This is a genomic window from Candidatus Enterococcus murrayae, from assembly GCF_017315985.1.
In the GTDB taxonomy this organism is placed as follows: domain Bacteria; phylum Bacillota; class Bacilli; order Lactobacillales; family Enterococcaceae; genus Enterococcus_A; species Enterococcus_A murrayae.
The window spans coordinates 839-116,181 of the sequence record NZ_JAFLVR010000008.1; the positions used below are offsets into that span (position 1 = coordinate 839).

The following is a 115,343-nucleotide window of genomic DNA, read 5'->3' on the forward strand; positions in this document are numbered from 1 at the left end:
GAATTAAGCAAGCTGCGAGAACAAAAGGCCGACGAAGAAAGTCTTGAGCTGATCCAAGTCAAGAAACAGGTCGATGCGTTGATGGAAAAAAATGAGCAGCTCAAAAAGGAAGTCCTGCAATCCCAACAGGAAATCGGGGAAGTGTTGATCTCAGCGAAGAAGCAGGCAAATCGAACGATTGAAGAGGCACAAACAGAAGCGAAGCATCTCATTAGTTCCGCAGAATTGGAATTAGAAAATATCAGCAACCGGGCGAAAAAAATTCTGATTGAGGTCTCGGAATCACGAAAGAATGTGCTTTCGATCTACGATGATCTGGAATTCAAGGTCGAGGCCCTATCGAACGGGACACTGTTAAAAGAAATAAAGAAACAGAAGCAGGATCAGAAAGTATCCGATTATTTTGAGTCCACCCGAAACTAAACCTGGTACAGAAAAGAGGATAAACATATTTTGATCATAAATTGGATGAGCGTCGCGCTGGTCATACTGATACTCATTGTTTGGTTTCGACGAATGATCATCAAGGTACAATTACAGCGGCTTCAGCTACCACCGAATACGCCGTTATCCTTTCAGAGAAAGCTGGAGGTTGTCAAACACGCCGAACAGGAAAAGCACGTATCGGCCTTATTATTCCTGTCGATCTTCTTGGCAATAGGGTTACTGTTGACTACCTATGGCTTGTTTCAAGTAGAAGATCAGCTGCATGTCGTTACGGAACGAACCAATCAGTTAAAAGACGAGCTGTATACGCTAAAAAAAGAACAAAAGCAAATCATCAATAAATTACCTATCAAAGCCTATCCTCAAAAAGGAATTGGGCTGAAGGACTATCCGTGGGAGGAATTGTTTTCTGACGAAAATCGTGAGAAGCAATACGAGATCGAGAGTGATCTGTCCACGAAGGTGAGCCCGTATTTTGGGTTGTCTACCACCTTGATCGTGTTGGATATTCCGACACAGACACTGAATATCGCGTTGGCTGGTGATTCTGGCAGTGAGGAGAATCGCCAACAAATCAAAGACAACATTAAGGCATTTGCCAAAGAAGCCAAGGATGTTTCAAAGCTGACTCAGATCACTTTCCAGATGAATCTGATGAACGACAAGAACAAGAAAAAGACCTATAGCTGTACATTTTCTCGTGAGAAAGCCGACGAAGAATTTTCATTGATCCAAGAAGACGAGTAAAGAAAAGAGGGAGTTTAGCATGAATGCACAACAAAAGAAAAATGGCTGGTTTTTCAATAAGAATATCATCGACGAGATCAATTCTGTCCCAGAAGAAGAGATCATGATCGAAGAACGCCCCAGTCCTGTAGAAAAACCCGCGAAGAAACAAACCGACGAAATCACTGAATTGAAACGGATGCTTTCGGAAAAGAACGATCTTTATGATCGTTTAGAAAAGGAAACCCAAGTGGAGAAGCAGCGCTTGATGAAAGAGAATGACAAATACAAGCAGGCCCTTTTGCGAACGGGAGAAGAGAAAGCCGAGAATCGTCGACAAATCCAAGACTTGGAGGCTGAGACTCGTCGGAATCGTCAAGAGATCCAACGACTGCAGGAAAATAAAGAAACAGGGTATCTGAAGGAGCAATTGGATCAGGCAGAAGAAGAGGTAGCCACTTTGAAAGCCGCCTTGGCAGACCAACAGACGGTTGAAGAGGAGCTGAAAGAGGCGAAGCAGCAGATCCATGAATTTATGATGGGGCAAAAAGAGGAAGAATCGCAGTACCAAGAAACCCTAGAGAAAGTTGAACGAGAAATGACTCGTGTGCTTCATGAGCTGGAGGGAAAAGATGAGCTGGTCGCTCAATTGGATCAAAGGATCGCAGAAAAGGATCAGTTGATTTTGGAAAAAGAAAGCCTTGTTCAGCAAATGATCGAGGAACAAAAGCAACAGGATTCTATTGCCGAAAGCGAGTTTATCACACAATTGCAGCACCAGATCACCCATCTGCAGCATGAAAATGAGCAGCTCAAACAAGAGGCTGTTGAGTCGCAGCATGAAATCGGGGAAGTCCTGATCTCCGCTCGCCGCCAGGCCAATCGAATGGTGGAAAAGGCGAAGATGGACGCGCAGCGCATCGTCAAAGATTCAGAGGCAGAATTACAGACGATCCATGATCGAGCGAAGGAAATCTCGTGCGAAGTCGACGAATCACGTCAGACGATCTTGAGTATTTATGAAGAGCTGAAGGCGCGTGTCGATCAATTGGCCCAGAGCAATGTGCCGGATTTAGAAGAGATCAAAGGCCGTTATGAGTATCCAAAGGTTTCCGTTTTATCACGAAAAGACCAATAGAAAGAACCGAAGAGAATACGGAGTCCTTCGCAGATGGGCTGCGTTGTTCTCGTACATAGTGCTTCAGTAAACGAGATGAAACATTATATCTTTAGGGTTTAAACAAGAAGGGGAGATAACTATGAATCAGGTCTTGATTCTGACAAGAAATATTCTGACTGAGCAGGACATTCAACAAAAATTACAGTTACTAAATTATGAAGTGTATTGTTCGGCTAGTTTCTTTGAACAATGTACGCAGCAGAGCCAAACACTCGAATTTTTCCGTTTTTTTCAATACGTCATCTTAAGTGAATCGATCTGTGAATCAGAAGTCACCGAATTATTGCCGATTCTGCAGCAGCAATCGGTTCAGGTGATTCGTAAAGTAGAAGCCAAAGTGACCGAGTTGGATCATCAGTATTTAGAAGACAATCTCATACAGGCGATCATTTCAAATGAGGATTCGATTGATGAGCTGCGAGAATGCTTGTTTGCCTTGAAACGCACGACTCAGCAAACCGATGATACCTTTGAGAATAGAAAGTTTATCCAATTATCCGATAAGGTCTCGCTTATTCGGCCAAGTGCGCTGCGGGAGAAACGACCGAACCCAGAAGAGAATTATCAATATTTAGAAGTCATCCATCATTTATCGCAAACAGAAATGAAGATTCTATCGATCCTGATCCATGCGGGCAGCAGTGTGGTGACACGCGAGACGATCTGTCATCAAATCTGGAATGAAGAGGTCAATAAATCCCATCTCGCCTCCCTTTCTAGTACGATCACTCGCATTAAATCTAAGTTTGAAAACACGAGTCTGGCGAATAAAGCCATCCAAACCCTGTGGGGAAAAGGGTATCGGCTCAACCCAGAGCTGTTGGATCGCATTCAAAATAATGAAGCGATCAACAGAATTGTTTCTAATGGATAGAAATTAGCATTTATGATTCCTCCGTTTCAACATCATGCAAAGAAACTTTAGACAAACACCCGCGAACAACATCGCGGGTGTCACTGTATTTCAGCCAATTCTTTAAAATTGCACATTCATTAAAAAAGCAATTTGTTGAAACAGCTCCTCTGGGATCTCAAAATGGCCAAAACGCAAACGTGGACGATACTCAGCCCACATGGGAAATTGACTGACCTTCTGCAGCGTACAGCTTTCAGCATCTTTTAAATACTGCACATTCTTTCGATAAGGGAAGAAACCAGGAAACATCTCCACTTGATAGACCTCATCAGAAATGACTTGACCGATCGCCACAAATTTTTGACAAACCTCTGATCCCTTTAACTGGACCTTTGGCGCATAATAGATCAGCCAATCGTCAGGTTTCATCCGTTTCAGCTGGGCGCTCTTGCCATGACATAACTGACTAAAGCCGCCTGTCACACCGATCCGCACATGCTCCTCAGAAGCGACACCAATCCAATACTTCATCTGTTCCCCCCTTACAGCTCAATGACCGTCTGATTTTCCATATCTAGGATTACCTGAGCTTGGTCAAAGGTGATCTCATAGACATCCAGCATAGCACCGGCCTGATCAATATTTTGCTGAAAAGAAGGGATTTTTTTGACCCAGGGTTCAGCTAGATCATAAAGGGACTTTGCACTCTTAGCAACGGTACCTTGAGCACGGACATGACCTGTTTCTTGTCCTTTTGGTACTGTGGTAAAGGCAACCTGAGGATTTTGAGAGAATTCTTTTACCTTGTCATTGCCTTTAAATGTTGAAAAATAAAGACAGTTGGCTTTCTCATCATATAAAAAGTTTACGATTCGAACATTCGGCTGATTCGCCACGCTTGTCGCCAGAGCGATTTCCAATTGTTCCTCCATCATTGTGTGAAAAGCTTGATTCATATTTGTCATAGTGATTCCTCCTAATTTTGTATTACAAACACTAGTTTAGCAATAGAACCTTGACAGCTATCTGTCAGGGTTCTATGCTTTTGTAAAGGAGAAAAAATGAAAACAGAACGATTACTAGCCATTACGATGCTTTTGATAGAAAAGAAACAGATTAGCGCTCCTGCTTTAGCCGAAATATTTGAAGTTTCTGTCCGCACGATTTACCGAGATATCGACTCCCTCAGCCAAGCAGGCATCCCAGTCACAGCTCTGCCTGGAAGTAAAGGCGGGATTCGGATCATGGAGAACTATAAAATCGATCAAAGCTTTTTTACTTCTGCGGATTTGATATCTTTACTGATTGGATTGAACAGCATTCCTTCAGAGCAAATTTCTAAGCAGGCCAAATTCACTTTGGAAAAGCTGAAAACCCTAATTCCCAATGAAGCAGAGCAGGAAATCAATGATCGATCCTCTCAGCTGATTGTTGATTTGTCTCCTTGGACCAGCACAGAAAGCTCGCCGCCCTTTTTCAAAGAACTACAGGAAGCCATTCATCAACGGCAGCTCGTTTCCTTCGAATATGCGAACCGCTCTGGTCAAAAGACAACGCGAATCATTGAACCCTATCGACTCATTTTGAAAGAAATCAGCTGGTATATACAGGGTTACTGCCACGAGAAAAAAGACTTTCGAATCTTCAAATTGATTCGAATGGAAAATTTACACGTGCTCCAGCAGCGATTTGATGCGAAAAAAGTTCCAGAGGCAGACTTAGGTAAGGACGTTGCTCATCAATTTATTACCATCCATTTAGAGGTAGATTTCTTTGTCAAAGATCAATTAACCGACCGCTTTGGGCAGCTGAACTTTATTCCGATCGAGAACTCACAGCGCTTCTCGGTCCAGTTTCCCTTTATCCCTGATGAATTCGGCTATCACTTATTATTAGGCTTCGGTACCCGTTGCAAATGCATAGCCCCTGAATTTGTGAAGACAGAATTAAAACGCCGCATTCAGCGAATGATGGCAACCTATTCAGGGGAATAGGAAGAAACTGAAAGCTCATCGTCCGATCTTTTTTTAAGAAGTAGGCGATCAATTTAAACACCTGCGGCAATCGCCGCAGGTGTATTTGTGTTCAGTCGTCAAGGATCGCGCCCGCTTAGCCAATGATTGACAAGGGCAACGATCAACCCCACAAAGAACGTATCGAATCCCTCACTTTCAAAGTGGAGGCTGATGACGTGAGTGTATTTAGTTTGAGAAGGGCAGAATTTAACAGCGAGCTCAATCGTCTGCGAATGTGAGGATATAGCCATATAGGGTCTTATTCATTTATAAACGAAAGTTGATTCGGTATCCACTGGGTTATCCACAAGAATAAGTAGAAATAAATAGTTTTCCTCAGGTTTTTCCACATTATCCACAGGTTTTTTAGTAAGATGTGGATAATAGGGGATTGATCAACCACAGATTCTATTTATAGGAATGACTCTTAGACATCTCAGGTTACAGTGTTGACAAGTCAGCACTCATTTCTTAGCTTCATACTTGCTAGTTATTTACAGCATTGATGCAGGTCATGTTCAAATCAAGATGTATGGTCTGTTTAACAGCTTGGAGTGGGAAATTATGTATTTTTTCTGGAACCATCAGTAAATGAATTGATCTGAAACTCCCTGCAATTGGAAAATCGCAGAGAGCCTATTTTTCAGTCGTCATGGATCACGCCCACTCAACCAATGGTTGACGAGGGCGATGATCAGCCCCACAAAGAGCGGAGCGAGGACATATCGAATCAGCTCGCTCAAGGTGCATCACCTCCTCTCAAAAGTGGAGGCCGACGACAGACATGAGCGGGTATACCTACGCAAAAGGTATTCAATTGTGAAAGGACAGAAGTTGACTAAGCTATTCTAGCTTATGTGGCTGGCTACCTGGGTCATCCTTGTTTCGATTTTTCCTTCGCCGGAGCCAGGCAAGAAACCTTTTTCGTGTGCTGAGTTGTTCCTTTTCCTCAGTTTGCGCTGTTGCAGAAGGTGTAGGGACACTGGCAGAAAAATCATTATCATCGATTGTGTGCTTTAATCCACTTGTTTGATTTTTTAGTATTAATGAAGGGTGATTACTCCTCGATTCTGCGGGTCCTTTCAATGCCTGCTCAAGCGCATTTCTTGAGGAATTGTACAAATAGTCATAGCTTCTTCCTGCTTTGACAGGAGTGAATGAAGAATCCTCCAGCTTAATTGAAGAGGTAGACATTTTTTCCTCCTTACTCGATTCTTTAGATGAATCCTCTCCATCATTTTTTGGTGCAGCTTCTTTACACGGTTGTTAAGAAGGAGCTGCCGGATCATTCTCCACATCAAAAATATCGGTTTCGTATGTGGTGACGAACTTTGCTGTGACGACAGTATCAAATAGTTTTACGCCATTTTTTTCAAAAATATCCAATTGAGTCAGTAGTTCGCAAGCTTCTTTGATCTGTTCTACAGGCAAATCGGCATTCACATTTTTATAGGTCCAGTCGTGTTCTTTGCCTAGACCATTGGTAAAGGTCGTGACTAAATCATGGGTCATTGTTCTGCTTTCCTTTCATTTTTTTATTCTGCGTAGGTAGTTTTTTTATCAAGGTTCGTTGGTTTCGTTAGGACGAACTTTTGCAATAAGAGAACGGACAAGTGAGATGGCCTTTTCGCCAAAGTTACGGACAGGGAATACTCTTGCAGCTAATGAGCGCCATTCAGGTGCCATGAAGTAATCTTGAAAGTAATAAAAGAAGCGCTTCATGGTGCGAGTGGCTTTGGTATTCATAAAAATCTCACGGACAAGATCCTTCAGAATGAAGGCAAACTCCTCCGCACCGAGTTGAAAACGCACGCGTAACGTCAAAATATATTTGATCGTTAGGCTGCTATTTTGAGTTTGGTAATAGTATTCAGTAATTCGTTTTTCTAAGGTCTTTGGTGTTAAATTGAACAATTGTCGGCAAGTTAGTGTTTGTTCATTCATGGATCGTGTCCTCCTTTAGTGGAGGAGAGTGGCGAAATCACCGCTGCTCCTCAATTTTCTATGCTTAGAAAATAATCGTTTCAACGGTTTCGACGTATTTTGCGCTGACGACTTGGTTGAAAAGCTTCTCGTCATCTTTCTTGAATAGACTTAACATCGTTAACCGTTCCAAAAATCCTCGAATTTCTTCAGGCGCTTTTCCTTCGCCGGGTGTTGGGAAGCTCCATGTTTGGGAACGTCCGCCGCTGGTTTTAAAGATCGCTACTAATTTTTTCATTTACGTTTTCCTCCTATTTCGTTACTCGTGATTGACTAGTGATAATCACGCCGTCCAACAACGTGTCTTCGTGGTCAAGCGCTCGCATGATCTCACCTAATTCGATGATTTCTGTTTCCTTAGGTTCGTCTACGACATTTAGGAATGTCACTTTCTTTAATTTCTCTACACCAGGTACAGCGAGCTGCACTTGTAATTTTGTACTTAGTTTTTGGATCATTTTTCGTGTCCTCCGTGTGTTTTGAATTTTTTGTACCGGCCGGTGACTACAAGATAGCTGATTTCAAAAAAGAATGCGAACCGCAATTTCGATGGCGCCCCCCCAATTTCGAATGTTTTGGGTATCGAAACGTTGATTCACCGTTGAAAACATTCGAAATTGAGGGGGTCAAAACGAAATTGGGGTTTGACATTGGTAGCTCAAAAGGAGTAGACTAAAGAATTTTGTCTCGTACCCTTGGATTCAAGAGAAAAAGACTGGATGAAGAACTCATCCAGTCAATAAAGGGGATTTAGTGCCAATTCTCCCAATCAATCTCTTGGGGCGCCTCCGCCAATTCTTGATAATAATGGAGAAAGCGTGCGCGTTGATAGCGGCGGTGGACTTCATACTTTCGGGTGACGAAGGTTTTGAGGAGCGGGCGTTTTTTCAGACTGCGGCCAAACGAAGTATCCGGCAGGTCCAAGTAATCCATGGGCTGATCGCCATACATTGAAAAGTGGAAGTGGTCTTGCCGAATCGCCGCCAGGATCCCACAGGCAATCTCTGATCGGACCAATGCATAGTACCGTTGGATAGGAATCGCCACCTTTATCCCATTGAGCAGTTCGACATAATGGAGCCCACCATAGGCATGGACGTTCTCGATCTTTAGTGGATTGACCCACACACTGTTACTGCCGCCTTCCATCGGACACAAAGAAAAATAAGGGCATGCCCAAGGAAACTTATATTTGCCGAAGTGACCGATATCCTGTAGGGCGGAAGAAAGAATCTTATGATCAGGAAAGCAGTGAGCAAAGGAAAACGCCTGCAACGTCGTTAGCGGACTCTGCTCACTGATGAGGATGTCGTCTTCTGTAATGATCAACACTCCTGATCGATCCGGCATCGGAAGAATACAATCAATTTCCTCCACTTCCAATGGATCAAAGGGTTCAGAAGCCCTGCGATACTCCTCCCATATCTGTCCTCTTGACCGGAAATCCAGTATTTCTCCATAGTAACTCTTCGTCATTGTAACTCCTCCTCTATAAAATAAAGCGCTTTATTTTTTATGGTTCCACTAAGAATATACGATAAAACAAGAAATCAGGTATGTTGAAATTCTTTATTTTCAGAATAGAAAATCGAAAAAATGCAAAAATGGTGTTATATATTAAGGAAATAAGAAAGGCTGTATTTTCATCTTTTTGTAAGGAATAAACACTGTTAAATGAATAAAAAGAGACAACTTCTTAATGAATGTAAGAAGATGCCTCTTGTTTTTGTCTATGTAGATGGTTGATTAAGTTGTTAATTTTGGATAACTTATTACATGGTTTATCCAAAACTAAGAACAATTTTATTTCATACTACGAATAATTTAGCAAAAAAATGAATTGATTTGAATTAATTATAAAATATAGAGAAAGAATAATCAATATCTTTTATTAAAATCACGAAAAAAGAATAATTGTAATGTTTTTAGAACACGTGTTTTTGTGAAAATCAATTAGAAGTAAGGTCGAATGAAATTAATTCTTGATTATTTACCGTCAAATAAGCCGTCAGGAGGAGAAGAATGATGCGCAGAGGAGAAAATATCTATAAAAGAAAAGATGGTCGTTGGGAAGGACGCTATAAAAAGGGCTATACAGCCAATCGAAAAATCAAATATGGCTACATCTATGGACGAACATTCAATGACGTACGGACAAAGCTCTATTCAATGAAGGCTTACTATCTTACCCAACAAGAACTGTATGGGGATGCCTGTATCCCTTTAGAAGAATGGGGAAAGACGTGGTTAAAAGACATCCAGCAGGAAGTAAAACCCGCCACCTACAGTTCTTATGACTATAAACTAAAAAAATACGTGTTCCCTTATATTGGCGAAACGTATCTAAACGAGCTCACCGAAGAAACAGGGAAGCACTTGATCCAGCTCTGGCGAACGAAAGGGTTGGAAGTCTCTACCATGCAGGTCATTTTAAGAATCACCGTTCAATGTTTAACAGCCGCCAAACAAAGAGGCTACTTAAAAGAGCATCCCTTTCTCTCCTTAAAGCTGCCAAAGAAACCCAAAAAAACAATTCGCTCCTTGAATAAACAGGAACAACGAAAGTTGGAGAAAGTTGCCTTAGCTGAAAAAAATCAGACCGGCATACCTACCTATTTAGCCCTGCATACCGGACTGCGAATCGGTGAGATTGCCGCTCTGCGATGGAATGATATTGATTTTGAACGGAATATGATTACAGTGAATCAAACCTATCAACGGATCGCTTTAGGAATAGGCGAACAAAAAACGCAGCTACTCATTGGTTCGACCAAAACAGAATCAGGCACACGATCCATCCCTATGAGCCAATCGTTGCGGAAACAACTCTTAAAGCATCACCGACAAGCCAATGGCACGTTTGTCTTTTCAACAAAGAACCACCCGATGGAACCACGATTGTTGACCTATCATTTCCATCGGATTCGAAAGAAATGCGGGTTAGAAGAAATCCATTTCCATCAATTACGCCATACATTCGCGACCCGCTGTTTAGAAGCACAAAGCGATATTCTATCTGTCAGTGCACTCTTAGGGCACAACTCCACCAAGTTGACCCTAGATACCTATGCAGATTCTATGACTGAACAACGATTAGAAGTGATTTACCGCATGGAAGCCGCCATGTGCTAAAAATATCAAATGGTAGATAACGTTTTCAAAAAAATGATTTCCCTCATTTACTGGCCTCTTCCTTTTGTCTAAAGGAAGTAAGCGCTTACTATTAAAAAGATTTATCTATTAATTTTTTTCTTTAACTTTTCGTTAAAAAAAAGAGTATTTGTGAGTTCACAGACAACCATCCGCCGTCACCTTCCGTCAAAAAACTTCCATAAACATTATTGTATCAGCGTTTATAAGCATAATCCTAGTTTTGGATAAACATAGAAAAAAATAATCAAAACATAGCGAAAAGGCATCACTCTATTTTAGTATCAAATGTACCAGTTTGTACATTTTAGATATAGAAAAATGAACATTTAAGGAGAGAAAAAGAGATGAATAAGAAAAAGTTAGTAACAGGTTTGTTAAGTGCAGCATTCCTAGGTGGAGTATTGGTGACCACAGCATTGCCGGCAGATGCGGCGACATATGGCAAGCAATCAACCGGCTCTGTAACATTCAAAAAAGGGCAATTAGTAACCCCACCAATCACGCCACCGATCACACCCCCAGTAACACCACCACCAGGGACAGACTTTGGTTTGCTTTATGTACCCAAAGAATTTAACTTTGCGGAGACCACTGTTCCAACTACCGTTGTAACTTCAACTACTGTCGTTCCAATTGGTACTAATTGGGAAGGCAGTCCCGCAACAGAAACCGGCTCACCGGTTGGTTCAAACCCAACAACAAAACATTTTGGAGTGGGCGATGTTCGTGGTAAACGTGCCTCTGGTTGGAAATTGGAAGCGAAATTAACCGACGATCTAGCCGTTTCTCCAACCAAGAAATTGGATGGAGCGACAATTACGATGAAACAAGGAATCAATGAATTAACACCGACTACAGCACCAGCTCCATGGATTTCAACTGCAACAACACCAGGTGCTACTGCGAATACGCCAGATGTTGTAACTGGTTTCGCAGCTGGTACGCAAGTCTCTCTTTCTACGACAAGTACTTTGATTATGAGTGCTGATGAGGAATCAGGACCGGGCAATGCGGATGGTCGTGGTGAAGGGTACTGGGAAGGTGAATTTACTAATATTGAACTGAACATTCCAGCAGCTGCAATGAATAAGGTTTTGGATGGTGAACAGTATTCTGGAACCATTGACTGGACATTAACCGATTCGATTTAAATAGGAAAGTAAGAAGAAATGATAGGTTGAAGAGAGAAGTTGTCTTCAACCTGTCTTGTCTAAAGGAGCCAATTATGAAACGACTACTCCTGATTTTAAGTTTAGTAGTAATGATTCTTTTCCCAAGCGCAGGATTTGCGAAAGACACGAAGGAATCAATGGAAATCACAGAAAATGAAAAGCGTGCCGGCTTCACGGTACAAGCGGTCTTGCCTGAAAATCAGATCAACGATCGTGTGAGCTTCTATCATTTATTGATGCAGCCTGAGCAGAAGCAGACGATTGAAGTGAAAATTATGAACAGCTCAGCCGATAAACAAACCTACAAAGTCGAAGTGATCAATGCGGCAACAAATAAGAACGGCTTGATTACATACGATGAGCGAGACAAAAAGCCGGATAAGAGTATGACACTGCCGATCAATGAAGTAGCAAAGCCGAAAAATAAAGAAGTGTCTGTCGAAGCCTATTCAGAAGGAAAAGCGGAAATTGATATTCACCTTCCGAAAGACGCTTTTCAAGGGATTCTATTAGGCGGTGTTCGCATTTCGCTGAAATCAGATGACGAGGAAGAAGAAAGTCAGGGAATGGCGGTAAAAAATACTTACGGCTATGCGATTGGTTTGGTTCTGACAGAACAAGACTTTGCGCCGATTTATGGCGAAACGGAGTTGAAACTGACAAAGCTGCAACCAGAGATCGATTACGGCAGTAAGGTCTTAGAGGCCAGTATTCAAAATCCGTATCCAGAAGCCATGCAAAACTTAACGGCAGAAGGAAAGATTGTTCGCAAAGGACAAGAAAAAGCTATCGCGAAGAACAAACAGGAAAAGGTGAAAATCGCGCCAAATTCTGTCTTTCCTTTCCAGATTGATTGGGGCATGCAGGAGGTCTCAGCAGGAGAATACACCTTTATCGGGAAAGTCAAAGGGGAAACGAAGACCTGGAATTTTAAGGAAGATTTCACGATTACTCGCGAAATAGCGAAGAAAATGAATCAACAAACGGCCTTTCGTATCTTTATCCCGAGTTGGTGGACTACTAGTTTCTACGTCATGGGAACCGCAACGGCAGTCGTGACTGCTTGGCTCGTCATTCGCTTTGTCAAACGAACGAAAGGGAGGGAAAAACGTGAAGAAGAATAAAGGATTGTATCTGTTGGTAGCCCTATTTTGTCTGTGTGCAAGTGGTGCATCCGTTTATGCGGCAAGTTATGATGTGCAAAATGATGTGGGTGTCCGCTTTGTAGGATCAACGAGCACTAGTACGACATCATCAAGTAGTTCCAGCAGTTCAACGAGTTCTACAAGTAGTTCAACATCAAGTTCCAGCTCGTCTAGTTCAAGCAGTAAGGTACAAAGCGAGTCTTCGTTGCCAGATACCGATCAAAAAAAGGGCGGCTTTTTATGGTGGGGTAATAACGATGGGAGAACAGGTGGAACGACTCATTATTACTCCGATGACAAGCTCTTGCCTAGTACAGGTGAACTCGTTCATTTGGTGTTGCCATTTGCGGGGGTCTTTCTGATAATGTTGATTTTCTTCTATCTGAAACAAGGGAGGAGAAAAATCCATGAATAAAGTATTTAAAACGAGTATGCAGCTCGTGATTGCTCTAGGAATCATTCTAGGAATAGTTGTAGGGCCGGAAGCGAATGCTACTGCAACGGTAAACGTACCTGAGAAAGATGTTGGAATAAAACTTCTAGCAAAGGATGGTTCAGAATTATCTGTCCCTTTAAATGTTTCAGGAGATTTGACTGAAATATTGTACACTTCTTATGCTAGCCCGCCATATTCGCTATATTCAAGTGCGTCAGCCGATATAAGCAAGCCAAGCCCGTTAGTCAATGAATTTTCAATTAAGCTTCCTGCATACAATCGGAGCATTACATTTGGAGCTGTGAACGGTACCCGGTCTATCAAGAGACATCTCACAAATATGAAAATAACCGGTGTAAATAGTCGGTATATCAAATCATTTGACTATAAAGCAGGCAATATTGTTTCTGTTTATGGTGAGATTCAACGAAATAGTGATCCGCCTGTTATTCAAGCAGTACCGCCTGTTATTGATAATTATTCTTTCATTAAGCAAGCTGATGATACGTATTTGCTTAATATTCCCCCATTTGGTATTATTGACGGTTTACAATACTATAGTCTATGGCTTGGCTCGTCATTAGTGCAGGAAATTAGTCGAAGTTATAGCGCGATCATTGACAGGGATTTTTTTATTTATAGTAATCAAGGAGATACAAATTATTATTATGCCAATTACCAACAAGTAAAAGAAATTTTTGAAAACACTGCTGGAACAGCAATACCAGCACCTTCTGGCTACACTCAAAATAAGTTATCTGATGTCACTTCTGATCCCTTTACGTATACGATGTCTGGTGGTAACACATTACCTAAAACTTATGTAATTGGTTCAAATATTTATACGTATCAAGGCTGGTATAAGGGAGCTGGGAACAAAAGTAGCATAGATAGTTCATATCCTCCTAATATTTCTTTTGGAGCGGAGTTCGATGATGCAAAAGATGAAGTGCACATTGTTTATGATGTAAAGGCGGCTCGGGTTGTTACAGAACAGTATATTGATGAAAGTAGTGCCTTTGTCGATCCAACTTGGAACGGCACGGTATCCGTGCCAACAGGGTCCACCTTTACTCAAACTCCTGCTGATCCTAAGACGCATTCAAGTGGTGCAGACTGGGAGTACTTAGGTTGGAAATTGTCGACAGAACCAATGGCCGGTATGCGACCTAAAACGACCCCTGTTTCTCAGGTCATAAATACCAATACAATCATTCAATATGTCTACAGAAAGAAGCAGCATACATTAACAGAGAAATTCGTTGATAGTGCTGATGGTACTACTTTACTTGGTGTTTCACCAAATCCAAATTCTGTGACTACGGATGACGCAGATACTTATACTCAAACACCTGCGTCTTCATTGACGGATACTTCAGGTGATGATTGGGAGTATGTGGGTTGGGAAAATGTTACAGATGCACCAGGTACTGTGAATCTAGTCACTATACCTGTTTCGATCACCAATGTAAAAGGAAATAAAGAAATTAAGTATCATTATCGCTTGAAGAAGACCACGGCAACGCTGGATTTGACGCCAACGCCTCAAGTAGTAGGAAGCGGCAATACTGTCAGTTGGTCCACTAGGCTGACCAATACAGGCTTGACTGCTTTGAAGGATCTGAAACTAAAAGCAACCACTAATTGGGCTGCGGGCTTATCCGCCCCTACAAAAGTAACAGTAACTCCTGCGGTTGGCGTGCCTGTTGACATTACGGTATCGCCTGCGGATTGGGTTGGTGGCTTTAGTCTAGCAGGTATCAGTATTCCAAACGGTGGACCGAACAACTACGCAGACATTACTTTTACGGACACTGCGACAGGTGCGGTCAATCAAGTGCTTCCTGCGGAGATTGAAATTGATGGGAACATGGCAAGTCCAATGACTGCGGAGAATTTTGTCCGTATTGATGATCCAAACGAACCGAACTTACTACCAACGGGAAATGCCGGATTACTCAATATTCCTGACTTCCGTTTTGGAGAAACAGAAGTAAAACCGTTTGCTCAAACAAAAGGGTTGGATGCGACTAAATATCAAGGGACGTATGATCCGTATATCCGTTTTATGGATCAGGAAAGTACCTTTGGCTGGGATCTGACCGTGAATTTAAGTCAGTTTACGAGCGGAGCACATAGCTTGCCTACAACAACAACTCTTCGTTTAAAAAATGGGGATCTGAAAGAAGTTCAAAATTACAATAAGCATAACGAATCATTATCGTCTATTACTTCTGTAGGAACAAAGCAGATTCCTTCTGACGGTACGACAGTCGCGTTGACCAATAGTGCTACGCAAGGTGTTTACCAAATAGACTACGCATTTAATGATGTAGAACTAGAGTTACTGGCGCATTCTGGAATCGCAGGTTTGAAATACGAGGCTGACATGGATTGGACATTGACTACAGCACCGTAAGGAAAAGATAAACGAACAAGGAGTGGTACCGATGTACAATTTTGTCTGGCTGTCTGCGGGAATGGGGGTTCTCTCCCTTATCCTAGCCATCTTTTTCCTAGTGAAGGATCTGGCTTATTGCGAGCGGACACAACAGAAAAAACTGACCTATCTGCTGGCGAACTGGGGGATGTTCCTCTTAGCGATCGTCTGGATTGGTCTGGGAATCAGCTTATATGTTCTGATCCAGAACCAGTTAACTGCTTAAAAAAAGGCCGCTCGAGTTCTATCGAGCGGCTTGTACATAGAAATGCAAGAACAAGGGGGAAGAGGTGGAAAATGACGCGCATATTGATCTTAACAAAAAATATTTCAGTAGAAACATCCCTGCAGCTGCAGCTCCAAAAACTGAATTACGAAGTGCTGGTTTCGGTGTCGATTTGGGAGCTGTGGGCGAACGCGCGGCGGGTGGATCATTTGATGAAGTCTTTTCAGTGGATCTTCTTGAGCGAGACGCTCACAGATAACGAAGCAAAGGAGTTCGGAGAACAAGTCACCACCGATTGTCTGGTGCGGATCGTCGGAGAAGAACCCGATGAAGCGGCTTTGGCCAACTGGCGCAGCTGGCATGTGTTTGATTGGGTCGAAGCGAATACCTCGCTAGAAAGGCTGAGAGAAAAGCTGCTCTATAAGTCACTGCTGCAGCGGGTTGATTTCAGCGTTGATCCACTGAGTTCTAGCCCTCGTTTTTCCGACTATCAGAAAAAGGCCTTTCCCTTATATTTTTCAGATATTCATTTTACAAAGATGGAGAAAGAGATCATCCAGCACCTGATGGAGGCGGACAATCTATCCTTGGCCCGTGACGAGCTCTGTCACGGCTGGCGCTCGAAAAATCAAAACTCCAAGCTGAGTCAGCTATCCTCAGCGATCACGAGAATCCGCAAAAAAGTTGCCGATGCCTATGGAATAGAAGATGCGATCCATACCCTTTGGGGCGAAGGCTATCAGCTGAATACGTACTTTTACAATTGCCTGATGAAAGGCGAATTCCAAAACCAGCAGCACTAAAAAAATCAGAGAGTAGGAATATGAATGAGTCAGATTCTATTATTTACCAAAAACCCCTTGAACGAACAAGTTTTTGAAGACCGCCTAAGACAGCTGGGTCATGAAGTGTTCACGACAAAAGAGCTGGTGGAGCTGTGTCTGTTGGATACTGCCAATCACGACTTTATCCAAATCTTCCACCAAATCATTCTCAGCGAAACCATCGCCAATGTCGAAGTAAAGGAGCTCGTGAAGACCCTAAACAACTACACGATCCCGATCTTCCGAAAATCCGACGAGCCCGTCGATGAAGCCCAGCTGGAAGAATGGCAGAAGCTCGGGATCACCGAGTGGATCGAAAGTCGCCCGAGCATTGAATCACTAAGAGAAAAGCTCAGCTGCGACAAACTAACCAACGAAAGTAAGATCGTCTTTTTACCAAAGACCAAGGAAAAGCTTTCCCTAGCTAGATTGGCATTGAGCAGTGGTGAATTAAAACTATTCGTCATTCTTTACGAGCAGAAAAACCAAACCATCCCCCGCGAAGAACTCTGCCTGCGGATGTGGAATAGAGGCAAGAGCAATTCCAGCATGTCGCAGCTCTCGGTGATGGTCAAACACTTAAAAGCCAAGCTTGCGAGTAAAGGCATTACCGGTCCGATCATTGAAACCTGTTGGGGACGAGGGTATCGGCTGCATGAGACAGTGAATGAGCAGATATGTGTAGATACAAATGAGTTAAAGTATGGAAATGAATAGACAATTACAAAGTAAAGCACCCAGCCTGACCTTGGAAGAATGAGGATAGGAGGGTGCTTTGTTTTAAACAAAAGTAGGATATAAAATGTAATTTTAAAAAAAGTATGTTATTCATATTGTTAAGCATTTCAACGTGTTTAGTAACATACACAAGATTTCCTATTGAGAATATGTGTTATGGTAAGGATGGCGGGTTGTAAAAATATCTGTCAAATAGTTTTAATAATTGATAATATAGAAGTCTAGTAAGACTAATTAAATTAGAGTAGAGGTTTTTTTAATGGCGAAAATAGTTTTATTTTCCTTTTTTTCAGGAGTAGGAATGCTCGATTTAGCATTTGAAAATAACAATTACGAAGTAGTTTTTGTTAACGAATACGAACGAAACTTTTTGGAGTCATATTCATATATTAGAAGAAATTCCAATGTTAGAGATCCTTTTTACGGATATATTAATAGAAGTGCATCAGATTTTTTGCAAAAAGATGAGACAAAGAACCTCTTTCAAATGGTTTTGAACGAAAAGAAAAAAGGGAACATGGTTGGATTTGTAGGTGGTCCTCCTTGTCCGGATTTTTCTGTTGGTGGTAAGAATAGAGGGGTTGACGGCGAAAACGGCGTATTAACTAATACATATTTTAGCTTAATCAAGGAGTGTAAACCTGATTTTTTCCTATTTGAAAATGTAAAAGGGCTAATCAAAACAGAAAAACATAAGGTTTTCTACCTAAAAATGAGAGAGTTAATGACAAAATCTGGTTATGCAATATCTGATAGACTACTTAATTCATTAAGTTATGGAGTCCCGCAACACAGAGAGAGAATATTAATGGTAGGGATTTTAGAAAATGAGTTAAAAAGTATTCATAAGTTTGGTATAACCAAAGAAGGAATATTCAATTTTCCATGGGAAAAATATCAAAAATATGAACCTGCAGATATTCTTTCGATGGACTGGCCTTCTCAAGATAGTTTCATTGAAAATAGTAAGAGAGAATTCAATTATAAAGTTCCTATACAATTAACTGTAAATTATTGGTTTGATAAAAATAAGATTTCAGAACATCCAAATGGTTTAGATCAATTCAAAGTACGAACAGGAATCACGAAAATGAGTGCGATTGCTGAAGGAGATGTAAGAAGGAAATCATTTAAGAGACTGCACAGATGGAGGTACTCACCTACTGCTGCTTATGGAAATAATGAAGTTCATCTCCATCCTTATTTAAAAAGAAGGTTGTCCGTAGCTGAAGCAATGGCAATTCAATCTTTACCCAAAGACTTTTATTTACCAGATTCAATATCATTAACAAAAAAATTTAAAATGATTGGTAATGGCGTGCCTTATTTAATGGCTGAAAGTATAGCAAAAACTTTGTATGAAATAGTATCTGAGATTGAGAAAGTTAAGGAGGATAAATATGGATAATCAAAAAGAACTGAAAATGAATTCTAGGATAATTAAGCATCTGGGAACTGACTTGATTACTACATCCAGTGTAGCGCTAACGGAGTTGATAAAAAATTCTATTGATGCTAAAGCAAAAACGATCAATATTTTATTATATGATAATTTTGAGGAGTTTCAAAAAGAAAAAACTCTAGAAGGAAATAGTGAAATTCTTGATATGGTTCCTAGAGAGTTACTCAATAAGCCTTTTTGTATTGTAGAAGATAATGGTCAAGGAATGGATAACTACACATTAGAAAATGGTTTTCTAGAGATTGGTACAGATATTAAGCTTAATGATTATGCAAATGATACTTTAGGTGAGAAAGGAATAGGCAGACTTGCAACACAAAGATTGGGTTGTAGCTTATTAGTTGAGACCACAGCGAAATCTGAAAGAATTGGTTCAGCAGTTTTTATTGATTGGGAAAACATTGTTGCATCAAATAACATAGGAGAAAACAAGTATTTTGTTCCTTATCGTCAATTTGAAAAAAGAGCTGAACATTATACTAGGTTGTGGATTTTTGGAATACGAATTTCAGATTTTTTGGAAGTTCCTGAGCAAATGAGTCTCGGACTAGTCGACATAGATATTCCGGTCATTAGCGAACTTAGATCAGCAATATCTTTTTTGATTTCACCTTATGAAAAAAATGAGCAAAAGTCAGAAGTTAAAATATCATATAACGGTGCTGATCTAGATATTTCTTTTCCTACAGAGATGCTTTATTTAGCTGAGAGTGAACATTATTTTAAATTAACTAAAAATGATGAAAATGAACTCAACTTAGAATGTGGTATTAATCTGAGACCTTGGTTTTTAGAGCGAATGCATAGAGTTATAGCCAAGGCAGAACCTTTTAAAAGACTAAGAAAATCACATAGCTACTACAAAGAACTTTTAGAAGAAAATCAAGAAAGAATTAACGATGTAGCTAGATTAACTGTTAAAGAATCTGAAATAATGTATTCTCTCATTGAGGAGTTTAATAAGACATACTCACGTACAATAATAGATGAGAATGATCGGGCAGACTATTCAAAATTAATAGCCAACGACCTAATTAATCAAGTAAAAAAAATAAACCCTATAAAGGGGTCTGTTTATTCTTTTAAGCAAAATAGTGCAGTTGGTTCAGATATAATCATTAATTCCGCTAAAGAAGAAAATTTAATAAGTAATGACATTGATTTGAAGACACTAAAGAGTTTTCTTAATGATTATAATGGAATCAAACTTTATAGAGGTAGTTATAGAATTGGTTTTTTAGGTGATCAAGAAAGTGATTGGTTGAAGCTTCAGCAATACAGAACTAGGGGACAACAATTTTTCAGATTTGATCTGGGAAATACATTGGGATACATTTCTATAAATGATCCCAAACAAAAATATATTAAAGAAATTAGTTCACGGTTAGATATCAATCATCAAGATCCGGTATCAAAAGCTTTAAAAAGTATCCTTAATATTGTATTCAATAGCTTATTTTATGAGTTAAATAGAAGAGTAAACGCTATCGTAAAAGTTTTATTGGCTGAGAACGGATTGCTTATTGAAAATTATGAAAAGCAATTGAAAAAGAAAACAGGTGGGTTAAAAAAATCCCTACAAAATACCGATAAGCTTTTAATGTCTCTTGAAAAATTAAAGTCAGAATTGCCTACAGATATTAAAGAAGATGCTGAGTTTATTCCAATGGACAAATCAGTCTTTGGAACCCTTAATCAAGTCCTTAATGAAACTGTAAATTTCTTACAAATTGATGAGGCGACAAAAAAGGATGCAACGGTGTTACTAGACGAAGCTAACGACCAATTGAAGGCGATAGAGGTTGAAGCGTACAATAACTACAAATTGATGGCTAATGGGATCATAACAGAAGCAATAACACATGAGTTACATTCAGTTAGTAAAACAGCAATTGATAAGGATGCAGATTGCCATTTTGATGATTTGAAAAAATATTTTTTAGAAAATAGACAAGTTCAAATGTTTAACAAACATGTCCAGCCAATAAAAAATAGTTATTCTATCATTTCTAATAAAATAGAAAATGTTGGTAATCTGTACTCTTTTCTAGAAAATACCTTTATTAAGAAAGGAACATATGAAGATTTTTATGAACAAAATATTGCTGAGACGGTTTATCAGGTAAAAGAAAATTTACTGAGATCGTTGGAAGATAATAGAATATCTATTGAATGCGATTTGGACAGTTTAATTTGGTCAGTACCGAAAGGTGTATTGTTACATGTGTTTTATAATCTATTTCACAATTCAATTTATTGGATTGATAAGCGTAATGAGTTTGCAAGTAATGACAAATTATATTTAACGGATGATTTGGATAAAATAGTTGTTGAATATAAAAATGAAAGCTCTTTTATTGTTTATGATACAGGAACTGGGATTGTTTCTGAGATGAAAGATATACTCTTTGAACCACTGCAGTCTGGAAAACCAATAGGAGAAGGGCGTGGGATGGGGTTATATATTGTCAAAAAGATATTAAACTCTTTTGGAGCAAATATCGAATTAATGGATGAACAGAACTTTTTAGGGAACCCATATAAATTTATTATCACTTATGATCCTGAAGATATATTAGAAGGCGGTGGGATTAATGGATTATAATGATTTTGCACGTGTGCTAGATTGTGAAGAAATTATCTTTTTTGAAGATGACTTTTCTTTTGATGATAAAAAAACTGCTCTAATGTATGGTTTTCTTCGGATGAATCAGGATCTAAAAGAAAGTTTTTTAAATGATATTAAAGCAATGGATATCGCTAAATTAACGGACTTTTATCAATGTTTTAAAGATAAATATTGTGATATTTCTTGGGGGGATGAAGTCCCTGAACAGGATATTAAATCATTTTTAGATCAAGAATTAAAGAATAATGATGAGCCAGAAATCAGAAAGATAGTTAGTCTTTTCGAAGATATAGAGATAGGTAAACAGTATCATAAATATTTTTCATACTATGGATTAGGAATGACACCTTCTTCAGTTTATGAGGAAATTTTTAAGAGCTTTATATATCAAGAATCAGAATGGAAAAAATTTAAAATATATAAAAACTATAATTCTGAGACAAAAGAAAGATTTAAAGCTGATTTAACGAGGATTTCAAATACATCATCTAGAGTAATTTGTATAATAGATAATAGACTAGACAATAACTATAGAGCAAACGAAATAATTGAAGAAATAAGTAAAACTAGTGAAAAAATGGAAATCATTTCAACGATCCTTACATCTAACAACAAGAATTTAAAAAATGATAAATTAACCAATGTTTATATTCAGGTAGTAGATAAGGATTCTAAAAATATTGATCAAGATTTAAAAGGGGCATTAGCAAAAAGTGCTTATAGTTGTGTCCTAAGAAATCTTCAATACCTTTATAAAGACTCTATGGAAAAATCTTTCGAAAAGATAATTACTAATAGTGGAATTGCATCATATCTGTCGGAGATGGCAACTTTTGAAGGTGTAACAAATTATAAAGTAATATCAAATTGGATTCAATTGTTATTTAATTACAATTTGAGTACGAATAAGCAAATTAAAGAAATGATTAAATTGGCTAAAGTGATTAATTTTTTAGATGACGATGAGAATTACTCTGAAGAACTAGCAGCATTGAATACTTATGAGGCTTTTGATTATGATATAAATAACTACCATGAGCCGCCTGCGCCAGGAGATGTCTTTATTGATGGTGAGGGATCATACTATGTCTTAATAGGACAAAATTGTGATCTCATGATGGGCAAAGGAAGAAAAGAAAAAAATGGAGTTATGGAGTTTCTAAAAGCAGAGATAAAACCACATACTGGTATTGAAAAAATAATAACTGACCAACAAGAAGTACGTATTGATAATTTTAAGAAGGACTTCAGTGATAAAGAAACATTTACCTTGAAAATTAGCTGTAGTGACAGAAGGTTTATTGATAACCCAATTATTAAACTAGTCATATTTAATGAGTATGGAGAGTGCAAGATTGATTTAAAAAATGAGTTGACTAGCAATATCTCAGATTTATTGGAAGAACATTTAATTGAAGAATATAAAAATATGCAAAAATTCTTTAACGCAGTTCATGATATGATTAATGTTAATGAGTCAGCTTTTTTGACAATACTTGATAGTAAAATTAATCCTAGGCAAATAAATCTTAATCAATATGACTTCAGTGATCCAGTACTCAAATATGATTTGCGAAGAATTTGCAGGATTAATAAAGACTACGTATTATATTTGAATAAATTATATTTAGATTATCGTGGGAGACACCCTTTTAACACTATTAATTTAACTAGACAATACAGTTTTACTGCACTAGTTAATCAGTGTAGAGAAATCACTCTACCATTTGGTACCGTTTTGTCTTCTGAGAGAAAGAAAAATAGCAAGATAGGAAAGCGTGAGTGGTTAATTTCTATAGAAGATCTACAGAACACAATAAATAATATGAAAGGCCGTGGACTAGGGGTTGATGATTGTGTATTGACAGAAAATAATCGTATTATTACTTTAGATGATTCTCCGATAACTATCTCATGCCTCGATGGAAAAGAAATAGAGTTATCAAGAATAATAGAAAAGGATAAATTCTTAATTGATATTAAAAATATCAGAAAGTTTTAGATAACGATCGCTATAAAATGAATGAAGGTAGGAGGGCTTAATTATCAATTATGAAGAAATAATTCCAGAATATATATTTCTTGCTGATAAGTTTATGAAAGAGACTATAGAGTTATTAAGTCCTCTGTATAAAAAAGGCTCTGACGAATGGCAAGATGTTACTATTTCGTTGTTCACATCCTTGCACACAACCGGTGAAAGTATTCTATCATTGTTGTATCATGGTACTGGAATTTGGGATGCGGATATTTTATTAAGGACAGTAATGGAAGGAACTATTAAGTACTGTTTTCTTATTTCAGGTAATGATGAACAAAGAAAATTGAATTATGAAGAATATAAAATTCATTTAACGGAGATACAAAAAATATCTGATCATAATAAAGCGAAAAGAAGCATCTCAATCCTAAAAGAATTTTCTACTAACAGCACAAAAACAATTGAACTTAGCTTGTTGAGTCGACAAGAATTAGATAATCTGAACGAAAAATATCCAAAGGAATATCAAAGGAAAATTAATAGAAAATGGAGCTATCAATATCTACTTAAAGATATGGCAAGTAAAAATAAAGAATATGAAAGCCAACTAGCTTCTCTATATGCTTATTCTTTCTCTAGTCATTTAATACATTATGACTGGACAGGTTTATCTATGCGACAACAGCAAATAAGTTCCTCATACTTTGAAGCTGAAAAAAATGGTGAGTTAAATCTTGGGCACGCGGTGAGAATAATTTCTAATTTATTAGTGCTTTATTCATATAGAGTCTCGGAGTACTGTCAATGTTATGAGATTAGCTCAAAGGACATAGCTGAATTAACACTAGCTTTATTGGATTATGCATCTGAGTTAATAGAAGTTGGCAATGAAATCATAAATAAATATGTTTAGTTAAAAATATAAATTAAAGGGTTCACTCTTTTAAAGGGAGGCTTATTTATGAAAAAGCTCGCATTACTATTCTTTATCCTATCTACACCATTTTTTCTAGCTAGTTGCGGGAAAGATAATGGACAAAGTACAGAGGCTACTCACAGTTCTTCATCAGTAAAGGTCCAAGTGTCTTCAACGACAAAAAGTTCAAGTTCATCTGAGGATACTCAAGCAACTTCTAATAGTATGGCTTCAAGCTCGTCTAGCCAAGCGAAAGAAGAGGACAAAGTAGACACGAAAAATTTGAGTGCCGATCAAGTCAAAGAATGGGTAGCATCCATTTGGGTCAAAAGAAAGAACATCGATCCGTTTAAGAATCCTGATTTTGATATTCTTTTAGAAACAAAAGAGGATGGGTTGCTGTATGCAACTGTGGAGTCGACCACTCAACAGATTGATACCTTAGATTCCTTTAGAATTAGCAGCGATGGTTTTCTTGAAGAGTCAGGCTATTTCCAAAGTATGCCTGATAAAGGTTGGATCGTAGTATCGAAGGAATATTTGGATACTAGTATGGTCAATAAAGAAAAACAAGCAACTTCTGCTACTGAAGGAAATACTCCGTCAAGTCATGAAGCAGCGGAGATGCTCAGAGATATTATGGAGAAGAACCAAGGATTGGATGCAGATGTTTTAGCGTCAATTCCGGATGATGTATTATTAGAGGCGAGTGCTGGAAATGCGACGAATAGTCAGATTGCACAAACAGCAGAGAATTTAATTAGGTTGTATCCGGATTTAAAACCTTAAGCAGAATAGTTTAAATGTTGCGAGCTGGCTCAGAAATGGGCCAGCTTTTTTGGAATGAATAATTATCTAGAAACGCCGCCACATCAACAATGCTTGCAATTCGAGCTTGTCTTTTTTGCGATGCTTTGGTACGTTGCTTGTAGAGTAGCTTTTCAACGGTTAGTTTTGATGTAGGGGGAATGTTCAATTGCTAGGAGAAAAATTAAAAGCACAGCGGCTGTCTTTGGGATTGACTCAACAGGAGGTCGCGGAGCATCTGCATGTATCGCGGCAGACGGTCTCGAATTGGGAGGTGGGGAGAAATTTCCCTGATATTCCCATGATCATTTCGATTAGTGATTATTACCACATCTCCTTAGATGAATTGTTGAAAGGCGATGAAGGATTCATGGAGAAAATGAAGAAGGATGCGGAGCTGGTCAAACGGACCAAGCGGCGGAAGATTTTTGATGGAGTATTTGTCGGGCTGTTGCTGCTGACGGTTCTTTTCGCTTTTGTAGTGAGCCGCCTACCTGAGGTTGCTGATCAAAAACTGTGGCCGATGCTGGTGGTGGGCGTAGTGTTCATCTTTTCGATCGTGCGCTTTTTTATAGTCATCCCCAAAGAGGATGCCGTCAGCGGAATGCAGGCGCCTTTGATTATTCCGAAATCATTTGGTGTTGGTTGGGCGATCAACCCGTATCATCCGTTAGGCAAGGTGCTGCTGATCGGAATTTTTATTGCCATCGAGGTTTTGATTTTTTTGGGATAATTAGGAAGGGCTTTGTGAATGTGCTTAATAGCAGTTCGCAAGGCTTTTTTCGTGTGGTGTTATGTCTGTCTGAGTCAGTCAATGAAATTTTTTTGCATGACTTTTCTATTTAGTGAACGAAGAGGAATAATAGCGAAAAGTGAAAGACGAAATAATATTTATTTGTTCAGTTTATTAAATAATAATAAGGATGCTCTCTTTTCGAAAGAAAGGTTTTCATGAAAATGAATAAGAAAATCTTTAAAATCAAAGTAAATAATATTATAAACTGTAATTTTAAGGATGTTCAAGCTCTGTTAAATAGACAAAAGTGTAATTATTTTTGTTATTGAAAGGATTTTCGTATATTGCTATAATAAGAAAATGGGGGGTGAAAAAATGAAAACATCAAAGGAGTTAAAACAAGAAGCTAGAATGATCTTGCAGGGAAGATGGGGTAAAGCAGTTCTATTGAATGTCATACCGAGTCTGATAATTATTGGATTCTCGTTGGTATTTATAGTACCTGTTGTCGTCTCTCAAGTCATTACAGTGATGAGCATGAACAACGGCTACTATGATTATGCGGCTACGGCTGGTACGGGCAATTACGGAACCGTCAGCAGTTTCTTTTCTATGGTAGTTGGTGCGCTATTTACAAGTGGGATTTCGTGGACTTACCTTGATCTAATCAGAGGGACTCGAAGTGAGATTTCTCCACTGAAGGATGCGCTGCGGGCGTTTAATGGGAAAACGTTGGTAACGGTTGCCATTTTAGCTGTACTAGTTAATTTATTTAGCGGATTATGGGGACTTCTGCTAATTATTCCAGGTATTGTAAAATCTTATTCTTATTCTCAAAGCTACTATATTTATTACGATAGTACTTTGAACGAGAAAGAAGGGCTTAGTGCCTTAGATGCGATTACGGCTAGTCGAAAAATGATGAATGGCTATAAGGGAAAATTATTCTTATTGGATCTTTCTTTTATCGGTTGGCACATTCTTTCTATTGCAACGTTAGGTTTAGGGTATTTATGGCTATCGCCGTACATTCAGGTAACGAAATCGGCTTTCTATGAAAATTTAGCTAAAAATGATTAAGTGTGATTAATAAATAGATCAAACAAGAAGAAGCGAAATGGACAAAATGTCTAGTTCGCTTCTTCTTTTGCTTTTCATACTATCGTTTATTGTTTGGTGATTTTATCGGTGTAGAGGTTATACAGGACAGAAAACAAATCGTTCTTTGCTTCATGGGAGATCTCATTCGTGCCGACTAAAAAGAAGGCAGATGTATGGTCTGGGATCAAGGATTCGAATGTGCTGATGAATAGATCAATCTCCGAATCTGGTTGATTGCTAAAGGAAACATCCACGAACGAAAAGAGGGCTAAGAATTCTTGTAGTTCGGACATTATCCTCTGATTTGGGATGGGCACGATAGCGACTTTAACATTCGCTGATTTCTTCACTACATAAGCCTGTAAGACATGGTAAACGTATTTATAGAACTCGTAAGGATAATCAGAAAGCCACTCAAATCCTTCCTTGGTTGAAATTTTCGAGAAAAAGGTTTCCACAGGCACGATCGTCTGGGGGTGAAATTTGGAAACAACACCTCATAGTTCGAAAATTCCTTCATCCAAGGCAGCGGTCTATGATTGAGCGAGAAGCTAAAAAAGATCGATATCAGATTGACTAGCGGAAGCATCGTGTCTTGCTGGACCTTCAGATCCACTCGTTTAAATAATCGATCTATTATAGGGATAAATTTACCGTCCCCTTTCTTTTCCAGATAGTAGGATGAAAGATCTTTTACTCGAACATCATCTTTATGATAATAGAGGTTCGAAAAATAAAGCTGAAAGGCTAAGCTTCTCACTTCTGTCTCTAGATAGGTATTCGAAGGGACAAAATTACTTAAATAGTCAGTTAATATATTGATGGTTTTGCTAGGGATAAAATCATCAACCGGTAGGGAGCTCTTTTCAGGAAAGCCGCCCTGTATTCTAAGCTTTGCGATTAGAAGAATCGTCAGAATATCGTCATTATTGATGTAAGAACAATCGGCAATCCCCAGCTGTTTCAAGACCGCTGCTTCTTTTTGCGTGACCTCTTCTACCTCCAGTATTCCTTGGCCTAACGAACAGGCCCAAAGGATTGTGTGAAACATCATCCTAATTTCGTACTCATTTCCTTCAAGCCTCATAGAGGATAAATTTATTTTTATCTCAAATTTTTTTAAAAAGGTTAAAAATGGCTGCAGCGTTCTTCGGATGGTCGACGTGCTGATGAAATTGGCGCTACAAAAATCATCCAGTGTTTTTCCGGGATGCAGCAAGATAAATAGAATGAAATTGTAGGGAAGTGATTTACGCAATAAAAATTGATTGTAGCGATTCATATCAAATGCTTTTTTCGACCAAATGATCTTTCCATTCTTATCAAACAGCTCGTAACCAAAGAGTGATTCTAAGTCTGCGGCAATTTTCTCCAACAGTTGATAGACGGTATTTTTTGAAAACCGGAACAGTTTGATGACAGAGCTAATAGGATACCTGCCGTCCTCCAATTTATTCATTTCAAAGAAAATCTCCAATTTTTTCTTTGATTCGTCACTTAATAATATTGATTTCATCCATTTCTCCTTAAAAGTGTATTATTGGTTCGTTCATAATAACAAAGTGTTTTATTAATGAGAATAAATCTTTTTTCATTTTTTAACTATTATTTGACCAATAAGTAATAAAAAAACTAGCTACTTTAGACTTATTATAAAAAGAAGTCTGTTATTTCAACGTTTCGAAAATAGAAAACTACTAAAAAAACCGTGATTATCGTTAATTTAATTGATAAAACAAATATTTACAGTAATATACTTTTATTGTTACACTATTTTTGTAACTAATTCATCAAAAATGCAAATAAAATAATTTTTTTATAATTTAATTTCTTTTTGAACAATTAAATCTAGGGAATGTTTCCTTTCTCGCTAATAAAAAAATTATGTGTTGCTTAAGGAGGTGAACTGAATGAAAAAAAGGATGTTTGGAAAGATGTTCTTTGTAGGGCTTGTCGGAATAAGTGTCGGTTTTAATGCTTTAGGGTATGCGGCAGTAAGCTCTGATGGAGAAATCAACTTAGTGGAGAATAAATCTCCGACGGCACCTAAAGATCCATTAGATCCTTCGAAGCCGCAAGAGCCTGCAGACCCAAACAATCCACCAACAAATGAGAAGGGGCCGTTATCAATCGATGCTGCTCCAAAAGGCTTCTACTTTGGTACACAGAAGATGTATCATGCAGCTCATGAGTATAAGGCAGAGGGTCTCGCTGATCACAGGCAGTATTTGCAGGTGACGGATAATCGAGAGGCTGAAACCTATGGGTGGACGTTGAAGGTTCGGCAGGACGGCTACTTGCGGGATGAGAAGACGAATTATGAATTAAAGGGTGCTACCTTGACACTTCCTGCAGGGGAAGCAAGGAATAGAAACAATGGAGCCGGCTCGACTGAGCTTGTGTTTGATTTAGTCACTTACGGTGTTGAAGTAGGCAATGAAGAAAAGGTTGTCTTTAGCGCTCCGAGTGACTCGGCAAAAAAGGCAGGGAAATCCACATCAACGAATTCTTGGCAGTCTCAAAGTGTGTCTCTCAACATCCCGAAAGATACAGCGAGAGCTGGTAATTATTCAAACAAAATATATTGGATACTAACTGATGGCGGTCCAACTAATTAAAAAAGGAGAATTTATTTTTATTATGAAAAAGACGAAATTAATGGTTGCAGGTTTAATGATTAGCACAATGCTTTTAGGAGGAGTCTCTTCAGCATTTGCGACAGAGTCAACGGGTACGATCGAATTTACTGAGAATAAAGGCGGAGGCGATCCAAGTGATCCGGAAGAACCAGATGAAAAAAATCCAGATCCAGTTAAGCCGACACCTGAGGTAGGTCCTTTGATCTTGAAGGTTGTTCCGATCTTCGACTTTGGTTCTCATGAAGTAAACCAAGCGGGCGGTACTTACGATGATACTGAAACGGTAACGAACTATCTTGAGGTTCGTGATAACCGTGATGCTGGAATGAACGGCTGGTCTGTAACGGCAAGCCGCACAGAATTTACTAGCGGATCAAAATCGTTAACGGGTTCAGCTTTAGCGTTGCCAAAAGGGGTCGTACGTAACAGTATTGCAAATGCGACACAAGGAAATACAGCAACAACCGATGCAATCGCTGATGACACAATTTTAGCGACTGCAGCAACTATTCCTCTAACAGGTTCAACTGTTGAAGTATTGAAAACAGTGAAAAGAAATGACCTGATCGGTAAAGGTAATACAACTAGCAACATTGCAGAAACAACGCCAGCATCATTGACTGTAGCACCAGGTACGGCTGCTATTGGAACATTCACGTCAACGATCACTTGGACTGTGACTGCTGCGCCATAAAAGTTAGTATCACAATAGTGAATATAGTAGTTGGAAAGGAAGAGCATTTGTGAAACGTTTAAGTCAACTTTTTTTTACGCTGGCGTTCATTCTTACAGTGACGCCTGCTGCCACAGCATTTGCGGAAGAAGAAGGTGAAAGTGCCGGATATAGTGTCGCTAAAGTAGCGCCAACCACTCCCCAAGTAGATGAAGCTAGTTCATTTTATGATTTGTTAGTCAAGCCTGGGGATGAAATCGAGATTCAAGCAGAGGTGACGAATCATAGTTCTTCTGAGGCAAAAATTAAAATGGGCGACTATACGACCTATACAAATTCTAATGGCGAGATAAATTACTCGGCGCCTTTAGCAAAGAAGAAAAAGGACAAAAGTCTAAAGATTCCTTTTTCCGATATTGCAGAAATCAAAGGAGCGTCTGCCGAGACGCTTTCACCAGGGGAGAAAAAAGTTGTTGCGATGAAAATAAATGTTCCGCAGGATGCGCCGGAGGGTGTCATTTTAGGGTCATGGTATTTTGAAAAGGAGGATCAAGCTTCTTCTGATCCTAAAAAAGAGGAAAAGAAAAAGACAGGGATCAATATTGAGAATCGCTTTGCTTATGCGATGGCTGTTAAATTAACGGTTCAAAACGAAATAGCCGCTCCAAATATAAACTTGTTAAAGGTCTCTCCTGATTTGAACAATTATCAGAAGGTTATCAACGCCAATGTTCAAAATGACCAGCCCGCGATTATTTCAAACCTGAATTTCACTGGAAAAGTAACCAAAAAAGGCAGTTCCCGTGCGTTGATTACAGGGCAATTGAAGGATCGTAAAATGGCGCCTAATTCCAACTTTAATGTGCCATTTTTCTTAGGAAAGGAACCATTAAAAGCGGGGAACTATACGCTTCATTTGAAAGCAACGACTACGGATTCTAAGTGGGAGAAAAAGACGTGGCAGTGGACCAAGGATTTTACGATCACAAGAGAAGAAGCGGACAAGTTGAATGAAGAAGCGATCAATGATTCAGAACCTGAGCCGAACTATTTGATCTATCTTTTGATAGCGATCATTGGCTTATTGGTGATTTTATTACTCGTGGTTCTATTTCGTAAGAAGAAGGAAAAATGATGAATCAAATGGGAGGAAGATCAAGCGATGAAACGTCTTTCAGTAATCGTCAGTTTAGCTTTACTGGGGTTTCTTTTAGCAGCTTCTCCTGTTCCGGCAAAGGCTTCGACATCTAATGCTGAATCAGAAACGACGATCCAGCTATCTGGTTGGGGAGATGAGGCGGAGGATACGAAAAATAATGAAGCAAGTGGTTCAAACACTGCCAATCTTCCTAAAACCGGCGGCTCACGCTCTACTTTATTAGGAAAAGTATTACCGAAAACAGGAGAGCTGCTAAGCAGTAAACTGTTCCTTTCGGGAATGGTCCTTGTTTTAGGCATACTATTTTTCGTCTTTAAAAAACGAAGTGAGGAGGAAACGAATGAAGCACAAAATTTCTAGCCTATTTTTCAGCTTAATCTTAGTGCTAAACGTTCTCCTTCCTTTTGGTAGTGCAGTTGCAGCAGAGAGCGATCCGGCTGTCATCGACCCGCAGGTACAATTATTAGTGGATGGTGGTTCTAATGTATCACTCGATGTGAAAACTGAGCAGCTTTCCTTGGAAATTCATTACACCCCTGTCGAATTAGATCAGCAGGAGCGTCAAAAAGATCGTTTACAGCTTGAGCTTCCAAAAGGGATATCCTACTCGGAAGAAAAAAATCAGCATGCAAAAGAAGCGATCATCGTTGATGAACAGACGAAAGTGTTGGAGCTTGATTTGCAGAAGTTAAACAGCGTGAACTTAATGCTTGATATTGATTTTGATACTTTATCCAATCAAACATCAATAGAAGGGACGCATGCGGTAAATGATCAAGTGATTGGCAAAACTGAGGCTTTGCAAATTGAAAAAGAGGTTGTAACGGAAGCGGATGAAGCAGCAACAGAAGATACAAAAGAAGAAGCGCCATCCGCCGTAGAAGAAGATAAAGAAGTGGATGCAGCATCCGAAGCTGAAGAGGAAAAGCCTTCAGAAAAACGTACGACACGAGCAGCGTTGGACCTGGGTATTCCAACGACAAGAACATTGCCTGTCGCTCAATTAACGGATGGACAATTTGATAATGTGAGCTATTTTGATGTAGGCTCTCGGGCTGAATGGGATGCGGCATTGTCTGTTGGTGTCAGCGCCACAAATGCAGGTAACAACAACAATAAGACAGAGATAACCTACATCAATCTCACGGACAGCTTTAAAATGACCGATAAAACAAGCGGCGCGAGTACCGCGGATATTCGTACGAACCGCAGTGATAAAAAACTGGTCGTTAATGGAAACAATCAAACCATTGATTTTCGCGACATCACCTTCTATTTTAATTCAAGTGACTGGGACGTCGTTTTCCAAAACGTGACGGTTTACAACGGAAATGACTGGGGAGTTGCCGATATGTGGAATCCCGGCCAAAAAACGATAGTAACGGTTCATAATTATACGCAATATGGCGCTCAGGCTTTTGAAGGTGCCAGAGGGAAGCTGATTCTTTCTGGGGATACGTCGCTGGAAAGCTCACCGACAGAATCTTATATCTCTCCGATTGATGGGAATGATATTACCATCGACAAGCGCTACACTGGCGGAAGTGCCAATGTTGCGGTTGGGGAAATCTACGTTAAGGCGGGTTCCAATATTATGGTGGATAACGGTCGCTTAGGAGCGAATTTCGTTTTCTATCCTAAAGGAAACTTCTATGCGGAAGACGGTGCAGGCACGAAAATCACATTGAGTAATTTGAAAACACCGACTAAAACGGGACCTTGGAGTACAAATGATTATGCGCCAGGAAGTATTTCGCTTGTTTCAAATCTGGCAAGCAGTACGAATACTTGGCCGAGTAACTATCGTCCTGCTTCATTAATAGGGAGAGAAGATAGTATCTATTTTGGCGATAACACAGAGGTAGAGATTCATAACGGCGCGCCTAGAAGAGATCATGCGACGGTACTTCAAGTGGAGAGAGCTGGCGGTACGATTGAATTAGGCGAAAATGCAAGTTTTACGGGAATGGTAGATGAGACTACGGCACCGAGTGGTGAAGACGAAACACCGATCTATTTCAGTAGTTCAGGGTCAATCAGGCTTGGAAAAAATGCAGCCTTTGATTTGAAAATTGGTGAAACGAATGATCCATCTAAAGCGGTAGGTGACGCTATTTCTTTTGTTGGTGGAGCTAATCTTGAGTTAGCCGAAGGATCGATGTTCAAATTACAAAGTGCCAGCGGCAATGCCGACGGTCTTTTAAAGATGACTACCGCGGGTTCAGCGATCAATATTGCGGACCAAGCCACCTTTGACATTGGATTTACTCGTCCATCAAACGATCCCTTGTTCTCACTAAATGGTACGTTGAGCATTCCCGCAACAAATGGCTATGTGCATCGAATTCGTTTGTGGGATAACGGTGAGTTTGATGAAGCAACTCCATCTAATAGCTTCCATCCGTTAGACAATACCAAGATTACGTATAGTAGAACAACGCTAGGATCGAAAACAACAAGTTTAGCAGTTGGCTTTGTCGATAACGGGACTGTTAGTGAATTTAATACTAAATATACGTCTAATGCACAGAGGTTAATCGTTGATCCGGTCGTATTTGATGTGAAGACGATTGATGATCTTACCAATGAAGCGAAAACAGAGTATAGGGTTGTTGGAACTGCGGAGCCGCCCGGTGGAAAAGTGGAAGTATCCGGCGGACCGTTGGATTTTCTACCGGCTGATCAGAGACAGGTAGTGGTTCAAGCGGATGGAAGCTATGAATGGAAGGGCAATCTGTCCCGACCGTTTTATTGGGGAGAAACCATCAAAGCAAGCTATGTCGGTCATCCAGATAAGTATTTTAAGACAGTCGTAGCAGACGTAACGAAGCCTACAGGGAAAGGTCGAACGATTCATGTTGTGGAGGGAGATGAGATCCCTCCTGTCAAAGATTTCATTGCGAATGTTGAAGATACGAATGCTTTGGAAACGGATAAAGACAAATTTGGCTATACCTATGTTGGTAATGGGATTGCTTCAGGTGGGACAGCAGCGATTACGAATGGTCAGGATATGCAAGAATATACTGAGCAAGTAATCGTTGATGATACTCGCGGAAATGATTCTGATCCAGTAGATGTGAAGCTGGTCGTCCATAAGGCGGACACGATCGACACTATTTTAGCGAATGATTTGACTGTTCGCTGGAGCGATGTTTCAGGCTTTACTGTCGGTTCAACGAATTATGCAGACTATTTAAAAAGGGTCATGGGTGCTAAGGCGCAAACAATCATTGACGGTGATTTGATTGACCTGGAAGTTGAAGTAGATAATAGTGCTTCCATTCCGAATACAGCAGGCGGTCCTTATGTTGTGAGCTTTGTGGTTCGGGCGACCGGAGTAAATAAATTACCTTCTGACTTGAAAAAAAACGTGAATTTGACTATAATACTGAACTTAGTTGAACCGAGAGATCCTTCTGTATCGGACCCAAGTGACAAAGAAAACGAGGGGACAGGTGCACACGGTGAGCTTCGTTTAGACTATGTTCCATCGGCGTTCGATATCGGAACGAAAGAAGTTCAATGGAAAGACACAGAGTATCAAGCAAAAGGAACATCCGATCAGTGGGTGCAGGTTGCGGATGAGCGGCCTGCAACGACGGGCTGGACATTAAAAGCAGCAGCCACATCCTTTGTTTCAGGCGCAGATCAGCTGAACGGTGCTACGCTGATACTGCCTAGCGGTGATATGTACAACAAAAAAACAGCAGCAGCTATGAATCCAAGCGGGTTGATTTCTAATGGTGAAGTTGCGTTGACCTCAACCCCCTCTTCTGTTTTCAAAGGCGATGGTGAGAACTCTAAGGATGAATCCACCTATGTTTGGAAGAAAAACCAAGTGAAATTGAAGGTTCCAAAAGGTCAAGGCAAAGCTGGGAAAACCTATCAATCAACGATTGCTTGGACAGTTGAAGCTGGAGTAACGAACTAACCACTGATGAATAAAAGATCTGTCATCTAGAGCCGTTAGCGGTTCTAGATGACTACATAGAAAACTGAATACGAGTTATTTAGAAAGTGAAGAGGGGCTTACCGCTCAGCTACTGTACGGAATGAATCACAGTAGCGAAACGTGACGTATTCCCGCATTCTGTTCATTTGCTGTGTAAGTATAAAATAAACAAGGGGCGAACCTAAGTGAAAAAAATTCTATTCTTAACCAAAAATATTCTTGTCGATCAGAAATTTCAAAATGAGCTGCAGCAATTAAACTTTGAAGTCTTCTGTTCAAGCCTCTTATTAGAGAAGTTGTTAGATAATACCTCCTCATTTGATAATCTTGGTATCAGCACCTGCTATGAAATCATTCTTTTGAGCGATACGATTTCAGATAAGGAAGCGATGTTTCTTTTAAAGAACCTTCAGCAGTATTCTTTACCAGTAGTAAGGAAGGACAATCTTAGTCCGACAAAGAAGATAATGGAGGAATGGTCAGCCTATGGCTTGAAGGGTTGGATACATGCAGAAACAACCAAAAGCGAAGTTCGAGAGCTGCTTAGCAATTTAGATTATATAGAAGAGAACAGACAAAAAAATTACCAAAGCAGACTATTGAGTGTTCACGATGGGCCAAGCTTTTCCAGATTGGAACGCTTGTTGATCGATATCTTGTGCCAGAGTCCCAAGCAGACGGTCTCAAGAAATGAACTATGCCACAAATTGTGGGAAAGCGATGCAACGAACTCCAATTTATCCCATTTGTCCTTTTTAGTTAGTAAGCTAAAGAAGAAGCTTGAACTAATTGGCTTTGACAAAGAGTGTATTGGCACTATATGGGGTAAAGGGTACCAAGTCACGCAAGAGGTCTCAGATTGGTGGGGAGCCAAAGTAGAGTTGAAAGTATGACCGTCATCAGAAAACATTTGCACGGAGCTTGGCCAAATCAAATGACTAAGCTCCATACAAATGTGAACAAGAGGAAAAAAATAGGAAATGAAGAGGAACCAACCTGATTTTTGTCGGGTTGGTTCCTTTTTTTCTCGTAATGTAAAAGCAGAATGTTGTCAGAGAAGTTGATTAAGAAAAAATTCAATTCTTTTTTGATTATCGTGCTAAAAGATCGAAAATATAAAAATAAGAATATTTTTATACGATCGTTATATTCTAAAGTGATTTTTAACTAGAAATAATCTTGACAAAACTATTGTTTACTAGTATATATAAATAAACTAGTGAGCGCTAGTTTATATATTAGTTAACTTTTGGTTTAAATATAAACCAAAAATAAAATGTATGAAAAAGCACAAATGACACTTGTGCGGTGTTTTATTTCAATAGGGACTTTTGAACGGTGTAAGCGAACGGCTTCTTATACCCAAGTGTTTGTCTGAAATAAGAACATCTAAAAAAGGAAAAATTAAGGGAGGAATCAAGCAATGACAAAAGTGTTGCTGCTAAGCAAAAATCATATGATTGAATCTAATCTTCAGAATATTTTGCAACGTGTAAATGCCGAGTTCTATTGTTCTTCAAGTCTATTTTATCAAGCAAAGGAACAGGCTCAGGTCATACAGTATTTTTCACTGGTAATTGTTTGCGACACGATTTCCAACGTTGAGCTGACCCAGTATATCAAAGGAATAAAGAGCTGTGGCATCCCGATTTTTAGAATGGGAAACAAAAAACAAATTAACGCAACAGAGTTTTCATGGCTGGACGATGATATCGACTATTGGATCGAGCCTGGCGACAGCGATTCAGAGATTATCGATAAAATTGCCAGAGCAAGTTTTTACAAGCCGCAACCAGGACGGCCTTCGAAGGAAGAGGGGTTCACGGGTCAGAATTATTCAAACTTTATTAATCGCTTATCTAAAAGAGAGCTGCAGCTGTTGGTATATCTCTATGAAGCAAACGGCGAAACCATCTCGAGAGAACTGCTTTGTCAAAAAATGTGGAAAACAGAGATGTCTCATGCTGGTTTTTCCAACCTGTCTGCTATCGCGAAACGTCTGAAGCTGAAAATGCTGGCCGCGGGTATTGATACTGAAGGGATGGGCTCTAGTTGGGGACAAGGGTACTTCCTCCAAGCACCATTTCTTTCCTTTCTAAAAAACAATGATTTTGATAAACATTTTTCTGCTATTTCAACGCATGTTGAAGCACCTCATGAGGAAACAACGTAAACAAAAATACGATACTCAAGGAGAGAATACATGAAAAAGTTAGGTATGAAGTTGGTAGTGCTATTATTTTGCTGTAATGTTGCAGTGGGCGGATGGGGGCCGATTCTAAGCGTATCCGCTGTCGAGAGCAATAGCAGAGCGAGTGAATCGGTCGAAACATGGATGCCGGATCCCAATCTAAGAAAAGCCGTTGCTTATTATTTGGGTCAGATCGATCCCAATGATATAACCAAAGAAGCAATAGCTGATCTGGATATGCTGACCTTTGATCAATATACCTTAGATATACCTGAAGGTACGGTCGTTGATTTTACAGGTCTTGAGTATGCCGGGGAGCTGTTGGCCTTGGATAGTACGTATATCATTGCTGAAAATGTGCCCACTATTAAGGTGGCCGAAGATTCCTTTGTCTATGTGATGCCGAATGTGCTAAAAAAGCTGGAAAACTCCGGTAATGTTGCGCAGCTTCAAATTGGCACCAGGTATGGAGAAGGTGTTCCAGCAAGTGAACTTGTCGGATTAGGTGAATACATTCATCGATTGAATCCAACGAATTATCTGCGTATTTTTTCAAAAGACATGGCTGATTTTTCAGCGATTGGTATTCAGTCGGAGGCCCTGACCGAGATTTGGAGTGCCGAATTTGTGACGCAATCACAATTACAGCTGCCAGAATTAAGGGTGGAGCAAGGTCATACTGGTGAGGTTCAATACAAGCAGGAGACCCTCAAGGATTTCATGGGGAATTCCCTACTTTCAGCTGCAACGCATTCAGCACCAGGGATGGTCTGGTTTTTGAATGAGAATAAGGAAGAGATTGAGTATCCTTCTGTTGATTACACAGAGGAGGGGATGGTTTTTGAGGCTATTCCAGAAGAGGCTGCTTATGTTTTGGTTGAATTCATGCAGCTTCCTACTGCTTTATCCAACAGCATCAATACAAGGGCTTTAACCTATGCGACCTATACGCTAAGGGCATTAGTCCCAATAACAAGGTTCCAACCGGCAGCCGATGTGACAGTAAGGTATCATGACGAGGCTGGCGAGCAGATTGCTGATGAAGAGATATTAACGGGAAATATCGGAGAAGAATATATCTCTGAACAAAAGGTAATTGGCGGTTACACCTTTAAAGAGGTTCAAGGAAATCCCACGGGTCCATTCACAGCTCAGCCTCAAACAGTCACTTACGTATATACGAAGAATCCAGTACAAGCAGGAGATGTGACTGTAAAATACCAAGACACAGAAGGCAATCCGATTGCAGATGAAGAAATATTGACGGGAACTATCGGAGAAGAATATGTCTCTGAACAAAAGGTAATTGATGGTTATACCTTTAAAGAGGTTCAAGGAAACGCCACCGGCCCATTTACAGCTCAGCCCCAAACAGTCACCTATGTATATACGAAAAACACAGCTGAAGAATCAAGCGTGACTGTAAATTATCAGGATGAAGCTGGTAAGCCGATTGCTGACACAGTTACACTGTCAGGAAAAATAGGAGAAAAATATACCTCTGAACAAAAGAAAATTGCTGGCTATACATTTAAAGAAGTGCGGGGGAATGCAGCAGGAACATTTACCCCACAGGCGCAGACGGTTACTTATGTATACAGCCGATCAGCAGAAAAAGCCGCAACAGTGACAGCTAAATATCAAGATGAAGACGGTAAACGTATTTCTGATGATGTTGTGTTGACCGGAAATGCTGGAGAAGATTATAAAACGGAACAAAAAGAAATCGCTGGCTTCACCTTTAAAGAGGTGAAAGGAAATGCCGCTGGGAAATTCACAGACCAAGCACAGGAAGTCATTTATATCTATAAAAAGACATCTGCTGCCACAGGTGGTGTGACGAACACTGGAGGCAACAGCGGCACAACAGTTGTCCATTCAATCAATACGATCCATGGCGGGTATGGTAAAAACCTTCCCAATACGGGTGCAGATACAACGCTCTCTCATGCGATGACCTTAGCTGGCGTCACTTTGATGTTCAGTTTAGGCACCTGTCTGTTTGTTCTAAAAAGAAGAAAAAGATAGCAAAAACAGAAGAAGTCTCGACAAAACTGTCGGTGCTTCTTCTGTTTTGCTTTACTTAGAATCAGCGCGATAAATCTGATCAAATTGTTTGATGTGATGTTCTAAATAGACAATGTTTTCTTCCTCTAAATCAGGCCGAATATCGCTGCGCCGAATGAGAGAATTAAGCGGAGCATAGAAATGCATCGCAGTAGTATAAGGATCCGCTTTGATGAAGGTTCCTCGCTGAATTAAATCAGTAAATAAGGCAGTCAGGTATTTCATTGGAGAATCGAAGAACAATTCATTATACAAATCCCCAACATGCTGATGCATATGCTGTTCAGTGATCAGCAATTTTCGGAATTTAGAGGCTGTTTCATTTCTCAAATAAAACTTAAAGGCATCCACATACATTTTGGTCAAGTCCTCTACAGAGCTGTTTGTGTAGATGTCTCCCGCATCACCAGCTAAGGGTAAAGCGAAGGTGTTGTTTGCTTCTTTTAAAATGTCACACACCTCAAATAAGATAGTATCAAAGATTTCTTGCTTGCTCTTGTAATGGTTATACAGCGAACTATCTTTGATTCCTACTGCATGCGCGATTTCCTTCACCGATACGCCATCAAACCCATGTTCAGAAAAGAGTGTTAAGGCCTCTTGCCATATCCGTTCCTTGGTATTCTTTATAATCATTGCCTCCTTTGATCGTTTTGTAGAAAAAATATTTATTATAAAAAAATTAGTTCGGTAGTTTTTTTCAACAACAATTCAGTATTTGACGCTTTATATACAAACTATTAAACACATTTAATATCATATATACTAATATTTTTTTGCGTTGTCAATGGTCGGTGGATCGGGATTCAAATGTTTTATTTGATTGGGGATAATATTTATAACGTTGGTTATTTATTTGAGCGATACACTAGTAAGACATCAAAAAAGCATGGAACGACCGAAAATTGCGTCGTTCCATGCTTTATTTGCTGTTAACTATCTGGATAGAGTGCAGCCTCGATCTCTGTACGTTGCTCCGCTAAAAATGGCGGCAGTACAAAGCCTTTCCCTAAGCTGTCTAATGGCTCATCGATCGTAAAACCAGGGGAAAGAGTAGCGAACTCTATCCGATTTCCGCCTGGTTCACGAATATAAAGACTCTTGAAGTACCCACGAGAGACCATTTTTTCGATTTGCCAGCCTTGTTTCTCCGCTCTATGATAAAGCTCATTTAACTCCGTCTCATTCGCGACTGCAAAAGCGATATGATCGGCACTGCCGCGCCCCATTCGCGATGGCTCATCAGATTCGGTAGGCAAAATCTCGAAAAAGTCGGTCCCATTCAGATGGATACGCTGATCAACTGTCTTCCATCCAAGAAAGGTCTCAAAAAAAGTACTCGTTAATTTAGGCTCCCGAACGTGGATCTGACTAGAATTCAGCCCTAAGATCTGCTTCTCAGCGGGAATCTCATTGGCAACTTGGTAGGACAGTGCTAATGGCGGCTGATCCGTTTCCGTCAAAAGGATATCTACTTGATCCGCATCGAAAAAGCGCAATTGCCGATCCATTGAGGTGAAGGGTACTTGATAATGCTTCAGGCGTTCTTTCCAATAGGACAAACTATTGCGAGGCAGCTTCAGACCAATTGTTGAAATAAAATGTTGCTTCTCATAGCGATGCCCCAAGTGCGGCACGATAAAAAACGTAACGACACTGCCGGGAGTGCCTTGATAATCTCCGTAATAGTAATGGAGCATCCGATGATTTTCTTGATTGACTGTATTTTTCACAAATCGCAAACCTAGGATTTCCGTATAGAACCGGACATTTTCATGCCGATCCTTGGTCAATAATGAAATATGATGAAATGACGACATAAAGCCACCTTCTTTTACTTACTTTTTATTAGTATAGGTGAAGTATGATCGTTAGACAAGCCAAGCGACTTCTATTTCCAAAAGCATAAGTGACTCTTGGCTAAAGGAAATCAGAATAATGAAAACGCTGAGCATGGAATTTTACTTACAAATAGTAAGGTGTTAATGTGAACTCAAGGAAGCAATAAAAATTATTCGATTGATATCGTTTATTCAGGAGGAGTTACCATGACAGTTATTATTCCAACTTTTCAATTAAGCGCTGCTACGCACATTGGCAACGTGGCTTTGAAAGTAGCCAATTTAAAAAAAATGACTCGGTTTTATCAAGAAGTGATCGGGTTACAAGTAATAGATCAAAGCGCAGTCAAAAGCACCTTAGGAGTCGGAGAGACGGTATTACTAGAATTACATAAGGTACAGAATCCTCTACCAGTGACGCCTAAAACAGGGTTGTACCACGTAGCCTTTTTATTACCAAGTCGAAAGGATTTAGGAAATGCCCTGTTTCACTATTTAAATGTTAAGGCTCCTTTGATTGGTGCTAGCGATCACGGCTATAGTGAAGCCTTGTATCTAAATGATCCAGAAGGCAATGGTATCGAAGTCTATCATGACAAGCCTCAAAATGAGTGGGATATTCGTGAAGATGGCGAGATAGTTGGTGTGACTCTCGAAATGGATGCCGAAGGAGTGCTCGCTGCAGGTGATCGGACATGGACAGGATTTCCAATAGGATCAAGCGTTGGACACGTTCACTTGAAGGTAGCCGATCTACCACAAACGGAGAAATTTTTTACCGAAGTTTTAGGCCTGTCCTTGAAAAATAATTTTGGCAATCAAGCCAAATTCTTCGCTACCGGTGAGTATCACCATCATATCGGTTCCAATATCTGGTTAGGAAAAAACATTCCGGCGATGACTGATAAGGATTTAGGATTAGATTATTTTAGTTTCTCTGTGCCAAATCAAGCAGAGTTGGATCGCTTAGAAAATCACTGGAAAAATCAGATAGAATATACCAAAGATGAAACCGGCAGCTTGTGGGTCGTTGATCCGAATGGGATTACGATGAAGTTTGAAAGGTAGGCTTATCATCAGAAAATTTTGCTTGATTCGGGATTCCTGCATTTAGGGACTTCGCCCAAATACTAAATAGACCCAACCAGCACCTGCTCAGTCAGTGATTGACTGGCGCAATGACTAAGCCCACAAAAGGAAAAGTATACATTTTTTTTGAATAGGGTGAAAGTTTAAAATCATTCAATTTTACTACATGAAGTTAAGGATCAGATTTGTGTATAATTGCTTTATAGATTCTAATTCTATGGTTTGATCAAAGATTTTCGTAAAATATTTGAAGGTAGGTGTGTATCTTGGGATTAATCGATATTGCCAAAGAACTATCAAAAAACGCGCATCAAAATCAATTTGATAAAGCGGGGCAGCCGTATTATTTACATCCAGAAAAGGTTGCAAGTTTTGTTGAGACTGACATGGAGAAGGCGGTGGCTTATCTTCATGATGTGTTAGAGGACACCGAAACAACTGTGGAAGATTTTCGGAAAGCTGGAATTTCTGAGGAGGTTGTCGAGGCTGTTGTGTTGCTAACCCATAAGAAGGACGAGCCCTATTTTGATTACTTAAAAAAGGTGAAGCAAAATGACTTAGCAAGAGAAGTCAAACTAGCGGATCTAAAGCACAATTCGGATATTTCTAGACTTGAGAATCCAAGTGAAAAAGACTTTGAAAGACTGGAAAAATATAAGCGGGCTCGAAAATTCTTAATGGAATGAAATGTAAAAGATGAGACTATAAAATAAGTCATCGCCCCGCCCTTGAATTTCCCCCGTCTTAAAACAATCCTAGATTTTTCATGATATATTTATAGGGCATGGATAAACTATCTAGGAACGGGTGAGCCTATGGTGAAGATATTAATGGTTGAAGACGAGCAGGAAATCAGTGAGCTGGTTGTTTTCTATTTGAAAAATGAGAACTATGAAGTGATTTCTTGTACTAATGGACAGGAAGCTTTGGAAAAGATTCGCACACAGGAGTTCTCGATGGCGATTTTAGATGTGATGCTGCCGGACATTAGCGGTTTTGATATTTGTCAGGAGATTCGTAAGAAATATACTTATCCAATCATTATGCTGACAGCAAAAGGGGAAGAGATCGACAAGATCACAGGTCTGACTCTTGGAGCGGATGATTATATCACTAAGCCATTTCGGCCATTGGAGCTGGTTGCTCGGGTGAAGGCGCAGCTGAGAAGGGCGACTCAGTATAGTAATTTGGGTCGGAATGTTTTAACGGTAAAAGGGATAGAGCTGGATGTTGATAAGCGAAAGGTTTTTCTCAATGAGCAGGAGCTGTATCTGACACCAATCGAATTTTCGATTCTGCGTTTATTGATGGAGCGGCAGGATCAAGTGGTGAGCTCAGAGGAAATCTTTAAGGAAGTTTGGGGCGAAAAATACTACGTCAATTCTAATAATACGATTATGGTACACATCCGCCATTTAAGGGAAAAGATGCAGGACACCGGTGAAAAGTATAAGTACATTCAAACGGCCTGGGGCATTGGATACAAAATCTAACTCCTTAAGAGAACTTAAGATAGAAATAAGTGAATATTAAAAACTGGCTTTTCTATAGATGCTTAAATGTAGCTATAGGGAGGTCTTTTTTTATGAGAAAACAGTTTAGAATGTGGATGGTCTTTCTTTTACTACTATTTTTCGTGCTCGGTGGTGTACTTTTACAACGAGCAGGAAAAACGATGGGTGTCGCTGGAGTTTCAAAACCAGATGCAAGAATTTCATCGAAGCATTATTTATTGAAAGAGAGAAATGGATCGGAAATCTATCGGAAAGGTGAAAGGCAAAGGATTTCAATCGCTTCGCTGACGAAAATCATGACCGCCATCTGTATTATCGAAAACGTCGATGATTTTGAAGAGATCACTACTGTACCTCAAAGTATCTTTTTTGAGATTGAACAGAATAATCTAGCCACGGCTGGTCTGATTTCTGGCGAGGAAATCAATTATTGGGATTTATTGCATGGCATTATGTTGCCGTCGGGTTCAGACGCGGTAATGACCGCAGCTTTATCCCTTTGCGGCGATGAAGAATCCTTTGTGGAATTGATGAATGAAAAAGCCGCGCAACTTGGGATGACCGACACACATTTTACGAATCCAACGGGCTTAGATGAAGCCAATCATTATTCGACGGTCTGGGATATGATGATTCTTTTAGAGTACGCGTTAAAAAATGAATCTTTTTATCAGCTATTCACCTCATTGAATTATCAGGGGCAAACGACGAACTTGCATCCAGAAGGCAATTATTTCACCAGCAGTATGATTAGTCGTGGCGAGAGTCTGGAGCTTTCCAATGGAAGGATTATTGGCGGGAAGACCGGCTACACCTCAAAAGCGGGTCTGTGTCTGGCGAGCTTAGCCGAAATTGACGGCAAGGAGTATCTGCTGATCATCGCCGGCTGCAAAGGCAACGAGGAATCTAAACAGTTCAATGTGGTCGAGAGCCGTCAGTTGTATAACAGCATAAACTAATTGGGCAGCATCATTATTGTTTCCAATCCAAAAAAGCGCGCAGAATTTTCTACGCGCTTTCTAACGGCAAGGTGATCGTGAATTTAGTGAGTCCATTGTCGCTGGCGGCTGTAATCGTGCCTTGATGAGCCAAGATGATTTCTTTAGCGATCGCCAAGCCTAAGCCTGCGCCACCTGTTTTTGTTGAACGAGATTTGTCTAGACGATAGAATTTTTCAAAAATATTCGCCAATTGATTTTCTGGAATGGTGATTCCTTCATTTGAAATACTAAAGATCATATTCTCGGCATCGCTTGAGAGCCTCAAATGAATCGTTGAGTTTGTTGTTCCATAGTTCATCGCATTTTTCAGCAGGTTATTCAAGACACGAGCCAATTGCTCATTGTCTGCTAAGAGAGTAAATGATTCAGGACCATCGTAGGTCAGCGACTGATTCTTTTCCTTCAATAAAGGATAGAACTCATCCACCATCTGATTCAATAGAAAGACAAAGTCCAGCTTCTCTTTATACAGCTGGATATCATGAAGATTAAAGCGCGTGATATCAAAAAAGTCATCAATCAAGTGTTCCAATCGGGTCGATTTTTCCAGTGTGATGGCTAAAAAATGCTTCTTTTGTTCCTCGGTCAAATCCTCCGAATCGATCATCAAATTAAGATACCCAATCACAGACACTAAAGGAGTCCTCAAATCGTGAGCAAGATAAGTGATCAGGTCCTTTGTTCGTTGCGTCTCGCGTTTCAGCAGCAGTTCATTGTTTTCAATATCCGATTTGATCTTCAGCAATTCATTGTCGATCACGACCTCACCTGTCGAAGCAGCGGAAGGGTCTGAAAAAAATTGAGCGATCTTCCCAGCAAGCAGGTGAGTATTCTTAGCCATTTGGTTCCGATAAATCAGGTAGCTGGCAAGTGAGACGATAAAAATAATCGTAAGGGCAAAGAGAATCAGGAATAATTTTACTGTCGGCCAGTCGATATATTGCTGTCGATAGCCCTCTTCATCAGCAGTCGACTGAATCAGGACATTATAAAAACCATCAAGAATCGTATGATGCAGGTTGGTTCGAATAAAGAGAAAATACAGCCCGATGATCAGAGCGACACTCAATAAAATAAAGGAGAAGATACTTAGCTTTCGTCTCATTGGCTCCCGCCTTTCTAACGTGAGATTTTAAACTAAGTGTATCAAACAGACTGAGGATAAAAAAGTTGAGAAGTCTTAAGTTTTCTTCATTAATTCAATTTATTTTTAGTTTTGATCAGAACGCCAGGAATTGAACTTAACTTCATTTTTCTATTTTTTTCGACTGAATTTGAAGTTAAGTTCAAATTTAGTATGATTGAAGAAAATGATGAAGGAGGCGACCAATGTTTAAGCGACCATTTTACTTAGATCAAATCATTAAGTTTATAGATGAAATAAAAATTGAGTATATAGTGGATTGGCTGTTGAAAGGTGAAGAGAATAGTTAGATTTTCATAAAATGACTCTAGTAAAATGAACCCCGCTAAGAAAATTCTTGGCGGGGTCTTTGGTGGATACAATTCAGTCAATAATGCGAAGAAAGACTGGTAAATCAGTCTTTTGGGAATAAAGGTATTTTGTGCTTTTATTCCCGCTCTAAGTTTGCTAGTGATCATAAACCCTTTCATATCAAGGGTTTTGGCTATATCTAACAAGCTCGGCGGAATTCTGGCGGAACTTATTTTTTTACTGCATGATTTCCGTTGAAATTTATTCTTGTTTTTGGAGCGGTTTGTATCTGGATATTGCCAGACATGACATCAGCAATGGTTTCATCAATACCTGACCACATGTGCGAATAGTGCTTCAAGGTAATATCAGGACTTGAATGCCCCATGCGTTTTGACAAAATTAAAACAGAGACATTAAATTCATTGATTAAGTAAGAGGCATGAGAATGGCGTAGCCCTTTTGCTTGGATTCTTGGAACATTAGCAAATGTTGAGTAACGCTCAACGATTCTTGAGATTGTTGATTTGATCATTGGCATGCCATCGTAGCTAAAAATAAAATCATGAATACCCATTTCATTTTGTCGCTTTTTCCAGTCTTTTAAAATCTGGATCGTGTCATCATCTAGAGAAATGATTCGTTTACCATCGGCGGTTTTGGTGTAATTTTTACGCGTCCAATCATTTTTGCTTCGGATAAAAAGGGTGTGGTGAACTCGGAGACGTTTATTTTTAAAATCAATATCGTCCCACCATAAAGCAGTTCCTTCACTGACTCGAATACCAGTCATAAAATAGACCCAAAGCATTATAAAACATAGGTGTTCGTAAAAATCATCAATACAAATTTCCGCAATCACTTTTTCAAAGTCTTTTTTCGTCCAATAGGGTACGACTGCTTTCCCTTTTGGAATAGCCTTTACACGCTTCGAAATATTCGCCTCTAAAAATTGCATCTCAACTGCCATATCTAGACTCTTCCGAAACATCCCGAAAACGAGACTGGCATAAGCTTGCGAGTAACCAGCCCCTTTTGCTGAAAGTAACCATGTTCGAAATTGTTGAACATCTGCAATAGAGATTTCTCGGAGTTCTAAATGACCAAAGCGATCTCGCATGTTTTCCAGCGTTTTTTTGCGTACATAAAAGGTACTTTCTTCTACATCTGTTTCATAATAGGGAATGTAGACAGCATCCATAAAACGACCGTACGTCATGTGATAATCCGCATAACCATTTGTTGAGAGGGATTCATTTTTGACTCGGATCAGTTCTTTATGTGCTTGTTGGGCAGAAGTGAATTTCTTACCTTGTTGATTTTTTCGTCCTTTTTTTCGAATCTTTTTTCCTGTAATTCGATCTTTTCCTAAATAGACTTCATAATAAAATTGTCCATTTTTATCGACATAAACACCTGCATATTTAGTTTTTGCCAAGAGTGTTTTCCTCCAATTCTAGTTCACAGCCTAGAATTGATTCAACGATCTCTTTTGGCACTCGTCCTAAACGCTTATTATTATAAAACGGGTACCCTTTTTGTACCATAATTCTTTTCCCTTGTCTAATAAGCACCATGGCAGTGTGCTTGGAGAAGCCAATTTCCATCAAATCATTCTTCGTAATCATCTCTTTTATTATGATTTCCTCCTATTAAGACTAATTCCTTTACATCTATAGCATTAGTTGCAATACATATCATCGTTTGATTCTCCTTTAGTAATTTAAGTTGTTTCGTCATTTTTGAACTGCCTTGGAATCGGCACACAGGAATTTAACCTCTCCCTGTAGTTAGCAGCGAGACACGTTTTGAGTGTGAGTATCATTATAGTAAGTTGATGTCATGGTGTCTTGATTCTCCAAATCAAGACTAAGATCAGATATCTGTTCGCTCAGCGGAAGCTTCTTGGCGTATCTGTCTGATAACTCGATCAACTAACAATGTTGTCCAAAAATGAGTATTTGATTGTCAAAGAACTAAATTTTATCTTCGTATATAAACAAACTTGAACGGCTCATTTTTGAAACCATTACCAAATTCCTTAAAGGAATATTTAGATTAGATATGTATAAAAGCTATCTGAATGCAAAAACATGATCAGTTTGGGCTATGTGTCATACCTGATAGGGAGACTGATTAATGAATTGAAAATCACTAGTGATTAGAAAAAAACTTGATGTATGAAGTTATTAAAAGTGAAATAGCATTGAGAGATTTTCAAATAGATTCAAAAAAATTTGATTTTTTTTTTTTTCTCTATAGAATACAATTATCAAGTTCACTAGGCCTGTGTATACTACTATCAGAAAAAAAATAGATTGAATGGATCTGCTATTACAAAATTTAAAAATGAGTAAGGAGTAAGATAACTTGAAAAAAATAACGATTCGAGATGTTGCTAAATTAGCAAATGTCTCAGTGAGTAGTGTCTCACACGTTTTTAATCATTATGATGATATTAGTGAAGAGACAAAAAAGAAAGTATACGAGGCATCAAAAGAGTTGGGCTATGTACCAAATTCTGCGGCACGTAGTTTGTCTAGTAAGCAGTTGAAAACTGTTGCACTTATTTTAAGTGATATTAATGTTATTGCCAGAGGTGTGGCAATGCCTTTGGAAATAATCTCTGGTGTCAGTGATTATTTGGATGATACTGAGTATGAGTTCGTTTTCTATTCCACGAACTTGAAGAAACAGAAGGAAAAAACTTTAAGCCAATTTTGTAATGAACATAATATTTCAGGCGTGATAATACAAGGTTTAAGGACTACTGATCCTTATTATGAAGAATTAAAGCATTTCAATCTTCCTGTAGTGGCGATTGATTTGCATTTTGATAATGAGTCAATAGGAATTGTTAGTGTTGACAATGAGCGAGCTACCTATGAAATGACCAACGTTCTTCTTGGTAAAGGTTATCAAAATATTTTGTTTTTGAATGGTGATCCCAAAGCATCTGTATCCCATGAACGAGAATTAGGGTATAGAAAAGCTATAAAAAAACCCTCGGTTGTGTATGCTGATTATAGTGAAAAAAAAGCTTTTGATTTGGTATTCGATTTGTATGAGTCTAAAGAGCTTCTTAAGTATGATGTAGTTTTTGCTGCCAGTGATTTAATGGCTATTGGATGTTTGAAAGCATTAAAGGAATTAAATCTGATTAATCAAATAGCACTAGTAGGTTTTGATGATATTACATTAGCTTCTTATACAACACCGACGTTGACCACGGTTCGACAAGATGTTTTAAAAATAGCTCAAGTAGCTGCAGAGAATGTAATCGAACATATAGAAACAGGTATAGCTAAGCATTCACTAGTAGATTTTGAGTTAATTGAAAGAGAAAGCGCAAAAATTTTTTAAAAGTGGTTGACATTGGAAGCGGTTCAAAATATAATCCGAATATACCTAAAACGTTTTAGGGGTGATAAAAGTGAAATTACTGATTCTTATTCAAAGGGTTTTGGCAACTTTTATAGACTTGATTGTTATCTATATACCGGTGTATTTCTTGGTGAACATCATGGTAAAAGGTTTCTTTACCCCTGGGATTCTGACTGCTACACTTTTCGTGATTTATAATGTTTTAGCTATTCATTCCTTTCAAGGCCAGACGATTGGTAAGTATTTTGCAAAGATCAGAGTAAAAGATGTGGGAAGAAGTATTATGGAAGATAGTATACGTGAAGTGATAAAGCTTCTGTATTTCTTGCCGTTGTTAGGGGTTATAACGGGTGTATTAAGCTTATCCTGCTATTTTATTCGTGGAAGTTTTCTGCATGACATTATAGGGAAAAGCGAGGTGGTTATTCTTGGGTGAAATTCCAACACTCTCGCTTCTCTCAACCGTACTTGTTACAGTTGCGATTAGCTATTTCGTTGCGTGGTTTTATCGGAATCATTACAATCCTCAAAAGATGCTGATCGCCTATCTTGTTTATGCGCTCCCTTTAAGTATTTTAGGATATTTTTTACATCTAAATTTTATCTTAATTGTCGGTATTTACCTCTTTGGCGGAATCATCTTAATCTTTAGAAATAGTACCTATTTTAACCAGTAATTTTTTTTACAGTTCTCCTAAAACGTTTTAGGAAAAAGCAAAAGGAGTTTTTCTATGTTTAAAGCAGTTCTATTTGATTTAGACGGTGTCATTACGGATACAGCGGAATACCATTTTCTAGCTTGGAAAAAGTTAGGTGAAGAGCTGGGTATATCAATCAACAGAGAATTTAATGAACAATTAAAGGGAGTCTCAAGAGAGGAGTCCTTACAACGCATTCTAGCCTTTGGGTATAGGGAGCATGATTTTTCACCGAAAGAAATTACCACTTTGGCAAATCGTAAAAACGATAATTATGTTGAAATGATTCAAAAAGTTTCTTCAAAAGACGTTTATCCAGGCATTTTAAAATTATTACAGGATTTAAAAGCGATTAATATAAAAATTGCTCTTGCTTCAGCGTCCAAAAACGGTCCATTCCTTTTGGAAAGAATGGAATTGACAAGCTATTTTGATGTTGTTGCTGATCCTTCTAAAGTAGCGGCAGGAAAACCGGCACCAGACATTTTTCTTGCAGCAGCAAACGGAGTTGGTGTAGGAGCTGAGTACGCAATTGGTATAGAAGATGCTCACGCGGGAATCCAAGCAATAAAAGCTGCGGGTATTTTACCGATTGGAGTAGGTGATCCAGAAGTATTGGGAAATGATTTATCAATTGTTAAGGATACCAGTGAATTAACTTTAGAATATTTAAAAAATGCATGGAATACAAGGTAGAAAGAGGGACAAGATTTGACGAAAATGAATTATGTTAAAGAAAATCTTTGGCAAATTGAAGAAGTAGGTTTTGATAGTCGCTATTTAGGAAAAACAGAAAGTATCATGGCACTAGGAAATGGTTATCTTGGTAGTCGGAGTGCTACGGAAGAGCATTATACAACAGAGCGTCGAGATACTTTTGTAGCTGGTACATTTAATAAATTTGCTGAAAATGAAGTGAGTGAACTGCCGAATATACCTGATATGTGGTGGATGGATTTTATTATTAATGGTGAAATTTTTTCATTAGAAAAAGGAATAACGAGCAACTTCAGCAAGCGATTGAATCTAAAAAATGGCGAATTGATCCGAGAGTTTGATTGGGAGTTTGCTACAATAAAATTGCATTTTACTTTCCGTAGATTTGTTTCCAAAGCACGCCGGCATTATTTATCGAGTTTTGTAACAGTTGAAAATTTAACAGATATACCAATCAGTATTCAAATTCGTTCTGGTATCGACGGACAAGTGACAAATTCAGGCAGTCAACATTTTCATGAAGGAGAAAAGGGACTAGTAAATGGAAAGTATATTCAAATGATGCCACAAACGAATGAAAGTGAGATTGATTTTGTTTTTACAATCGGGCATCGACTCAATGCTAAAAATGTCAGTGAACGTATTGAAATGGGACGTCGTCAAATTTTTATGAATTATTTCTTTGATCTCCCGTCGAATAATTCAGCGACTATTGAAAAGCGAATGAGTGTGTATACTTCTATTGATAACGACATTTCAGATCATGAAATTTCTGAAATCCGGGAAACAGCAATATCAGAAATGGAAGCGCTTGAAGTCTTTTCTTTTGAAGAGTTATTGCAAGAATCAGCTGAAAAGTGGAGCGAGATATGGGAGAAGCATCCCATCGAGATTGAAACGGAGAATTTTAAAGATCAGTTAGCTATTCACTTTGCTAAATACCATTTACACATAATGACACCTGCTCATAATGAACACATGAATATTGGTGCGAAAGGTTTAAGTGGCGAGGGATATAAAGGGCACACTTTCTGGGATACAGAAATCTTTATGTTACCCTACTTTAACTTCACTCATCCAGAGATCGCGAAGAGCTTAGTTACTTATCGTTACTTAGGTCTGGACGGTGCACATAAAAAGGCAAGAAATAACGGTTATGAAGGTGCTCAATATCCATGGGAAGCAGCAAATCCAACAGATGGCGAAGTAACACCTGTTTGGGGTGCGGCAGATATTGTTACTGGGCAATCGACAAAAATTTGGTCAGGTTTTATTGAACAACATATCACCAGTGATGTGACCTTTGGAGTAAAGCAATATATTGATGTGACTGGAGATCAAGAGTTCACTGAACAAAAGGCATATGAAATTTTATTTGATACTGCAAAGTTCTGGGGCAGCCGTTTAGAATATAATACTGAAAAAGATTATTATGAAATCAAAGATGTAATTGGACCAGACGAATACAAAGAACACGTAAATAATAATGCCTATACAAATTATACCGCCCACTGGAATGTTACTTATGCGTTGAACCTGGCGAAAGAGCTTAAGGAACACGATCCAGAAACTTTTGAACGACTGAATCAAAAACTAGAATTAGATAATGTCCTAGCAGATTTAGCGAGAAAGGTGGATAAAATTTTTCTCCCACAACCAACGGATGAAGGGATTATTCCTCAAGACGATTCTTATTTATCAAAGAAAACTATTGATCTTACGAAATATAAATCAAAAGATGGCGTTGATGGGCTATTTCACGATTACAATTTAGAACAAGTAAATGAAATGCAAATCACGAAACAAGCGGATGTATTATTGCTCTTATATTTGTTTGAAGGTCTTTTTCCTCGAGAAATGAAATTAAAAAACTTTGAATACTATGAACCGAAGACGACTCACGATAGTTCACTGAGTTTATCGACGCATGCGATTCTATCAGCGGATCTTGGAAAATTAGATGAATCATATGAGTTTTTCGAAAAGGCTTGTAACATTGATATGGGTGAATACATGAAGTCTTCAGATGATGGAATACATGCTGGAAGTCTTGGAGGAATCTGGCAGATGATTGTCTTTGGATATGGCGGTGTTCGTATGATCGATGGAAAACTACGTATCGAACCGCATTTGCCGAAAGCATGGAATAAATTGACTTATGGATTTGATTATCATGGCGAATCTATCACTGTTGTTGTTATGAAGGAAGGCTTTGAGTTAACCAAAGAAGATAATGGAAACGATGTGGTGTTTTTCTCAAATGGAGAAGCATATACATTAAAAAATAAGCTGTCAATTTTATAGGAGGAAATTCAGATGAAGAAATGGAAAAAGGTATTAACATTAGGAGCATTGACACTTGCATCAATTACTTTGGTGGCTTGTGGAAATAAAACGGACAATGGCGCAGATGAGACTGATTTCAAAGATAAAACGTTGAAATTAGGTGTATGGGGCGGAAATGAATCAGAAGAAAAGACATTAAAATCTTTGATCGCTGATTTTGAAAAAGAAACTGGAGCAAGCGTCAAATTAAAAACGTATACAGACTATAACACGCAAATACAGACTGATCTAATCGGGAAAACTGCACCAGATGCTTTTTATGTAGACTCCTCTTATTTTCCATTTTTGGCTAGTAAAGGCGCGCTTGCACCGTTAGATAAAAAGACGTTTTCTTCTGATGAGTATTATAAAAACTTGACAGATGCTTTTACGGATGATGGAGAATTATACGGAATACCTAAGGATTTTTCGACATTAGCATTATATAAAAATACAAAAATGTTTGAAGACGTGGGAGTCGATCCTGAATCAGTTCCGACATCTTATGAAGAATTAACCACTTGGCTGCCAAGCTTCCAAGAAAAATTGGATGCCAAATATGGTGTGGGAAAAGTCAAAGCGATGAGCTATACAGATGAACTATCTCGTTCGTATCACTTGGCAGCACGCGCTGGGGCAAAGCCAATTAAAAACAACGGCAGACCAGATCTTGAAAATAAAAAAGTAGTTGATAATCTTTCGATCTTGAAAAAATTAATTGATACTAACGCTGTTGCAACACCACAAGAATTAGGTGCAGGCTGGAACGGTGAAGCTTTTGGAACAGGAAAAATCGCGATGATGGATGAAGGCAACTGGGTATATCAAACTTTGAAAGACGAGTTCAGTGATATTCAGTTCTCCGTTTCACCAATGCCTACTTATAAAGGTAAAGAAGGCGGTATGATGTTCACTGTTGGTTGGGGAAAATATGCTGGTACGAAGAGTTCAGCTTTAGCAGATGAATGGATTAAGTTCGCAACTGGAAAAAAAGCAATGACTAAATGGGTCGATGGAACAGGTACTTTACCTACACGGGAAGACGTAGCTACTACTGCTAAAATTAGTAAAAATGAAGACTTAAAAGTTCACTTAAATGCGGTCGATTATTCAACTGTTTGGCAGAATGGTACCAGCTTAGCAACAATCAATAAAGCGTATCAAAATTACTGGCCAGAAGTTTCTTCAGGAAAATCTAGTTTAGAGGACGCTATGAAAAAAGCTGATAAACAAGCAATTGACGATATCGAAAAATCAGAATAATTGAATAGGCAGGGGTTCAATTCCTCTGCCTACTATTTATTTAAACAAGCGGATGATAGTTGGAATAAAATAGGCGGTCCAAAGGAGGATGACATGGCAACAAAGGTAAGAAAGTCTAAAAGAGAGATCAATGAGATGTTGCAGGGGTATGCATTTATTACGCCAGCAATTTTAGTGCTATTGGTATTTTTTGTTATTTCGATTGTTTTTGCTATCTATTTATCATTCAATAAGGTGGATTTATTTACTGGAGAATACACATGGAATAATTTTGAGAACTATGTCAATATTTTTAAAGATCCTCGAAGTATCATCGCATTAAAAAATACAGCGACCTTTGCGTTATTCGTTGTACCAATCCAAACAATTATTGCTCTTGTAATGGCTTATGTGTTAGCAAGTCGTGATGTCAAAGGAAAGAAAGTTTTTAGAATGGTATATTTTCTACCGACTTTGACCAGCTCAAGCGCGTTGACAATCATTTTCATGTTCCTCTTCAACATCAATGGGCCAATTAACAATTTTCTGATGAATCTTGGATTGTATCAGACACCGATAAACTTCTTACAAGAACCTACTTACGCTTTAAAGGTGATCATGGCGATGAATATTTGGTCGACTGTTCCATATTTTATGACGATTTATTTAGCTTCTTTAGTTGATCTACCCTATTCATTGTATGAAGCAGCAGAAATTGATGGAGCCAATGCGTTGGAGAAACTAAGATTCATTACTATTCCGTATCTTCGTCCAATTACGACTTATGTTTTATTGACAGGGATTATCGGAACTTTCCAGATGTTTGATCAAGCTTATATTTTCAGTAACGGTAGTGGTGGTCCGAATAATTCAACATTGACACTTAGTCTTTTGATCTATCAGAATGCTTTTGGTCAGATGCCTACTATGGGATTTGCAGCGGCTTTGGCAGTAATTTTATCAATTATCATTTTTATGGTCAGCCGAATTGCTGAGAAATTGAATGGAGGGAACTAATGAAAAAGACGGGTAAACAAAAATTTTTGAAGATTTTACTTTATGTCATTATGATCTCGTACGCGCTGATCACTTTTTATCCATTCATTTGGGCAGTTGCCGCAAGTTTCAAACCATTAAAAGAAATCGTTTCTGGAGGAATGAGTATTTTTGGAGGTGATTTCACACTTGCCAATTATGAGTATATTTTAGGTCGAAGTGAAAACTTTCCACGTTGGTTTATGAACTCATTAATCGTATCGATCATTGGGACTGCAATAAATTTATTTTTGAATACGATGGCAGGTTATGCGTTGGCGCGGATTAATTTCCCAGGACGCGAACGAATCTACTGGGGGATGTTAGCCATGCTAATGGTGCCAGCCCAAGTATTATTAATTCCGAATTATTTAATTATATCCAGTTTAGGGATGAAGGATACATTTGCAGCGTTGATTTTACCAGCGGCGATCAATATCGGGAATATCTTTATGATGCGTCAGTTCTTTTTGAGTTTTCCAAAAGATGTGGAAGAAGCGGCAACAATCGATGGACTTTCACGAACAGGAACTTTTTTCAGAATCGTTATGCCATTAGCTAAGCCAAGTATTTCTACACAGGCAGTATTTGTTTTCATGAGCTTTTGGAATGAATTCTTAAAACCCATGTTGTATATGACGACACCGTCAAAGTACACGTTGACGTTGGGACTTCAAACCTTTAAATCACAAAATGCTGGACAACGTTGGGATCAAATCATGCCAGCTAGTATTATCTCCATTGTACCGATCATTATTTTGTATATCATATTTAATAAATATTTCCTACAAGGTGTCCGAATGGACGGAGAGAAATAGGAGAAGCAGACAGACTATGAAAGATTTTATTTTAACGCTAGACGACATAGGAAATAAATCCGTTCAAAACATCGAGACGCTATTTGCTCAAGCAAACGGAACTTTAGGAGTACGTGCAAGTCTTCCTATTCGAACAGGAGAAAGTACACCTGGGACATTTTTGAATGCCTTTTATGAGAGTCACGACATTGTTTATGGTGAGAATGCCTACGGCTATGCAAAGCAACATCAAACGATGGTAAATCTATTTGATTTGCGAAGCATCGAGTTAATGATTGATGGTAAAAGTGAGTTTTTGTTGAGTGATCAATCAGTTGTATTAGATATGGAAAAAGGACTATTGTTTGAGAGTTATATTTATGAAACTGGTGATGGAAAAAAATTTGAATATCTGCTTGAGAGTTTTGCTAGTCACTCTGAACGAAGCGTGTATGCTCAAAAAATTCAAATAAAGGCACTCAACTTTTCAGGAGTAGTTAAGCTGGTCAAAAAAGGACGGCCGGTCTCTGTTAAAAAAGGAGAGGCGTTTGATCCCCGTATTAAAAATTCGAGCACTGAGTTGATTCAAGAAGGAAATAAATATACTACGCAAAATAGTAGGCTAAGTATCTATGTGAAATTTGATTCTCTTTCAGAAGAACGTAGACTGAATGAAGGAGAGTCGATTTCTTTTACTCAGCTTTATCACATTTCTCGTGAAAATCATTTTTCTTCACTCAGTTATGATGAGTTAAAAAATAAACAGGTCGAGATATTTGCTAATTTCTGGAAGAGTTCAGATATTGAAATTGAAGGAAACACTCGTTTGCAAAAAGGAATTCGTTTCAATATGTATCATCTATTCAACTCTGCTGGACGTGATGGAGCTAGTAATTTTTCTGCCAAAGGCTTAACTGGTGAAGGATATGAAGGACACTACTTTTGGGACACTGAGATGTACTTACTGCCCTTTTTTATCTATACACAACCAGAAATAGCAAAAAGTTTATTAAGCTATCGAGTGAGTATTTTGCCAAAAGCACAAGCTAGGGCAAAAGAGTTAGGGTTTCAAGGAGCACTTTTCGCTTGGCGGACGATTAATGGAGAGGAAACATCCGCCTATTATCCAGCAGGAACTGCACAAGTTCATATCAATGCTGACATCGCATATGGCTTTGAGTTATTTGAGAAAGTTACTGGAGATACAGATTTCATTGAGGAAAATAGTACTTTGATCTTTGAAACAGCTAGATTTTGGTTGGATTACGGTTTTTACTCTAAACGGGGATTTGAGATCCACGAGGTCACAGGACCTGATGAATATACTGCTTTAGTGAACAACAATTACTATACAAATAAAATGGCACAAAATAATCTTTTCTATGCAGCAAGACTAGCTAATCGATTAAAGTCAAATGAAGATGAAGCGAAATATTGGTTTAATGCTGCTGAAAATATGTATTTTGGTTTTGATCAGGAATTACAGATTATTCAACAGGATGATAGCTTCTTAACTAAAGAACCGTGGGACTTTGTGAATACGCCAAAAGAGAAGTATCCATTGTTGCTACATTATCATCCAATGAAGATATATAAACATCAAGTATTGAAGCAAGCAGATACGATCTTAGCTCACATGTTATTTGATGAGTCGCAAGAACAAGTTAATCGGGATTTTGCTTTTTATGAACCTTTGACTACACATGATAGTTCATTATCGAGAACCGTTTATGGTGTTGTCGCTAGTAAACTTGGACGTAGTGAGTTGGCTTATAGATTTTTCAAAGAAGCTGCCATAATGGATTTGGAAGATTCTCAAGGAAATGCGAGTCATGGAATTCATGCTGCAAACATGGGCGGTTCATGGTTAGGACTAATTTATGGTTTTGCAGGACTTTCATACGAAAATGGGGAGATCAAGACTAATAATAATTTACCTAAAGAAATAAAATCAATGAAGTTTACGATAACGATTCAAGGAGAAAAGAAGCATATCATTATCGAATAAATATTAGAAAATGAGGGATAAAAATGACTACAATGACTCTGTCGCATATCTATAAAAAATACCCGAAAAACGAGAATTATTCTGTCGATGATTTCAATTTAGAGATTTCAGATGGTGAGTTCATCGTATTTGTAGGACCGTCAGGTTGTGGGAAATCAACGACTTTAAGGATGATTGCAGGCCTTGAAGATATTACAGAAGGAGAGTTCAGGATAAACGAAGCTGTGATGAATGATACGCCGCCAAAGGATCGAGATATTGCTATGGTCTTCCAAAATTATGCGTTATATCCACATATGACGGTGTTCCAGAATATGGCTTTTGGGCTAAAACTTCGTAAATATCCAAAAGAAGAGATCAAAAGACGGGTAGAGGAAGCGGCAGAGATTTTAGGATTAACTAATCTATTAGAACGAAAACCTGCTGATATGTCAGGGGGACAACGCCAGCGCGTAGCAATGGGACGGGCGATTGTTCGTGATGCAAAAGTGTTCTTGATGGATGAACCACTTTCCAATTTAGATGCAAAATTGCGTGTTCAGATGCGTGCGGAGATCGCAAAGATTCATCAACGCATCGGAGCAACGACTGTTTATGTGACACATGATCAGACCGAAGCAATGACATTGGCAAGTAGAATCGTTATTATGAACGATGGAAAAATTCAACAAGTAGGAACACCGCAGGAATTATATAATCATCCGGCTAATAAGTTTGTTGCTGGATTTATCGGGAGTCCAGCAATGAATTTCTTTACTGTGACATTTGATGGTGAGCAAATCTCAAATAGACAAGGTTTAGATTTGAAAGTACCTGAAGGTCAAGCAAAATTACTGAAAGAGAAAGGATATGTCGGAGAAGAAATAGTATTTGGTATTCGTCCAGAAGATATTAATTCTGAGGCATTAGCGATTGATACCTATATGGATAGTACAGTCGAAGCACAAGTAATTGTTTCCGAGCTTTTAGGGCATGAGTCGATGCTCTATTCAACGATTGGTAATACAGAGTTTATCTCCAAAGTTTCTGCACGGGACTATCACAAGCCAGGAGAAACGATAAAACTTGCTTTTAATGTTAGCAAAGCTAGCTTTTTTGATAAAGACTCGGAAGATGTGATTTCGTACTAGGAATGACCAAATGTTTTAATTCAAAAAAGCGCTTGAATAACGATGATAGCGAACTGCAAAGGAGTCAATGGAATGACAATTGAGAATAAAGCGATGCTAATTACGTATGCAGACAGCTTGGGGAAAAACTTAAAAGAGTTAACCCAAGTGATGGAAAACCATTTTAGTCAAGCGGTAGGTGGTGTACATTTGTTGCCCTTCTTTCCTTCAACAGGTGATAGAGGTTTTGCCCCTAAAGATTATTCGGTTGTCGATCCTGCATTTGGTACATGGAAAGAAGTGGAAGATCTAGGAGAAAAGTACTATTTAATGTTTGATTTTATGATCAATCATATTTCTCGCGAGTCGTTCTTTTTCCAAGATTTTAAGCAAAAACACGATGAGTCAAAGTATAAAGAAATGTTCATTCGAATCAATCAATTCTTTCCAGAAAATCGACCAAGCCCAGAAGATATTGATCTTATCTACAAACGTAAAGACAAGGCCCCTTTTCAAGAAGTTTGTTTCGCTAATGGATGTACCGAAAAAGTCTGGAATACTTTTGGAGAGGAACAAATTGATTTAGATGTCACTAAAGCAGTTACGAAGGAGTTTATTCGTAATACGATCAAGGATATGGCTGCACATGGTTGTTCATTGATCCGTTTGGATGCCTTTGCTTATGCTATCAAGAAATTAGATACGAATGATTTTTTCATTGAACCGAACATCTGGGAACTGTTAGATGAAGTTCGCATGGAAGCTGAGAAGTATGCGATTGAATTGCTGCCGGAGATCCATGAGCATTATTCGATCCAATTCAAAATCGCTGATCATGACTACTTTATCTATGATTTTGCGTTGCCGATGATTATGCTACATGCACTATATAGCGGAAAAACAGAGCAGCTTGCAGCTTGGCTAAAACAAAGTCCTATGAAGCAATTCACTACACTAGATACTCATGATGGAATTGGAGTCGTGGATGCTAAAGATTTATTGACAGATCAAGAGTTAGACTTTACTTCTGAAAAGCTTTATGAAGTTGGAGCGAATGTCAAAAAAATATATTCATCTGCTAGCTATAACAATTTGGACATTTATCAAATCAACAGTACTTACTACAGCGCTTTGGGTGAACAGGATGACAGTTATTTACTCGCACGTGTCCTACAAATTTTTGCACCAGGTATTCCTCAGATTTATTATGTCGGATTGCTTGCAGGAAGAAATGATATTCAGTTATTAGAGGAAACAAAGGAGGGGCGGAACATCAATCGTCATTATTATGATATTGAAGAGATTGCAGAAGAAGTTCAGCGCCCAGTGGTGAAGAAGTTGCTGGAACTGTTAGAATTTCGGAATAAGGAGCTAGCTTTTGATTTGAATGGATCAATCGAAGTAAATACACCGTCTGAGCACACAATCGAGATTGAACGTAAAAACCATGCAAAAACTGAAAGTGTAAAGTTAATTGCAGACTTGAGTTCAAAGAAATTCTCAATTTATAAAAATGATCAACAATTTTCATTTTAAAATACAAATTGTTTACTGAACTAAATAATGGACAAATTTGTTTTTCATCAGTGCTGGCAATTTGTTAGAAATGGGAAAAAAATTTATTTATTTCCCATAAGAAAAACAGGAGAGAAACGTTGAAATTTCAACGATTATAGAGATTAATCAAGTATAAATTTAGTAGTTACTACCCCCCTAGTTAGATACTGGGGGTTAATACTTTGTGACGCGCTACGCGCGCCACAAAGACGAGCTTCTCAGCTCGCCGCTTAGCACTAAGGTGCAGCGCCGAGCTGAGGGCTCGATGAATTGAATTAACGCAACTAATTGTAACAATTATTTCATCTTATTCTCCAATTTGTCTTTTTCATTCAATTCAATAGCTTTTGCTAGTCGCTCAGTTAGCTTGGGAATATTCCCAGCATTCTTGATTCCTATTTTTAAGATTTCAACTTCATCCGAGAAACGCTTTTGTTTTCGATAAAGAATCCCTAGTTTTTCATAGAGAGCTGGTGCATCAAAATTTGCCTTTACTGAACGCAGTAACCATTCTTCTGCATCTTTCAAATTTCCTTCTTTATATAATTCTATTCCTCTCATTTCTTCATCAAAACCATCGGAAATTGCCTCTTTGGATAATAGTATCCGCTCCTTTAATGATAATCCATCATTTGGAGTATATATTTCATCCTTCTTTTTAGTATCTTTTGCTTCTTTTTTCGGGTGTTTATTTGGCTTCTTTTTTCTAAGTTCAGCTAGTTCGACTTTAGTTTTTTCGTGGGCTTCCTTTATTAATAAGTAAAAATCTGAATGTATTTTGGAAGAAAGAATCAAATTAGGATATTGAAATTCTCGCTCTGGAATAGAGGTATTGGCTAACATCAACCTAATCAATTCCTTAGTGTCTATTTTAATAGCTTTATCCAAGATATATTCATCTCGTCCATACTTTTTTTGCAATAACTTTTTAAGATTATTACTGAACAATTCTGGATCAGATTTAATATATCTTTGGTTCGAGAAACCAACCGCTTTTGCCATCACCATTAAATCTTCGGGACTAAAACTACCAATGAATGATCCTTTTACTAAAAATAAAAGTTCAGGTTTAAGATAATTAAGATTAATTTTGTACAAAATTGAAGGATCTTTCGTTTTCATTGCTGCAAAAATCAGAGCATCGTTTGAGTAACTCAAAAAGGATTTATTTGTATGATAATGCTGGAGTTTAACAATCATATCAATTGATTCAGCAAATTTTCGATTCATATAAATGTTTCTTTCCAATCCGTAGTAAAAAACAAAAACGTAACCGATATCAATAGGATTAGTAATGTCTGTTAAAAATGATAAGTATTTGAAACGTTGTTCAGGTGACATTTCAGAATAGGAAGGGTAGTAACCTAAAGGAATTTCGTTTCCTTGCCGAACAGGTAAAGAGGTAGTGATTTCTGATGGTTCAAAATCACTACTCAACTCAAAAGAGATGGGACCATTTTGAGTTTTGTTCCAAACTGTAGGTTTATCAGAAATGAACAGCAAATCTTTTACATCTGAAGGTATTGAGTTTGTATAAACTGCTATCTTATTTCCTCTATGTTTCTTTTGCTTATTAGAATTGTTATCCTTTTTAAAAAAATTAAATAACCCCATAGTATTCTCCTTTACATTTTTACATAGTCAAAATAAGTATAACAAAGACTTAGATAGTAAAAATGAATCTAGAAGATTTTGAATCAACAAATTTATGGAATGTAGAATATAAAAAAGAGATATCATCTAAGACGATATCTCTTCAAGTAAACCAGACTTTGTTATCTTAAAATCCCTGGCGGAATTTTGGCGGACAACTTTGTCAGTTTATATGGTTTTTACCCGTTTCTTCGAGTGTCAAAAGCCCGTTAAATCAACGTTTTGATATCAAACGAAGCATATCAATTATTCCCACTCTACAGTCGCAGGCGGCTTGCTCGTAATATCATACACGATCCGATTGACATGAGCGACTTCATTGACGATCCGCACTGAGATTTTTTGCAGAACATCCCAAGGGATACGTGCAAAGTCAGCAGTCATACCATCGATTGAAGTTACCGCACGGATACCGACTGTGTAGTCGTAGGTACGGCCGTCGCCCATGACACCGACTGAACGGATGCCTGGTAGGACAGTGAAGTATTGCCAGATATCGCGGTCAAGACCAGCGTTGGCGATTTCTTCACGCAGGATTGCGTCTGATTCGCGGACGATTTCCAATTTTTCTTCAGTAAGCTCGCCAAGGACACGGATACCTAGACCTGGTCCTGGGAATGGTTGGCGCCAAACGATGGAGTCAGGCATGCCAAGCTGTGTTCCTAATTCTCGTACTTCATCTTTGAATAGGGTATTTAAAGGTTCGATCAACTCAAACTGCATGTCTTCTGGTAATCCACCAACATTGTGGTGAGATTTGATGGTTTGTGCTGTTTCTGTACCAGATTCGATCACATCAGTATAAAGGGTACCTTGGGCTAAGAAGGAAATACCTTCTTTACCAGCAAGTTTTGTCGCTTCGTCGTCAAAGACGTAAACAAATTCGTTACCAATAATTTTACGTTTTTGTTCAGGATCAGAAACGCCGGCTAATTTATTTAAGAAACGGTCTTTGGCATCAACTTTGATGATGTTCAAGCCGAATTTTCCGCCTAGAGCTTCCATTACTTGTTCGCCTTCGTCTTTACGTAATAGACCGTGGTCTACGAAGATCGAAGTTAATTGATCACCGATGGCTTTTTGTAAAAGCACACCAACGACACTGGAGTCTACACCGCCTGATAGGCCTAGCAGAACTTTTTTGTCGCCGACTTGTTCACGGATTTTTGCGACTTGCATGTCGATGAAGTTATCCATGCTCCAGTCGCCTTTGCATTGACACACATCTAGGGCAAAGTGACGTAATAATTCATTGCCGTATTCTGAATGACGCACTTCTGCGTGGAATTGAATTCCGTAGAAGTTGCGATTGGTATCTTGGATCGCTGCGATTGGGCAGTCTTTGCTGGTGCCAACTTTTTCAAAGCCTTCAGGAACCTGTGTAACCAGGTCGCCGTGGCTCATCCAAACAGTTTGTTCTTTTGGCGTTCCGGCGAATAGGACAGCATCGTCAGAAAGGACTTCTAAGGTTGCTTGACCGTATTCACGGTTTTTAGCGGGTTCTACTTTTCCGCCTAAGTTATATGTGATCAGCTGCATGCCGTAGCAAATACCTAAGACTGGAATCCCCAATTCAAAGATTTTTGGATCGATGGAGAAGGCTCCTTCGTCATAAACACTGTTTGGGCCACCTGATAAGATGATCCCTTTTGGATTCATGGCTTTGACTTCTTCTGCAGTGATGCGGTGGCTCATAAGTTCTGAGAAAACACCGAATTCACGAATACGACGAGTGATTAATTGGTTATACTGACTACCATAATCAAGTACAATGATTTTTTCTACGTTTGTCATTTCGGTAGAAACATTTGTCACAATTATTACCCCTTTTCAAGTTTTATTATAAAAGAAAGCAAGCTTTCTTTATAAGCTAGTATTTACGCAAATAGATTTCATCAATGATATGATGCTTTGCCTTGTGCAAGATAATATCAGCTCGACCTCTTGTTGGCAAGATATACTCTTCCAAATTCTTCAAGTTGACATTTTTCCAGACATCCTCGGCCATAGCCAATGCTTCTTTACGATCGCCGATGGCATAGTCGTAATAGTAGTTATCTGGATCTTTAAAGGCTGTATCCAGCAAGGACTCAAACCGTTCCAAATACCATCTTTCGACCATTTTAGGATCAGCATCTACATAAATCGACAAATCAAAAAAGTCGCTGACATAGATTTGCTGGTTGGCTGGCAGCTGCAGTGTATTGATTCCTTCCACGATCAAAATATCTGGAGAATCGATCATTTCATATTCTCCCTCCACGATATCGTACACATCATGGGAATATTTTGGGATCGGAATATTTTCCTTGCCGGATTTCACTTCATTCAAGACATCAATTAAATTCTCCATGTCATAGCTTTCAGGAAATCCTTTGCGATCCATGATTCCTCGTTCCTCCAAAACAGCGTTCGGATATAAGAAACCGTCTGTAGTGATTAATTGCACGGTTTGGTGTTTGAATAAGCGGTCCAATAGGGTCTGCAATAAACGAGCGGTGGTACTTTTTCCGACAGCTACACTTCCCGCGATTCCGATGATAAAGGGCGGCATCTTCACATAGCGATGCAGAAATAACCCTTTGCTTAAAGTGAGTGACTCAAAATCTTTCATATAAAGATGGATCAGGTGACATAAGGGTACATAGACATCGGTCACATCTTTCATCGAGATTTGGTCGTTCAAACTCTTGATGCTATCAAGCTCTGCTTGCGTCAACGGTGTGTTTCCCGGGGTATAGAAATCCTGCCACTGGTCACGGGCGATCCGGAAATAGTTCCCTCTTTCGTTCATAATAACCTCCTTATTCATACTAAGGCATTTATTTTCAAAAAATGTTTTCTGATTTCATAGTATATGCCATTCAACTATGAATTTTTCTTGTATACATGCCATTCTGCAGCTCTAGTTATTAGTAAGAAGCAGGACTGGCAACTGCGCTTATTCTACCATAAAAATCCTATTAGAAAGTGCTCCGTCTTCAAGAAATCCGAATAATTTCCTGTCGTAAAACGTTAACTATCATTTTAGCCGAAAAAAACCCTAAAAATCTATCGTAATGATAGGAGTTTCATTGTTTTTTTAGTTGCGGCAGGAAAAACTAGCGAGATGTTAAGAATCGGCTTTAAAAAGTGTATCATAATAGTAGTAACAGGTTTATGGAAGCAGGGTGCTGAATTGAAAAAACTAGAAGAAATGAGTTTGGAAGAGCTGTGGCGATTATTTCCAATTATCTTAAGGGAACACAGTGACGATTATGCTAGGTGGTATGAGGAAGAAAAGGAAAAGCTGACAAAGCTGCTGGCTGACTTCGAGATTCAGCGAATGAATCATATCGGCAGTACTTCAGTTGAAGGGTTGATTGCTAAACCAATCGTAGATATTTTGCTAGAATTACCGGATGGTTATGAGCTTAACCGAGTTTCGGAGCTGCTGCAGAAATCTGGTTGGCTTTTAATGATGAGCGATGAGAAAAAACAGACACTGGATTTGAATAAGGGGTATACTCCGGCAGGATTTGCGGAGAAGGTTTATCATCTGCATATAAAAGTATTAGGCGATTGGGATGAGCTTTATTTCAAAGATTATTTGTGTAAATATTCGGAAGCCGCACGACAGTATGAAGAGCTGAAGCTTTCGTTGAAGGCGAGATATGAGCATAATCGCGATGCGTATACGGATGCAAAAACTGATTTTGTTAGGAAATATAGTCAGAAGGCCCGACAAGAGTTTGGTCCGCGCTATTCGGTTAAATAAATTCTATATTTCGTGCTATGATAAGAAGGACAATTAGTAAGAAGGGGTGACAATCATGAAAAAAATCGTTTTATTTGGCGACAGCTTATTGGCTGGTGTGATGAATGGTGAAACGAGCAATATTTTAGATAAATATATTCTTGATGAGCTGACAGGAATGGGCTTTCCTGGTTACGAATTAGTAAAGCTGGGGAAACGCGGCGAATCTTCTTCTGATGGCTTGGCACGGGTCAATGAAGCGGTGGAAGCAGAAGGCGATTTTGTGGTAATCTCTTTTGGAACCAATGATTCATTGAAGCAAAAAAATACGGTTGAGGCGTTTGGTGAGAATATCAAAGAGATCATCGAGTCCTTTGATGCATCAAAGGTGATATTATTGACGACGGGCTATATCAACACAGAGATTTTGCCGATCGGTGACAATGATCGCCAGCAGGTATATGTTGAAAAAGCGAAACAAATCGCTGAAGAGGTTGGAGTCAATGTGATCGATCTGTATCATCACATGACCGTTTATCCAAAACCAAATGAGTTTGTGCAAACATTTGATGGGATCCATCCTTCAAATGAAGGCTACCATTTCTTAGGGGCTTTGATCGCACGAGATATTAAAGAAAAATTATTAGCAGAAGGGTAAGTTTATGGCAAATCATTATTATTCGGAAAATCCCGAGACAGCTCACGATCTTCACCAATGGTCGTTTGAACTAGCAGGGAAAACATTTCAGTTTGTTACTGACAGTGGTGTTTTTTCTCGAGATACAGTAGATTATGGATCGCGCGCGTTGATTGACCATTTCGATGCTGAAAATCTACCGGATGGAACATTGCTGGATGTGGGCTGCGGCTACGGTCCGATTGGCATGGCATTGGCCTATCAAACAGGTCGTCCGGTTGAAATGATCGATGTGAACAATCGAGCGGTAGAGCTGGCGCAAGGCAACGCGAAGCATAACGGTATTGAAGCAGACATTCATCAATCCAATATTTACGAGACGCTGCATCAAGAAGAGTATGCGGCCATCATCAGCAACCCGCCGATCCGAGCGGGAAAAAAAGTCGTTCATCAAATCTTGAGTGAGGCGGAGCCATTGTTAAAGATCGGCGGTACATTGACTATCGTGATCCAAAAGAAACAGGGAGCTCCGAGTGCAAAAAGCAAGATGGAGGACGTATTTGGAAACGCAGAGATCGTTGCGAAAGATAAAGGCTATTACATTATTCGCAGCACCAAGGAATAAAAAAATCCCGTTAGTTCTGTTTTTGAACTGACGGGATTTTTTCGTAAAGGAAAAGGCTTGCAAGTCTAGTTGAAGAAACGCTATAATCACAATGACTCATTATTTTCACAAATGTGATAGAGGAGGGCGAGTTTATGCAAAAAGAAGAAGATAAATTATTGGTTCGCATAGCCGAAATGTATTACCAAGAAGATAAAAATCAAAGTCAGATTTCTAAGGAATTAAATATTCATCGTAGCACGATCAGCAGATTACTGAAGCGTTCGCGCAATGAGGGGATCGTCAACATTTCTATCAATTATGACAAGGCAGGGACCTATAGTATTGAAAAGGAGCTGCAGGAGAAATTTGAATTGGAAAAGGCGATCATCGTACAAGCTGGAACCGATTTGAGCCGTACGCAAAAGGATAAATTATTGGCGCAGGGAGTGGGAGAATATCTGACGGAGATCATCAGGGATGATATGATCTTTGGTTTTTCGTGGGGGGAAACGATGTCTGCGATCCCAGAAGGTTTGACCAACTATGAGGTAGAAAATATTTTATGTGTCCCAATGATTGGCGGGCCTTCTGGCCGTCTGATCAGTGATTATCACGTAAATACGATCACGTACGAGGCGTCAAAAAAATTAAATGGTCGGGCATTATTAATCGATTCGCCGGCCTTTCCAGAAACAGTGAGCTTGAAGAAAGCGTTGATGGAAAATGAGTTTAATCAAGAATTAATTGATTATTGGCGTAAGATCGATATTGCTATTCTAGGCATTGGCTCTCCGACCTTGAAAGCGAGCGAGAGCTGGAAGCAGTTCTACGGAGAAGATGTATTGGCTTATTTGGAAGGTAAAAAAGTGGTTGGTGATGTTGTGTCGCGTTTTTATAATATCGAGGGCGAACATATTGATAATACGTTAGATGATCGTTTGATCGGGATCGATATCTCTGATTTAAAACGGGCTCCGTATCGAATCGGTGTGGCTGAGGCTGTTGATAAAGCAGATGCAATCGCTAGTGCATTGAAAGGTCGTTATATTAATGTATTGGTCACAACAGAAGAAACGGCGCAGGAAGTATTGAAAAGGTAGCCCTATCTGGAATTGAAGAGATCAAAGGGAAAAATGGCTGCGTTGATGGGAGTCAAAGCTTACCAAAGGAGGAGCTATGCAGGTTATTCGTTTGCTTCAAACGACATTGATTTTACTGAGCCGCAAGCAGGTGACGGCGAAGGAATTAGCGGAACGTTTTCAAGTTTCCACCCGTACGATTTATCGTGATGTTGATGCATTGAGTTTAGCAGGGGTGCCTGTATATGCGAATAAAGGGCGCAATGGCGGGATATTCTTAGACGACTCGTATCATGTCAGCAATGCTTTAATTGAAAAAGAGGAGCAGGATGATTTATTTTTAGCGCTGCATTTACTCCAATCGGTTGGGCTCGCAGATACCAAGAAGCTGTTGAAAAAAATGGGGACGGTCTATGATTGGAGTGAATGGCTGGCGGTTGACCTCAGTCAAACTGAAATCGCGAGCAGGACCTTTGAGCAGATAAAAAAGGCGTTATTCAATCATTGTGAGATCACCTGTATTTATCACACTGAATATGGTCAGACCCGCTTGCTGTCATTAGCGCCTAAACGAGTATTATACAAGTATCAAACATGGTATTTGCTGGCGTGGGAAATGTCCAAAAAGGAATGGTTGCTGCTGCCGATAAAACAAATCAGAGAGGTTGTTTTAACTGAACCGATTTGCTATTCATTTCCAGAAGAGGTCCTAACGTTTCCTCAGTTGACAGTACGTTTGCGTTTCAGTAAACGGATTGCCTATAAAAAATACGCTGAGTTTGCCGACTTGGATTGGCAGGATAATCCTGACAGCAGCTTTGAAGCTTCTTTGACATTCACAGAATTTGATGATCTTTATCGATTTTTGTTGCCTTTAGGAAAAAATGTTGAGCTTCTTTCACCTCCATGGATTCGAGAAAAGGTTTTGAATTATGTGTCTGCTTTTTACGATAATCATTTTTAATATGACATGTTCTGGCACTTTGTTCTATTAAACTAGAGTAAACAAAGGTATCAGTCTAGCTTAAGTAAGAGAAATGTCTTCAGGAAAAAGTGTGAGGCTTAGTTGGCTGGTATACAACATGAAATAGGAGGGAAGAGCTATGCAATTCGAACAAATCGTAAAACCAGATCAATGGATTCTTTCACAGAGCTTTACGGTGAAGGTGGAAGAGATTCCCCAAGTAATTGGACCAACCTTTATGAAGCTAGGAGGATTTATTCAAACACAGGGGATTCAGATTTTAAGTACGCCTTTCGTATCTTATAAAGGCATGGATGAAACTGGCGGACTAGACGAACAGGCAATCCAAATGGAAGTGGGATTCCCAATCGCGGAAGAAGTACAAAATGCTGCGGAAGTCGAAGCAGCTTGTTATCATCAGCCATCGTACAAAGCCTTGTCCACACTTTATGTGGGTAAGTATGATGAGATGGCGAATACGTATTTTGCGATGATGGCTGAAATTAAAAACATTGGTGGAAAATTTATTGGTACAGGCTATGAATATTATTTAAGCGATGAGGAAATTCCAGAAGAACAACAGGAAACAATTTTAGAACTAGTATACGAATAAGCGAGTTATCCATTAAGACAAGTTGAGAAGCTTGTCTTTTTTTTGAGTCGTTTGTAGGAAAGGATAACCTTTCCACAGTTAAAATCCTGAATGAGTGTATTTTTTGTAGATTGGCAAAGGATGGAAAGAACTTCCATATATAGCGTTTAGTAATAAATCGGAAATTTCGTAAAAGAGGCGTGTCTTTCATTTTTGGAATGCACGTCTTTTTTTTTGCACTTTTGTGATTTAGTTTTAAAAAAGTTGAAAAAGTTGTTGACAACGTTTTCTTGTGAAGTTACTATAAGGTTGCAACAAATGTTAAAAACAAATCACAAATGTTAAAGGGGCGTTTGCAATGGATTGGTTAGATGTGCAGGGAAAAACAGTGATTGTCACAGGAGGTTCATCAGGAATTGGTGCGGCTATTGTCAAAGAATTATGTGAATTAGGGATCAATGTGGTGAATGCTGATTTGAGAGAAGGAACTTTTACTCATAAAAATCTATTATTCAGCCAAACAGATGTCACTTCACCTGAATCTGTAGAGCAAACAGTCGCAATTGCGGTAGAAACATTTCAAACGATCGATGCGGTAGTCAATAATGCAGGAATTAATATTCCAGCTTTATTAGTCGATGAAGAAATGACTGAAGACGGAAAATTTCAAATCAATGAACGAATTTTTAACAAGATGATCGACATCAATCAAAAGGGCGTCTACTTGATGGGACAAGCTGTTGGTCGTGTGATGGTCAAGCAGGGTTATGGAGTCATCATCAACATGTCATCGGAGTGCGGTCTGGAAGGCTCCGAAGGTCAAAGTGTTTACGCTGCAACGAAGGCTGCGGTGAATAGTTTTACTCGCTCATGGGCAAAAGAGTTAGGAAAAAAAGGGGTAAGAGTTGTAGGGATAGCACCAGGCATCATGGAGGAAACGGGATTACGCACGCTCGAATACGAAACAGCTTTGGCTTATACCCGCGGAATTACAGTTGAGCAATTACGGGCTGGATACAGTAATACCAAGACTATTCCGCTAGGTCGTGATGGGAAATTAAGTGAAGTTGCCGATTTGGTTGCTTACTTTGTCTCTGCACGTTCAAGCTATGTAGATGGTGTGACTGTAAATGTCGCTGGTGGAAAAACTAGAGGTTAGTGTTCAAATCAGCTGTTCGCAGCAAACGGGGCGTTCAGCTGATTGACAGATAAAACAGGAGGAGGGCTTATGAACAAAGTAATTTTAGTGGCACATGGGAAGCTGGCGCATGAAATGAAAAATTCGGCGGAAATGATCTTTGGCGCGCTGCCAGATTTTGAATCAATAGCGTTCTTAAAAGAAGAAGGACTGGATACGATTCAAGAAAAAATCTCCGCTGCGATGGATGAGAAGGACGCATCCTATCTGATCTTAACCGATTTATTTTGCGGGACACCTTACAATGCCAGCTGTGCAGTAGCTATGAAGAATCCTGAACGGGAGATCGAAGTCGTTTCGGGAATGTCGCTGCCGATCGTGTTGGAGGTGGCGAGTATGTTGGGCAATAATTTGCAGGATATTGTGAATCATGCAACAAGTATTCCTTGCGATACAGTGAAAGCGTTTAAACAGCAAGTGATTGAAGAAGAGGAGGATTTTTAAGATGCAAATCAAATTAGCACGAATTGATGACCGATTGATCCATGGGCAAGTAGCAACCGTATGGGCGAAGGAAGCAGGTGCAAAACGAATCATCGTTGTCAGTAAAGAAGTCGCTAACGACGAGATTCGTAAGACTTTGGTGAAACAAGCAGCACCGCCAGGCATTAAAGTGAACATCGTTGATCCGGAAAAAGCAGTGAAGGTCTACAACAATCCGAAGTATGCGGATGAAACAGTTTTTTATCTATTTACCAATCCGATGGAGGTACTGGAATTAGTTGAGATGCAGGTGCCGATCAAATCAATCAATATTGGTGGGATGCAATTCAAAACCGGACGGACACAAATCACAAAGGCGGTCTCAGTCGATCAGACAGAAGCTGATGCTTTCCGTAAATTAGAAGCATCTGGAGTGGAGTTGGATCTGCGAGTAATTGCGACCGATCCCAAAGGAAATTTTGAAGAAAAATTGAAAGAAGCAGGTTTTTAATTATCGATAATTAGGAAATAGGAGGACACAAAAATGGAATTATCAGCTTTGCAGATTGTACTTATTTTTCTTTTTTCATGTGTGTGCGGGATGGGCAGCGTATTGGATGAGTTTCAAACGCATCGACCACTGATTGCGTGTACAATGGTTGGTTTGATTTTGGGAGATGTGACGACGGGGATTATTTTAGGCGGAACATTGGAGCTGATTGCTTTAGGCTGGATGAACATTGGCGCGGCGCAATCGCCGGATTCGGCTTTAGCAAGTGTGATTTCTACTATATTAGTAGTCGTTGGACAGCAGGATATTCAATCTGGCATCGCGATTGCTTTGCCTGTTGCAGCGGCAGGACAGGTATTGACGGTTATCGCTCGGACAATCACGGTAGCTTTTCAGCATGCGGCGGACCGCGAAGCGGAAAAAGCGAATTTCAACAAAATTATCTTCCTGCATTTTAGTGCGTTGTTCATTCAAGCTTTACGTGTAGCGATTCCAGCAACAATCGTAGCAGCATTTGTCAGCGCAGAGATGGTGACGAAGATGCTGGATATGATCCCGGATGTGATTACAGGGGGACTGGCTGTTGCTGGTGGATTTATCGTCGTTGTCGGATACGCGATGGTTTTGAACATGATGAGCGTGGCGTATCTGATGCCGTTCTTCTATCTAGGATTTGTCATGGGCGGTTATTTAGACTTTAGTCTATTAGCTTTCGGTATCGTTGGATTGATCACGGCGTTAGTTTACGTCCAGTTAAATCCAAACTTTAAGAAAAATGACGTTCAAGGCAATCAGGTGGCGGCAGTTGTTGCTGGTGAATTGGCGGATGATGAGTTAGAGGATTAGGAGGCAAAAAAATGGAAAATACTTCAACGGTAGAAAGCAAAAAAGATATTTATGCGCAATCGCAATTGACCAAAAAGGATTTGATGACCACTTTTGTTTTTTCAAACTTCCAGCAGGCATCTTTTAACTTTGAAAGAATCCATGCTTTGGCATTTTGTGTGGATATGATCCCAACGATTCGCAGGGTCTATAAAACAAAAGAAGAGCAGGCGGAAGCATTGAAACGCCATATGACATTCTTCAATACGACACCAGCAGTTTGCGGGCCAGTGATCGGCGTAACAATGGCGATGGAGGAAGCACGGGCGAGCGGTGCAGATATAGATGATGGAACGATCAACAGCTTGAAGGTTGGTTTGATGGGACCTTTAGCTGGTGTGGGTGATCCGCTTGTTTGGGGAACCCTGCGACCGATTACAGCAGCTTTAGGCGCTTCATTGGCTTTATCCGGCAATGTGATGGGACCAATCTTATTCTTTGTCGCGTTTAATGCGATTCGGTTAGCGATGAAATGGTTTGGGTTGACCTATGGTTTTAGTAAAGGGATGGACATCGTCAAAGATCTATCTGGCAACTTGCTGCAAAAACTAACCGAAGGCGCGACCATTTTAGGCTTGTTCATCATGGGTGTCTTAGTGACAAAATGGACGACAGTCAACATTCCATTGATCGTATCAAAAACACCGGGAGCAGATGGAAAAACAGTTATCACTACAGTGCAGAATGTTTTGGACGATTTGGTTCCTGGGCTGCCTGCGCTAGGATTGACTCTGTTGATGATGTATTTGTTAAAGAAAAAAGTCAGTCCGATCGTCTTGATCTTTGTATTATTTGCGGTAGGGATCATCGGTTATTGGTTGGGTATTTTAGCTTAATATGTCCACTCTGCTAGATCAGCGGAAAGGACTGGGCAATGATGATCGCTCAACTAAGCGTTCGTCTTGTCAGTGTGCGTGAGAAAAATGAATGTGTTAATAGAAACTAGGGGGAATAGCAGTGAAAACAAAGGCAGTGCGTTTATATGGTAAGAAAGATTTGCGCTTGGAGGAATTCGAATTACCAGAAATTAAAGAAAATGAGATTTTAGCTTCTGTGATTACCGACAGTATTTGTATGTCGACATGGAAATTAGCGAATCAAGGAGCGGATCATAAGAAAGCGCCAAACGATCTTGCAGATAATCCTATTATCATCGGTCATGAGTTTTGTGGCGAACTTTTAGAAGTGGGTGGAAAATGGGCGCACAAATACAAAAAGGGTGAACGATACGTTTTGCAGGCAAACCTGCAATTACCGGATCGTCCGGATTGTCCCGGCTATTCGTATCCCTATACAGGCGGTGACGCTACTTATATCGTAATCTCTGAAGATGTCATGAACCAGGATTGTTTGATCCCTTATAAGGGAGAAACATATTTCGAAGGTTCATTGATTGAACCGTTATCTTGTGTGATTGGTGCCTTTGAAGCGAATTATCATTTGAAAGAAGGTTCTTATGAACACAAGATGGGAATCAAATCGGATGGCAACCTGCTGATCATGGGCGGTACTGGACCGATGGGCTTATTGGCAATCGATTATGCACTGCATGGTCCGATCAAACCAAAAAAATTAGTAGTAACAGATCGCGACGCAGAAAAATTGGCACGGGCAGCCAAACTTTATCCAAGTCAAAATGGTATCGACGTTTCCTATGTAAATGTCGCAGAGGTAACGGACCAGGTCAATCTCTTGAAAGAGACCGTCGACGGCGGGTTCGATGATATCTTTGTCATGGTTCCTGTAGATTCGGTTGTTAGTGAGGCAGCAGCGATGCTGAATCCAGATGGATGTCTAAATTTCTTTGCAGGACCTCAAAACAAAGAATTTTCAGCTAATGTGAACTTCTATGATGTGCATTATTCATTTACTCATTTCGTTGGAACGTCAGGCGGAAACACAGAAGACATGCGCAAAGCAGTCAAGTTGATTGAAAACAAACAGGTCAAGGTGGCGAATGTCGTTACTCACATTCTAGGCTTGGATGCAGTGGGGGAGACTACCTTGAATCAACCAGCAATCGGCGGCGGGAAAAAATTAGTTTATACCCATAAGCAATCGGAATTGAGTAAATTGTCAGAAATCGAACAAGAATCTGAACTAGGGAAAATCTTGGCAGAAACAGGCGGTATTTGGAGTAAAAAGGCTGAAAATTATGTCTTAAAAAATTATCCAAATATTTAATATTTTATAAAGTAAATGAATTAATCGTTTTTCTAGTGTTAGTCACATTTTCCATTGTTCGTGTTTTAAAGTGAAAATAGCTAAAGATCGCCGCAGCGTTTTATGATCTGCGACGATCTTTTTTATAGGTTTTCCTTTAAGAATTGAACGGTTGCTTGATAGGCGATGTCAGCATACCCTTCACCGTGGATCGTACCGCTAATTAATTTAGTCTCACTGGGAATCCCTTTTTCAGCGAGTGCTGTTTGTAATTTATAGACACCTGATAAAGGAACCAATTCATTTAGTGAATTCGCGATAAAAAGTGGTCCGCTGTTATTTGAGACTCGTGATAACGGATCGGCTTGTTGCAAACGCTCCAAGTCTTGCGCTACATAATTTAAGATAAACCATTTATAGAAGGCATCATTCTTGCCGTCTTGGTCGATTTTACCGCTAGCTTGCTTGTCGAAATCAGGTTTTTGGTTCATAGCGGGTACCACTTCAGGGTGTCGCTGTACCCAGTCATAGAGATCGTTAATGCCGGACCAAGAAGCGGCGGGAATTCCTTTTTGCAGAGCTAATTCGATCGACAAATTACCGCCGGCCGATGAGCCAAGTGCGGTGATTTTTCCTTTTACAGGATATTCACTTGCTGCTAACCAATCGTAGACCTTCAGCAAATCATCCATTGCAGCTGGAAAGATATAGTCTGGCGCTAAACGATAGTTAGGTGCGATAACGAGAAAATCATCCGCTGCTAAACGTTCTGCCAAAGCAGCCTCTTTCTTTTTGTCGCCACGGAACCAACCGCCGCCGTGAATCAGGATAATCGCTGCCTCGATTTTTTTCGGTTCATAGATATCTAATGTTAATTGATTTTTTTCATCGTATACATAATCTTTGATCATCTTACCGCACTCCTTTTTTTCTTCATAGAAGCTCTATACAGACTCTAATCTACGCTCTTTTTTCTACAGGGCAAGTAAGAAGTCCTGCCTTTTTATGAAAAAGGCTTTCTTTCTAAATTTTCCTTTGCTACACTTAAAAAAAATACAGAGAGAAGGTCCATGATGAAGGTTACTATCAAAGAGATCGCTGAAATGGCAGGTGTTTCGGTAACAACTGTATCGCAGATTCTAAACAATAAGGGCAGTCGATTCAGCGAGCAGACACGAAAAAAAGTCTTGGCGATCGTTGAAGAATATCAATATAAACCGGATTTTTTTGCGGCAAATTTGATCAATCGTCATTCTAAAACGATTGGAATGATTGTGCCGGATGTGACAGACTTTTTCTTTTCAAAAGTGATCGAGGGAGTAGAAAGTTATTTAAATCCCTTAGGCTACATGATTATTTTGTGCAATTCACGCCATGATATTGAACAGGAAAAACGTTATTTAAATGAGCTTTCACATCGCTCGGTGGATGGGATTTTAATGGCTACACCGAATCATCTAGAGGATGAGCATAAGCTGGACAGCGATTTCTATCGTAAGCATCCGATTGTCCTGATTGATCGAGGCTTGAATGATCGTGATTGGGGTCAGCTTTTAGTTGAGGAATACGCAGGTGCGCAGGAAGTTCTGCGGGTACTGGTAGAAAAGGGACATCGACACATCGGGATGCTGAAGGAAAGTCAAGGCTATTATCAATTGACAGAGCGTGTGAAGGCTTACCGTCAAGTCATCTTCGAATATCAATTGCCTTTTGAGGAAAGCTACATTTGTTCAGGCCAGTTGACGATAGCAGGCGGTTATCATGCGGCAAAGGAAGTACTAAAAAATAAAAAGATTACAGCGATTTTCTGCGGCAACGATGAGATGGCGATTGGCTGTTATCAAGCAATTTATGAAGCGGGCTTAAAAATTCCTGAGGATATATCGGTCGTGGGCTTTGACGGGCTAGAGGTCAGCAAGTATATGGTTCCTCCGTTGACCACTGTTTTCCAACCGAGCCGTGAAATCGGATTTTCTGCAGCAAAATTTTTGGTTGATGCGATCAATTTTCCTTCTCAGCGAATCCCGAATAAAATCTTTCAAACTAAATTAATTATTCGTGAGAGTATAAAAGAAATAGTTCAGGGTTGACAACGGGTTTCAGACTCGTTATAGTAGCAATGGTAGCGCTAACAGAAAGCGCTTCTTCGATTAGTAAACTGTTTTACTAAAGTGGTTTACCTTTCGCCATTTTATTGTATAATATCTTTTGACGCTTGGAGGAAAATCTATGAGAATGGTAGATTTGATAGAGAAAAAGAGAGACGGAAATGTTCTATCAAAAGAAGAAATCGATTTTATTATTGATGGTTACACAGACGGCAGTATTCCAGATTATCAAATGAGTGCGTTACTGATGGCGATTTTTTATCAGGACATGACAGATGAAGAGATTTCACACTTAACGTTAGCGATGGCAAATTCGGGTGACATCATCGATTTATCTTCTATCGAGGGGATTAAGGTAGATAAACATTCTACTGGTGGTGTCGGTGATACGACAACTTTGGTATTAGCTCCACTCGTAGCAAGTGTGGGTGTACCTGTAGCAAAAATGTCTGGACGAGGACTTGGGTTTACAGGAGGTACCTTAGATAAGTTTGAATCAATCCCGGGATTTAAGATCGAATTATCCGATCAAGAGTTTATTGATATCGTAAACAAGAGCAAGGTGGCAGTGATCGGTCAGTCAGGTAACCTGGCTCCAGCTGATAAGAAGCTTTATGCACTGCGGGATGTGACAGCAACAGTAGATTCTATCCCATTGATCGCCAGTTCGATCATGAGTAAAAAAATTGCGGCTGGTGCTGATGCGATCGTGTTAGATGTAACGACTGGCGATGGCGCCTTTATGAAGGACATCGAGGACGCGAAGCGATTAGCGAAGACAATGGTTCGAATCGGAAAACTGGCAGGTCGTCAAACAATGGCCGTCATTTCGGATATGTCTGAGCCGTTGGGTGAAGCGATCGGCAACAGCTTAGAAATCGTTGAAGCGATCGATACATTGAAAGGCAACGGTCCTGCAGATCTTACGGAAATGTGCTATGTATTAGGCAGTCAAATGGTTGTATTGGCAGGAAAAGCGGAAACATTAGAAGAGGCACGTGGGATGCTGGAAGAAGCGCTTCATTCCGGCAAAGCGTTGGAGAAATTCCGTGAAATGGTCAAAGATCAGGGCGGCGATGCAGCCGTGATCGATCAAACGGAAAAAATCTTAACGGCTGAGTATGCGATCGAACTGCCCGCTAAAACCTCTGGCTATGTAACGAAGCTGGTTGCTAATGAAATCGGGATTGCAGCGATGTTGCTGGGAGCCGGGCGCAAAACTAAAGAAGAAGATATCGATCATGCGGTAGGTATCAAACTTCATAAGAAAATCGGTGACGAAGTGACTGAAGGAGAGTCGTTGTTGACGATTTATGCGAATTCTAATGAAATTGATGATGTAAAGAAATTACTTTATCAGAATATTTCTATTGGCAGTATTCCCCAAGAGCCTATTTTGATTCACGATGTTATTACAGAATAAGTATTTAAAACTTTTTTATAGCAATTAAAAATAGATTATAATGAAAGAAGCGAGGGTCAGAAATGGAAATAAATCGAATGATCGACCACACAATTTTAAAAGCAGATGCGGAAAAAGAAGCTGTAATGAAAATTATTGAAGAGGCAAAAAAATACCGATTTTATTCAGTTTGCATCAACCCTACTTGGGTCGCGCTTGCAGCAAAAGAATTACAAGGTGAACCTGTCGCTGTTTGTACGGTGATCGGCTTCCCGCTTGGAGCGAATACAACTGAAACTAAGGCTTTCGAAGCAGCGAATGCAATTGCAAATGGTGCTGATGAAGTCGATATGGTTATCAATATTGGCGAACTAAAAGGCGGCAACGATGAAAAAGTGCAAAAAGACATTGAAGCCGTTGTAGCTGCGGCTAAGGATAAAGCGTTAGTTAAGGTTATTATTGAAACCTCCTTATTGACGAACGATGAAAAAATCAAAGCGTGTGAACTTGCGAAAGCAGCAGGCGCAGATTTTGTTAAAACGTCGACTGGTTTTTCAACCGGGGGAGCCACTGTTGAGGATGTCCGCTTGATGCGCGAAACAGTGGGACCTGAAATGGGCGTTAAAGCTTCTGGCGGGATCCACAATGCCAAAGAAGCGGAAGCAATGATCGAAGCAGGCGCAACACGTTTAGGTGCCAGCTCAGGTGTTGCTATTATGAACGGACTTTCCGGTACAGGGTATTAAGATCGGAGGAGACATTTCATGGATAAACAAGAATGGATCAATATCGCTGTCGAAGCACTGGACAAAGCGTATGTCCCATATTCAAAATTTCCAGTAGGCGCCTGTCTTGTAACAAAGGAAGGCAAAGCCTATCAAGGCATTAATATTGAAAATGCTTCTTACGGCTTATCAAATTGTGCAGAACGTACAGCCTTTTTCAAAGCTGTTTCAGAGGGTGAAAGAGAATTTAGTCACTTAGTCATTGCCGGTCACACACCAGAACCTATCTCTCCATGCGGCGCTTGCCGCCAAGTCATGGCAGAATTTTGTGACCCAGCAATGCCAGTAACCTTAGTCGGTGACAACGGTGTAGTCAAAGAAATGACCGTTGAAGGCTTACTGCCATATTCCTTCACTGATAAAGATTTATAAACCATGTTCATTCAGTCGCAGGACTGTTGAAAAAAATTCATATTTAGGGGGCTTTACAGAAATGAAAAAAGCAAAATTATTTAGCCTAGGTACCGTGGCGATGGCAGCATTGCTAGCTTTAGGAGCATGCGGCGGCGGTGGCGGCGGAAAAACTGATTCTTCAGGCGGAGCGGCTAAAGAAGATTCAAAACACAGTGTTGCAATCGTAACAGACATTGGCGGAGTGGATGACCGTTCGTTTAACCAAAGTGCTTGGGAAGGTCTTCAAGCTTGGGGTAAAAAACATGACATCAAAAAAGGTAATGGCGGATATAACTATATCCAATCAAACGATGCTTCTGAATATGAACAAAATATCTCACAAGCTGTTACTAACGGATTCAAAACAGTCTTCGGTGTAGGTTATCTATTAGCTGATCCAATCTCAGCAGCAGCTGATCAAAATGCAGATACAAACTTTGTTATCATCGACTCAGTTATCGACGGTAAAGACAATGTCGCTTCGGCAACATTTAAAGACCAAGAGGCAGCTTACCTAGCAGGTGTAGCAGCAGCTGAAACAACAAAATCTAACAAAGTCGGTTTTGTTGGTGGTGAAGAAGGTGCCGTTATCGACCGCTTTGAAGCTGGTTTCGTTAAGGGTGTAGAAGATACTGCTAAAAAATTAGACAAAGATATCTCTGTTAAGGTTGAATATGCTGCTTCATTTGGTGACCCAGCTAAAGGGAAAGCTCTTGCAGCAAACATGTACAACAGCGGAATCGACATTATCTATCATGCTTCAGGCGGTACAGGCCAAGGGGTCTTCTCAGAAGCTAAAGCGCGTAATGAAAAATTAGATGAAGCTGACAAGCTTTGGGTTATCGGTGTTGATAGCGACCAACAAAAAGAAGGTAAATACAAATCTAAAGACGGTAAAGAAAGCAACTTCTGTTTAACATCAACACTTAAAGGTGTAGGCGCAGCAGTTCAAGATATCTCTACTCGTGCATTAAAAGATAAATTCCCTGGTGGCGAACACTTATCATATGGTTTGAAAGACGGCGGTGTTGATTTAACTGACGGATTCCTTTCAGACGATGCAAAAGCAGCGGTTAAAGAAGCGAAAACACAAGTTTCTGACGGCGACATCAAAGTTCCAGAAACACCAGAAAAATAATCATTGAGGTGACCATAGCCTCCGGCCAAACGAGGCTATGGTCTCTTTTTTTAAAGCTAAGTCTTCTTTTTTTAGCCAAGTCTCAACCTGTGTTGGATTTGGCTAAGGGAAGAACGCCCTTAACGTTGCAATGTTTTGTCAGGTTTGAAAAAGCGATAGGATGTGAAAAGAAAGTGACAGAAGAACAAAATGTCATTGAGATGCGCAATATCACCAAGCAATTTGGCACGTTTAAAGCAAATGACAACATCAATCTACAGGTTCGAAAAGGCGAGATCCATGCACTTTTAGGAGAAAACGGCGCCGGTAAATCTACACTGATGAATGTTTTGTCGGGGTTATTGCAGCCAACTTCTGGTGAAATTTTGATGGATGGTCAAAAGGTGGATATCTCAAGTCCAACTAAAGCCAATCAATTAGGGATTGGGATGGTCCATCAGCATTTCATGTTAGTTGATGCCTTTACCGTCACAGAAAACATTATTTTAGGCAGCGAGCCAAAGAAAAATGGCATGCTGGACCAAAAGAAAGCCAAAGCTGAAATTGTCCGATTGTCTGAAGAATATGGATTGAAGGTTGATCCAGATGCGTACATTCGTGATATTTCAGTAGGGATGCAGCAACGGGTCGAGATTTTGAAAACATTGTACCGCGGTGCGAATGTTCTAATCTTTGATGAACCGACCGCTGTATTGACACCGCAGGAAATCGATGAGTTGATCATGATTATGGAAGGCCTGATTAAAGAAGGCAAATCAATTATTCTGATTACTCATAAGCTAGATGAGATCAAAAAGGTTGCGGATCGTTGTTCAGTTATTCGTCGTGGGCAATACATAGGAACGGTCGACGTGAAAGATGTCAGCTCACAGCAATTAGCCGATATGATGGTCGGACGCTCTGTTTCATTTAAGACAGACAAAATTGCAGCAAAACCAGGTGAAGTGGTTCTTTCAATTAAAGATTTAGTTGTAAAAGAAAGCCGTGGATTAGAAGCAGTGAAGAGCTTATCGCTGGATGTTCATCGTGGTGAGGTCGTTGGGATTGCCGGAATCGACGGCAACGGACAGACTGAATTGATCCAAGCATTAACGGGTCTGCGAAAAGTCGAAAGCGGAACAGTAACAATCAATGGAAAAGATGTGACAAGCAAAGCACCGCGTCAAATCACTGAGACAGGTGTGGGTCATGTACCGGAAGACCGGCATAAATATGGCTTGATCTTGCCGCTTCCTTTATCAGAAAATATCGCTTTGCAGTCTTATTATCATGCGCCATTTAGTAAAAATGGTATTTTAAATTATGGTGAGATTGATCGGTATGCAAAACGCTTGATTGAAGAATATGATGTACGGACCACGGGTGAAAAAGCTCCGGCTGCTTCGCTTTCAGGTGGGAACCAGCAAAAAGCAATCATTGCTCGCGAGGTCGACCGCGATCCGGACCTATTGATTGTCTCGCAGCCAACTCGCGGACTCGATGTAGGAGCGATCGAATATATTCATAAGCGCTTAGTCGAGCAACGTGATAAGCAAAAAGGGGTACTGTTAGTAAGTTTTGAGTTAGATGAAATTTTGAATGTCTCTGACCGTATCGCGGTTATTCACGCAGGGGAGATCGTTGGTATCGTAGATCCGAAAGAAACTTCTGAAAATGAGCTGGGATTATTGATGGCCGGCTATAGTTTAGAAGAAGCGCGAGCAGAATTAGCAAAGGCTGGTGAGACAAATGAATGATCGCTCAGAAAAAATTAGAAATATTTTAGTACCGATTATCTCAGTTATTTTAGGATTTATTCTTGGTGCTATTTTGATGTTAGTATTTGGGTTCAATCCAATCGAAGGCTACAACGCGATGTTCAGTTCGGCGTTCCAAAGTAAAATGTCCTTCGGTGAAATCTTAGTTGGTGCCGGACCGTTGATTTTTACAGCATTAGGATTTTCCGTTGCCAATTCAGCTGGATTCTTTAATGTCGGGCTCTCTGGTCAGGCTTTATGCGGCTGGGTCGCAAGTATTTGGGTAGCGCTAAGCATGCCGGATTCACCGAAAGTCGTTGTGGTCCCATTAGCAATTATTGTTGGCGCGTTGGCAGGAGCTGTAGCTGCCGCGATACCTGGTTTCCTACGGGCGTTCTTTGGAACCAGTGAAGTTATTGTTACGATCATGATGAACTATGTGATTTTGTATACCGCAAACCATATCGTAAACCATGTAATGTCACCAGATATTATTTCTAACAAAGGGGTCACAAAAGCAGTCGGGCTGAATGCTTCACTGCGCGAACCTTGGTTGACAAATATTTTTGGCGGTTCACGAGTGAACATGGGCTTTCTTTTAGCATTGATTTTCTTAGTGGTTGTTTGGTTCTTGATGAAACGTACAACACTAGGTTTTGAAATCCGTTCAGTTGGTTTGAATCCTTTCGCGTCTGAGTATGCAGGGATGAGCAGTAAACGGACAATCGTGATTTCAATGATTATTTCCGGGGCTTTAGCCGGCTTGGGCGGTGTGGTTTATGGTTTAGGAACATTTATGAACTACTTTGTTCAAGGAACATCTGTCAGCATCGGCTTTGACGGTATGGCGGTTTCTCTACTAGGAAACGGCAGCTCTGTCGGAATTTTATTATCCGCACTGTTGTTCAGTATTTTAAAGCTTGGCGGTCAGGGAATGCAGTTCTCAGGTATTCCTAGTGAATTAGCCAATAGTGTGATTCCATTGATCATCTTCTTCGTAGCGATCAACTATATCGTGCGTGTGGGTCTAGCAAAAGTAATGGGTGGTAAAAAAGAAGTTGAGACTGTCCAAGAAATAGAGAGTGCTCCGAACGAAGAATCTGAAAAAGGGGGCAAAGTCTAATGAATATGGATTTATTAGCGTCAATTATTGCTCAGACACTTGTGTATTCTGCACCATTGATTTTAACTGCGCTTGGCGGGGTGTTTTCTGAACGAAGCGGGATTGTTAACGTTGGTTTAGAAGGAATCATGGTAGCAGGTGCCTTCAGCTCTGTCGTATTCAATCTAGCTTTTGCCGATCAGTTCGGTGCGCTGACACCGTGGCTTGGCGTTTTAGTCGGCGGTTTAGCAGGAATGGCGTTCTCTCTGCTTCATGCAGTGGCGACAGTTAGTTTCCGCGCAGACCACATTATCAGTGGTACCGTAATGAATCTGTTAGCTCCTCCATTAGCGATCTTCTTGATCAAGGTAATTTATGGAAAAGGGCAAACAGATACGATCCAGCAACAATTTGGCTACTTTGATTTTCCTGGATTAAGCAAGATTCCAGTGATTGGGGAACTATTCTTTAAAAATACTAGTTTACCTGCATATTTCGCGATTCTAGTCGCTGTAATTTCATGGTTTGTCATTTTTAAAACACGTTTTGGTCTGCGTTTACGCTCTGTTGGTGAAAATCCGCAAGCGGCAGACACACTAGGAATCAATGTATACGCATTGCGTTATTCAGGAGTGCTGCTTTCAGGCTTCTTAGGCGGAATGGGTGGGGCAGTCTTCGCGCAATCAATCGCAGGACGTTTCGCTGCAACAACAATCGCAGGACAAGGGTTTATCTCATTAGCAGCGATGATCTTTGGTAAATGGAATCCGTTAGGTGCGATGGGAGCCGCGATTTTCTTCGGCTTCGCGCAAAACTTGAGTATCGCAGGTTCGAATCTACCGATCATTTCACAAATCCCAGATGTATATCTGCAATCAGCACCATATGTATTGACCATCATTGTACTGGTTCTCTTCTTAGGAAAATCAGCTGCACCAAAAGCCGATGGTGTCAATTACATCAAATCAAAATAATTCTTTTGTTTTTACAGGGCGGGGCTATGGGACAATGTTTCTTAGTCACGCCCTTTTTTGCGAGTTCCACTTCGTGCTTCAGCGCGATTAGTGGAATCGTATGCGTAGTGAGAATCGAATTTATTTTTCGCGGTTTTCGAAAAATGAGTACATTAAACCGAGATAGCTGCCAGTCCAACTTTTCGCAGTTACTCAAAGTCGGACTGGCAAAATGAAGGTTTAGAACTATATATTGATACTTGCGCTTTAGTTGGATGGTAGGCGTAATGAGGATCAAACTGATTTTTTTGGTTTTTGAAAAAATCGATACCTTAAAACGAATTAGCTGCGAGTTCAATATCTTAAGCTTGTGAAAAAGTACGAGCTTGGTATCTGATACCATTCTAAGTTTGGTAATAATTGCTTTCAGTTTACGGAACATTAAGAACCCCATATACTGAAGCAAAGTTGTTCATTTTAGTAAGATAGGCACTTTGTTAAATGAATAAGTAGACTTTGTCTTGCTTATTTAGATATAAATCAATAGAAAGAGGGAATAGAAATGTTTAAGCGCATTCACTTAGTCGTTATGGATTCTGTTGGTATCGGAGAAGCACCAGATGCTGAAAAATTTGGAGATGTTGGTTCAGATACATTAGGTCATATTGCTGAAAAAGCTGGATTGACTATTCCGCATTTGGAGCAGCTTGGCTTGGGGACGATCCGTCCATTAAAAGGCGTAGAGGCTGTCGCAGATCATGATGGCTATGCGACAAAATTAGAAGAAATCTCTGTAGGGAAAGATACGATGACTGGCCATTGGGAAATTGCCGGTTTGAACATCCAAACACCTTTCCGCGTGTTCCCAGAGGGCTTCCCGCAAGAATTGTTAGATAAAATCTCTGAGTTTTCCGGCCGCGGGATTATCATGGGTGCTAACAAACCATACAGCGGAACGGAAGTTATTGCTGATTTTGGTGAAGAACAAATGAAGACTGGCGACTTGATTATCTATACTTCTGCAGATCCTGTATTGCAGATCGCCGCTCATGAAGAGATTATTCCGTTAGAAGAATTGTATAAGATTTGTCAGTATGTCCGTGATATCACGAAGGATGATCCTTATATGATTGGACGAATTATTGCTCGTCCTTACTTAGGCGAACCTGGCAACTTCACTCGTACCAGCAATCGACATGACTACGCACTTGATCCATTTGGAAAAACGGTCTTGGATTCATTGAAGGACAACGGTAAAGATGTGATCGCTGTCGGTAAGATCAATGATATTTTCAACGGACAAGGAATCACAGATGCCGTTCGCACGAAGAGCAATATGGACGGTGTTGATAAATTATTGGATGTAATGAAGAAGGACTTCACCGGCTTGAGCTTTACGAACTTGGTTGATTTTGATGCTTTGTTTGGTCATCGCCGCGATGTGGTGGGCTATGCTCATGCGATCGAAGAATTTGATTTGCGGACTCCAGAAATCTTGGAAGCAATGCAGGATGACGATTTATTGATGATTACTGCCGATCATGGGAATGATCCAACATTTACAGGAACTGACCATACGCGTGAATATGTCCCATTTTTGGTTTATAGTAAAAAAATGGCGGCACAAGGAAAACTGCCGCAGGGCTATTATTCAGATATTGCGGCGACGATTGCGGAAAACTTCGACGTGCCTGCAACTGAAAACGGTGAAAGCTTCCTAAAATTATTAAAGTAAGAAACAGGGAATAATCAGACACCAAAAAAAGGAAGCACGTCCAGCTTTTTATTGTTCATTTGAGGCAAGTCGCTTAGCCGACCATTTTCTGGAACAATGTTAAAAGAGGATAGTTTGATAATATATATGGCGAGAATTAGATTTATTAATAAGAAATAGGAGGATTTTATGACAGACTTACAAGAAAAAATTCAACAGACGGCTAGTTACATCCAGGACAAAGGAGTTGCAGACGCTGCGTTTGGTTTGATCTTAGGATCTGGCTTGGGCGAATTGGCTGAAGAGATTGAAAACCCTGTAGTGATCCCGTACAATGAGATTCCACATTTCCCCGTTTCAACAGTGGTTGGTCATGCTGGACAATTAGTTTATGGCCGCTTGGCTGGTAAAAATGTTTTGGCGATGCAAGGTCGTTTCCATTACTATGAAGGAAATACGATGGAGACAGTGACTTACCCGGTTCGTGTCATGGCTGCGCTGGGTATCCATTCAGTGGTTGTGACAAATGCGGCTGGCGGTGTGAATGAAGGCTTCCAACCAGGGAATTTAATGCTGATCACAGACCATATTAATTTCATGGGAACGAATCCTTTGATTGGACCAAATGATGAAAATATGGGGCCACGCTTCCCAGATATGAGTGCGGCGTATACGAAGGACTATCAGGAAAAAGCACGGGAGGTTGCTGGAAAACTAGCAATCGGTTTGCAAGAAGGTGTTTATATGGGCTTCACTGGCCCAACGTATGAAACACCAGCAGAGATTCGCATGGCTCGTGCGATGGGTGCTGATGCTGTAGGCATGTCAACTGTTCCTGAAGTAATCGTAGCGGCACATAGCGGAATGAATGTTTTAGGCGTTTCTTGTATTACCAACTTAGCCGCTGGCATGCAGGCGAATTTGAATCATGCAGAAGTGGTGGAAACGACGGAACGTGTTAAGGAAGACTTCAAAAAATTGATCAAAGAAACATTGGCAGTTTTATAGAAAGTTTATTACTATAATAAACGTAATGAAAATCAATCCACTATTATGAGGAGGAATACAATGAGCGTTCATATCGAAGCGAAACAAGGGGAGATCGCAGATAAAATTTTGCTGCCGGGAGATCCGTTGCGGGCAAAATTTATCGCGGAGAATTTTTTAGAGGATGCGAAATGCTATAACAACGTGCGCGGGATGTTAGGTTATACAGGAACTTATAAAGGTGAGCGCGTTTCCGTTCAAGGTACAGGAATGGGGATGCCATCTGCTGGGATCTATGCACAAGAGCTGATCCAATCTTATGGTGTGAAAAAATTGATTCGTGTAGGAACTTGCGGAGCGTTGTCAGAGGACGTGCATGTTCGTGACTTGATTATTGCTCAAGGTGCAGTGACAAGTTCATCAATGGTGAAGAAACATTTCCCAGACTTCCACTTTGCACCGATCGCTGATTTTGATCTGATGATGAAGGCCTATGAAGTGGCGAAGGAAAAAGACTTTATCACTCATGTTGGAAATGTGTTGTCAGAAGATACCTTCTACAAGGATGATTTAGCACCAACCTTCAAATTAGCGGAATACGGTGTCTTAGGTGTTGAAATGGAAGCAGCGATCCTATATTACTTGGGTGCGAAATTCAATGTTCAAGCACTAGGCATCATGACAGTCAGCGACCATATGGTGACTGGCGAAGAAACAACTTCGGAAGAACGCCAAAATACGTTTAAAGACATGATGTATGTTGGATTAGAAACGCTTATTGCTTAAGAAATCAGGGCTGCGGCCCTGATTTTTTTATATCATAAGAATGCCTTTCCTATGAAAAACGCTCAGCGTCGGAGCATGGGAAAGGTCTTTTTGTATTTAAAAAGTTCATTCATCGGGGGTATGGTCCGCAAAAACAAAATATCATCATTTTTTTTGTTTTTGCGGACCATATCAATATTTTTCAGATCATGTAAGAATATGATCAAAGGAGATGAGCTATTTGAAAAAAATCAAAACAACCAAATTTATGTATGACATCGGAGCATTAGCGATCGTAAGAACGGAAACATTTGAACGGGCATCAGAAATTGCTGAGGGTTGTATTGCAGGGGGAGTTCCCATAATGGAAATGAGCTTCACTTTGAACAATGCAGGTGAGATTATTCAACAGTTGAAAGAAAAATACGGTGTCTCATTGTGTGTGGGAGCGGGCACGGTATTAGATTCCGAAACTGCGCGGTATGCAGTCATGAAAGGTGCAGACTTTATTATTTCTCCAAATTTTGATTTAGGTGTTGCACAAGTATGTAACCGCTATCAAATACCGTATGCACCGGGATGTACGAGTATCTCTGAAGCTGTAGAAGCGTTAAGTGCAGGCGCAGCATTCATCAAAGCTTTTCCAATTTCAGATTTTTATGGCAACCAATTGGTGAAAGTCTTTAAGACGCCGATTCCAGATATGCCGATCCTGGCTAGTGGTGGAATCACTTTAGACAATTTAGATCAATGGATGAAAAATGGGACAGATATTTGTGGTTTTGGCTCATTACTTACTAAGGGAACGTCAAAAGAGATCGAATACAACGCAAAAAGAATTTCGGAAATTATTTCAGAATATCGATAGAAAGAGGGAAGAAAATGATTGCATTAACTAGAGTGGATTTTCGATTGATTCATGGACAAGTAATTACACGGTGGCTTAAACAATGCGATATCAATGAGATCGTAACTGTAGATACAGAATTAAGCAAGGACGCTTTTATGCAGGACGTATTCAAAATGGCAGCTCCAAAAGGTGTGAAAATCAGTGTTTTATCTTCAGATGCTGCCGTTGAGTTACAACAAAAAGGAGGGTTAGATAAAAATCGCGTGTTGATGTTGTTCAAAAGTGTCAAAGAGCTTCACGAAACAGTGAGTAAAGGGCTGAAATTGGAGGAAATCCAAATTGGCGGATTAGGTGGAGGTCCAGGAAGGAAAGCAGTTAACAATGCCATTACTTTGGATCGTGCAGATGCGGATCAGCTTCTGGAATTGGAGAACAAGGGAATCAAAGTTTATTTCCAAACGACTCCAGACTATCCATCGGAAACGTTACAGAATGCGGTGGCAAAACTATAAAATGAAAAGGAGATTATTATGGTTATTCAATCAGCGTTAGTAGGTTTAATCTATTGGATTGCAATGGGAAGGGCGCAGTACTTCTTTTCCTTTGCTTTTCGAAAACCGGTTGTTTTAGGTGTATTTATCGGGTTGGTATTTGGTGATGTTCAACAAGGTCTTTTGTATGGTGCAACGATTCAATTGATTTACATGGGGGGGATTGAAGCTGGAGGAAATATTCCGAGTGACCAAGCCTTAGCTGCCTGTATCGCTATTCCCGCGGCTTTGCTAAGTAATTTGGACGCAAATGCGGCCGTAGCTTTAGCTGTTCCGTTTGGTGTACTTGGGGTTTTGATCAACAATGTCCGCCGTACGTTCAACTCTTTTTACAATACACGTGCGGATAAATTAATTGAAGAAGGTAAATATGATCAGCTTTCCTTGTACTCCTTCTTGATTCCGTGGTTGACTAATGGTGTCTTGTATTTTACGCCAGTATTTATTTCCACTTTATTTGGCGCCAATGTCGTTAAAGCCTTTATTAATGTTATTCCTGAGTGGTTGATGAACGGACTTTCTAATGCTGGCGCGATGCTTCCGGCTTTAGGTTTTGCCTTGACATTAGTTGTAATGGGTAAAAAGCAATATTTACCATTCTTTGTTTTAGGTTTCTTTGCATATTCAGTTATGGGTTTCTCCATGCTGACAGGAGCAGTCTTTGCTGTATGTATTGCAATGATCAGCTCTCTATATAAACAAACTTCTGATGAGGAGGAATACGCATGAGCGAAGTAAGCGCAGTTTCAGAAAAAAAAGTTACCAGGATGGACTTGTTTAAGGCCTGGTGGAAATGGACGTTAGCAGTAGAAGTTCCCGTAAGTTTTGACCGTATGCAAGCATTGGCTTTCAGCTATTCATTGAATAAAATTTTGCAAAAAATCTACAAGGATGATCCTGATGAAATGCAGGAGTCGATGAAGCGTCATGTTCAAATGTTCAATACCAACTGTGACTGGGGAAGTGTGATTCACGGGATTATTATTTCATTAGAAGAACAGCGAGCGATGGGGAATGAAGAGATCACGCCTGAAATGATGGAGTCGCTAAAAATCGGTTTGATGGGACCATTAGCTGGGATCGGTGATAGCGTGGATCAAGGAATCGTCGCAACTATTCCATTAGCGATTTTTGTTCCAATGGCGTTAGAGGGATCTGTGCTAGCAGCTTTTATTCCAGGTTTGATTTATCTTGTTTGGTCCTATGGCTGGTCTTGGTTCTTATTTAACAAAGGCTATTCATTAGGTAAAAACTCAGTTATGACAATTCTGCAATCGGGTGCGATCAAAAAAGTCATCGATATTGCTAGTATCGTTGGTTTATTCATGATTGGCTGTTTGTCGGCGGCGTATGTAAAATTCGAAACGATTTTGGAGTTTGCCAACAACACGGAAAAAGTTTCTGTACAGGAAATTTTAAATGGGATGCTGCCAAACCTTTTGCCTTTCTGTTTAGTGATGGCGATGTATTTCTACATCATCAAAAAAGGTCCAAAGTATTTGAACATTATTCTGGTAACGATGGCTGTTGCGATCTTACTGACGTTCTTAAAGATCATTTAAAGGGGGAATTAGATGAAGGTGCTGATAACCCCACGAGGATTTGCTTCTTATGGGTTAGATCAAATAGAAAAAATGCGCGAAGCTGGTTTAGAAGTTCATTACAACGATACAGGCTTGGCTTATACACCAGAAGAATTTGCTAGGTTAGCGAAGGATGCGGACGCCATTATTGTTGGTGTAGATAAAATGGATCAGGTATTGATTGACCAATGTCCGAAGCTAAAAGCAATCTGTAAATTTGGTGTAGGGACAGACAATATAGATGTCACGTACGCTGAAAATAAAAATATTTTCGTAGGAAGAACGGTGGGTTCTAATTCGAATGCAGTAGCGGAGCATGTGATGAGCCTAATCTATTGTGAGTCAAAAAATCTATGGCCGACGATTCGTAATGTGAAAAATCATGGATGGGAAAAACCGACTGGTTTAGAAGTACGTGAAAAGGTATTGGGGATTATTGGCTTTGGCGCGATTGGGAAATATCTTGCCAAACAAGCAGTAGGCGTAGGAATGACTGTCCAAGTAAATGATGTGTTCGATATTCCAACAGAAGTATTAGACGAGTACCAAGTTGAAAAAGTCGAATTGGGACATTTGCTGGAAAGTTCTGATTATATCTCGCTACACCTACCATTAATTAATGATACCAAAAATATGATCTCAACAAAAGAATTTAAAAAAATGAAAAATAGCGCGTGTCTATTGAATGCTGCTAGAGGCGGCATTGTGGAGGAGCAAGCCTTATATCAGGCGCTGAAAAATAAGGAAATCCGATCAGCATGTTTTGATGTTTTTAGCATGGAACCACCAGCGGAAGACGAGCCGCTATTGGCGCTGGATAACTTCTTACTGACATCACACACTGGCGCGCGAACGGTGGAGTCGGAAAAAAGAACCTGCGAGTATTCTGCAAGGATTATTATGGAACAGCTGCAGGTACAGTAGCTGAAGGAAAAGAGGAAACGAATAATGTCTAAACTAAATATTATTGTAGCGACACATGGACGTTTTGGTGAAGAGCTGGTCAAATCAGCAGAAATGATCATTGGTCCGACTGAGAATATTTATAATCTGTCCTTGCTTCCTGAGAAGTCATTTGAAGATTTTCTGCAAGAAGCAAAAGAGTTGTTTGAAAAAATTGAAGGGCCGACAATCGGATTGGTCGATTTATTTGGTGGAACACCATCGAATGTTTTAACGGCTCTGACTAGGCACTATGATCATAAGGTATTGAGCGGTGTAAATTTGCCTGTTCTTATTGATCTATATATGAAAGCGATGACTTTGGAGCGAATCGAGTTGGAAACGATCATTCAAGAAGAGTTTAAAGTATTTAATGAGAGTATGATTTTGACCAATGAGCGATTAGAAGTATAGAGAGAAAGTAGGCGGAAAAGGAATGTTTGAAGGCATCATAACTCCCATTGTAACTCCTATTAAAAGGGACGCATATGAGAGCTTAAATATTGAAGCAATGAAACAGTTAGTTGACCATTTGATTGAAAAGGGCGTTTCTGGCATTTTTCCTTTGGGAAGCAATGGTGAATTTCATGTTTTAGCCGATGAAGAAAAAATGACTTTTTCTAAAGCAGTGATTGATCATGTTAATAAAAGAGTCCCGGTATATATTGGAACAGGCGCCTGTTCGACGAAAGAGACCATCCGCCTATCAAAGCACGCGGAGTCTTTAGGTGCTGATGCCTTATCAGTCATAACACCTTATTTTTTAAAGCCAACAGATGAAGAATTGATTCAGCACTATACTCAGGTGGCTGAAAGTGTACAGATTCCAATAATCTTGTATAACATTCCAAAGGCTACAGGCGTGAATATTTCTGCGGATGTATTGAAGGCATTGATCGAGGTTGAAAATATTAGAGGAATTAAGGATAGCAGCGGTGATTTAGATAATCTTCGAAGCTACATTGAAGTGACAAAGGGAACAAATGTAACCGTACTAGTCGGATCAGATTCAAAAATCTTGGCTGGTTACCAGATGGGAGCGACAGGAGCCATTGCGGGAACCAGTAATGTAATTACAGAAACACTTGTCGGATTAGATAAGGCTTATCGTTCAGGCAAACTGGAAGAAGCTCAAAAGTTCCAGCAGGACATCGAGGAATTAAGAAAAGTATTGCCTTTAGGGACAGTACCTTCAGTACTAAAACGGGCAATAGAATTAGCGAGAATCGCTGAAGTAGGACCTGCTAAATTACCAGTAAATGAAGTCAACGAACAGACAGAAGTAAAAATCAAAAAGATGCTTTCGTATTATCACTTGTAAAAAGAATGTAGTTGAGCTGGGTTTTGGACAATGAATGTGACTAAAAAATTATATGGTATATTTAGATCAAAATAGAATTTTTGGTGATCAAAATGAAACTAGGGAAAATTTTTAAAGAGTTCATCCATGTAGTTCAAGAAAACCCCGACTACATCATTGGGTTACTGAACGAAAAAGGTAGGATAATCTCTTGCAGTTTAGAAGAAAAGATTAATGAATTCGTGTCAATCGATGAAAAAGCTCCAGATCATCGAACATATAAAATCGTTGTGTCCAATCATCAGTATGGTTATTTGTGGATAAGTGGCCCAACTCAGGCCATTGATATGGTAGGTAAATTGCTTTTTGATTCCTTGAAGACCCGTATCCAGTACGAGCTAAATCAAAAATCCGCAAAAGAAATTTTATCTGTGGATGATAAATTAATCAAGGAATTTTTGAACGGGGAACAAGCCAACTACAGATACATGGAAGAGCTGATGGCGAAGATCAACTTTGACCGTTCACTTCCACGCATACCGATTTATATTTTTAGTGATGAGAAGTTTGATAAGGAAGAAATCACTGGCTTGAAATATAAAATCAATGATAAAAATACAATCTATTCTTTATTGAATCCCAAAAGTCTGCTGATTTATAAATCGATAGTTGAGAGAAATGAGAAAAGCACTACAGCGGATTTGAATGAGTTTATACACGAAATGGTCGAGTGGGGGTTGTCTGATTGTTATTATGCTGTGGGAACACTTCAAGTAGATGCTGATTTGTACAATTTCAGCTATCAGAATTGTCTATGGCTGCGGGATAATGTTTCTTTAATAAAGGACAAGCCAGTCTATTTTGAAGACCACTTATTTTCGTACTTTACAACAAACACTTCAAGAAGACTGACGGCGAATGTTTTTGATTATTATAAAATAAAAGCAAAGCAGTTGGATGTTGATGAATTTATTCAAGTCGTTGACCAGCTTTACGTGAATGATTTTAGTGTGAAAAAAACCTCTGAACGATTGTTTTTGCACAAAAATACACTGTTGTACAAAATAAAACGTTATGAAGAATTATTCAATTTAGATATTCGAGGAAGCTTCCAAGGGAAAATGATGGTTTATTGTTTGGCGACTTTCTTAAAAAGTCAAAGTAGAAAGCAAGTAGGTGAAAAGTGATGGGTGTGAAAATCAAATTAGTTCGTGTAGATAATCGATTGCTGCATGCAACAGTAGCTTTGAATTGGAATAGCTTTGTGAATGCCAACTTCATCGCTGTAGTTGATCCTACTCATGTCGATGATCCGTTTCTTGCAAAGGTTTTACAGCTTAGTTTCCCAAAAAAGAAAGGCGTCGGAATTTTTTCAGTTGATCAATTGATTGAATTTTTACAAAAAGATCGGGAAGAAAAATGCAATTTAATGATCATTTTTAAGGATTTGGAAGTATTAAAAGAGGCGATCGATAAAGGGTTCGAGACGGCAGAGGTACAGATTCCGTACCCTGCCAGCAGAGTAATGATTAAGCAATTGGATGCTTACTATAGTTCTGAAGAGATTGAGACGATTCGATATGTACAGAGTAAAGGCACCAAGTTTTTCTTGCAAACTGCTCCGTATGATTCAAAAGACTATTCTATCTTCAAACAAATAAAGAAAGATGGTTAACTATGATAGAAAAATTTGAACAAACGATAAAGAATGAAGTCACCGAACTGTTCGATACATTGGATTATCAAGCATTAAATGATGGAAAGACGATGATTCTGACTTCTGAAAAAGAAGGAGGTCGTGTCCATGTAACAGGAATCGGCAAACCGTCATATGTATCAGGATATATTGCCTCGTTGCTTTCATCTACAGGTACGCCAGCCTATTTTCTTGATGGAACAGAAGCTGTGCACGGTTCAAGTGGACAAGTCAAAGCAGGAGATGTAGTAATTGCAATCTCTAATAGTGGAGAGACAGAAGAACTATTATATACAATTCGAACCGTAAGAGCGAACGGTGCGAAAATCATCGGTGTATCTAAAAGTCGGGGATCTTCATTAAGTCAGTTGTCAGATGTTTGCTTATGTACAAGTACTAAAGAAGAGGGCGATGATTTAAACAAGCCACCGCGTGCCTCGATTATTAAGCAGACTTTGCTACTGCAGAGCTTGTCGATCCTCCTGCAAAATGAACGGAAGTTAAGTCCTAGTGATTATGTCGCTTGGCATCCAGGTGGGGCGATTGGTGAATCGTTAGGCGCATAAAAGGGAGCATTCAGTGATATCGCTGGATGCTTTTTTAGATTAGGATATCCGTACGTGTAGTGAAGGGCACCTAGTCTATAAAAAATGAAATAAACAGGAGGGCAAAATGATTAAAGCGGTTGTGTTTGATTTGGATGATACCTTATATCAACAAGAAGTTCCTTTTACTAAAGCGATAAAAAAAGTATTCCCACAATTTATAAAGGAAGATTTGACTGATCTTTTTAAATTGTTTCGGACAATCAGCGATCATCTCTATGAGCAGACGAAACAAAAAGATGCTGAAACTGTGCGGGCATTGAACTATCAGCGGTTATCAAAAGCGATGGAGGAAATCTTTAGGATTCAGTTAACTGAGTCGTTGGTTGATTCTTTTGAAGCAGAATATACTCAGCAATTACAGCAGATTTGTTTAACTGACTCGCTGAAAAGTGTTTTACAGGATATGGCGGAGAATTATGAACTAGGTATTATTACGAATGGTTACACCAAACGACAAAATTTGAAGTTGAACGCACTTGAAATTAACAAGATTATCCCATTCGAAAATATCCTAATTTCGGAAAATGTAGGTATCGAAAAACCGGATCGACGGCTATTTGATCAAATGGCTCAAATATTAAAAAATGAACCGAAAGAGCTTCTCTACATCGGAGATAGTTATAAAAACGATGTGCTCGGAGCGAAGCAAGCGGGATGGCAGACATGGTGGTTTAATCATCAGCAAAGAAAAATCCCTAAAGGAGGAGCAGAAATATATGATAAAGAAATCCAACATTTTGACGAGTTAGCTAAAGAATTAACGCTCCTTTTTAATTTGAAAAAAGAATGCTAGTACTAATAGTTTAAGCGTGTTTATTTACCTCTTGATTCTTTATTCGTTACAATGAGCTAGAAGAATAGACGATGGAGGCTCAAAAATGAAACTTGTTGTACGAAAACGCATGGTAGGGAATATTCCTTTGCTGGAGGTTGTTGCGGAAGATAAAATTTATGAACCGCTGCCCTTAATCATTTATTATCATGGCTGGCAAATGGCTAAGGAGTTGGTGCTGACACAAGGGCGGAAGCTGGCGGCAAAGAATTTTCGGGTCTTGTTGCCAGACGCGGCGAATCACGGCGAACGTAAAACGAAAACTTCGGAGATTCCTTCGCTGACTTTTTGGGATAGCATCCAAACAAATCTATACGAGTTTGGTTATCTGATCGATTATTTTGAAAATCTTGGATTGGTGATGGGACAAATTGGCGTCGGGGGGATCTCAATGGGGGGAATCACGACCTGCATGCTGTTGACGCAGCATCCGGAGATTAATGTCGCTGCTTGTGTGATGGGGTCTCCCGCACCAATCAGTTATCGGGACCGAATCAGTATGCATGCTGGCGAGTTAGGTTTTTATTTACCAAAGGATTATCATCAGCTGACTTCCTGGCTGGAGAACTATGACCTATCGTTAACACCGAAAAAAGTAGCGGGACGCCCATTATTTTTCTGGCATGGGACAAAGGATGAAAAGGTTCCTTACCAGCACACGTCTGACTTTGTCGAAGCGAACCAGCAGGATAATATTACTTTCATCAGTGCGGAGGAACGACATTTCGTCCAGATCGCTACGATGGATCAGATCACGGAATTTTTTGCAGATCATTTGCGGAACTGATTCTTTTGAAGGAAACCGTCTACTAATCGGTCAAATCTGGCAAAATCAAGTGAAGTTGGTTTCATTCTATAAAAATTTGGCTTATGATAAATGAATAGAAGAGAACAGGGAGGAAATTTTTAATGGAGAATTTTGATTTTCATGTCACGACAGATATCCGCTTTGGGAAAGATCGTTTGGCTGAGCTGCCGGAAGTATTGAACCAATTTGGCAAACGAGTGCTGATCGTTTATGGCGGCGGAAGCATTAAGAAGATCGGTTTATACGATAAGGTGATGGAGCAGCTGAAGGCGAATGGCAATGAAGTCTTTGAACTAGCTGGCGTGGAACCAAATCCGCGGATTGAAACGGTGCGTCGCGGTGCTGAGATTTGCCGGAAAGAAAATGTCGATGTGGTTTTAGCAGTCGGCGGCGGTTCAACGATCGATTGTGCGAAGGTCGTAGCGGCGGCTACAAAATTTGATGGGGATGCTTGGGATTTAGTACTGCAACGTCGTAAATATCAAGGCGGGGCATTGCCATTAGTGACGATCTTGACTCTTGCTGCAACCGGCAGTGAAATGAACAGTGGGGCTGTGATTTCCAATCTTTCAACACATCAAAAATTAGGGACCGGCAGTAAAGCGATGCTGCCTAAAGTTTCTTTCTTAGATCCGCAAAATACCTTCAGTGTCAATAAATATCAAACTGCTGCAGGCTCTGCGGATATCATGAGCCATTTGATCGAAAACTATTTCAAACGCACAGAAGGAACAGACGTACAGGATTCTGTGTCGGAAGGCTTGATGCGTTCCGTAATCAAAAATTGTCCGATCGCATTGAACTATCCGGAAGATTATGATGCTCGTGCCAACTTGATGTGGGCTAGTACGCTGGCCTTAAATGGCTTGACTGGAAACGGCAAGCCAGGTGCTTGGTCGTGTCATCCGATGGAGCATGAGTTAAGTGCTTTTTACGATATTACTCATGGTGTCGGTTTGGCGATCTTGACACCGCGTTGGATGGAATATGCCTTAAATGATGAGACAGTCGATAAATTCGCAAACTTCGCATGGAATGTCTGGAATGTTGAAGAGAAAGTTCCGATGCTGGCGGCCCGCATCGGTATCCAAAAATTATACGACTATTTTAAAGCTTGCGGTATTCCGATGACGTTGCCTGAAGTCGGCATTGATGAGGAAAAATTTGACGCAATGGCGAAGCAAGCCGTTGATCACAGCACGATCAAAACGGATGCCTTTGTTCCGTTGGACGAAGCAGCAGTCAAAGAAATCTATACAGCGTGTCTGACAGAAAGCACTTTTGAATAACAGAACGGCGACTCATGACGAGTCGCCGTTTTTATTTGGCATAATAAAATGTAAAATCCGAGCAAGTGTTTTTTGCAGGATCTCTGAAACTTTTGGATGGGACAGAAGATAAGTGATAAAGACGCTGCCAGCCACTAAGAGAGCCAAATGAAGTGCCGGATTTTTTTCGAATTGTGTGAATTCTACTAAGGGCGACACTAGATAGACATGGAGCAGATAGATCGCCAAGGTCCGCTGTCCCCATTTTGTGAAAAAATGCGGCTTGTTGTTGACCAGGGCCAGAAAAACAAAGATAAACGCAAATCCTATCACGTATAAAAAGATAATCGTTAACAGGTTTTGCAGTAAAGGAACAGGAAAGAAAGCATAAGCCCGATCCCGCCATAAAAGCTCCGGCGGCAAATTGTTTTTTGTCCAAAAATAGGCATTCACGATCCCAAAGATAATGATGCCAAAGCTGATAGCCTTTCTAAAAGGAACCTTGCGGATGCGGGCAACATGATCTGGTGTGGTGAAATAGCCGGCTAAGAAATAGGGCAGGAAGCCCAAGGTTCGAGCCATTGCCATATACGTTCCAAACTCAGTCAGGAAACCCGAAAAAATCCCGACAATAAAGCTTAAAATTAAGATTCTTCGTACTTTTACGAGGTCTGGTAGCAATAAACGCCAGATAAACATACAATATAAGTACCAAAGGGTCCAACCCGGACTCAGGATCATGAATTGATCGATTTTACCGATAGCCAGCATGATCAGCGTTAAAATTAGATTTAACAGCAGATAAGGCACTAGGAAGGTTTCCACCGCAGTGGAGCGGCCTTTGGCTAATTTTTTTGAGAAATAACCAGAAATAAAGATAAAAACGGGCATATGGAATAGGTAGATAAAGACGTAGAGAAACTCTCCGATCTTGTTATCTAAACGAAAATATTCCAATGCGTGTCCTAAGACCACGAGCAAAATCAAGATTCCCCGAATATTGTCGAAAAGGTATTCGCGATTCGGTTTTGTGATTGTGGACACCTCCTTCAGATTCCGTTATGCTTAAGAAGCAGACTATGATGGTCTACTTTGTCTATTGTAGCATGAAAAGTCGAGTTCTATGGGATTATCTTGGAATTATTTGGAGGATACAGCGATGCGCTATTCAGCGAAATTTGTCAAAAATGTTTTTAAAGTGATCAATATGAAAAAACTTGTAGGGGCAACGATGGTCGCTCCGCCAAAGCGGCGACGCCTAATTACTCGTCAGCTTTCTCAAACGGATATCCCACAAAAAATCACAGAGATCGATGGGCATCAGTTGATCACGTTATTTCCCGGACACCCGACGAAGCGCCATGTGTTCTATCTGCATGGGGGCGGTTATGCATTAGAGGCTTCCCCGTTTCATAAAGAGATCCAAGAACGGTTCGTTAAGCGCTATAATCTAAAAGTTAGTTACTTTGATTATCCTCTGGCACCGGAAAATACGGCGGAGAAAACCGTGCCTTTAACGGAGATGGCCTTTAGACAATTAACTTATTTGTATCCGGATGACTGCTTTTTCTTGTTTGGTGATTCCGCAGGCGGCGGCTTGGCAATGAGTTTGGCTCAGCATCTGCGCAATATTGCTCTGCCGAAACGCCCAAAAAAAATGGCATTGGCGTCACCCTGGCTGGATGCTTCCTTAAGCGACCCGCGTTCACAGGAGCTTCAAGAAAAGGACGTCCTGTTGGAAAAAGATCTGTTAGCTGAAGCAGGCGAGAACTATGCCGGCGAGCTGCCTTTAACAGACCCAATGGTTTCACCTATCTACGGAAATTTCGATGATTTGGGTGAATTATTGGTAGTGGCAGGAACAGATGAAATTCTGTATCCGGATGTATTACGTCTAAAGGATCGGATCAAGCGCAGTCAGAAAACAACCATGCATTTGGAAGTGGTAGAAGGCATGATGCATGATTTTGTCGTTTACCCATTGAAAGAATCGCTCCCGTATGTTGATCAAATCGGGGAGTTTTACCAGTAATGACTGCTTCATGTTAGGAGCAATACACTTGATAGGAGGGGAAGGATGGCACAAAAATCACGTTCACGCGCACCATGGCAGCAGAAGGTAATCCAAATACTGCCTGTCATTGGTTTAGCGGCGTTTGTTTTTATATTGATCTACACACGACGCTCCGGGATGTTTAGCTCGGTAGCGGATCTGCAACATTTTATCAGGAATTTTGGTAACTTTGCTATTGCAGCCTTCATCGTCGTGCAAGCGATCCAGCCGATCATTCCTTTTCTGCCTGGTGGGATTGCGACGATTGTTGGAATGCTGATGTTTGGCAATATTCCTGGGATTATATATAGTTATATTGGACTGGTGATAGGAGAAATCGGCCTGTTCTTATTGGTACGACGCTTTGGTCCAAAGTTTGCCCGTCTTGTTTTGTCTGAGAAGAATTTTCAAAAATTTGAAGCGACTTTACAGGGGCATACACAGGACATCAAGAAATTGTTGATCATCTGCTTCATTTTTCCATTCTTACCAGACGACCTGACGTGTCTGGTGGCGGGAATGACCGATCTTTCTTTTCGGGAGTACCTGAAGATCATTTTGCTATTTAAGCTTTGGTCTGTGGGAGCATATGGCTACTTCTGTCTGTTTGTCTTGAACAAAACGTTGACTGGTATGTAGAATAATCAAGAAAGAGAACTGATTTTTTTTAAATCAGTTCTTTATTATAGTGTTTGGGAGGAAATAGCATGATTCGTTATGGGATTTTAAGTACCGCACAAGTGGTTCCGCGTTTTGTGGCGGGAGTAAAAGAGAGTAAGGAAGGCATCGTTTCAGCGATCGCCTCGCGAGGAATCGAAAAGGCCCAAAAAATGGCGCAGGAATTAGATATTCCCAATGCTTTTGGCAGCTATGAAGAGCTGTGTCAAAGCGAAGATGTCGATATCGTGTATGTGGCGGTCTATAATAAGGCACATTATGAAGCGGCAAAATTGGCATTATTGAATCATAAGCATGTTTTGTTGGAAAAGCCTTTTACTATGACGCTTGCACAAGCAGAAGAGCTATTTGCGATCGCCGAAGAACGCAAGCTGTTCTTGATGGAAGCTCAAAAAGCTCTTTTTTTGCCAATCACCCATCAAATTCAGCAAATCATTCAAGCGGGAAAAATCGGTGCCGTTCGATGGTTGGACTCGGTAACGGCGTATCCCAACATTGATCATATTTCTTGGTTTCGTGATCTGAGTGCGGGTGGCGGTATCTTTCGCGGTGCGGGAACCTATCCGTTAGAATACATGCAGCATTTACTAAAGGCCTCGCCAGCTGAGTTCAAGGGAACATTGACTTTTCCAGAAGGGCAATCGGATGCTCAGGCACAAGTAACATTGAGCTTTCCCAATGGCGTGTTGGGCACCATCTTTTTGACGGTTGATTTAGATTTACCCAAACAGATGATTATTTATGGGGACAAGGGCAAAATCATTGTTCCTGATTTTTGGAAGACGGACACTGCTGAGATTGAGTATCGGGATGGCCAGCGGGAAACATTGCACAGCAGCCAGAACAGCGAATTTGTTTTTGAAGTGGATCATGTGAATGCGTGTTTGAAGCAAGGACGGCTAGAAAGTCCAGTTGTCACAAAGGAGCTGACCTTAAAAACAGTAGCGATGACTGAAGCAATCTATAAAAGCAATCTATAAAAACAATCAAAAGTGATTGTCAAAGGCTACATGGATGTGCTATAGTTTGTCTCATGCGACGAGTCGAGTGGATCTGAAAAATGATCCTTCGATACCAGAGGCACAATGACGCAAGTCACCTGTCGGATTTCAGGGTGTCGGAAAGAAGCTTAGTGGACGAAGAACCTTTCTATCAAATTTTTGATACTGGTGAACCCCTCTTAGAATTTATTCTAAGAGGGGTTTTTTCATATCTACTATTCTGCTAAACATCTTGTTCAAAAATAAAGGATTCTGCTCAAATGCAATACATTACAAAAAGCAGAACTGGCAGCTAGCTCAGTATAGAGGAGATTTTTTAGAACCAAAAAAATTTATTTTCGTACGCCTACCATTTTTCTAATCACGCTAAAGTATGAAGAAAAACTGGCAAAAAAAAAGACGATCGAATATGTCGGTCGATCGTCTTTGTCAGTTAGTTTTTAATTTTGGAAAGAGAAACTAACTGAGGACAGTATAGCATAAAAGCAGTTTTTACTTTCGAGGACATTTATCGGCCAAGCGGCAGTTTAGCCGGCTCATTCTCTGAAATGAACAAAAAGTTAGATTTATGCTCTGAAACTGTGCGTAATTTTAGTTTAATTGCGGCTGTTTATTTTTTTGAATCATGATTTTTCGAACCATCGCTTGAAAATTTTTCAAGTCTTCATACTTGTCTTTGCACTCCAAAAAGAGGATCGGCTTGTTTTTACTATTTTGGACTGGGAAGAATTTATTGGTACTGATGATCAAATCGACGGATTCATCTGCCAGTAAAAAACGATTAGGATCAACAAAGTTCAATTTGACTAGACCGCCAGTACTTTTCGTAAAGAATTTTTTTAGCCAAATAGAATTGAACTCGCCCTTTGAATCGTCGATGAAGATCGATAATTCGTATTCTGTCATAAATTCATTGGCGATGCTCAAGGCCGCGTAAAGAAAGATCGCGTAGTCAAGCTGGGAATAGATCAAACTATTTCGCGGACAAATGGATTCAAAACGCAGGCGTAGGTTTTCTTGGACGATTGCCATGTCCTCGGGATAAAGATTGTAATGCTCACCGATCGGTACATAGTTGTAAAAGCTTTTGAATAATAGTCGTGTGTGAATGACATACAGTTCCTTTTCCAACTCCTCATAGTCAAATTGGAAGTGGTTAAAGAGCAGGCCAATATTCTGAAAGAAAAATTGATTGGCTTGATAAATATTGGAGTCGATTTCTTTGTGGTACTTTTTAAGCGCTTGATAGAATTTATTGTTTCGATAAAAGACCATTTTTGATTGTAGGAATAATAGCATAAAGCACAATTCATCTTTGAAATTTGGATAGGCCAGCACATTTTCTTCAGTAATAAAATCGAAATGCTGGACGAATTCGTTCCCAATGAGGATCGACTCGATCGGCAGTTCATTGTTTTTGATCTTTTGATCAGCTAAATAGCGAATCAGTGTAATGTCTACTAGATAGTCATATTGAACCTTGGTGATGGGATCGATTTGATCAGCTAATAAAAAACTAAGCTTCTCAAAAATAAAATTTTTCTCTGGTGAGTTTTCAATATTGAAGGGGTGACCATAACCGCCGTACAGCTGCCAAAAGAAACTCAAAAAGAACAGGCGAATGGTTGGCTCCAGCCCGGATAATACTAGCTCGCCATTTCGGATATGAAGATCGATATTCGCTTCTTTAAGGAAATCCCGGACCTCATACACATCCTTTTTCAAGGTCGAATAGCTTAAATTATAGGTATCCATCAAAGAATCCATGGTATTTTCTTTGTTTAGCAGCAGACCTTCAAGCAGGTCGATCTTGATGGAAATATGATAGATGGCTAAGGATAATTCTTTATTTTCAGCGTAGCTGCTTTGAATGATTTGGTAGCTTCGATCTGAGAGAACAAGAGGGGCAGAGCCGATTCGTTTGCCCACCTCATCGGACAGTACCGTTAAGCGGTCCAAATATTTTAATGTCGTTCGTTTCTCAAAGCCGACCTGCTCTGAGATTTCATTGATATCGTGGAAGCCGGGATTCTCTTTTAAATAGGTGAAAATAGCGAAAAGCGCCTGACTTTCAAAATCCAATAATACATCAATGCTCATGAATGAACACTCCTTTTTCATAATAGGGATTCATTTTTAATAGATAGAACTCGTCTGATTTTCATGCCGCATACCATTTTCTTCACAGGCGAAAACGGACCGATTGGCATCCTCCAAGTTCAACAGTATAAGGGGACAGCATTAAAGGAGGACTAAGGACTATGTGAAAGTTGATTTAGAGATGTCTGCGAGGATTCTCTTTTTTTTAGGCTTTATTTGTGAGGTCTATCATTTGCTGCAAAAAAAGGGACGGTTTGTTCCAAAAATTTGCGGTGATTTGCTGCACAATTCAGACCTTTTTCTTTTTTTCTTAAAAAGCGTTTTTATATTGTGAGAAAAGACGAGAGAAAGTGGCGATGAATAAAGGGTTTCTGCCATTATGATGGGAGTATTTCTTTTAATAAACCTTCTAATAGAGGGCTGAAACACGGTTTGACTTTGATTTATATAAGGCTAATATGATGGCTGTAGTTCGGAAGTGCGCACTTCGATTGCAATGAATTTAAAGGATGTGTCACAAATGAATAACGAAGAGAAGACCACCTCTTTAAGCGATCATAACCAGCTTACAGGTGTTCAATTGTTCTCAATGACTACTTCAATGGTCATGACTGTCTACGGGTTTGCGGCTTTTGCTAAACAAGGACCAACAGCTTTGTTCTTCCTATTTTTAGCAGGTATTCTATGGTTTATTCCCGTAACACGTTCCGCTGGTGAAATGGCTTCGATCGATGGTTGGAGCAAAGGCGGGATCTTTACTTGGGGACGTCACATGTTAGGGGAACGTCTTGGTTGGTCAGCACTATTTTATCAATGGATCCATATTACTGTTGGTATGTGTACCATGATGTATTTCATCATTGGTTGTTTATCAATCACGTTCAATGTTCCAGTTATCAATACGAATCCATTGTTCAAATTCATCATTATGATGGTCATTTTGTGGGGCTTGATCTTCGCACAACAACGAGGAACAAAGATCACAGGGAAAATCGCGCAATGGAGTTTTACGATTGGTGTCATTATTCCAGTCTTTCTATTATTGTTTTTAACGATCACTTATTTGGTTAAGGGCAATCCAATGCTGATCAAAATCAATCCGCATACGATCCTGCCATCAAGCTGGAGCGGTAATGTATTAGTTGGATTTGTTCCATTTATCTTAGCCTTTGCGGGTGCTGAAGGATCAGCGACTCACGTAAAAGATTTAAAGAAACCTTCTGTTTATCCGAAAGTCATGATGGCTTTGGCGATTTGTGCGATTGCATCTGATATTATCGGAACAATCTCAATCGGAGCCACGATTCCAAACGCTAAAATCCAATTAAGTACAGGGATTGTTTATGCTTATGGGGCTTTGGTCCAACAATTTCCATGGATCAATGTTGTCTTTATTGAACGTTTAATTGGGCTATTACTTGCGATCGGAATCATCGGCGAAATCAGCAGCTGGGTCGTTGGACCAAATGCTGGGATGTATGAAGCGGCTAAAGAGGGGTATTTGCCAGAACGTTTCGCAAAAACGAATGCTTACGGCGTTGAAACGAATGTTATGGTCTTGCAAGGTGTGATCGTTTCGATCATGGCTGCACTATTGACTTTCGGTGCTGGCGGCGATAAATCAAATCTTTCATTCCAAACAGCGATGAGTTTGACCGTTGCATTGTATACCTTAATGTATATGCTGATGTTCGTTACTTATTTGGTTTTAGTATTCAAACATGACGATTTGAATCGGACATTCCGTGCCGCAAAATCAAAAGTAATGCGTGTCATCATGGGTGTTTTAGGTCTCGTTTTATCAGCTTTCGGGTTTATCGTAACATTCTTCCCGCCAGCTGCTTACAGTGCACAGCAAAAACATACGTACCTAACATTGTTGTTGACCGCGTTTGTTGTTGTTTTCTTCATTCCATTGATCATGTATCAATTCCATGGAAACTGGACACTTCATCATCATGATAAATCTGGAGATTTACATCACCAAGCTCATTAACAATAGTCAGATAAAATTACAAGGGGATTATCAATATGCATACAGATTATTTAGAAAGTTCATTTTTAGGAAGTAAAGAAGCTGCTCGCAGCATGCCTAAACAAGTGTTGCCTGATGAGGGTATGAACCCAGACACAGCCGAGACGCTCGTCAATCATATTCGTTTAAATGAAGCAAAGGCCGATCAAAACTTGGCAACATTTTGTACCACTCAAATGGAACCACAAGCGGACCGCTTAATGCTTGGATCACTTGAAACGAATGCGATTGACAAATCAGAATATCCAAAAACCACAGCAATGGAAAACTATTCAATTAGTATGATTGCACATATGTGGAATATTGGCGAAGGCAAAGAATTATACAAAGACTTCATCGGAACTTCAACAGTCGGTTCTTCAGAAGGTTGTATGCTAGGCGGTCTTGCTTTATTACACAGCTGGAAACACCGTGCCAAAGCAGCAGGTCTAGATATCGACAACTTGCATGAACACAAACCCAACTTAGTTATCATGTCTGCATTCCAAGTTGTATGGGAAAAATTCTGTACGTACTGGAATGTCGAGATGCGGGAAGTTCCAATGGATGAAAACCATATGTCATTAAATACGGACATCGTTATGGATTATGTGGATGAAAACACCATTGGTATCGTAGGAATCCAAGGGATTACTTACACCGGCGAAGTAGATGATATTCAAAAACTAGATGAACTTGTTTCTGAATACAACAAAACGGCACAACTACCAATTAAGATTCATGTCGACGCAGCATTTGGCGGCTTCTTCGCACCATTTGTTGATGGTTTCAAACCATGGGACTTCCGTTTGAAAAATGTAGCATCAATCAATGTTTCAGGGCATAAATACGGGATGGTTTATCCTGGGATTGGCTGGATTGTTTGGCGTGAAAATACGGAAGAATACTTACCATCAGAAATGCGTTTTGCTGTGCCTTACCTTGGCAGCAGCGTAGATTCAATCGCTATTAACTTCTCTCATAGCGGTGCACACATTGTTGCGCAGTACTACAATTTGATTCGTTTTGGCCGTGAAGGATTCACAGCTATTATGAACAATGTAAGAGAAGTATCAAAACGAATCAATACTGAATTAAAAGCGCTAGGTATTTTTGATATCATTAACGATGGGTCAAAATTACCAATCAACTGCTGGAAAATTGCGGATAATATCGAATTAACTTGGAATTTATACGATTTAGAAGACAAGTTGAAAGAATATGGCTGGCAAGTGCCTGCTTATCCACTTCCAAAAGATCTTGACGATGTTACCATCAGTCGGATCGTCGTTCGCCCAGCTATGACTATGGCTATCTGTGATGATTTCATCGATGATTTACATCGTGCAATTGACGATCTAAATAGTAATCATTTGATTCATCACGCATCTTAACCTATAATAGCATCTGTTATTAAAGCCCTGATAAAGTACCCTTTTTATTAGGGCTTTTAAACTGGAGGGAATCAAATTGAAAAAAGACAAAGTAGAAGTTACCGGCGATGTACGAGTGAGATACGCACCAAGTCCAACAGGTTTTTTACATTTAGGAAATGCGCAATCAGCGTTATTCAACTACCTGTTTGCTAAGCATTATAACGGCACTTGGGTTTTGCGAATCGAAGATACTGACTTGAAAAGAAATGTTCCGCATGGTGAAGAAAGCCAGATGGAGAATCTTCATTGGTTAGGTATCGACTGGGACGAAGGTCCGGATAAACCGAAAGTTGAATTTGCCCCTTACCACCAAAAAGATCGTGTGAACTTGTATCACAAATACGTACAGCAATTACTAGACGCAGGTCTTGCGTACCGCGACTATGCGACTGAAGAAGAATTGAAAGAATTACATGACCAACAAATCGAAGCCAAAATCGCCCCTCATTATGATGGACGCTGGTATGGCGCGACAGAAGAACAAATCAAACAAGCCGAAGCAGAAGGGCGTAAATCTACGGTTCGTCTGCATTTGCCTGAAAACCACGTGTATGGTTGGGACGACATGATCAAAGGTCGCGTGGAATTTAACTCAGACAATATCGGTGGAGATTTTATCATTGAAAAAAGCAACGGCATGGCCACTTATAATTTTGCCGTAGTGATCGACGACTACCTAATGAAGATGACACATGTTTTACGAGGGGATGACCATATTGCGAATACCCCAAAACAAATCGCCGTATACGAAGCACTAGGTATCCCACAACCGCTATTTGGTCATATCACACTGATCTATAGCTTGGATACCCATAAAAAATTAAGTAAACGGGACAAGAATACGCTGCAATTCATCAGCCAATACCGTAAATACGGCTATTTGAATGAAGCGCTGCTGAACTTTATTGCCTTTCTTGGCTGGTCACCAGTTGGAGAAAAAGAACTGTTCACTCGAGATGAATTGATCGAAGCCTATGATATCAACCGAATGTCAGCATCGCCTGCTTACTTCGACCAAAAGAAACTCGATTGGACAAATGCTGAATACATCAAAAAAACTTCTGTAGAAGAATTAACAAGACGGATCATGCTGTTAGTTGATGCCGCAGAAACAGAAGTAGCAGAACAATTAAAAGCCATCGGGATCGAAAATGACCTTGATTTTGTAAAAAAAGTCGTGGATATCTATCATACAGAAGCCAAGACTTTGATGACATTTATGGAAAAAATCTTGTTTATCAAAAATGCCAACCAAGTGACCTTCACTTATACCGACTTGGCAGAATTTGATAGCGAAAGTGTCAAACAAATTTTGACTGCAATGTCAGCAGAGTTGAAAAATGCGACAGCACCCGTGGACTATTCAGCAATTATATCCGCTGTTCAAAAATCGACTGAACAAAAAGGACGCAAGCTGTACATGCCATTGAATGTCGTATTCACCGACAGCAAATCTGCACCGCAAATCACAGATATTCTATCAGTAATGCCGAAGGATACCGTGCAGCATTTGATCGACAATGCATTGGCTTTTTTGAATAAATAAAGTAAAAAACTGCGATTCTCGTTGAGAGTCGCAGTTTTTTTGCCAGTCATTAGACTTTAAAATTTCAGATGCATTTGTTTCTGTTTAAAGATTTTTCCAATTAGAATTGAATGGTTCACTTCATCAATTCGATAAAAGAGTGCATAGCTTTGACCAATTAAGATTCGATACGTCGGAATATCAAAACTATATAAAGGAGAAATATCTTCATGCATTTTAGGAAATAGTTTTAATAATTCTAGTGAGCGATAAATTAATTGAACGAAGTGTTTGATTTTTTCTTCTGAAAGAAAAAGATCGTTTTCCCATTCTGAAATAAGCTGTATCAAACTATCTTTAAAAGAGACGGAATAAACGAGCTGATAAGACTCCATCATTCACCCCAACCATATTTGCCAAAGAGCGTAGTCATTTCTTCTTCAGAAACAGTATTATTTGTTTTAAACTCCGCAAAACTCTCTTCGATTAACGCACGATCTTTCTTTTTTGCGACTTCTTGGGCATCTAAGATGAAATAATTTCCCTCTTTTTTAACATCCAAGATATCTCCTTCATGTAATCCCCATTCTTTAGGAAAAATTCCCCCAACGGAATTTCCAATCTTTCGTACTTTGATTTTTCCCATTCAGATCACCTCTTTTTACGAAATTATAACATGTTATAACTATTTAAGGAAGTTATGATTATCTAGTTGCAACTCAAAAAAGGATTGATATGATGAGAATAGAGTCATTAATACGAAAGAGGTTACCAGTTTTACTTTCGACTTCAGTAGATTAGTAAAATGGTATCCGGAATGAAAATCAATCGATTTTAACTAAAATTGAACCATTACTATGAAAGAGGTGAGAGGATGATTGATCAGAGAGCGCTGTTTTTGTATCCGCAAAATCAGCGGGTCATTTTTCGGAATAGGGATTGTTTGTATGTGAAGCCGCATGCGGCATTGCAGCAGTATATCTCTAACTACACGCTGACTTTTCCGAAGAAACAGACGATTTCAGAAGAATACACGATCATTCCTCATGGCTGTGCAACGTTGACCGTTGCTCTGAAAAATCACGTATTCAGCAGTCGGCTATTTGGTCCGGCGACCAGGACAGCGTGTGTGGGCGACCAAGCAGGGACATTTGATCAAATAGTTATCGTGGAATTTCAACCGGCTGGGCTATATTCCTTTTTAGGTTTTAAGCAAAATGAAATTGTTGATCAGAACTTCTCCTTTGATGCAGTCCAGCCCAAGCTGAATCGAGCAATAGTGGAATTGTTGGAAACGACAGGAAGCGTTCAAGAGCTGTTGACTGGCATCGATCATTTATTTTTGCCGGCCATTTTAGCAGATTGTCCGCCAGAATTAAAGGCTGCAACAAAAACGATCATCCGTCAAACTGGGAATGTTTCTTTAAAGGAGTTGTCGAATACCGCATTCTACAGTGAACGGCATTTAACACGGCTGTTCAATGAGTATCTGGGAATGAGTACTAAAACCTTCTCCCGGCTGGTTCGGGTTAATCAAACGATTCGATTGCTGAATCAGCCGCAAGGAGATATTACTACGGCGTACGAAGCCGCTGGATACTATGATTTTTCTCATTTCAATCGCGATTTTAAGCTGGTAACAGGAAATACACCGCAGGCCTATCAGCAAAAGATGTCCGATTTTTACAGTGAAATCGCAAAGTTCTAAAGGTATAGTTGAGAAAAAGAAAGGCGAGTCGAGTAACGGCTCTGACGGGTGATAGCGATGAATTATAGCGGAATATTATTGGCAGTGAAAGATATGACAAAATCGAAGCAATTTTATGAAGGGGTCATGGAACAAAAAATAGCGATGGATTTGGATAATATCCATGTATCCTTTGAGAGCGGCTTTTCTTTGCAGGCCGATTATGAAGGGCTGCTTGGTGTTCCCTTGAATCCAAAGGAGCAGCCGGATAATTTCCAGCTTTATTTTGAAGTTGAGGATTTGGATAAGTGGGAAGAGACGCTTTCAAAAGTCGACGGCATCGAGTTTCTGCACCACAGCAAAGAGTATCCTTGGGGACAACGAGTGATGCGATTTTATGATTTTGACAAGTATATTGTGGAGGTCTCCGAAAGTATGGCAAGTGTCGTGAAGCGCTTCTTAGCTCAAGGGCTGTCAGTGGAAGAGACCGCTGAAAAAACAATGTTTCCAGTGGAATTTGTTCAACAGATTGGGACTGATTAGCAGCGAGTAAGGCTGGAAAAAGGTGCTGGGACCTGCGAAGGAAGTTGCAAGACACCAAAGATATGCGTAAAATGACCTTAATAAGAAAATTCTTTTGGAGGTAGTTGCAATGAATGAACATGATATCGTGCCGCCGATCCAGCCAAATGATTTTATCGATCCTGTAAAAAATGAACAGCAAGCGATGCAAAGCGTTACGCTTGAAGATAGACAGCAACATGTCGGGATCAAAGAAATCAAGAATAAGAACAATGAAGATATTCTGGTCGTAGTCGCTGAACCCAAACCTGTTTCGATCGATTTGGAAAAGGACCTATTGATGAAGGAAAAGCGACGGGACAAAGGAGTAATCGTCGACTGATCATTAAAGCTAGTATAAAAAACACGATCGCATGATTTTTGCGGTCGTGTTTTTGTTTAAATAAATAATGCTTTATAGAGTGCAATCGCTACGATTGAAGCAATGATTGGTGCTAAAACCGGCACCCAAGAATAGCTCCATTGTGAATCGCCTTTGTTTTTCAATGGCAATAAGGCATGCATGATCCGAGGGCCTAAATCACGAGCAGGATTCAAACCTGGTCCAGTTGGTCCGCCAAAGGATGCGACTAATGTCCAAACCAAAAACCCTAACGCTAAATGCGCTGTTCCCAAATTATCTTGGAAGAAGGGGGCTTTGGTAATGCCAAGTGCACCAAAGAATAAAATGAATGAGCCGAAGAACTCATTTACGAATCCGTTGAATTTAGAACCAACACTATTAATCGTTGAAAAGGTTCCTAAAACATGCAGCTTGTCTTCTGTTTGATCGTAATAAGGTTTGTAGCTGGCTACTACGACTAGTTGACCAACCATTGCGCCAAGAAATTGAACGACGATGTAAGGCAAAACTTCCGCCCAAGGGAACAGGCCGCTAACCGCTAAACCAATTGTAAACGCCGGGTTGATGTGGTTGCCGCTGATACCGCCAAAAATCATTGCAGGAATCATGACCCCGCATCCATAGCCTACGGCAATCAACATCCAGTCACTGCCGTAACCCTTTGTTCCTCTTAAATCAACATTGGCAACTGCGCCATTTCCCAGCATTACTAACAAAGCAGTCCCCAAGAACTCAGCTGCTAACCGAGTAGTCAGTGAATAATCCATAAAAACCTCCTAAGAATAATTGAAATGAAAATGTAAATGAAAATTTCATTTTATATCTTAAGCCCATTCTTTGTAATTAGCAAATGTTAACCTCAGAAAAGCGGAAAATTTCTATAAGAAATGACAACGCTGGTTATTCAAGCAGCTTCACACTGATTTTTAGCAAAATAAGTGATTAAACAAATCTGCATATCCTGAAGTTCACAGCAGGAGAGGATTGTTCTGAGGAGTTTGAACATAAAAAAATCCCGTTCAATTGAACGAGATTTCTAGTTTATTAACACGAGGTGGCGAAAGTTTGGATTGTTTTCAATCAGCTTATGCGCACCATAGAAATTTTTATCTGAAAAACCATTCAGCTGCGCTGTCAAAATCGATTTTAACTGATCCTTTTCCCATAAATAAACCAGCAGCTCCATGATTTTTCGTGAATACTCAATGCCTTCTTCGCTGGCAAAGGAAGTCTCCAAGAATTCTTCGCAGTAAAAGTTCAGATAGTCTGGATCAAAATTCTTGTTTTTCTTTTTAATGAAATGCAAGAGTAAAACACTGGCAGTATCCTTGAATTCAGCAAGGTGGTCGAAGCTTTTTTCCTTTTCGGTATCCAAGTTGATCACGTAGTCAACGGGTGTCATTTCAGCACCGTTCAGTTCTCTTGATAGATGCGTCGATTGTGAGAATACGACATCGGCGCCCATATTTTTGATCCAAATTTCTGAATTGTTTTTGTTGATCGTCGCCGCGACCTTCAAGCCAGCCCACTTAGCTAGTTGGATGATGGTGGCGCCCAGCCCGTCAGACGTATTCAAAATCAGCAGATTCCCTTGGTTTTTCCCGGGCTTTGGTATTAACTCCAGCTGCTTGAACAGCACTTCAAAGGCTAAGAAAAAGCTGTAGGAAAAAGCAGCTGCCTCATCTGTAGGGAAAGAGTCCGGTAATTTCACGATGGAACGAATATCCGCAATCTGGAAATTGCTGTAGCTGCCGTATTTTCCCACTTTATTTACGTACAATACACGATCACCGACATTTAATCGCGGGTTGCTGCTGCCTAGGCGTGTAATGATTCCCACGCCGCCGAAGCCTAAAATATAGGGCTTTTTCGACCCTTTAATTGTTTGGCGAATCTGAGTGTCTAAGGTACTGATAGAAATAGCGGAAATTTTTATCATGACATCATTTTCCCGTAATTTTGGGAGCATGATTTTGTAGTGTTCAAATTTTTTGTCTTCTTTTAAACGAAATTTTTTCTCGAACCCAATCGCGTCTGAAATCATTCGTTTTACCCTCCTCAGAAATAACTTTCTGAATATCCAATAATAAAATGGCTACTTATAATATACTTGATTTAACAAAGAGAGGGAAATAATTTCTTTAAAATATCAAAAGAACTCCGCGGTTTTATCAAAATTTCAACGAGTTATTTGTCAAAAGCGCAGAAGAAGGAAAAAGTCGCAGCTGTTTCACGCAGAAATTATTTGCACTTAGCTTGTGAGCCTGACCTAAGATAGGTAGAATTGATTTATTGAGCAAAAAATAAAGAAGCAGGGGGAATAACATGTTCACTGAAAAAAGTTTTGAGGTTTTTGAAGTTGACGGATTGGATGAGCGAATGGCTGCTATTCGCAAGGAGATTCAGCCGACTTTTCAACAATTAGATGAAGTGTTTCAACAAATGCTGGAGCCGCTGTTGGATGAGTCATTGTTTATCCACATTGCTCAGCATCGTCGTCGTACAACTTATCCACCAGAAAATACGTGGTCAGCCTTAAGTCGGCA

Annotated in this window: 113 protein-coding genes and 2 pseudogenes (1 of these 115 cut by a window edge); 89 read left to right on the forward strand and 26 right to left on the reverse strand. The window is 39.8% G+C overall.

Features of this window, described 5'->3' with window-relative positions; genetic code table 11:
• From JZO85_RS03470 to JZO85_RS03485, 4 genes and pseudogenes are all read left to right on the forward strand, one after another.
• Positions 1 to 423, forward strand: a pseudogene (locus JZO85_RS03470) (hypothetical protein); the annotation flags it as partial.
• A gap of 30 nt (positions 424 to 453) precedes the next feature.
• Positions 454 to 1,194 carry a hypothetical protein gene (locus tag JZO85_RS03475; protein WP_242550195.1) on the forward strand — a complete coding sequence of 247 codons (741 nt, stop codon included), beginning with the start codon at positions 454 to 456 and terminating at the stop codon, positions 1,192 to 1,194.
• Between the two features lie 19 nt (positions 1,195 to 1,213).
• Entirely contained in the window at positions 1,214 to 2,311 is a 1,098-nt protein-coding gene (locus tag JZO85_RS03480) for a coiled-coil domain-containing protein (protein ID WP_207107129.1), read from the forward strand.
• A gap of 121 nt (positions 2,312 to 2,432) precedes the next feature.
• Positions 2,433 to 3,227: a helix-turn-helix domain-containing protein gene (locus tag JZO85_RS03485; RefSeq protein ID WP_207107130.1), complete on the forward strand. Its 795-nt coding sequence runs from the start codon at positions 2,433 to 2,435 to the stop codon at positions 3,225 to 3,227.
• A 102-nt stretch (positions 3,228 to 3,329) separates the two neighbouring features.
• Here the strand turns inward: JZO85_RS03485 and JZO85_RS03490 are convergent, their stop codons facing one another.
• Positions 3,330 to 3,740 (reverse strand): EVE domain-containing protein, encoded by a 411-nt coding sequence (locus JZO85_RS03490; protein ID WP_207107131.1) that lies wholly within the window; start codon positions 3,738 to 3,740, stop codon positions 3,330 to 3,332.
• Positions 3,741 to 3,751: 11 nt separating this feature from the next.
• Positions 3,752 to 4,174 (reverse strand): pyridoxamine 5'-phosphate oxidase family protein, encoded by a 423-nt coding sequence (locus JZO85_RS03495; protein ID WP_207107132.1) that lies wholly within the window; start codon positions 4,172 to 4,174, stop codon positions 3,752 to 3,754.
• A 96-nt stretch (positions 4,175 to 4,270) separates the two neighbouring features.
• On the opposite strand from JZO85_RS03495, the gene JZO85_RS03500 reads away from it, so the two are divergent.
• Positions 4,271 to 5,203, forward strand: coding sequence for a helix-turn-helix transcriptional regulator (locus tag JZO85_RS03500; protein ID WP_207107133.1), 933 nt, complete (start codon positions 4,271 to 4,273; stop codon positions 5,201 to 5,203).
• 671 nt (positions 5,204 to 5,874) lie between these two features.
• On the opposite strand, the gene JZO85_RS03505 is transcribed toward JZO85_RS03500, so the two are convergent.
• The 7 genes and pseudogenes from JZO85_RS03505 to JZO85_RS03535 all read right to left on the reverse strand — a co-directional run bounded on the left by JZO85_RS03505 (position 5,875) and on the right by JZO85_RS03535 (position 8,683).
• On the reverse strand, positions 5,875 to 5,967 hold the full coding sequence (locus JZO85_RS03505) for a type I toxin-antitoxin system Fst family toxin (RefSeq protein WP_111945260.1): 93 nt from the start codon (positions 5,965 to 5,967) through the stop codon (positions 5,875 to 5,877).
• A 100-nt stretch (positions 5,968 to 6,067) separates the two neighbouring features.
• The gene (locus JZO85_RS03510) at positions 6,068 to 6,418 is read right to left on the reverse strand and encodes a hypothetical protein (RefSeq protein WP_207107134.1); all 351 of its coding nucleotides are present in this window, start codon (positions 6,416 to 6,418) and stop codon (positions 6,068 to 6,070) included.
• Between the two features lie 87 nt (positions 6,419 to 6,505).
• A pseudogene (locus JZO85_RS03515) lies at positions 6,506 to 6,736 on the reverse strand (DUF2922 family protein); the annotation flags it as partial.
• Between the two features lie 48 nt (positions 6,737 to 6,784).
• Positions 6,785 to 7,168: a hypothetical protein gene (locus JZO85_RS03520; protein ID WP_207107136.1), complete on the reverse strand. Its 384-nt coding sequence runs from the start codon at positions 7,166 to 7,168 to the stop codon at positions 6,785 to 6,787.
• Between the two features lie 64 nt (positions 7,169 to 7,232).
• Entirely contained in the window at positions 7,233 to 7,445 is a 213-nt protein-coding gene (locus tag JZO85_RS03525) for a DUF2922 family protein (RefSeq protein WP_207107137.1), read from the reverse strand.
• 13 nt (positions 7,446 to 7,458) lie between these two features.
• Complete coding sequence (locus JZO85_RS03530) at positions 7,459 to 7,665, reverse strand: hypothetical protein (RefSeq protein WP_207107138.1); 207 nt, start codon at positions 7,663 to 7,665, stop codon at positions 7,459 to 7,461.
• A 292-nt stretch (positions 7,666 to 7,957) separates the two neighbouring features.
• Entirely contained in the window at positions 7,958 to 8,683 is a 726-nt protein-coding gene (locus tag JZO85_RS03535) for a hypothetical protein (protein WP_207107139.1), read from the reverse strand.
• Between the two features lie 549 nt (positions 8,684 to 9,232).
• Between JZO85_RS03535 and JZO85_RS03540 the strand changes: the two genes are divergently transcribed.
• The 15 genes from JZO85_RS03540 (at position 9,233) to JZO85_RS03610 (ending at position 26,952) form a co-directional block, all read left to right on the forward strand.
• Positions 9,233 to 10,339, forward strand: a complete 1,107-nt coding sequence (locus tag JZO85_RS03540; RefSeq protein ID WP_207107268.1) for a tyrosine-type recombinase/integrase — start codon at positions 9,233 to 9,235, stop codon at positions 10,337 to 10,339.
• A gap of 365 nt (positions 10,340 to 10,704) precedes the next feature.
• On the forward strand, positions 10,705 to 11,511 hold the full coding sequence (locus JZO85_RS03545; protein ID WP_207107140.1) for a WxL domain-containing protein: 807 nt from the start codon (positions 10,705 to 10,707) through the stop codon (positions 11,509 to 11,511).
• 74 nt (positions 11,512 to 11,585) lie between these two features.
• Positions 11,586 to 12,656 carry a WxLIP family cell surface protein gene (locus tag JZO85_RS03550; protein ID WP_207107141.1) on the forward strand — a complete coding sequence of 357 codons (1,071 nt, stop codon included), beginning with the start codon at positions 11,586 to 11,588 and terminating at the stop codon, positions 12,654 to 12,656.
• Positions 12,643 to 13,092, forward strand: coding sequence for an EF2685/EF0750 family sortase-dependent surface protein (locus JZO85_RS23400; RefSeq protein ID WP_207107142.1), 450 nt, complete (start codon positions 12,643 to 12,645; stop codon positions 13,090 to 13,092). Before JZO85_RS03550 ends, JZO85_RS23400 begins: the two co-directional genes overlap by 14 nt.
• Positions 13,085 to 15,532 carry a WxL domain-containing protein gene (locus JZO85_RS03560; RefSeq protein ID WP_207107143.1) on the forward strand — a complete coding sequence of 816 codons (2,448 nt, stop codon included), beginning with the start codon at positions 13,085 to 13,087 and terminating at the stop codon, positions 15,530 to 15,532. Before JZO85_RS23400 ends, JZO85_RS03560 begins: the two co-directional genes overlap by 8 nt.
• Before the next feature lie 31 nt (positions 15,533 to 15,563).
• Complete coding sequence (locus JZO85_RS03565) at positions 15,564 to 15,779, forward strand: hypothetical protein (protein ID WP_207107144.1); 216 nt, start codon at positions 15,564 to 15,566, stop codon at positions 15,777 to 15,779.
• A gap of 71 nt (positions 15,780 to 15,850) precedes the next feature.
• The gene (locus JZO85_RS03570) at positions 15,851 to 16,582 is read left to right on the forward strand and encodes a helix-turn-helix domain-containing protein (protein ID WP_207107145.1); all 732 of its coding nucleotides are present in this window, start codon (positions 15,851 to 15,853) and stop codon (positions 16,580 to 16,582) included.
• Between the two features lie 24 nt (positions 16,583 to 16,606).
• Complete coding sequence (locus JZO85_RS03575; protein WP_207107146.1) at positions 16,607 to 17,320, forward strand: helix-turn-helix domain-containing protein; 714 nt, start codon at positions 16,607 to 16,609, stop codon at positions 17,318 to 17,320.
• A 280-nt stretch (positions 17,321 to 17,600) separates the two neighbouring features.
• Positions 17,601 to 18,749 (forward strand): DNA cytosine methyltransferase, encoded by a 1,149-nt coding sequence (locus tag JZO85_RS03580; protein WP_207107147.1) that lies wholly within the window; start codon positions 17,601 to 17,603, stop codon positions 18,747 to 18,749.
• Positions 18,742 to 21,408, forward strand: coding sequence for an ATP-binding protein (locus JZO85_RS03585; protein ID WP_207107148.1), 2,667 nt, complete (start codon positions 18,742 to 18,744; stop codon positions 21,406 to 21,408). The genes JZO85_RS03580 and JZO85_RS03585 overlap by 8 nt, the downstream gene beginning before the upstream one ends.
• Positions 21,398 to 23,434: a hypothetical protein gene (locus JZO85_RS03590; RefSeq protein ID WP_207107149.1), complete on the forward strand. Its 2,037-nt coding sequence runs from the start codon at positions 21,398 to 21,400 to the stop codon at positions 23,432 to 23,434. Before JZO85_RS03585 ends, JZO85_RS03590 begins: the two co-directional genes overlap by 11 nt.
• 94 nt (positions 23,435 to 23,528) lie before the next feature.
• Positions 23,529 to 24,326, forward strand: coding sequence for a DUF5677 domain-containing protein (locus JZO85_RS03595; protein ID WP_207107150.1), 798 nt, complete (start codon positions 23,529 to 23,531; stop codon positions 24,324 to 24,326).
• Between the two features lie 48 nt (positions 24,327 to 24,374).
• Positions 24,375 to 25,118 (forward strand): hypothetical protein, encoded by a 744-nt coding sequence (locus JZO85_RS03600; protein WP_207107151.1) that lies wholly within the window; start codon positions 24,375 to 24,377, stop codon positions 25,116 to 25,118.
• Positions 25,119 to 25,305: 187 nt separating this feature from the next.
• Complete coding sequence (locus tag JZO85_RS03605) at positions 25,306 to 25,869, forward strand: helix-turn-helix domain-containing protein (protein ID WP_207107152.1); 564 nt, start codon at positions 25,306 to 25,308, stop codon at positions 25,867 to 25,869.
• Between the two features lie 378 nt (positions 25,870 to 26,247).
• Positions 26,248 to 26,952, forward strand: a complete 705-nt coding sequence (locus JZO85_RS03610) for a DUF975 family protein (RefSeq protein WP_207107153.1) — start codon at positions 26,248 to 26,250, stop codon at positions 26,950 to 26,952.
• A gap of 86 nt (positions 26,953 to 27,038) precedes the next feature.
• On the opposite strand, the gene JZO85_RS03615 is transcribed toward JZO85_RS03610, so the two are convergent.
• Together JZO85_RS03615 and JZO85_RS03620 are read right to left on the reverse strand one after the other, a co-directional pair.
• Positions 27,039 to 27,266 carry a hypothetical protein gene (locus JZO85_RS03615; protein ID WP_207107154.1) on the reverse strand — a complete coding sequence of 76 codons (228 nt, stop codon included), beginning with the start codon at positions 27,264 to 27,266 and terminating at the stop codon, positions 27,039 to 27,041.
• A 56-nt stretch (positions 27,267 to 27,322) separates the two neighbouring features.
• Complete coding sequence (locus tag JZO85_RS03620; RefSeq protein WP_207107155.1) at positions 27,323 to 28,489, reverse strand: helix-turn-helix domain-containing protein; 1,167 nt, start codon at positions 28,487 to 28,489, stop codon at positions 27,323 to 27,325.
• Positions 28,490 to 28,883: 394 nt separating this feature from the next.
• Between JZO85_RS03620 and JZO85_RS03625 the strand changes: the two genes are divergently transcribed.
• The 8 genes from JZO85_RS03625 to JZO85_RS03660 all read left to right on the forward strand — a co-directional run bounded on the left by JZO85_RS03625 (position 28,884) and on the right by JZO85_RS03660 (position 39,618).
• Positions 28,884 to 29,591, forward strand: coding sequence for a WxL domain-containing protein (locus tag JZO85_RS03625; RefSeq protein WP_207107156.1), 708 nt, complete (start codon positions 28,884 to 28,886; stop codon positions 29,589 to 29,591).
• A 22-nt stretch (positions 29,592 to 29,613) separates the two neighbouring features.
• Complete coding sequence (locus JZO85_RS03630; RefSeq protein ID WP_207107157.1) at positions 29,614 to 30,306, forward strand: WxL domain-containing protein; 693 nt, start codon at positions 29,614 to 29,616, stop codon at positions 30,304 to 30,306.
• A gap of 49 nt (positions 30,307 to 30,355) precedes the next feature.
• Positions 30,356 to 31,420: a WxL protein host-binding domain-containing protein gene (locus tag JZO85_RS03635; protein ID WP_207107158.1), complete on the forward strand. Its 1,065-nt coding sequence runs from the start codon at positions 30,356 to 30,358 to the stop codon at positions 31,418 to 31,420.
• A gap of 27 nt (positions 31,421 to 31,447) precedes the next feature.
• Positions 31,448 to 31,804, forward strand: coding sequence for an LPXTG cell wall anchor domain-containing protein (locus JZO85_RS03640; RefSeq protein WP_207107159.1), 357 nt, complete (start codon positions 31,448 to 31,450; stop codon positions 31,802 to 31,804).
• Entirely contained in the window at positions 31,785 to 35,378 is a 3,594-nt protein-coding gene (locus JZO85_RS03645) for a WxL domain-containing protein (protein ID WP_207107160.1), read from the forward strand. The genes JZO85_RS03640 and JZO85_RS03645 overlap by 20 nt, the downstream gene beginning before the upstream one ends.
• A 206-nt stretch (positions 35,379 to 35,584) precedes the next feature.
• Positions 35,585 to 36,292: a winged helix-turn-helix domain-containing protein gene (locus tag JZO85_RS23405; protein WP_207107161.1), complete on the forward strand. Its 708-nt coding sequence runs from the start codon at positions 35,585 to 35,587 to the stop codon at positions 36,290 to 36,292.
• Positions 36,293 to 36,822: 530 nt separating this feature from the next.
• Complete coding sequence (locus tag JZO85_RS03655; RefSeq protein WP_207107162.1) at positions 36,823 to 37,572, forward strand: winged helix-turn-helix domain-containing protein; 750 nt, start codon at positions 36,823 to 36,825, stop codon at positions 37,570 to 37,572.
• Between the two features lie 30 nt (positions 37,573 to 37,602).
• On the forward strand, positions 37,603 to 39,618 hold the full coding sequence (locus JZO85_RS03660; RefSeq protein ID WP_207107163.1) for a MucBP domain-containing protein: 2,016 nt from the start codon (positions 37,603 to 37,605) through the stop codon (positions 39,616 to 39,618).
• Between the two features lie 51 nt (positions 39,619 to 39,669).
• Here JZO85_RS03660 and JZO85_RS03665 read toward each other — a convergent pair whose 3' ends face one another.
• Complete coding sequence (locus JZO85_RS03665; RefSeq protein WP_207107164.1) at positions 39,670 to 40,293, reverse strand: TetR/AcrR family transcriptional regulator; 624 nt, start codon at positions 40,291 to 40,293, stop codon at positions 39,670 to 39,672.
• A 296-nt stretch (positions 40,294 to 40,589) separates the two neighbouring features.
• A complete protein-coding gene (locus JZO85_RS03670; protein ID WP_207107165.1) occupies positions 40,590 to 41,477 on the reverse strand; it encodes a VOC family protein in 888 nt (295 codons plus the stop codon).
• A gap of 228 nt (positions 41,478 to 41,705) precedes the next feature.
• Here JZO85_RS03670 and JZO85_RS03675 point away from each other — a divergent pair, with 228 nt between their 5' ends.
• From JZO85_RS03675 to JZO85_RS03690, 4 genes are all read left to right on the forward strand, one after another.
• The gene (locus tag JZO85_RS03675) at positions 41,706 to 42,566 is read left to right on the forward strand and encodes a VOC family protein (protein WP_207107166.1); all 861 of its coding nucleotides are present in this window, start codon (positions 41,706 to 41,708) and stop codon (positions 42,564 to 42,566) included.
• A 287-nt stretch (positions 42,567 to 42,853) separates the two neighbouring features.
• Positions 42,854 to 43,273, forward strand: a complete 420-nt coding sequence (locus tag JZO85_RS03680; RefSeq protein ID WP_242550196.1) for a GTP pyrophosphokinase — start codon at positions 42,854 to 42,856, stop codon at positions 43,271 to 43,273.
• Positions 43,274 to 43,402: 129 nt separating this feature from the next.
• Complete coding sequence (locus tag JZO85_RS03685) at positions 43,403 to 44,080, forward strand: response regulator transcription factor (protein ID WP_207107167.1); 678 nt, start codon at positions 43,403 to 43,405, stop codon at positions 44,078 to 44,080.
• Positions 44,081 to 44,172: 92 nt separating this feature from the next.
• Complete coding sequence (locus JZO85_RS03690) at positions 44,173 to 45,060, forward strand: D-alanyl-D-alanine carboxypeptidase family protein (protein ID WP_207107168.1); 888 nt, start codon at positions 44,173 to 44,175, stop codon at positions 45,058 to 45,060.
• A 49-nt stretch (positions 45,061 to 45,109) separates the two neighbouring features.
• Here the strand turns inward: JZO85_RS03690 and JZO85_RS03695 are convergent, their stop codons facing one another.
• The 3 genes from JZO85_RS03695 to JZO85_RS03705 form a co-directional block, all read right to left on the reverse strand.
• Positions 45,110 to 46,207: a sensor histidine kinase gene (locus JZO85_RS03695; protein ID WP_207107169.1), complete on the reverse strand. Its 1,098-nt coding sequence runs from the start codon at positions 46,205 to 46,207 to the stop codon at positions 45,110 to 45,112.
• 559 nt (positions 46,208 to 46,766) lie between these two features.
• Positions 46,767 to 47,975 (reverse strand): tyrosine-type recombinase/integrase, encoded by a 1,209-nt coding sequence (locus JZO85_RS03700; protein ID WP_207107170.1) that lies wholly within the window; start codon positions 47,973 to 47,975, stop codon positions 46,767 to 46,769.
• Positions 47,962 to 48,165, reverse strand: coding sequence for a DUF3173 domain-containing protein (locus JZO85_RS03705; RefSeq protein WP_207107171.1), 204 nt, complete (start codon positions 48,163 to 48,165; stop codon positions 47,962 to 47,964). The genes JZO85_RS03700 and JZO85_RS03705 overlap by 14 nt, the downstream gene beginning before the upstream one ends.
• A gap of 742 nt (positions 48,166 to 48,907) precedes the next feature.
• Between JZO85_RS03705 and JZO85_RS03710 the strand changes: the two genes are divergently transcribed.
• The 11 genes from JZO85_RS03710 (at position 48,908) to gtfA (ending at position 61,388) form a co-directional block, all read left to right on the forward strand.
• The gene (locus JZO85_RS03710) at positions 48,908 to 49,900 is read left to right on the forward strand and encodes a LacI family DNA-binding transcriptional regulator (protein ID WP_207107172.1); all 993 of its coding nucleotides are present in this window, start codon (positions 48,908 to 48,910) and stop codon (positions 49,898 to 49,900) included.
• Positions 49,901 to 49,970: 70 nt separating this feature from the next.
• Positions 49,971 to 50,357, forward strand: a complete 387-nt coding sequence (locus JZO85_RS03715; protein WP_207107173.1) for an RDD family protein — start codon at positions 49,971 to 49,973, stop codon at positions 50,355 to 50,357.
• Positions 50,350 to 50,598: a hypothetical protein gene (locus JZO85_RS03720; protein ID WP_207107174.1), complete on the forward strand. Its 249-nt coding sequence runs from the start codon at positions 50,350 to 50,352 to the stop codon at positions 50,596 to 50,598. The genes JZO85_RS03715 and JZO85_RS03720 overlap by 8 nt, the downstream gene beginning before the upstream one ends.
• A 54-nt stretch (positions 50,599 to 50,652) precedes the next feature.
• On the forward strand, positions 50,653 to 51,315 hold the full coding sequence (gene pgmB / locus JZO85_RS03725; RefSeq protein ID WP_207107175.1) for a beta-phosphoglucomutase: 663 nt from the start codon (positions 50,653 to 50,655) through the stop codon (positions 51,313 to 51,315).
• Positions 51,316 to 51,339: 24 nt separating this feature from the next.
• Positions 51,340 to 53,640: a glycoside hydrolase family 65 protein gene (locus JZO85_RS03730; protein ID WP_207107270.1), complete on the forward strand. Its 2,301-nt coding sequence runs from the start codon at positions 51,340 to 51,342 to the stop codon at positions 53,638 to 53,640.
• A gap of 12 nt (positions 53,641 to 53,652) precedes the next feature.
• Positions 53,653 to 54,924, forward strand: coding sequence for a sugar ABC transporter substrate-binding protein (locus JZO85_RS03735; protein WP_207107176.1), 1,272 nt, complete (start codon positions 53,653 to 53,655; stop codon positions 54,922 to 54,924).
• A gap of 93 nt (positions 54,925 to 55,017) precedes the next feature.
• Complete coding sequence (locus JZO85_RS03740; protein WP_242550197.1) at positions 55,018 to 55,920, forward strand: carbohydrate ABC transporter permease; 903 nt, start codon at positions 55,018 to 55,020, stop codon at positions 55,918 to 55,920.
• Entirely contained in the window at positions 55,920 to 56,756 is an 837-nt protein-coding gene (locus JZO85_RS03745) for a carbohydrate ABC transporter permease (RefSeq protein WP_207107177.1), read from the forward strand. The genes JZO85_RS03740 and JZO85_RS03745 overlap by 1 nt, the downstream gene beginning before the upstream one ends.
• 16 nt (positions 56,757 to 56,772) lie before the next feature.
• Entirely contained in the window at positions 56,773 to 58,743 is a 1,971-nt protein-coding gene (locus tag JZO85_RS03750; protein WP_207107178.1) for a glycoside hydrolase family 65 protein, read from the forward strand.
• 23 nt (positions 58,744 to 58,766) lie between these two features.
• On the forward strand, positions 58,767 to 59,873 hold the full coding sequence (locus JZO85_RS03755) for an ABC transporter ATP-binding protein (protein WP_207107179.1): 1,107 nt from the start codon (positions 58,767 to 58,769) through the stop codon (positions 59,871 to 59,873).
• A gap of 72 nt (positions 59,874 to 59,945) precedes the next feature.
• A complete protein-coding gene (gtfA, locus tag JZO85_RS03760; RefSeq protein WP_207107180.1) occupies positions 59,946 to 61,388 on the forward strand; it encodes a sucrose phosphorylase in 1,443 nt (480 codons plus the stop codon).
• Positions 61,389 to 61,706: 318 nt separating this feature from the next.
• On the opposite strand, the gene JZO85_RS03765 is transcribed toward gtfA, so the two are convergent.
• The 3 genes from JZO85_RS03765 to coaA form a co-directional block, all read right to left on the reverse strand.
• Entirely contained in the window at positions 61,707 to 63,023 is a 1,317-nt protein-coding gene (locus JZO85_RS03765; RefSeq protein ID WP_207107181.1) for a TerB N-terminal domain-containing protein, read from the reverse strand.
• Between the two features lie 285 nt (positions 63,024 to 63,308).
• Positions 63,309 to 64,877, reverse strand: coding sequence for a glutamine-hydrolyzing GMP synthase (guaA, locus tag JZO85_RS03770; protein WP_207107182.1), 1,569 nt, complete (start codon positions 64,875 to 64,877; stop codon positions 63,309 to 63,311).
• 55 nt (positions 64,878 to 64,932) lie between these two features.
• On the reverse strand, positions 64,933 to 65,856 hold the full coding sequence (gene coaA, locus JZO85_RS03775) for a type I pantothenate kinase (protein ID WP_207107183.1): 924 nt from the start codon (positions 65,854 to 65,856) through the stop codon (positions 64,933 to 64,935).
• Between the two features lie 402 nt (positions 65,857 to 66,258).
• On the opposite strand from coaA, the gene JZO85_RS03780 reads away from it, so the two are divergent.
• From JZO85_RS03780 to JZO85_RS03835, 12 genes are all read left to right on the forward strand, one after another.
• Complete coding sequence (locus JZO85_RS03780) at positions 66,259 to 66,819, forward strand: GrpB family protein (protein ID WP_207107272.1); 561 nt, start codon at positions 66,259 to 66,261, stop codon at positions 66,817 to 66,819.
• A gap of 55 nt (positions 66,820 to 66,874) precedes the next feature.
• Positions 66,875 to 67,456: an SGNH/GDSL hydrolase family protein gene (locus JZO85_RS03785; RefSeq protein ID WP_207107184.1), complete on the forward strand. Its 582-nt coding sequence runs from the start codon at positions 66,875 to 66,877 to the stop codon at positions 67,454 to 67,456.
• A 4-nt stretch (positions 67,457 to 67,460) separates the two neighbouring features.
• On the forward strand, positions 67,461 to 68,060 hold the full coding sequence (locus tag JZO85_RS03790; protein WP_207107185.1) for a class I SAM-dependent methyltransferase: 600 nt from the start codon (positions 67,461 to 67,463) through the stop codon (positions 68,058 to 68,060).
• Positions 68,061 to 68,194: 134 nt separating this feature from the next.
• Positions 68,195 to 69,142 (forward strand): sugar-binding transcriptional regulator, encoded by a 948-nt coding sequence (locus JZO85_RS03795; protein WP_207107186.1) that lies wholly within the window; start codon positions 68,195 to 68,197, stop codon positions 69,140 to 69,142.
• 76 nt (positions 69,143 to 69,218) lie between these two features.
• Complete coding sequence (locus JZO85_RS03800) at positions 69,219 to 70,085, forward strand: helix-turn-helix transcriptional regulator (protein ID WP_207107187.1); 867 nt, start codon at positions 69,219 to 69,221, stop codon at positions 70,083 to 70,085.
• Between the two features lie 139 nt (positions 70,086 to 70,224).
• Positions 70,225 to 70,698, forward strand: a complete 474-nt coding sequence (locus JZO85_RS03805) for a GyrI-like domain-containing protein (protein ID WP_207107188.1) — start codon at positions 70,225 to 70,227, stop codon at positions 70,696 to 70,698.
• Positions 70,699 to 71,035: 337 nt separating this feature from the next.
• Positions 71,036 to 71,836, forward strand: a complete 801-nt coding sequence (locus tag JZO85_RS03810; RefSeq protein WP_207107189.1) for an SDR family oxidoreductase — start codon at positions 71,036 to 71,038, stop codon at positions 71,834 to 71,836.
• 69 nt (positions 71,837 to 71,905) lie between these two features.
• Positions 71,906 to 72,319 carry a PTS sugar transporter subunit IIA gene (locus tag JZO85_RS03815; RefSeq protein WP_207107190.1) on the forward strand — a complete coding sequence of 138 codons (414 nt, stop codon included), beginning with the start codon at positions 71,906 to 71,908 and terminating at the stop codon, positions 72,317 to 72,319.
• Position 72,320: 1 nt separating this feature from the next.
• Positions 72,321 to 72,809, forward strand: coding sequence for a mannose/fructose/sorbose PTS transporter subunit IIB (locus JZO85_RS03820; RefSeq protein WP_207107191.1), 489 nt, complete (start codon positions 72,321 to 72,323; stop codon positions 72,807 to 72,809).
• A 33-nt stretch (positions 72,810 to 72,842) separates the two neighbouring features.
• Positions 72,843 to 73,655, forward strand: coding sequence for a PTS mannose/fructose/sorbose transporter subunit IIC (locus JZO85_RS03825; RefSeq protein ID WP_207107192.1), 813 nt, complete (start codon positions 72,843 to 72,845; stop codon positions 73,653 to 73,655).
• 11 nt (positions 73,656 to 73,666) lie between these two features.
• Positions 73,667 to 74,530, forward strand: coding sequence for a PTS system mannose/fructose/sorbose family transporter subunit IID (locus JZO85_RS03830; protein ID WP_207107193.1), 864 nt, complete (start codon positions 73,667 to 73,669; stop codon positions 74,528 to 74,530).
• 121 nt (positions 74,531 to 74,651) lie between these two features.
• On the forward strand, positions 74,652 to 75,878 hold the full coding sequence (locus tag JZO85_RS03835) for a zinc-binding dehydrogenase (protein WP_207107194.1): 1,227 nt from the start codon (positions 74,652 to 74,654) through the stop codon (positions 75,876 to 75,878).
• A 122-nt stretch (positions 75,879 to 76,000) separates the two neighbouring features.
• Here the strand turns inward: JZO85_RS03835 and JZO85_RS03840 are convergent, their stop codons facing one another.
• Positions 76,001 to 76,768 carry an alpha/beta hydrolase gene (locus JZO85_RS03840; RefSeq protein ID WP_207107195.1) on the reverse strand — a complete coding sequence of 256 codons (768 nt, stop codon included), beginning with the start codon at positions 76,766 to 76,768 and terminating at the stop codon, positions 76,001 to 76,003.
• Positions 76,769 to 76,930: 162 nt separating this feature from the next.
• Between JZO85_RS03840 and JZO85_RS03845 the strand changes: the two genes are divergently transcribed.
• The 24 genes from JZO85_RS03845 (at position 76,931) to JZO85_RS03960 (ending at position 99,399) form a co-directional block, all read left to right on the forward strand.
• A complete protein-coding gene (locus JZO85_RS03845; protein WP_207107273.1) occupies positions 76,931 to 77,947 on the forward strand; it encodes a LacI family DNA-binding transcriptional regulator in 1,017 nt (338 codons plus the stop codon).
• A 139-nt stretch (positions 77,948 to 78,086) separates the two neighbouring features.
• Positions 78,087 to 79,388 carry a pyrimidine-nucleoside phosphorylase gene (locus tag JZO85_RS03850; RefSeq protein WP_207107196.1) on the forward strand — a complete coding sequence of 434 codons (1,302 nt, stop codon included), beginning with the start codon at positions 78,087 to 78,089 and terminating at the stop codon, positions 79,386 to 79,388.
• 62 nt (positions 79,389 to 79,450) lie between these two features.
• Complete coding sequence (deoC, locus tag JZO85_RS03855; protein ID WP_207107197.1) at positions 79,451 to 80,113, forward strand: deoxyribose-phosphate aldolase; 663 nt, start codon at positions 79,451 to 79,453, stop codon at positions 80,111 to 80,113.
• Positions 80,114 to 80,131: 18 nt separating this feature from the next.
• Positions 80,132 to 80,524: a cytidine deaminase gene (locus tag JZO85_RS03860; RefSeq protein WP_207107198.1), complete on the forward strand. Its 393-nt coding sequence runs from the start codon at positions 80,132 to 80,134 to the stop codon at positions 80,522 to 80,524.
• A 61-nt stretch (positions 80,525 to 80,585) separates the two neighbouring features.
• The gene (locus JZO85_RS03865; RefSeq protein ID WP_207107199.1) at positions 80,586 to 81,683 is read left to right on the forward strand and encodes a BMP family lipoprotein; all 1,098 of its coding nucleotides are present in this window, start codon (positions 80,586 to 80,588) and stop codon (positions 81,681 to 81,683) included.
• Between the two features lie 200 nt (positions 81,684 to 81,883).
• The gene (locus tag JZO85_RS03870; protein ID WP_242550204.1) at positions 81,884 to 83,419 is read left to right on the forward strand and encodes an ABC transporter ATP-binding protein; all 1,536 of its coding nucleotides are present in this window, start codon (positions 81,884 to 81,886) and stop codon (positions 83,417 to 83,419) included.
• Positions 83,412 to 84,542 (forward strand): ABC transporter permease, encoded by a 1,131-nt coding sequence (locus JZO85_RS03875; RefSeq protein ID WP_207107201.1) that lies wholly within the window; start codon positions 83,412 to 83,414, stop codon positions 84,540 to 84,542. The genes JZO85_RS03870 and JZO85_RS03875 overlap by 8 nt, the downstream gene beginning before the upstream one ends.
• Positions 84,542 to 85,495 carry an ABC transporter permease gene (locus JZO85_RS03880; protein WP_207107202.1) on the forward strand — a complete coding sequence of 318 codons (954 nt, stop codon included), beginning with the start codon at positions 84,542 to 84,544 and terminating at the stop codon, positions 85,493 to 85,495. Before JZO85_RS03875 ends, JZO85_RS03880 begins: the two co-directional genes overlap by 1 nt.
• A gap of 541 nt (positions 85,496 to 86,036) precedes the next feature.
• Positions 86,037 to 87,209 (forward strand): phosphopentomutase, encoded by a 1,173-nt coding sequence (deoB, locus tag JZO85_RS03885; protein WP_207107203.1) that lies wholly within the window; start codon positions 86,037 to 86,039, stop codon positions 87,207 to 87,209.
• 168 nt (positions 87,210 to 87,377) lie between these two features.
• Positions 87,378 to 88,196 (forward strand): purine-nucleoside phosphorylase, encoded by an 819-nt coding sequence (locus JZO85_RS03890; protein ID WP_207107204.1) that lies wholly within the window; start codon positions 87,378 to 87,380, stop codon positions 88,194 to 88,196.
• 60 nt (positions 88,197 to 88,256) lie between these two features.
• Positions 88,257 to 88,961, forward strand: coding sequence for a purine-nucleoside phosphorylase (gene deoD, locus JZO85_RS03895; RefSeq protein ID WP_207107205.1), 705 nt, complete (start codon positions 88,257 to 88,259; stop codon positions 88,959 to 88,961).
• Positions 88,962 to 89,181: 220 nt separating this feature from the next.
• On the forward strand, positions 89,182 to 89,808 hold the full coding sequence (locus JZO85_RS03900; protein ID WP_430732910.1) for a beta/alpha barrel domain-containing protein: 627 nt from the start codon (positions 89,182 to 89,184) through the stop codon (positions 89,806 to 89,808).
• Positions 89,809 to 89,822: 14 nt separating this feature from the next.
• Complete coding sequence (locus JZO85_RS03905) at positions 89,823 to 90,302, forward strand: PTS sugar transporter subunit IIB (RefSeq protein WP_207107207.1); 480 nt, start codon at positions 89,823 to 89,825, stop codon at positions 90,300 to 90,302.
• Positions 90,303 to 90,320: 18 nt separating this feature from the next.
• Entirely contained in the window at positions 90,321 to 91,070 is a 750-nt protein-coding gene (locus JZO85_RS03910; protein ID WP_207107208.1) for a PTS mannose/fructose/sorbose/N-acetylgalactosamine transporter subunit IIC, read from the forward strand.
• Positions 91,067 to 91,903 carry a PTS system mannose/fructose/sorbose family transporter subunit IID gene (locus tag JZO85_RS03915; protein ID WP_207107209.1) on the forward strand — a complete coding sequence of 279 codons (837 nt, stop codon included), beginning with the start codon at positions 91,067 to 91,069 and terminating at the stop codon, positions 91,901 to 91,903. Before JZO85_RS03910 ends, JZO85_RS03915 begins: the two co-directional genes overlap by 4 nt.
• 12 nt (positions 91,904 to 91,915) lie before the next feature.
• Positions 91,916 to 92,848: a phosphoglycerate dehydrogenase gene (locus tag JZO85_RS03920; RefSeq protein WP_207107210.1), complete on the forward strand. Its 933-nt coding sequence runs from the start codon at positions 91,916 to 91,918 to the stop codon at positions 92,846 to 92,848.
• A 24-nt stretch (positions 92,849 to 92,872) separates the two neighbouring features.
• Positions 92,873 to 93,280: a PTS sugar transporter subunit IIA gene (locus tag JZO85_RS03925; RefSeq protein WP_207107211.1), complete on the forward strand. Its 408-nt coding sequence runs from the start codon at positions 92,873 to 92,875 to the stop codon at positions 93,278 to 93,280.
• Between the two features lie 22 nt (positions 93,281 to 93,302).
• Entirely contained in the window at positions 93,303 to 94,187 is an 885-nt protein-coding gene (dapA, locus tag JZO85_RS03930; protein WP_207107212.1) for a 4-hydroxy-tetrahydrodipicolinate synthase, read from the forward strand.
• Between the two features lie 92 nt (positions 94,188 to 94,279).
• Positions 94,280 to 95,353 (forward strand): PucR family transcriptional regulator, encoded by a 1,074-nt coding sequence (locus JZO85_RS03935; RefSeq protein ID WP_207107213.1) that lies wholly within the window; start codon positions 94,280 to 94,282, stop codon positions 95,351 to 95,353.
• Positions 95,353 to 95,841 carry a PTS sugar transporter subunit IIB gene (locus JZO85_RS03940; RefSeq protein WP_207107214.1) on the forward strand — a complete coding sequence of 163 codons (489 nt, stop codon included), beginning with the start codon at positions 95,353 to 95,355 and terminating at the stop codon, positions 95,839 to 95,841. Before JZO85_RS03935 ends, JZO85_RS03940 begins: the two co-directional genes overlap by 1 nt.
• A 2-nt stretch (positions 95,842 to 95,843) precedes the next feature.
• Complete coding sequence (locus JZO85_RS03945; RefSeq protein WP_207107215.1) at positions 95,844 to 96,428, forward strand: SIS domain-containing protein; 585 nt, start codon at positions 95,844 to 95,846, stop codon at positions 96,426 to 96,428.
• A 106-nt stretch (positions 96,429 to 96,534) separates the two neighbouring features.
• Positions 96,535 to 97,263 (forward strand): HAD family hydrolase, encoded by a 729-nt coding sequence (locus JZO85_RS03950; protein WP_207107216.1) that lies wholly within the window; start codon positions 96,535 to 96,537, stop codon positions 97,261 to 97,263.
• 85 nt (positions 97,264 to 97,348) lie between these two features.
• Entirely contained in the window at positions 97,349 to 98,089 is a 741-nt protein-coding gene (locus JZO85_RS03955; protein ID WP_207107217.1) for an alpha/beta fold hydrolase, read from the forward strand.
• A gap of 122 nt (positions 98,090 to 98,211) precedes the next feature.
• A complete protein-coding gene (locus JZO85_RS03960; protein WP_207107218.1) occupies positions 98,212 to 99,399 on the forward strand; it encodes an iron-containing alcohol dehydrogenase in 1,188 nt (395 codons plus the stop codon).
• 12 nt (positions 99,400 to 99,411) lie between these two features.
• Here JZO85_RS03960 and JZO85_RS03965 read toward each other — a convergent pair whose 3' ends face one another.
• Positions 99,412 to 100,422: an acyltransferase family protein gene (locus JZO85_RS03965; RefSeq protein WP_207107219.1), complete on the reverse strand. Its 1,011-nt coding sequence runs from the start codon at positions 100,420 to 100,422 to the stop codon at positions 99,412 to 99,414.
• A gap of 115 nt (positions 100,423 to 100,537) precedes the next feature.
• Between JZO85_RS03965 and JZO85_RS03970 the strand changes: the two genes are divergently transcribed.
• The 3 genes from JZO85_RS03970 to JZO85_RS03980 all read left to right on the forward strand — a co-directional run bounded on the left by JZO85_RS03970 (position 100,538) and on the right by JZO85_RS03980 (position 103,089).
• Positions 100,538 to 101,410, forward strand: a complete 873-nt coding sequence (locus JZO85_RS03970; RefSeq protein ID WP_207107220.1) for an alpha/beta hydrolase fold domain-containing protein — start codon at positions 100,538 to 100,540, stop codon at positions 101,408 to 101,410.
• Positions 101,411 to 101,455: 45 nt separating this feature from the next.
• Complete coding sequence (locus JZO85_RS03975; protein ID WP_207107221.1) at positions 101,456 to 102,070, forward strand: TVP38/TMEM64 family protein; 615 nt, start codon at positions 101,456 to 101,458, stop codon at positions 102,068 to 102,070.
• Between the two features lie 68 nt (positions 102,071 to 102,138).
• Positions 102,139 to 103,089 carry a Gfo/Idh/MocA family protein gene (locus JZO85_RS03980; RefSeq protein ID WP_207107222.1) on the forward strand — a complete coding sequence of 317 codons (951 nt, stop codon included), beginning with the start codon at positions 102,139 to 102,141 and terminating at the stop codon, positions 103,087 to 103,089.
• Between the two features lie 612 nt (positions 103,090 to 103,701).
• On the opposite strand, the gene JZO85_RS03985 is transcribed toward JZO85_RS03980, so the two are convergent.
• Entirely contained in the window at positions 103,702 to 105,210 is a 1,509-nt protein-coding gene (locus tag JZO85_RS03985) for a helix-turn-helix domain-containing protein (protein WP_207107223.1), read from the reverse strand.
• 520 nt (positions 105,211 to 105,730) lie between these two features.
• Between JZO85_RS03985 and JZO85_RS03990 the strand changes: the two genes are divergently transcribed.
• From JZO85_RS03990 to gltX, 3 genes are all read left to right on the forward strand, one after another.
• Positions 105,731 to 107,206, forward strand: coding sequence for an amino acid permease (locus JZO85_RS03990; protein ID WP_207107224.1), 1,476 nt, complete (start codon positions 105,731 to 105,733; stop codon positions 107,204 to 107,206).
• A 35-nt stretch (positions 107,207 to 107,241) separates the two neighbouring features.
• A complete protein-coding gene (gad, locus tag JZO85_RS03995; RefSeq protein ID WP_207107225.1) occupies positions 107,242 to 108,618 on the forward strand; it encodes a glutamate decarboxylase in 1,377 nt (458 codons plus the stop codon).
• Positions 108,619 to 108,694: 76 nt separating this feature from the next.
• Positions 108,695 to 110,206, forward strand: coding sequence for a glutamate--tRNA ligase (gltX, locus tag JZO85_RS04000; RefSeq protein WP_207107226.1), 1,512 nt, complete (start codon positions 108,695 to 108,697; stop codon positions 110,204 to 110,206).
• Positions 110,207 to 110,262: 56 nt separating this feature from the next.
• Here the strand turns inward: gltX and JZO85_RS04005 are convergent, their stop codons facing one another.
• Positions 110,263 to 110,580, reverse strand: coding sequence for a type II toxin-antitoxin system RelE/ParE family toxin (locus tag JZO85_RS04005; RefSeq protein WP_207107274.1), 318 nt, complete (start codon positions 110,578 to 110,580; stop codon positions 110,263 to 110,265).
• Positions 110,580 to 110,831 (reverse strand): AbrB/MazE/SpoVT family DNA-binding domain-containing protein, encoded by a 252-nt coding sequence (locus JZO85_RS04010; RefSeq protein WP_207107227.1) that lies wholly within the window; start codon positions 110,829 to 110,831, stop codon positions 110,580 to 110,582. The genes JZO85_RS04005 and JZO85_RS04010 overlap by 1 nt, the downstream gene beginning before the upstream one ends.
• A gap of 228 nt (positions 110,832 to 111,059) precedes the next feature.
• Here JZO85_RS04010 and JZO85_RS04015 point away from each other — a divergent pair, with 228 nt between their 5' ends.
• From JZO85_RS04015 to JZO85_RS04025, 3 genes are all read left to right on the forward strand, one after another.
• Positions 111,060 to 111,893 (forward strand): helix-turn-helix domain-containing protein, encoded by an 834-nt coding sequence (locus JZO85_RS04015; protein ID WP_207107228.1) that lies wholly within the window; start codon positions 111,060 to 111,062, stop codon positions 111,891 to 111,893.
• A 57-nt stretch (positions 111,894 to 111,950) separates the two neighbouring features.
• On the forward strand, positions 111,951 to 112,415 hold the full coding sequence (locus JZO85_RS04020) for a VOC family protein (RefSeq protein ID WP_207107229.1): 465 nt from the start codon (positions 111,951 to 111,953) through the stop codon (positions 112,413 to 112,415).
• Positions 112,416 to 112,524: 109 nt separating this feature from the next.
• Entirely contained in the window at positions 112,525 to 112,776 is a 252-nt protein-coding gene (locus JZO85_RS04025; RefSeq protein ID WP_207107230.1) for a hypothetical protein, read from the forward strand.
• A 56-nt stretch (positions 112,777 to 112,832) separates the two neighbouring features.
• On the opposite strand, the gene JZO85_RS04030 is transcribed toward JZO85_RS04025, so the two are convergent.
• Positions 112,833 to 113,564: an MIP/aquaporin family protein gene (locus tag JZO85_RS04030; protein WP_207107231.1), complete on the reverse strand. Its 732-nt coding sequence runs from the start codon at positions 113,562 to 113,564 to the stop codon at positions 112,833 to 112,835.
• A 269-nt stretch (positions 113,565 to 113,833) separates the two neighbouring features.
• The gene (locus tag JZO85_RS04035) at positions 113,834 to 114,841 is read right to left on the reverse strand and encodes an alcohol dehydrogenase catalytic domain-containing protein (RefSeq protein ID WP_207107232.1); all 1,008 of its coding nucleotides are present in this window, start codon (positions 114,839 to 114,841) and stop codon (positions 113,834 to 113,836) included.
• Positions 114,842 to 115,122: 281 nt separating this feature from the next.
• Between JZO85_RS04035 and JZO85_RS04040 the strand changes: the two genes are divergently transcribed.
• Positions 115,123 to 115,343 carry the start of a DUF1054 domain-containing protein gene (locus tag JZO85_RS04040; protein WP_207107233.1) on the forward strand. Its footprint extends 406 nt past the window's final position, so the window shows 221 of its 627 coding nt (coding positions 1-221); its start codon is at positions 115,123 to 115,125; the stop codon falls past the right edge of the window.

Excerpts from the sequence above, each read along its gene's own strand:
- JZO85_RS03550 (WP_207107141.1), top strand. The coding sequence starts at position 11,586 with ATGAAACGACTACTCCTGATTTTAAGTTTAGTAGTAATGATTCTTTTC.
- JZO85_RS03810 (WP_207107189.1), top strand. The coding sequence starts at position 71,036 with ATGGATTGGTTAGATGTGCAGGGAAAAACAGTGATTGTCACAGGAGGT.
- JZO85_RS03620 (WP_207107155.1), bottom strand. The coding sequence starts at position 28,489 with ATGAAATCAATATTATTAAGTGACGAATCAAAGAAAAAATTGGAGATT.
- JZO85_RS03880 (WP_207107202.1), top strand. The coding sequence starts at position 84,542 with ATGAATATGGATTTATTAGCGTCAATTATTGCTCAGACACTTGTGTAT.
- JZO85_RS03540 (WP_207107268.1), top strand. The coding sequence starts at position 9,233 with ATGCGCAGAGGAGAAAATATCTATAAAAGAAAAGATGGTCGTTGGGAA.
- JZO85_RS03630 (WP_207107157.1), top strand. The coding sequence starts at position 29,614 with ATGAAAAAGACGAAATTAATGGTTGCAGGTTTAATGATTAGCACAATG.
- JZO85_RS03940 (WP_207107214.1), top strand. The coding sequence starts at position 95,353 with ATGGGTGTGAAAATCAAATTAGTTCGTGTAGATAATCGATTGCTGCAT.
- JZO85_RS03610 (WP_207107153.1), top strand. The coding sequence starts at position 26,248 with ATGAAAACATCAAAGGAGTTAAAACAAGAAGCTAGAATGATCTTGCAG.
- JZO85_RS03830 (WP_207107193.1), top strand. The coding sequence starts at position 73,667 with ATGGAAAATACTTCAACGGTAGAAAGCAAAAAAGATATTTATGCGCAA.
- JZO85_RS03525 (WP_207107137.1), bottom strand. The coding sequence starts at position 7,445 with ATGAAAAAATTAGTAGCGATCTTTAAAACCAGCGGCGGACGTTCCCAA.
- JZO85_RS03745 (WP_207107177.1), top strand. The coding sequence starts at position 55,920 with ATGAAAAAGACGGGTAAACAAAAATTTTTGAAGATTTTACTTTATGTC.
- JZO85_RS03535 (WP_207107139.1), bottom strand. The coding sequence starts at position 8,683 with ATGACGAAGAGTTACTATGGAGAAATACTGGATTTCCGGTCAAGAGGA.
- JZO85_RS03625 (WP_207107156.1), top strand. The coding sequence starts at position 28,884 with ATGAAAAAAAGGATGTTTGGAAAGATGTTCTTTGTAGGGCTTGTCGGA.
- JZO85_RS03790 (WP_207107185.1), top strand. The coding sequence starts at position 67,461 with ATGGCAAATCATTATTATTCGGAAAATCCCGAGACAGCTCACGATCTT.
- JZO85_RS03950 (WP_207107216.1), top strand. The coding sequence starts at position 96,535 with ATGATTAAAGCGGTTGTGTTTGATTTGGATGATACCTTATATCAACAA.
- JZO85_RS04030 (WP_207107231.1), bottom strand. The coding sequence starts at position 113,564 with ATGGATTATTCACTGACTACTCGGTTAGCAGCTGAGTTCTTGGGGACT.
- JZO85_RS03660 (WP_207107163.1), top strand. The coding sequence starts at position 37,603 with ATGAAAAAGTTAGGTATGAAGTTGGTAGTGCTATTATTTTGCTGTAAT.
- JZO85_RS03780 (WP_207107272.1), top strand. The coding sequence starts at position 66,259 with ATGAGTTTGGAAGAGCTGTGGCGATTATTTCCAATTATCTTAAGGGAA.
- JZO85_RS03920 (WP_207107210.1), top strand. The coding sequence starts at position 91,916 with ATGAAGGTGCTGATAACCCCACGAGGATTTGCTTCTTATGGGTTAGAT.
- JZO85_RS03975 (WP_207107221.1), top strand. The coding sequence starts at position 101,456 with ATGGCACAAAAATCACGTTCACGCGCACCATGGCAGCAGAAGGTAATC.
- JZO85_RS03580 (WP_207107147.1), top strand. The coding sequence starts at position 17,601 with ATGGCGAAAATAGTTTTATTTTCCTTTTTTTCAGGAGTAGGAATGCTC.
- deoD (WP_207107205.1), top strand. The coding sequence starts at position 88,257 with ATGAGCGTTCATATCGAAGCGAAACAAGGGGAGATCGCAGATAAAATT.
- JZO85_RS03915 (WP_207107209.1), top strand. The coding sequence starts at position 91,067 with ATGAGCGAAGTAAGCGCAGTTTCAGAAAAAAAAGTTACCAGGATGGAC.
- JZO85_RS03820 (WP_207107191.1), top strand. The coding sequence starts at position 72,321 with ATGCAAATCAAATTAGCACGAATTGATGACCGATTGATCCATGGGCAA.
- JZO85_RS03490 (WP_207107131.1), bottom strand. The coding sequence starts at position 3,740 with ATGAAGTATTGGATTGGTGTCGCTTCTGAGGAGCATGTGCGGATCGGT.
- JZO85_RS03670 (WP_207107165.1), bottom strand. The coding sequence starts at position 41,477 with ATGTCGTCATTTCATCATATTTCATTATTGACCAAGGATCGGCATGAA.
- JZO85_RS03740 (WP_242550197.1), top strand. The coding sequence starts at position 55,018 with ATGGCAACAAAGGTAAGAAAGTCTAAAAGAGAGATCAATGAGATGTTG.
- JZO85_RS03705 (WP_207107171.1), bottom strand. The coding sequence starts at position 48,165 with ATGATTACGAAGAATGATTTGATGGAAATTGGCTTCTCCAAGCACACT.
- JZO85_RS04005 (WP_207107274.1), bottom strand. The coding sequence starts at position 110,580 with ATGGAGTCTTATCAGCTCGTTTATTCCGTCTCTTTTAAAGATAGTTTG.
- deoC (WP_207107197.1), top strand. The coding sequence starts at position 79,451 with ATGGAAATAAATCGAATGATCGACCACACAATTTTAAAAGCAGATGCG.
- JZO85_RS03815 (WP_207107190.1), top strand. The coding sequence starts at position 71,906 with ATGAACAAAGTAATTTTAGTGGCACATGGGAAGCTGGCGCATGAAATG.
- JZO85_RS03485 (WP_207107130.1), top strand. The coding sequence starts at position 2,433 with ATGAATCAGGTCTTGATTCTGACAAGAAATATTCTGACTGAGCAGGAC.
- JZO85_RS03980 (WP_207107222.1), top strand. The coding sequence starts at position 102,139 with ATGATTCGTTATGGGATTTTAAGTACCGCACAAGTGGTTCCGCGTTTT.
- JZO85_RS03905 (WP_207107207.1), top strand. The coding sequence starts at position 89,823 with ATGATTGCATTAACTAGAGTGGATTTTCGATTGATTCATGGACAAGTA.
- JZO85_RS03590 (WP_207107149.1), top strand. The coding sequence starts at position 21,398 with ATGGATTATAATGATTTTGCACGTGTGCTAGATTGTGAAGAAATTATC.
- JZO85_RS03755 (WP_207107179.1), top strand. The coding sequence starts at position 58,767 with ATGACTACAATGACTCTGTCGCATATCTATAAAAAATACCCGAAAAAC.
- JZO85_RS03615 (WP_207107154.1), bottom strand. The coding sequence starts at position 27,266 with ATGTCCGAACTACAAGAATTCTTAGCCCTCTTTTCGTTCGTGGATGTT.
- JZO85_RS03865 (WP_207107199.1), top strand. The coding sequence starts at position 80,586 with ATGAAAAAAGCAAAATTATTTAGCCTAGGTACCGTGGCGATGGCAGCA.
- JZO85_RS03860 (WP_207107198.1), top strand. The coding sequence starts at position 80,132 with ATGGATAAACAAGAATGGATCAATATCGCTGTCGAAGCACTGGACAAA.
- JZO85_RS03970 (WP_207107220.1), top strand. The coding sequence starts at position 100,538 with ATGCGCTATTCAGCGAAATTTGTCAAAAATGTTTTTAAAGTGATCAAT.
- JZO85_RS03805 (WP_207107188.1), top strand. The coding sequence starts at position 70,225 with ATGCAATTCGAACAAATCGTAAAACCAGATCAATGGATTCTTTCACAG.
- JZO85_RS03585 (WP_207107148.1), top strand. The coding sequence starts at position 18,742 with ATGGATAATCAAAAAGAACTGAAAATGAATTCTAGGATAATTAAGCAT.
- JZO85_RS03560 (WP_207107143.1), top strand. The coding sequence starts at position 13,085 with ATGAATAAAGTATTTAAAACGAGTATGCAGCTCGTGATTGCTCTAGGA.
- JZO85_RS03735 (WP_207107176.1), top strand. The coding sequence starts at position 53,653 with ATGAAGAAATGGAAAAAGGTATTAACATTAGGAGCATTGACACTTGCA.
- JZO85_RS03990 (WP_207107224.1), top strand. The coding sequence starts at position 105,731 with ATGAATAACGAAGAGAAGACCACCTCTTTAAGCGATCATAACCAGCTT.
- JZO85_RS03795 (WP_207107186.1), top strand. The coding sequence starts at position 68,195 with ATGCAAAAAGAAGAAGATAAATTATTGGTTCGCATAGCCGAAATGTAT.
- JZO85_RS03640 (WP_207107159.1), top strand. The coding sequence starts at position 31,448 with ATGAAACGTCTTTCAGTAATCGTCAGTTTAGCTTTACTGGGGTTTCTT.
- JZO85_RS03510 (WP_207107134.1), bottom strand. The coding sequence starts at position 6,418 with ATGTCTACCTCTTCAATTAAGCTGGAGGATTCTTCATTCACTCCTGTC.
- JZO85_RS03655 (WP_207107162.1), top strand. The coding sequence starts at position 36,823 with ATGACAAAAGTGTTGCTGCTAAGCAAAAATCATATGATTGAATCTAAT.
- JZO85_RS03675 (WP_207107166.1), top strand. The coding sequence starts at position 41,706 with ATGACAGTTATTATTCCAACTTTTCAATTAAGCGCTGCTACGCACATT.
- JZO85_RS03595 (WP_207107150.1), top strand. The coding sequence starts at position 23,529 with ATGAAAGAGACTATAGAGTTATTAAGTCCTCTGTATAAAAAAGGCTCT.
- JZO85_RS03890 (WP_207107204.1), top strand. The coding sequence starts at position 87,378 with ATGACAGACTTACAAGAAAAAATTCAACAGACGGCTAGTTACATCCAG.
- JZO85_RS03825 (WP_207107192.1), top strand. The coding sequence starts at position 72,843 with ATGGAATTATCAGCTTTGCAGATTGTACTTATTTTTCTTTTTTCATGT.
- JZO85_RS04025 (WP_207107230.1), top strand. The coding sequence starts at position 112,525 with ATGAATGAACATGATATCGTGCCGCCGATCCAGCCAAATGATTTTATC.
- JZO85_RS03530 (WP_207107138.1), bottom strand. The coding sequence starts at position 7,665 with ATGATCCAAAAACTAAGTACAAAATTACAAGTGCAGCTCGCTGTACCT.
- JZO85_RS03850 (WP_207107196.1), top strand. The coding sequence starts at position 78,087 with ATGAGAATGGTAGATTTGATAGAGAAAAAGAGAGACGGAAATGTTCTA.
- JZO85_RS03500 (WP_207107133.1), top strand. The coding sequence starts at position 4,271 with ATGAAAACAGAACGATTACTAGCCATTACGATGCTTTTGATAGAAAAG.
- JZO85_RS04015 (WP_207107228.1), top strand. The coding sequence starts at position 111,060 with ATGATTGATCAGAGAGCGCTGTTTTTGTATCCGCAAAATCAGCGGGTC.
- pgmB (WP_207107175.1), top strand. The coding sequence starts at position 50,653 with ATGTTTAAAGCAGTTCTATTTGATTTAGACGGTGTCATTACGGATACA.
- dapA (WP_207107212.1), top strand. The coding sequence starts at position 93,303 with ATGTTTGAAGGCATCATAACTCCCATTGTAACTCCTATTAAAAGGGAC.
- JZO85_RS03575 (WP_207107146.1), top strand. The coding sequence starts at position 16,607 with ATGAGTCAGATTCTATTATTTACCAAAAACCCCTTGAACGAACAAGTT.
- deoB (WP_207107203.1), top strand. The coding sequence starts at position 86,037 with ATGTTTAAGCGCATTCACTTAGTCGTTATGGATTCTGTTGGTATCGGA.
- JZO85_RS03495 (WP_207107132.1), bottom strand. The coding sequence starts at position 4,174 with ATGACAAATATGAATCAAGCTTTTCACACAATGATGGAGGAACAATTG.
- JZO85_RS03665 (WP_207107164.1), bottom strand. The coding sequence starts at position 40,293 with ATGATTATAAAGAATACCAAGGAACGGATATGGCAAGAGGCCTTAACA.
- JZO85_RS03935 (WP_207107213.1), top strand. The coding sequence starts at position 94,280 with ATGAAACTAGGGAAAATTTTTAAAGAGTTCATCCATGTAGTTCAAGAA.
- JZO85_RS03955 (WP_207107217.1), top strand. The coding sequence starts at position 97,349 with ATGAAACTTGTTGTACGAAAACGCATGGTAGGGAATATTCCTTTGCTG.
- JZO85_RS03785 (WP_207107184.1), top strand. The coding sequence starts at position 66,875 with ATGAAAAAAATCGTTTTATTTGGCGACAGCTTATTGGCTGGTGTGATG.
- JZO85_RS04020 (WP_207107229.1), top strand. The coding sequence starts at position 111,951 with ATGAATTATAGCGGAATATTATTGGCAGTGAAAGATATGACAAAATCG.
- JZO85_RS03875 (WP_207107201.1), top strand. The coding sequence starts at position 83,412 with ATGAATGATCGCTCAGAAAAAATTAGAAATATTTTAGTACCGATTATC.
- JZO85_RS03685 (WP_207107167.1), top strand. The coding sequence starts at position 43,403 with ATGGTGAAGATATTAATGGTTGAAGACGAGCAGGAAATCAGTGAGCTG.
- JZO85_RS03690 (WP_207107168.1), top strand. The coding sequence starts at position 44,173 with ATGAGAAAACAGTTTAGAATGTGGATGGTCTTTCTTTTACTACTATTT.
- JZO85_RS03945 (WP_207107215.1), top strand. The coding sequence starts at position 95,844 with ATGATAGAAAAATTTGAACAAACGATAAAGAATGAAGTCACCGAACTG.
- coaA (WP_207107183.1), bottom strand. The coding sequence starts at position 65,856 with ATGAACGAAAGAGGGAACTATTTCCGGATCGCCCGTGACCAGTGGCAG.
- JZO85_RS03765 (WP_207107181.1), bottom strand. The coding sequence starts at position 63,023 with ATGGGGTTATTTAATTTTTTTAAAAAGGATAACAATTCTAATAAGCAA.
- JZO85_RS03960 (WP_207107218.1), top strand. The coding sequence starts at position 98,212 with ATGGAGAATTTTGATTTTCATGTCACGACAGATATCCGCTTTGGGAAA.
- JZO85_RS03840 (WP_207107195.1), bottom strand. The coding sequence starts at position 76,768 with ATGATCAAAGATTATGTATACGATGAAAAAAATCAATTAACATTAGAT.
- JZO85_RS03570 (WP_207107145.1), top strand. The coding sequence starts at position 15,851 with ATGACGCGCATATTGATCTTAACAAAAAATATTTCAGTAGAAACATCC.
- JZO85_RS03910 (WP_207107208.1), top strand. The coding sequence starts at position 90,321 with ATGGTTATTCAATCAGCGTTAGTAGGTTTAATCTATTGGATTGCAATG.
- JZO85_RS03985 (WP_207107223.1), bottom strand. The coding sequence starts at position 105,210 with ATGAGCATTGATGTATTATTGGATTTTGAAAGTCAGGCGCTTTTCGCT.
- JZO85_RS03800 (WP_207107187.1), top strand. The coding sequence starts at position 69,219 with ATGCAGGTTATTCGTTTGCTTCAAACGACATTGATTTTACTGAGCCGC.
- JZO85_RS03645 (WP_207107160.1), top strand. The coding sequence starts at position 31,785 with ATGAAGCACAAAATTTCTAGCCTATTTTTCAGCTTAATCTTAGTGCTA.
- gad (WP_207107225.1), top strand. The coding sequence starts at position 107,242 with ATGCATACAGATTATTTAGAAAGTTCATTTTTAGGAAGTAAAGAAGCT.
- JZO85_RS03565 (WP_207107144.1), top strand. The coding sequence starts at position 15,564 with ATGTACAATTTTGTCTGGCTGTCTGCGGGAATGGGGGTTCTCTCCCTT.
- JZO85_RS03870 (WP_242550204.1), top strand. The coding sequence starts at position 81,884 with ATGCGCAATATCACCAAGCAATTTGGCACGTTTAAAGCAAATGACAAC.
- JZO85_RS03520 (WP_207107136.1), bottom strand. The coding sequence starts at position 7,168 with ATGAATGAACAAACACTAACTTGCCGACAATTGTTCAATTTAACACCA.
- JZO85_RS03845 (WP_207107273.1), top strand. The coding sequence starts at position 76,931 with ATGAAGGTTACTATCAAAGAGATCGCTGAAATGGCAGGTGTTTCGGTA.
- JZO85_RS03730 (WP_207107270.1), top strand. The coding sequence starts at position 51,340 with ATGAATTATGTTAAAGAAAATCTTTGGCAAATTGAAGAAGTAGGTTTT.
- JZO85_RS04010 (WP_207107227.1), bottom strand. The coding sequence starts at position 110,831 with ATGGGAAAAATCAAAGTACGAAAGATTGGAAATTCCGTTGGGGGAATT.
- JZO85_RS03600 (WP_207107151.1), top strand. The coding sequence starts at position 24,375 with ATGAAAAAGCTCGCATTACTATTCTTTATCCTATCTACACCATTTTTT.
- JZO85_RS03925 (WP_207107211.1), top strand. The coding sequence starts at position 92,873 with ATGTCTAAACTAAATATTATTGTAGCGACACATGGACGTTTTGGTGAA.
- JZO85_RS03480 (WP_207107129.1), top strand. The coding sequence starts at position 1,214 with ATGAATGCACAACAAAAGAAAAATGGCTGGTTTTTCAATAAGAATATC.
- JZO85_RS03545 (WP_207107140.1), top strand. The coding sequence starts at position 10,705 with ATGAATAAGAAAAAGTTAGTAACAGGTTTGTTAAGTGCAGCATTCCTA.
- JZO85_RS03750 (WP_207107178.1), top strand. The coding sequence starts at position 56,773 with ATGAAAGATTTTATTTTAACGCTAGACGACATAGGAAATAAATCCGTT.
- JZO85_RS04035 (WP_207107232.1), bottom strand. The coding sequence starts at position 114,841 with ATGATTTCAGACGCGATTGGGTTCGAGAAAAAATTTCGTTTAAAAGAA.
- gtfA (WP_207107180.1), top strand. The coding sequence starts at position 59,946 with ATGACAATTGAGAATAAAGCGATGCTAATTACGTATGCAGACAGCTTG.
- JZO85_RS03695 (WP_207107169.1), bottom strand. The coding sequence starts at position 46,207 with ATGAGACGAAAGCTAAGTATCTTCTCCTTTATTTTATTGAGTGTCGCT.